The organism is Flavobacterium xinjiangense, from assembly GCF_900142885.1.
In the GTDB taxonomy this organism is placed as follows: domain Bacteria; phylum Bacteroidota; class Bacteroidia; order Flavobacteriales; family Flavobacteriaceae; genus Flavobacterium; species Flavobacterium xinjiangense.
The window spans coordinates 57,672-147,939 of sequence record NZ_FRCL01000010.1; the positions used below are offsets into that span (position 1 = coordinate 57,672).

Sequence of the window (90,268 nt, forward strand, 5' to 3'; positions counted from 1 at the left end):
CAAAAATTCGCAAAGTTTTTGGTGGAGCCCAGAATAAACTTTAGACAAAAATTATCAAACGAATTTGCTTTAAAACTAGAAGGAGAATTTAAAAACCAATCTACTACTCAAATTGTAGATTTTGAAGATGATTTTCTAGGTGTGGAGAAAAGACGTTGGGTTTTGGTAGACAATAAAGATATCCCTATTGCCATGAGCAAACAGGGTTCTTTAGGTGTGGAATTCAACAAAAATAAACTAACGATTGATCTTACTGGTTTCATAAAAAAAGTAAATGGAATCACTGCCTCTAATCAGGGATTTTATAACAATTTTCAATATAAAAATGCGCATGGCAGCTATACTGCAAAAGGTATCGAGTTTTTAGCAAATAAAACTGCAGCAAAATATAGTACTTGGATCAGTTATACTTTTAGTGTCAATAATTATGAATTTGAAACTTTTAATCCATCGACATTCCCAAATAATGCAGATATTAGACATTCGGTTTCTTTTGGTCTGAATTATGACATTAATAAAAATTTAAAAGCCTCTATTGGCGGAATTTGGAGAAATGGACAACCGTATACAAAACCAGTTGATGGTGATGAAACTGTCACAAATGGCAATACAACAATGGTCAATTATGATAGCCCTAACGGCAGCAACCTAAATAATTTTATGCGTTTGGACGCATCCTTTAGTTATAACTTTAATTTTACCAATGCCATAAAGGCAACCTTACGCGCAGGTATAATAAATATAACAAATGAAGATAATATAATCAATAGGTATTATAAGTTGGATTCAAACAACACTGATAACGCTATAAAAGTGGATAACAAATCACTTGGTCTTACTCCAAATGTAAGTTTCAGAGTGAATTTTTAAAAGCATCAACAACCATACTCTTTTCAGATTAATAAAAACACAACCCTTTCAACTTAAAGTTTAAAAGGGTTTCCCATTTGATATATACATTGAAAGAATTGCGCTAGTGTACTATGTAATTTTTAATACAAAAAATACATTAGAAAAATCAAGCAACTACTGTAATAAATCTTATTCCCAGTCTCAATAACCTTTTAAATATTGCTTGTAAATCGTTAACACTCTTTTATTACTATAATTATTATTTAAAGTACAAAATCAACATACAAAACATACAAAATACTGTTTATCAATTAATTAAAAATAATATAATTGTATTTTTGTATTAATTATAAGTGGAGACCAGAAGCCACATTAAAAACGGGGCGCAATCGAAAAGCCAAATGAGTAGAAGAATAATATCACCACAAATGGAAAACATGAAAAAAGTAATGGTCCAATTTGACTTTCCCGGAATGACAGTAAAGGAATATGATCAAATATGGCAAGATCTTCGTGCGGCGGGTTATGAAAATCCAAAAGGTTTAATTCACCACGCAGGTGCTCCTACTAATAAAGGGGTGAAAGTAGTAGACGTTTGGGAAAATGCAGATAAGTTCAATGAATTTGGACAAGCATTAATGCCAATTCTTAATAAGCATGGCGTAAAAGAACCCAACCCGGAAATTTTACCGCTACATTACGAATATAAAATTTTTTAATATTCGTAATTATATATATATTTAAAATCATATAAGCATAAATAACAGCGAAATACACCTCTAAAAAGACAAAACCCTTTCAAAGCTAAGGACTCTGAAAGGGTTATTTATTTGAAAGCAGTTGCGTTTAAATTCCTGCTACTGCTTTTATTTCTTCAATAATTCGAAGTGCTAACGCATCTGCTTTTTCTTGTGAAGACGCTTCCGTGTAAATACGAATAATTGGCTCTGTATTTGATTTTCTTAAGTGAACCCAATTTTCAGCAAAATCAATTTTCACGCCGTCAATAGTGGTAATATCTTCATTTTTATATTTCTCAGTCATGGCAACAAGAATCGCATCCACATCAATTTGTGGCGTCAATTCGATTTTATTTTTGCTCATGTAATATTCAGGATAGGAAGCACGCAAAGCAGAAACTTTCATCTTTTTGTTGGCCAAATGTGTTAAGAATAGGGCCACTCCCACCAAACTATCACGTCCGTAATGAAGTTCCGGATAAATGATTCCACCATTTCCTTCACCACCAATTACGGCATTATTCTTTTTCATTAGCTCCACTACATTCACCTCACCTACAGCGCTTGCTTCATAGCTCCCGTTATGCAAGTTGGTCACATCACGCAACGCACGAGAGGAAGACATATTCGAAACGGTATTTCCCGGTGTTTTACTCAATACATAATCAGCGCAAGCTACCAAAGTGTATTCTTCTCCAAACATTTCACCGTCTTCACAAATGAAAGCCAAACGATCCACATCAGGATCCACTACGATTCCTAAATCAGCTTTTTCTTTCACTACCAGTTCCGAAATATCAGTCAAATGCTCTTTCAACGGTTCCGGATTGTGAGGAAAATGTCCGTTCGGTTCGCAGTATAATTCCACCACTTCAACGCCCATTAATTCTAACAATCTTGGAATAATAATTCCACCTGAAGAATTCACACCATCAACAACCACTTTGAATTTAGCCGCTTTAACCGCATCAACATCTACCAGAGGCAAATTTAATACTTCATCAATATGAATATCCATATAAGCATCGTTAATCATAATAACACCTAAATCATCTACATCCGAAAAATCGAAAGCTTCAGCCTCGGCAATTTCAAGAATTTTCAGCCCTTCTTCACCGTTTAAGAACTCGCCTTTTTCATTCAATAATTTCAAGGCATTCCATTGTTTTGGATTGTGCGAAGCCGTAAGGATAATTCCACCTTCGGCTTTTTCTAACGGAACAGCAACTTCAACAGTTGGCGTTGTAGAAAGTCCCAAATCAATCACGTCAATTCCTAAACCAATTAAAGTGTTTACCACCAAATTGTGAATCATTGGTCCAGAAATACGAGCATCACGACCTACAACAACCGTTATTTTCTCTTTTCCTATATATTTTTTCAACCAAGTCCCATAAGCCGAAGCAAATTTAACTGCATCAACAGGTGTCAGGTTATCACCCACTTTACCTCCTATTGTTCCACGAATTCCTGATATTGATTTTATTAAAGTCATTGATTATTATTTTAATTTTTGAATTATAAATTTTAAATTGCTCACAAATATAATAATTGACGGTTTATAAAAGTCATTTAGAATTCAAAATTCATCATTTAAATTCCTAAATTAGGCGAATGAATTTTCTAGCGCACATATACCTTTCCGGAGATAATGATTTAATAAAAATTGGCAATTTCATGGCAGATGGCATTCGGGGGAAACATTTTGAAAGTTATCCCATTGATGTTCAAAAAGGAATCATTCTACACCGTGCCATAGACACTTTTACAGATGCCCATCCCATTTTTAGAAAAAGCACCAAGAAACTGCATGAAAATTACCATCATTATGCTGGTGTGATTGTAGATGTTTTTTATGATCATTTTTTGGCTAAAAACTGGAATACCTATTCTGATGAAAAACTAGAAGAATTTGTAGATCGATTTTATCAATCTTTGCATAATAATCCTGATATTTTATCCGATAGAACCAAAGGAATGATGCCCTACATGATTGAATATAATTGGCTGGTGAGTTATCAAACAGTTGAAGGAATCAATCGAATTTTGACCCAAATGGATCATCGTACCAAAAATGAATCAAAAATGCGTTTTGCTACAACTGAACTTTCAGAATTTTATTCGGAATTTGAAACCGAGTTTAGCGAGTTTTTTAAAGAATTAATACTATTTTCGAATGAAAAAATAATGACCTTATGAAAAAAATACTTTTTCTCCTTGCCTTTGCTGTTTTAGGCTGTAAATCAAATGAAAAAACTGTTGAACCTACAGGTTTAGTAACTTCAAAAGCGATGGTGGTTTCTGCTCGCGAGGAAGCTTCGCAAATAGGAGTTGAAATCATGAAAAAGGGCGGAAATGCTTTTGATGCGATGGTAGCAACTGAACTGGCTTTGGCGGTTTCACATCCACAAGCTGGAAATATTGGCGGCGGTGGTTTCATGGTTTTCAGGAAAGCCAACGGTGAAACCGGAGCTATAGATTACAGAGAAAAAGCACCTTTGGCAGCAACTAAAGATATGTATTTGGATAAAAACGGAAATGTAATTGAGGGTAAAAGTAGAGAAACCGCTCTGGCATTGGGAATTCCGGGTACCATTGCAGGAATATTTGAAGTACATAAAAAATATGGTTCCTTACCCATAAGTGAAATTCTTAAACCTGTAATTGCTTTGGCAGAAAGAGGTGTTGTTGTCACTAAATTTCAAGCGCAAAGTCTAGCTGATTACAGAGCTTCTTTCATCAAGGCTAACGGGCGAAACAGTTTGTTTTCGAAAGAATATAAAGAAAATGACACTATCAAATATCCAGCATTGGCAGCCACATTAAAACGAATTGCCATAAACGGTCGTGATGAATTTTACAATGGAGAAACCGCTGAAAAGTTAGTTGCTTTTCTGTCTAAAAAAGGCGGAAATGTAACTATGGAAGATTTGAAAAAATACCAAGCAAAATGGAGAACACCTATTACATTTCAATATAAAGAATTAAAGATTACCTCAATGTCTCCACCAAGCAGTGGCGGAATTTGTTTGAATCAAATCATGAAAATGATTGAGCCTTATAACCTTTCACAAATGGGGCACAACAGTCAAAAAACAATTCAGGTAATTACGGAAGCGGAACGAAGAGCGTATGCTGACCGGAATTATTTCTTGGGAGATCCTGATTTTGTAAAGCTTCCTTTGAAAGAATTAGTCGATCCAGCCTATTTAGAAAAAAGAATGAGTGATTTTTCATTCGATCAAGCTTCAAAATCCTCAGATATCGCTAATGGGAAAATCAAAGGATATGAGAGCAAACAAACGACTCATTATTCGATTGTCGATTCAAAAGGGAATGCTGTATCGGTAACGACTACATTAAATGACAATTATGGTTCTAAAATATATTGCGATGAATTGGGCTTCTTTTTAAATAATCAAATGGACGATTTCAGCGCAAAGCCAGGGGTTCCAAATTTATATGGACTTACGGGAACGGAAGCAAACAGCATTGCTCCCCAAAAAAGAATGTTGAGCTCTATGTCGCCAACAATTGTAGAGAAAGACGGTAAACTTTTTATGGTTGTGGGAACGCCGGGTGGTTCAACGATCATTACATCTGTTTTACAAACAATATTGAATGTCTATGAATTTGGCATGAGCATGCAGGAAGCAGTAAACGCACCTCGTTTTCACCATCAGTGGTTACCCGATGAAATTACATTTGAACCCAATTCTTTCGATAAAGAATTATTGAACAATTTGAAGAAAAAAGGATACAACATCAATGAAAAAAATAAAGAAATCATTGGGGAAGTAGATGCTGTTTTGGTATTACCAAATGGAAAACTTGAAGGTGGCGCAGATAAAAGAGGTGATAATAAAGCGGTTGGTTTTTAAAAATTATATTCTTATAAATTCAGAATATCAGATTGAAAAAAATTATTATTCTATTGAGTGTTTTTTCTATTGGTTGTAAAACCCAAAATGTTATAGTAAAGCCCACAGGACTGGTTGCTGATAAAGCAATGGTAGTTTCGGCACGTGAAGAGGCATCAAAAATAGGTGTCGAAATCATGAAGAAAGGCGGTAATGCTTTTGATGCGATGGTTGGAACCGAATTGGCTCTTGCAGTTGCTTATCCGTTTGCAGGAAATCTTGGCGGTGGCGGTTTTATGGTGTATCGAAAAGCAAACGGCGAAGTTGGTTCTTTAGATTACCGAGAAAAAGCACCATTAGCAGCCACAAAAAATATGTTTCTTGACGAAAAAGGAAATGTTATAAAAGGAAAAAGTACAGGGACAGCTTTGGCCATTGGCGTGCCTGGAACGATTGCCGGAGTTTTTGAAGTACACAAAAAATTAGGGTCCTTGCCTATCGAAGAAATATTAAAACCGGTAATTGCATTAGCAGAAAGAGGTGTGATAGTTACTAAAAAACAAGAACTTCGTTTTAATGATTATAAAGTGGAAATATTGAAAAAAAATGGACCAAATTCTCTGTTTTCTACTGTTTTCAAAGAAAACGACTTTATAAAATATCCTGCGCTGGCAACTACATTGAAAAGAATTTCCAAAAATGGACGAGATGAATTTTACAAAGGAGAAACTGCTAAAATATTAGTTAAATACCTTCAGGAAAAAGGGGCGATAATCACTTTGGAAGATTTGGCCAAATATGAAGCTAAATGGCGCACTCCTCTTACTTTTGATTACAAAGATTTAAAGATAATCTCTATGTCTCCGCCGAGCAGTGGCGGAATTTGCCTAGCCGAAATATTCAAAATGATTGAACCTTACAATTTGGCAAAAATGGGACATAATTCATCAGAAGCCATTCAGGTTATAGTTGAAGCCGAAAGAAGAGCTTATGCTGACAGAAGTTATTTTCTGGGCGATCCTGATTTTGTAAAAATACCATTAAAGGAATTAATGTCAAATGACTATTTGAAACAGAGAATGTCAAACTTTAGTTTTGATAAAGCCACTTTATCATCAGATATAAAACAAGGAAAAGTAAATTATAATGAGAGTATGGAAACTACTCATTATTCGATTGTGGACCCTTTTGGCAATGCGGTTTCAGCAACTACAACCCTAAATGACGGTTACGGTTCCAAATATTATTGTGACGAATTGGGCTTTTTCTTAAACAATGAAATGGATGATTTCAGTGCGAAGCCAGGTGAACCAAATATGTTCGGTTTGGTAGGAAATGAAGCCAACAGTATTGCGCCACAAAAAAGAATGTTGAGTTCTATGACTCCAACAATTGTTGAGAAAAATGGTAAATTATTTATGGCTGTGGGTTCGCCTGGAGGTTCTACGATTATCACTTCGGTATTGCAGACGATATTAAATGTTTACGAATATAGTTTGAGCATGCAGCAAGCTGTAAATGCACCCCGTTTTCATCATCAATGGTTACCGGATTTAATCACTTTTGAACCCAATACATTCGATACTAAAACCTTTGAAACCTTGAAATCAAAAGGATATCTTATCAATGAAAAAACGACTCCAGTAATAGGAAAAGTAGATGCTATTTTGGCTTTGCCAAATAAAACTTTAGAAGGTGGAGCCGATTTTAGAGGAGATGATAAAGCGGTTGGATTTTAAGAAGGAGCAATTTATGAAATTTATACCTGCCTTAGAGCACGCTTTCGTAGCAAACCAAAATTCGGAAAATGCTTTTGCAATGGCCAAATATATGCGAAATAATTTTTCTTTCTTTGGAATAAAAACCGAGAACCGAAGACGCATTTTCAAGGAAATTTGGAAACAAAACAAAAAAGAAGTTACTGAAAATGCAAGAGAGATTGCTCTAGAACTATATTCGAAACCACAACGGGAATTCCATTATTGCGCCATTGAAATTTTGATAAAAGAACTCAAAGGAAATTATAAGAAAGATGATATTCAAAACATTGAAAAATTAATTGTTACAAATACCTGGTGGGACAGTGTTGATACAATTGCAAAATACATATTGGGAGAATATTTATTAGAATTCCCATTGGAAACCAAAAATATAATTGCACGATTTTCTAAATCAGAAAATATGTGGCTGAATCGAAGCGCCATTTTATTTCAGTTAAATTATAAACAAAAAACAAACTTTGAACTATTGAAAGTTGAATGTAATAAACATAAAATGTCCAAAGAATTTTTCATTCAAAAAGCAATTGGATGGGCATTGAGAGAATATGCAAAGACAAATCCCGAAGCGGTGAAAATTTTTGTTGCTAACAATAATTTAATGCCTTTGAGTACAAAAGAAGCATTGAAAAACATCAAGTAAGCTAATAATAATTGTAATTTAGCACTCTTTAAAAAAATAGAATGTTCAAAAAATATCTCTCGAAACTAGAAACCATAATCGCTTTTGCACAATCTATTTTAACACCAAAGCAATTTATATTTTTATCTGCGGTTTTGGTTGGTATTTCTTCGGCATTTGCGGTAATTGTATTAAAATCCTTTGCCCACTGGGTATTTTCGTTTGCGACTTATATTAATGGTATTTTAAAACTAAGCTTCATTAATAGTATTTTACCAATAATTGGAATACTATTAACTGTTTTTGTTGTCAAAAAAGTTCTGGGAGGTACAATTGAAAAAGGAACTTCACAAATTTTATATACTGTCGCAAAAAAAGCGAGTATCATACCAAAAAAGCAAATGTATGCTCAAATCATTACCAGCTCGCTTACCGTTGGTTTAGGTGGTTCTGCCGGTTTAGAGAGTCCAATTGTAATTACAGGAGCAGCTTTTGGATCTAATTATGCCCAGCGATACAAATTAAGTTATAAGGACAGAACCCTACTTATTGGTTGCGGTGTTGCGGCGGGAGTCGCTGCAGCGTTTAATGCTCCAATTGCCGGTGTATTATTTGCCATTGAAGTGCTGCTGGTAGATGTGAGTATTTCAGCATTTACTCCAATTATGATTGCTGCAGCAACCGGAGCTTTAGTATCTGTAATTGTTTTAGATGAAACAATTTTATTGTCTTTCAAACAGCAACAAACATTTGATTTTCATAACATTCCTTTTTATATCCTTCTCGGTTTATTTACAGGATTTATTTCGGTTTATTACTCCAGAAACTTTGCTAGGGTAGAACATTTTTTCGCTCGACTTAAATTATCTCCTTATAAAAAAGCCTTATTTGGCGCTTCAATATTGGCAATCATAATCTTTGTTTTTCCCACGCTTTTTGGTGAAGGTTATGAAAGTATTAAAACATTATCTGAAAGTGATCCAGGCCAGTTACTCGAAAACACGCTTTTCGGTAGTTTTAGAAATAATAGTTGGGCACTTTTGATCTTTATTGGTTTAACGATGATGTTAAAAGTTTTTGCTACAGGAATTACTTTAGGTTGTGGCGGAAATGGTGGAAACTTCGCTCCTTCCCTATTTCTGGGTTCTTATGTTGGTTTTTTCTTTTCCAAATTTCTAAATCTGACGGGATTGACGAAATTGCCTATCAGTAATTTTACAATGGTTGGAATGGCAGGAATTCTAAGCGGTTTATTTCATGCGCCATTAACAGCCATCTTCTTAATTGCAGAAATTACGGGAGGTTATAATTTAATGATTCCGCTTATGATTGTTGCTTCAATCAGTTTTGCCATTTCAAAACGTTTTGAAAAACATTCCATGGACGTCAAGAGCTTAGCGGCAAAAGGGCATGCGTTTACGAGTAACAAAGACTCCAACATTCTAACGACATTAGACACCAACTCAATCATTCAAACAGATTATTTGACAGTTTCCCCTGATGAAAATTTAGAACGTTTAGTTGATTTAATTTCGCACTCTAATCAGGTTATTTTTGCTGTTGTCGATAAAGACCAAAAAATGGTCGGTATAGTCCATTTTAATACAATAAGAGAAATTATCTTTAATCAATATCGCGTAAAATATACCTTGGTAAAAGAAGTTATGATTCAACCCATAGAAATCATTACGCCTAATGACAGTATGGAAACTGTCATGAATAAATTTGAAAATGCAAAAGTGGTATTTCTTCCAGTACTAAAAGACGGGAAATACTATGGTTTTATCTCGAAATCGGTAGCCCTCGAAGCCTATAGAACCAAACTAAAATCTATGACGATTGAATAAATTTTAATTTTTCTTTTAACATAAACTTCTAAACTGTTGTATCGAAAGAATAAATCAAAATGGTAACTTTGCTTTTTTGCAAAAATTATGTTAGACAAAGACAATACCATTGAAGTTCAAGGCGCTCGCGTTCACAACTTAAAAAATATAGATGTTTCGATTCCTCGTGAAAAACTGGTCGTAATTACTGGTCTTTCAGGTTCCGGGAAATCCTCCTTAGCTTTTGATACGATTTATGCCGAAGGGCAACGCCGTTATGTAGAAACTTTTTCTGCTTATGCACGTCAGTTTTTGGGTGGTTTAGAACGTCCCGATGTAGATAAAATTGACGGACTTTCTCCAGTAATTGCTATCGAACAAAAAACTACCAGTAAAAGCCCGCGTTCAACCGTAGGAACTATCACTGAAATATACGATTTCCTGCGTTTATTGTATGCCCGTGGCGCTGATGCGTACAGCTACAATACAGGCGAAAAAATGGTTTCCTACTCTGATGAGCAAATCAAGGATTTGATTATTCAGGATTTTACAGGAAAACGAATCAATATTCTGGCTCCGGTTATTCGCGCTCGAAAAGGACATTATGCCGAACTTTTTCAACAAATTGCCAAACAAGGTTTCCTTAAAGTTCGTGTAAACGGCGATATATTGGATATTACTTTGGGAATGAAATTAGACCGTTACAAAACACACGATATAGAAATTGTTGTGGATAGAATGGTTATTGATGATACGCCTGAAAATGAAAAACGTTTAACCGAAAGTATTAACACGGCGATGCATCATGGGGAGAATGTGTTGATGGTTTTGGATCAAGATTCTAATGAAGTGAGGTTTTTTAGCAGGAATTTGATGTGTCCCTCTACTGGAATTTCGTATCAGAATCCGGAACCCAATTTATTTTCTTTCAATTCACCGAAAGGCGCTTGTGACCATTGCAACGGATTAGGAACGGTAAATGAAATTAACCCGAAGAAGATTATTCCGAATCCAAAATTATCGATAAAAGCAGGTGGTTTTGCTCCTTTAGGCGAATACAAATCGTCCTGGATTTTCAAGCAATTGGAAATAATTGGAGAGAAATATGGTTTCAAATTAACGGATGCAGTTAACACCATTCCAGAGGAAGCGATGGAAATGATTTTGAATGGTGGAAAAGAAAAATTCACCATCAATTCTAAAGATTTAGGCGTTGCCAGAGAATACAAAATTGATTTTGAAGGGATTTCACATTTCATCAAAAATCAACATGACGAAAGCGGTTCCACAAGCATAAAACGTTGGGCAAAGGAATTCATGGACGAAATAAAATGTCCGGTTTGTGAAGGTTCGCGTTTGAAAAAAGAAGCGTTATTCTTTAAAATTAATAAAAAAAATATTGCCGAATTGTGCGATATGGACATTTCGGATTTGACCGCTTGGTTTCTTGATTTAGACAACCATTTATCTGATAAACAAAAGCGTATCGCTACTGAAGTAATCAAAGAGATTAAGGATCGATTGAACTTTTTGATGAATGTAGGTTTGGATTATTTGGCTTTAAGCCGAAGTTCAAAATCACTTTCGGGAGGTGAGGCACAACGTATCCGATTGGCAACACAAATTGGTTCGCAGTTGGTTGGTGTTTTGTACATTTTGGATGAGCCAAGTATCGGTTTACACCAAAGAGACAATGATAAACTGATTCATTCTCTCGAACAATTACGCGATATTGGAAATTCGGTGATTGTAGTGGAACACGATAAAGACATGATTGAACGTGCCGATTATGTGATTGATATTGGCCCTAAAGCAGGGAAATACGGAGGCGAAATTATCAGTAAAGGAACACCAGCCGAAATCTTAAAACATCACACTATTACAGCGATGTACATGAATGGCGAAATGAAAATTGAAGTTCCAAAAAAACGTAGAGAAGGAAATGGAAAATTCCTAAAACTGACTGGAGCAACAGGAAATAACTTAAAAAATGTTTCGATAGAATTGCCTTTGGGTAAAATGATTTGTGTTACTGGTGTTTCAGGAAGCGGAAAATCAACTTTGATTAATGAAACGCTCTACCCTATTTTGAACACGTATTATTTCAACGGTGTCAAAAAACCGCAACCGTATAAAAAAATTGAAGGCTTGGAACATATCGATAAAGTGATTGATATTGACCAAAGCCCAATTGGTAGAACACCTAGAAGTAATCCGGCAACTTATACGGAAGTCTTTACCGAAATCAGAAACCTGTTTACAATGACTTCCGAAAGTATGATTCGGGGATACAAAGCGGGTCGTTTTAGTTTTAATGTGAAAGGAGGACGTTGCGAAACCTGCGAAGGTTCAGGCGTCCGAACAATTGAAATGAACTTTTTACCCGATGTTTATGTAGAATGTGAAACCTGTCAAGGGAAACGTTTTAACAGAGAAACATTGGAGATTCGATACAAAGGGAAATCCATTTCGGATGTGTTGAATATGACCGTGGATGAAGCGGTTCCTTTTTTTGAAATGATTCCGAAGATTTACAGAAAAGTAAAAACCATACAGGATGTTGGTTTGGGTTACATTACTTTGGGACAACAAAGCACCACGCTTTCCGGTGGTGAGGCGCAACGCATCAAACTGGCGGGTGAATTGTCTAAGAAAGATACCGGAAATACGTTTTATATTTTGGACGAACCTACAACAGGGTTACATTTTGAAGACATCAGAGTGTTGATGGAAGTAATTAATAAACTCGTTGACAAAGGAAATACGATTTTGATTATCGAACACAATATGGACGTAATTAAACTAGCCGATTATATTATAGACATAGGTCCTGAAGGTGGAAAAGGCGGCGGACAGCTTATCGCCAAAGGAACACCAGAAGAAATTATAAAAATTAAGAAAAGCTATACAGCTCAATTCTTGAAAAAAGAGTTGTCTTAATTCCCCTCTGCTGGAGGGGTGTCCGAAGGGCGAGGTGGTTTAAATTTACTCCTATTTTCGCTACAATCAACATTTTTTTGTAAATTCATTTCTTAGAATCATACTGTCATAAATGACATCATTTTCAAAGGAGAGGAATAAAAAAGCAAATAGATGGAAAAAAATGGCGAAATAACCGCTTATATAAACACTTAGCCAATTTATAGAAATTTTATTGAAAACTTACCGTATAACATAAAACTAAAAGCAAGATCCCGAGTATTGCGTAAAGCAGGTGTGCTATCAGAAGTCATATTTTGGTTGCAAGTTCATAAGGGAATATTTTGGAAAATAGATTTTGACAGGCAAAGAATTATAGGCAATTATATCGTAGATTTTTATGTAAAAACTCTAGGATTAGTGATCGAAATAGACGGTTCAAGCCATCATAACAAAGAGGATTACGACCAAAAAAGAGAAGACTATCTCATTGCTCTAGGATTAAAGGTTTATAGAATCTCAGATTTAAGGGTAAAACATGATTTAAGTAATGTGATGAAGGAACTGGAGAGATATATTGTTGACGAATTTGGAAATAAAGAAACTTTTATCTGAAATTCAGACAAAAAAGCCACCCCGCCCTCCGGGCACCCCTCCAAATGAGGGGAAAAGCAGACAGAATAATTTTAGCCAAAGGAACGCCTGAAGAAATTATAAAAAATAAAAAAAGCTATACTGCGCAATTCTTGAAAAAAGAATTACTTTAGTATTCAAGAGTACTAGCCCAGATAGAAGAGGAAATCCTTATGAGCCGGGGTTCGGCTTATAAGATTGAAACGAATAGCTGGAAGTATCTCCAAAAAAATAAGATTATAAAATATAGAAGATGAGATTAGAAGATTTTGATAATGATGAGGATAAAGTTATCCAAGACAGATTAAAAAGAAAGACCTGGAACGAAATAAGAACCAATGACAGTTGGGCGATTTTTAAAATCATGGCCGAATTTGTAAACGGTTATGAGAGTATGGGACGCATAGGTCCGTGCGTAACTATTTTTGGTTCTGCCAGAACAAAACCAGAACATGAATATTATTTGCTTGCCGAAAAAATTGCCTATAAAATCAGTAAAGCTGGTTATGGCGTGATTACTGGCGGCGGACCAGGAATTATGGAAGCAGGTAATAAAGGCGCGCATTTAGGTGGTGGAACATCTGTTGGACTGAATATTGTATTACCATTTGAGCAACATTACAATCCTTATATTGACAGTGATAAAAATTTGAATTTTGATTATTTCTTTGTTCGAAAAGTGATGTTTGTCAAATATTCACAGGGGTTTGTGGTGATGCCAGGAGGTTTTGGTACTTTGGACGAAATGTTTGAAGCCATGACTTTGATTCAAACCAAAAAAATAGCCAAATTCCCTATTATTTTGGTTGGAACCAGTTTCTGGTCGGGATTGATTGATTGGATTAAAACAGTATTAGTCGAAAGAGAAGGTACAGTTCACGCGGAAGATTTGAATTTATTTAAAATTGTTGATACCGAAGATGAGGTCGTTGAAGTTTTAGATAAATTTTATAAAAAATATGATTTATCTCCCAATTTTTAAGAATAAGCTGCCTAAAAGCAGCTTTTTTTATTTTATTTTGAACCAATATTTCTTCATTTAATGTTTAATAATAAGTACATTTATTTTTTTTAAATTCTAAATTATTTACTTGAAATCATTCTATAAAATCATAGTTTTAATTCTTGTTTTATTGACGTCAATAAAACAATATGGACAACATCATTCTACAATGACTGTAGAATTGAATTCAGAGAATAAAACGTTGACTATAGTACAAGAAATGACTTTTTTCAATCAGTCGAATGATACTTTGACATCGATTGTTTTGAATGATTGGAACAATGCCTATTCCAATAAAAACACACCACTGGCCAAGCGATTTTCTGATGAGTTTTACAGAGGTTTTCATTTAGCGAAAGAGGCAGAACGAGGAAGTACCAAAAATTTGACTATTACGGATAAAAGTCAATTCGTACTTACTTGGGAACGGACAGAGAAAAACCCAGATTTTATAGTTGTTAAATTGGACCATCCAATATTTCCAAACCAAAAAATCTCGTTACATCTCTCCTATATTACTAAAATCCCAAGTGATAAATTCACTAAATACGGTTATAACGATAAAGGCGAAATGAACCTAAAAAACTGGTTCCTTACTCCTGCCCGCTATGAAAATCATGATTTTATAAGATACAGCAACAACAATTTAGATGATATCTCGAATGCTGTTTCTGACTTTGACATTGATTTGAAGATTCCTGCTACTTTAGAAGCTACTTCCGATTTAAATAATAATTCCCCAATCAAAAGGGAAGGTTTTTCTATCTATAAATTATTTGGGAAAAACAGAACCGATTTTAGTCTTTTTATAGAATCTAAATCCAGTTTTATCAGTTTTAAAAACAGTACTAACGAGGTGCTGACCAATCTTAAAGAAAATAAACTAAGTGCGGTTCAAAAAGCAATTATTATGGATCGTGTGATGATTTATGTCACTAAGCAAATTGGTCAATATCCACATGAAAAAATAATTGTTTCACAAACCGATTACGAGAGAAACCCATTTTATGGTTTGAATCAATTGCCCTCATTCTTGAGTCTGTTTCCGGATGAGTTTATTTTTGAAATTAAATTTTTGAAAACCTATCTGAATACTTATCTGAAAAATAGTTTACGATTAAATCCAAGAAATGACAACTGGATTTATGATGGAATTCAAGTGTATGCCATGATGAAATACATTGACGAAAACCATCCAAATACGAAGATGTTTGGTAGTATTTCCAAATTTAAATTATTAAAAAGTTATAATCTGACCAACTTAGATTTTAACGAGCAGTACAGCTATTTTTACATGCTTATGGCTCGTAAAAATCTTGACCAACCGTTAGGAGATCCAAAAAACACCTTAATAAAATTCAATGAGCAAATTGCGAGTAAATATCGTGCGGGTTTAAGTCTTTTATACTTGGATGATTATTTAAACCAGAATACAGTAAACAATAGTATTCGTCAATTTTACCTTCAAAATAAGGAAAAACAAACATCAAGAAATGATTTTGAAATCCTTTTAAAATCAAATACAAACAAAGATATTAACTGGTTTTTTAAAACTATTATCAGTTCCAGAGATATCATTGATTACAAATTTTCGCATGTTTCAAGAACTCAAGACAGTATTACTTTTTCCGTAAAAAGTAAAACAGGAGCTTTAGTTCCTATTCCTGTTTATGGTATTAAAAAAGGAGAAGTTGTTTTTAAGAAATGGCTCGATATACCAGAAATAGATAGCAGTTTTACAATAGAAAGACAAAATGTCGATAAAATCGTCTTAAACTATAAAAATGAAGTTCCAGAGTACAATTTAAGAAATAATTGGAAATCATTAAGGAGTTTTTATCCAAACAATCGTCCTGTGAAATTTAATTTCATGAAGGATTTAGAAGATCCTTACTATAATCAAATTTTGTACGTTCCGTCATTAACTTATAATTTATATGATGGTTTATCTCCAGGATTACGCTTACATAACAAAACGATATTAGATAAACCATTTATTTTTGATATAAACCCATCATATTCTACTAAAACTAATAATTTTTCCGGTTCTGGCTGGTTTGCAATCAGCCAAAATTATAGAGATAGCCGACTTTATAACATGAGATATTCGCTATCAGGCTCTTATTTCCACTATGCGCCGGATGCCTATTATCAGAAGATAAATCCAATGGTTCAAATGCGAATTAGACAAGAAAATTTTAGAGACAACAGAAAACAATTAATTATGTTGCGTCAGGTAGTGGTAAACAGAGAAAAGAGCGCTTTTGTTGTTGATAATTCAACGGAGAATTACTCGGTTTTTGATGCAAAATACTTTAATTCAAGAACAGAAGTCACCAATCATTTCAGTTTCACGTCGGATATTCAAATCGCAAGCAAATTCGGAAAAATTGCGAGTGAATTGGAATACCGAAAACTCTTTGAAAATAACCTTCAAATCAATTTAAGATTGTACGCTGGAAGTTTTTTATACAACAAAACCGATTCTGATTTCTTTAGTTTTGCTCTGGACAGACCTACGGATTATTTGTTTGATTATGGCTATTATGGAAGATCCGAAAGTACTGGTCTTTTTAGCCAGCAATTTATATTATCGGAGGGCGGATTTAAATCTAAATTAGCAACTCCTTATGCCAATCAATGGATTACAACGGTAAACGGAAGTTTTAATATCTGGAATTGGGTCGAAATTTATGGAGACTTGGGTTTAGTAAAAAACAAGGATCTGGATCCGAAATTTGTTTATGATAGTGGTATTCGCCTGAACTTGGTTACTGATTATTTCGAATTGTATTTCCCAGTATATTCCAATAACGGATGGGAAATAGCACAGAATAATTACAATGAAAAAATAAGATTTTTAGTTACTTTTTCACCAAAAACATTAATCAATCTTTTTAATCGAAAATGGTTCTAATCGATTGCTAAAATGATTTTTATTTACGTAATTATCATTAAAATAGTTATTTTAATGAATATAATAAAAAAAGAGGTCCATTTTACACCAAATTTATTGCAATAATTAAATTATATTTTTTTCAATGAATTATGAAAATAGCTAGTTTTTAATTAAATTTGCCTCACAAAGTTATACTTTTCAATTATGATAAAAGAAAAAACCAATTCTACATTGACATTTGAAGATTTCAAAACCGAAGTATTAAATGACTATAGAACAGCCATAGTAAGTCGGGAATGTAGTCTATTAGGACGTAAAGAAGTATTAACCGGGAAAGCAAAATTTGGAATATTTGGAGACGGAAAAGAAGTTCCACAGTTAGCCATGGCCAAAGCTTTCAAAGATGGTGATTTTCGTTCGGGATATTATCGTGACCAAACTTTTATGATGGCCATTGGTCAATTAACCGTGCAACAATTTTTTGCTGGATTGTATGGTCATACTGATATTGAACAAGAACCAATGTCAGCAGGAAGACAAATGGGTGGGCACTTTGCGACACACAGTTTAAATGCAGACGGAACTTGGAAAGATTTAACAAAACAAAAAAATTCAAGTGCAGATATTTCTCCAACAGCCGGGCAAATGCCAAGGTTGTTAGGACTAGCACAAGCTTCAAAGATTTACAGGGAAGTTTCAGGTATAAAAAACGCAAGTAATTTCTCTGATAAAGGAAATGAAATTGCTTGGGGAACCATAGGAAATGCCAGCACCTCAGAAGGTTTATTTTTTGAAACTATAAATGCTGCAGGTGTTTTACAAGTACCGATGGTAATGAGTGTGTGGGATGATGAATACGGTATCTCAGTACATGCAAGACATCAAACTACCAAGGAAAACATTTCTGAAATCCTAAAAGGATATCAAAAAGAAGAAGATACTAATGGATTTGAAATCCTGAGAGTAAAAGGATGGGATTATGTTGACTTAGTTGCAACTTATGAAAAAGCAGCGGCGATATCAAGAGAAAATCATGTTCCAGTTTTAATACATGTAAACGAACTTACACAACCACAGGGTCATTCTAGTTCAGGATCCCATGAAAGATACAAAGATGCAGCGAGATTAGCCTGGGAGAAAGATTTTGATTGTATTCGCCAAATGAAACTATGGATGATAGCCATTAATATTGCTTCTCCAGAAGAAATTGAAGCCATTGATCAGGAAGCCAGAAAAGAAGTATTGGAAGGAAAAAAAGCGGCTTGGAGTGCTTTTTTGAACCCTATTATTGAAGAACAGAAAGAACTTATTTCTTTGTTGCAAAAAGTAGCGGAAACCAGTAAAAATAAAGAAACAATTTTAAAATTCGTTTCTGAATTAAGTAGTAATAAATCTCCTTTGAAAAAAGAAATTCTTGTTGCGGCCAGAAAAACATTGCGATTAGTGATGAATGAAGCCGGAAAAGAGGAATTATCGCAATGGATAACTTCATATACTAAAAAAACACAGAAAAACTTTAGTAGTAACTTATTTTCTGAAACGGAATTGAATGTATTTTCAGTAGAGAAAGTTTTACCTGAATATTCAGAAAATGCGAAAGAAGATACGGATGGACGCATGATTTTGCGTGATAATTTTGATGCTATTTTTACTAAATATCCAGAAACATTGATCTTTGGCGAAGATGCAGGAAATATTGGTGATGTAAACCAAGGTTTAGAAGGAATGCAGGAGAAATACGGAGAACTTCGTGTAGCCGATGTAGGAATTCGTGAAGCAACCATTCTTGGTCAAGGTATCGGGATGGCATTACGTGGTTTACGCCCAATTGCTGAAATTCAATATTTAGATTATTTATTGTATGCCATCCAAATTATGAGTGATGATTTAGCAACATTAAGATATCGTACGGTAGGTAAACAAAAAGCGCCTTTAATCATACGCACACGTGGCCATCGTTTAGAAGGAATCTGGCATTCAGGATCTCCTATGGGAATGATTATAAATGCAGTGCGAGGAATTCACGTTTTGGTTCCAAGAAACATGACACAAGCTGCTGGTTTTTATAACAGTTTATTAGAATGTGATGAACCGGCTTTAGTAATCGAATGTTTGAATGGCTACCGATTGAAAGAGAAAATGCCGTTGAATTATGGTGAATTCAAAACCCCAATTGGTGTTGTCGAAACATTGAAAGAAGGAACAGATATTACCTTAGTTTCTTATGGTTCCACTTTGAGATTGGTACAACAAGCGGCCAAAGAATTGCTTGAAGTAGGTATTGATTGTGAGATTATCGATTTACAGTCTTTACTGCCATTTGATATCAACCAAGATGTAGTAAAAAGTATTGCCAAAACGAACCGTCTTTTAGTAATTGACGAAGATGTACCAGGTGGCGCTTCAGCTTATATCTTACAACAAATTATAGAGCAACAAGATGCCTATAATTATTTAGACAGTAAACCGCAAACTTTAACAGCAAAAGCACATAGACCTGCTTATGGAACAGATGGCGATTATTTCTCTAAACCATCTTCAGAAGATATTTTTGAAAAAGTATATGCTATGATGAATGAAGTAAATCCTTCGAAGTTCCCAAGTTTGTATTAAAAACATAATTTTTTATAAATTGATTTCCCAACTTGATTCAGGTTGGGATTTTTTTTGATTACTAATTAATCACTTGTTTATAAAAGAATAAAATATTAAATTGGTAATCAATTAATTAGTCAATAACCATAATAATAAATAATATGAAAAAAATAACACTGCTTTTAGGAATACTTTCGATTATGACAATTGTTTCCTGCAAGAAAAAAGACGGCAAACCTATGAACCCGCAGGTTCAAACAACTACCGTGACAACTCCCGCCGCTCCAACTCCTTCAAAACAAGTGAAAGACAGTTCGTCAATAATAGTTGGCACAAATGGCGTGAATGTTACTACTAAAAGTGGCACTACAAAAACTAGTGTAAATGTTTCAGGTGGTACAGCAAAAATTGAAGTAAAAAAATAAGATTCAGATATTCTCTTAATTAAAAGTTATAATGCCAATGTAAATTTTTTATGTTGGCATTTTTTATTTTATTTTAAGGTTTATTACAAATAATGCAAAATGAGCACATTAGAAACTATCTTAAAAAGTATTCAAAACGTCAAAGTAATCGAAGATTCTGTTGATAATAAATACTATACTCCTTTGGATTTATCCGTGTCAAATGCCTTTTTTTCAAAACAAGAAATTAGCACATCGACTGATTTTAAAGAATTTATTGAAAAATATTTAGCCAAAGGAAATTCAAAAGTAGCTTTTGGTGGTTACAACGAAGAACGCAATTTATACAAGCGAAGCACGGTATTCAATGACGCTGAAACAGAAGAACGAAATATTCACATTGGGTTAGATTTATGGATAAAAGCCGGAACTCCTGTCCTGGCGGCACTTGATGGAACAATTCATAGTTTTAAACACAATGTAGGGTTGGGGGATTATGGACCAACTATTATTTTAGAACACAAAATAGAAAGTCACACTTTTTATACACTATATGGACACCTTTCATTAGAAAGCATTGCTGAAATTGAAGTTGGCACTAATTTCAAAAAAGGACAACAATTAGCGACTCTGGGTAATGCAGCCATTAATGGAGATTATGCGCCACATTTGCATTTCCAAATTATAAAAAACATTGGAGATAATTTTGGGGATTATCCCGGGGTTTGTAGTAAAAATGATCTAGATTATTATTTAGACAACTGTCCAGATCCAAACATATTATTAAAAATCGCATAAATTATGAAAAAGATAATTCTCATTTTAGGTATCGTTTTGTTTATTAGTTGTAAATCTAAAAAGGTCGTTGAGACACCAAAACCTGCCGAAGTTACATTTGCAAAACTGATGCTGTCAAATGTCAGTGAACTTCAAAAAGACAAAGCTTATGAACTCGGTAAAAGAGTGCTGATGACCTGCAACACTTCCAAGTTTAAACCTTTTAACGAAAGTGAAGCTACGGCTTCGGTAATTCAAAACACAACCGAAGAAAGATTGACAAAAACCTGTACTAAATTTCGCCAATACTATGGAACTTTCAAAGACCTACAATTAGTCGAAATCTATAAAAACTACTTTGACAAATCACTGATTTTTCGTTATAAAGCATTATACACAAAGAAAGTAGCAAATAAAGAACTTCGTGTTTCGCTGAATGAAGAAAACAAAGTTTCGGCTATTAAATCACTAGATTGGACCGATAATTTTCAAGTGAAATAGAATATTTAGCATTGCCAACTGCTCCCATTTTATTTTAAAAAATTTATAAATTAGAAACCTTCTTTTTTTATCTTTTACATCAAAGAATAAAAATATAAGAAGGTTCTTTTATTTTAGTGTTTTTAATAAAAAAACATATTCACAAATTCTTTATAGCATCAAGAATTATAAGGCAAAATGAATCCTGCAAACTAGTAATTAATTGACTTCCAGACTTCTGTTTTTATAAAAAAATATAGTATTGATAGATGAATTTATAGGATTGTTATTTATTTATTTTAAAATCACTGCAGCTCTTAACACTTCAAATTTAATAGAAACAGCATTCTCTTCTCATTATCATACTTTATTTGTAAATTTAGAAAAAATATAAATCTGTGAATTTTACAATTTTTTTTTTTAGTTCTATAAGTTAAATTAGGAATAATAACATCATTTTTACATAATCAATTAAAAAAAATAATTTGAAACTATATATCAAATACATGGTTAGTAATCGCTGTAAAATGGCGGTAAAAGAGGAATTGAAAAAACTTGGGCTACATTTCATTGTTGTTGATTTAGGTGAAGTTGAAATCATGGAAAATATTTCTATGAGTCAACGGGAGCAATTAAAAAAAGTTCTTTTAGATTCAGGACTTGAATTGATGGATGATAAAAAGTCTATGTTGATTGAAAAAATAAAAAATGTGATTATCGAAATGGTACATCATTCTACTGAAAATATCAAAGTGAATTTTTCTGATTATTTAAGTGAAAAAATGAATCATGATTACACTTATTTATCTAATTTATTTTCAGAAGTTCAAGGAACTACTATTGAACAATTTATAATTTCACATAAAACAGAAAGAATAAAAGAATTGATTATTTACGGTGAATTGAATATTACCGAAATTGCCTGGAAAATGAACTACAGTAGTGTAGCACATTTATCGAGTCAGTTTAAAAAAGTCACTGGTCTCTCCCCTTCCCATTTTAAACAATTAAAAGACAAAAGACGAAATCCAATTGAAGAAATTGGAACTTCACAAGAAACAAATAATTAAAATGGAAACTTCAAGAACGCAGGATCCTCTATATACTCGTAGTTTAATTGAAGCCAGTTTAGACCCTTTTGTAACTATTAGTTTAGAAGGGAAAATTACTGACGTTAATGAGGCATCAATAAAAATTACTGGGATTTCGCGGGCAAAATTGATCGGTACTGACTTTTCAAATTATTTTACGGAAAGAGAGAAAGCAAAAAAAGGATATGAACAAGTTTTTGAAAAAGGATTTGTTGCAGATTTTCCATTGACGATAAAACATAGTGATGGAAAATTAACAGATGTATTGTATAATGCTTCTGTTTATAAAGATGAAAATGGTGGTGTTTTGGGTGTTTTTGCAGCAGCAAGAGATGTAACCGCTCAAAAATTATCATCTAAATATTCTCTAAGTTTAATTGAAGCAAGTTTAGATCCGTTGGTTACTATAAATATTGGCGGTAAAATCACTGATATGAATCAAGCTACAGTCAATATTACTGGAATAGAACGCAAAAAGTTAATTGGTTCAGATTTCTTTGATTATTTTACTGAACCTCAAAAAGCTCGTGAAGTATATCAAGAAGTTTTTGCTAAAGGTTCAGTTGCTGATTCTCCGCTTACACTTCGTCATAAAGACGGTAAGTTGACTGATGTATTATTCAATGGTTCCGTTTATAAAGATGACAGAGGGAATGTTTTAGGGGTTGTAATTGTCGCCAGAGATATTGCAGAGCAAAAATGGGCCACTGAATTACGTTCTGCCAACAAAGAATTGGCGTATCAAAATGATGAAAAAGAAAAACGAGCTGAGGAATTGGTTATCGCAAATGAAGAATTAGCATATCAAAATAATGAAAAAGAAAAACGAGCAGACGAGTTAGGAATTGCTAATAAAGAGCTCGCATATCAGAATGACGAGAAAGAAAAAAGAGCCGCAGAGTTAGGAATTGCTAATAAAGAATTAGCATACCAAAATGATGAAAAAGAAAAACGTGCAGATGAGTTAGTTATTGCTAATAAAGAATTGGCATATCAAAATGATGAAAAAGAAAAACGTGCAGACGAGTTAGTTATTGCTAATAAAGAATTGGCGTATCAAAATGATGAAAAAGAAAAACGTGCTGATGAATTAGTTATTGCCAATAAAGAATTAGCGTATCAAAATGATGAAAAAGAAAAACGTGCAGATGAATTAGTTATTGCCAATAAAGAATTGGCGTATCAAAATGACGAAAAAGAAAAACGTGCAGACGAATTGGTTATTGCCAATAAAGAGTTAGCATTTCAAAATGACGAAAAAGAAAAACGTGCAGACGAATTGGCAATTGCCAATAAAGAGTTAGCATTTCAAAATAATGAAAAGGAAAAACGTGCAGACGAATTAATAATTGCGAACAAAGAACTACGTTTTCAAAATGATGAAAAAGAAAAACGTGCAGCAGAATTACTGATTGCTAACAAAGAACTTATATTTCAGAATAAAGAAAAAGAAAAACGAAAAATTGAAAACAAAGAATTGGAAGATTTTAGCAATTCTTTAAAATTAGCTTCTCAATATTCTTTAAGTTTAATTGAAGCTAGCCGTGATCCTTTATTTACGATTAATCCAAAAGGTAAAATAACAGACACAAATGAGGCATCGGTAAGAGTTACAGGAATTTTACGTGAAAAATTAATCGGTTCTGATTTCTTTGATTATTTTACTGAACCACAAGAGGCCAGAAAGGCGTATCAGGAAGTCTTTGATAAAGATTTTATCGCAGATTATCCCTTAATTATAAAGGAGGATCATAAATTAACTGATGTTTTGTTGAATGGTTCCGTTTATAAAAATGAGGAAGGAGAAGTACTAGGTGTTGTTGTGGTTGCAAGAGATATTACGGATCAAAAAAGAATTGAAAAAGAATCGATAGAAGCTAGGCTTTTTGCAGAATTAGCAACTGAAATTGCAGAAGACGCAAAACTTAATGCTGAAAAAGCTACAATTATAGCGGAAGATGCCGTGAGAGCAAAACAACAGTTTTTGTCAAACATGAGTCATGAAATTCGTACACCAATGAATGCTATCATTGGATTTACGAAAGTGGTATTAAAAACAGAATTATCTGCCAAACAAAAAGAATATTTAACAGCTATAAAAATGAGTGGCGATGCATTAATTGTACTCATAAATGACATACTTGATTTAGCAAAAGTAGATGCAGGTAAAATGGTGTTTGAAAAAACTCCCTTTAAAATGAAGGCTTCCATATCTTCAATGCTTCATTTATTTGAAACAAAAATCCAAGAAAGAAATTTAAAATTAATACAGGAATATGATAACAAAATACCTAATGTTTTGGTGGGAGATCCAGTTCGATTACACCAAATAATACTAAATCTTGTAAGTAATGCTGTAAAATTTACGAATAAAGGAAATATTACCGTAGGAGTTCATATGCTGCATGAAGATAATGAAAAAGTAATTATTGAATTTGCAGTCACCGATACCGGAATTGGTATACCCAAAGCAAAAATAGATACCATATTCGAAAATTTTCAACAAGCAACTAGCGGTACTTCAAGATTATACGGAGGAACCGGACTAGGGCTTGCTATCGTGAAACAATTAGTTGAGCCACAAGGAGGTAAAATCCGAGTAAAAAGTATTGTTGATGTTGGAACTACGTTTAGTTTTACTTTAAGTTTTCAAAAAACAAATGCTGATGCTGTATTAGAAAACGAAATTTTAGAATTGGATACCGAAATAAAAGATATAAAAGTATTGGTAGTTGAAGATATTGCACTCAATCAATTATTAATGAAAACGCTGTTGGATGATTTTGGATTCGATAGAGATATTGCTGAAAACGGTCAAATAGCAATTGAAAAGCTAAAAACTAAAAAGTACGATATTATACTGATGGATTTACAAATGCCGGTTATGAACGGATTTGAAGCAACAGAATATATTCGTAATACAATGAATTCAAAAATTCCCATTATAGCTTTAACAGCTGATGTTACTACCGTAGATTTAGCTAAATGTAAAGCAGTAGGAATGAATGATTATATTGCAAAACCTGTTGACGAAAGAGTGTTGTACAGTAAAATAGTTGGAATACTAAAAAAACCAAAATTGGAGAAACTTAGTATAAAACTGAATGAAAATATTGGGATTAAAAATAGTTCGGAGAAAAAAATAAAATGTATTGACTTGGTTTATTTAAATCAACGAACAAAATCAAATCCAGCATTAATGATGGAGATGATTTCACTTTATTTAGAACAAACTCCTACCCTAATAAACACTATAAAGCAAAGTTTAGCTGACGAAGACTGGCTCTTATTAAGCTCAACTGTACATAAAATGATTCCTTCTTTTTCAATGATGGGAATACATCCTGATTTTGAAAATATGGCCAAAAAAATTCAGGAATATGCAAAAGCTCAAGAACAGAAAGACGGAATACACGACCTAGTCAATCAAATTGAAGATGTATGTTTGCAAGCCTGTTATGAATTACAAGAAGAATTTAACCTTATAAAAAATAATTAACCGTGAAAAACGATACTAAAATAAAAATATTCTTAGTTGATGATGATGCACTTTTCTTGAAGTCTTTGGAAATTGAATTTCTAGAAAATGCTGATTTTACTATTGAAACTTATCCTACTGGAGAATTGTGCGTTGCTAATTTATCTAATACTCCTGATGTTGTAATATTAGACTACCAACTTGATGGTATTGTAGAAAATGCAATGAACGGATTAGAAACTTTGGACAAAATAAAAGGTTTTAATCCAAATATTCCAGTTGTCATGTTATCATCTCAAGATAAAATTGAGGTAGCCATAAACTGTATGCACCACAAGGCATTTGATTATGTTGTGAAAAGTGAAACTGCCTTTGTACGTTTGCAAAAGATTATTACTACCATTTTTAAATATCAAAAAATGGAAAAAGAATTAAGCTGGTATATGGACCGAATGTAATTCGTACTCCTCAATAACTATCCTTACGATTCGTTGATAGCTATTTTAATCACTCTTGATTTGGTCAAAATAAAACCAAATTTATTTCAATAAAATGCAGTATAAAGACACATCAGATCTAGAAATTTCATTGCTATTAGAAGCGATTTATAGAAAACATGGTTATGATTTCAGACAGTATTCTCAAGCTCATATCCGCCGAAGAATAATGAACAGAATGGCCATTTCAGGATTCGCCGATGTTTCTCAAATGCAATCTAAAGTTTTGAATGACGAAGAATTTGCTTCAGAACTCCTGCAGGATTTATCAATAACGGTAACCGAAATGTTTCGTGACCCAACTTTTTATCAGTCATTAAGAGAAAAGGTCATCCCTATTTTAAAAACGTATCCCTTTATAAAAATATGGCATGCTGGCTGTGCTACAGGCGAAGAAGCGTATTCAATGGCGATTCTTTTGCAGGAAGAAGGCTTGTATGACAGAACTACAATTTATGCCACTGACTTTAACCAGTTGGCATTGAACCGTGCAAAAGAAGGTATTTTTTCGAACAAAATGATAAAAGAATACACTGTAAATTATCAACTGTCCGGAGGAAAAGAATCTTTTTCAAGTTATTATACTTCGAGTTATGATAATGTGATTATGAACCAATCTTTGAAAAAAAATATTGTTTGGGCCAATCATAATTTAGTAACAGATAGTGTATTTGCTGAAGTTAACTTGATATTATGTCGAAATGTACTTATATATTTTGATAAAAATTTGCAAAACAGCGTGCAAACTCTTTTTTACAATAGCCTCATTAATGGAGGCGTTTTATGTTTAGGATCTAAAGAAAGTTTGCGATATTCCGATTTATATTCGGAGTATCAAGAGATGGATAATAAACAAAGAATATTTAAAAAGAAATATTAAATGCGTTATGAAGCAATTGTTATAGGAGTTTCGTCTGGAGGCATGAATGTTTTAAAAATAATATCCGCGGCCTTACCGACTGATTTCAAAATACCAATTATTGTAGTTCAACATGTAGGGGCACATTCCGATAGCCAATGGATACAGCTTTTAAATGAAAAAAGTAATCTTCATGTTAAGGAAGCTGATGAAAAAGAAAAAATAGAAAACGGAAAAATTTACTTTGCCCCGCCTAATTATCATTTACTAATTGAAAAAGATAAAACTTTTTCACTCACAATAGACGAGCGCGTAAATTTTGCAAGGCCAGCAATTGATGTATTGTTTGAGTCAGCTGCTGAAGCTTACAGGAATAAATTAATAGGAATTGTGCTTACAGGCTCAAATAATGATGGGACTAAAGGTATAAAACGAATAAAAGAATGTGGCGGTCTGACGATTATTCAAGACCCAAAAACAGCTGAATCTCCTTATATGCCCATGTCAGTGCTTACAGCTATTGAACCTGATCATATTTTATCAATAGAGAACATAATCGCATTTTTGATAAAACTTAAATAGTAAAAAAAAAAGAATAGATATAAATTTTACATATAAAAAAATGAAAATGACCCTTGGCAGAAAAATAGTAATAGGATTTAGTGCTTGTGCCGTTGTCCTTTTAGCAGTTGCAATTTTCTCTTTTAAAAATAGTGAAAAATTTGTCGCTTCAAATGCTTTGGTTAATCATTCCAACGAGGTGTTATCTCAATTTGATCAGATACTAATATCTTCCATCGATGCAGAGACTGGTATACGTGGTTATGTAATTACGGGCGAAGAAAATTACCTGAAACCATTTTTATCTTCCAAAACAAAAATAATAGAGCAACTTGCTAAAGTAAAGGAATTGACAAAAGACAATCCCAATCAACAAAAAAATATTGAAGAACTTTCGGAACAGCTCAAAATTCGTTTTGAAAATCTAAATAAAGCTTTAGACTTTCGTAAAAAAGATTTTAAAAAAGCTCAAGAATTTATTGCTTCTGGCGAGGGGAAACAGTTGCAAGATGAAATAAGAAAAACAATTACTAAAACGCAGGAAACAGAACATACTTTACTAAATGAAAGAATGCAAACAAGCGAAAATGATGCCGGCAAGTTTAATATTGTTTTTGCTTTTTTATTGTTAATCATTATTCTAATTCTTCTCGTAGTTTACACAATAGTCACTGAAAATTTGAAAGCACTGAAAAGCTCCGAATCAGAAACTGCCAATAAAAACTGGTTGCTAACGGGTAACTCAGAACTCAACGAAAAATTAATAGGAAACCAAAGTATAGCCCAGTTAGCAAACAATACGATTAGTTTTTTATGTACTTACCTGAAGGCTAATATAGGAGCTGTGTATCTCTTTGATGAAAATGACAATACGCTGATTCTAAATGGGAGATTTGCTTTTTCATCTTCAAAAGAAGGTAAGGAAATATTTAAAATAAATGAGGGGTTAATTGGTCAAGCCGCCTGGGAACAGAAACAAATTGCTATAACAGATGTATCCGAAGATCAAATACGCATCACATCAACCGTTTTGGATGCAAAACCTAAAAATTTACTTATCACCCCTTTTCTGCTTGACGGAAAAACGATAGGAGTAATCGAAATAGGAAAACTTACTGATTTTAACGAAACCGAAAAGGAATTCATCAATGTCTCAATGAACAGTATTGCCATAAGTGTCAATACGGTACAACAAGTCGAAGAAAAAGAAAAAAGAGCCGCCGAATTAAGCATTGCCAACAAAGAACTTGCCTATCAAAATGAGGAGAAAGAAAAAAGAGCTGCCGAATTAGGAATTGCAAACAAGGAACTTGCCTATCAAAATGATGAAAAGGAAAAAAGAGCTGCCGAATTAGGAATTGCCAACAAGGAACTCGCCTATCAAAATGATGAAAAGGAAAAAAGAGCTGCCGAATTAGGAATTGCCAACAAAGAACTCGCCTTTCAAAATGATGAAAAAGAAAAAAGGGCTGCCGAATTAGGAATTGCAAACAAGGAACTTGCCTTTCAAAATGAAGAAAAAGAAAAAAGGGCTGCCGAATTAGGAATTGCAAACAAGGAACTTGCCTTTCAAAACGATGAAAAAGAAAAAAGAGCAGTAGAGTTGAGTTTTGCAAATAAAGAGCTTTCGATTCAAGCAGAAGAACTTCAAATGCAACAGGAAGAACTCAGACAATTGAATGAAGAACTGGAACAACAAGCACAAAATCTAAAACAACAACAAGAGGAACTGCAAATGACCAATGAAGAATTGGAAGAGCAGACCCAATCATTGGAAGAGAAAAATAAAGAAGTCGAAGCTTCAAAAAACAGTATAGAATTAAAAACAAAACAACTGGAGATAAGCAGTAAGTATAAATCTGAATTCCTTGCAAACATGTCACATGAATTGAGAACCCCGCTGAACAGCTTGTTGATACTGTCAAAAGATCTATCAGAAAACAGAAAGAAAAATCTGGACGAAGTGCAGGTTGAAAGTGCAGAAATAATTTATAAAAGTGGACATGACTTACTGGTATTAATAAACGAAGTACTGGACCTTTCTAAAATTGAAGCAGGTAAAATGTCTATCAACATTGAAAAAGTATCCTTAAAAAATTTCACGGATGATTTAATTCGTGATTTTAGACATCAGGCAGAACAGAAAGGATTAAAACTAGTTTGTAAATTGAGTACTGATTTACCAGAATATATACATACTGATTTACAACGATTGAATCAGATATTAAAAAATCTTATATCAAATGCCATAAAATTCACCGAAAAAGGAAGTGTAACTTTATCTATTGACCCAAATACGGCAACTACATTGAACATTTCAATTACCGATACCGGAATTGGAATATCCGAAGACAAACAAACGGCTATTTTTGAAGCTTTTCAACAAGCCGAAGGTGGTACTTCAAGAAAATATGGAGGAACGGGTCTAGGACTTTCTATTTCTCGAGAACTCGCAAAATTATTAGAAGCAGAAATTCAATTGAAAAGCAAACCTAACCATGGATCTACTTTTTCGCTTATTATTCCTTTGCAAATTCATCCTCAAGAAGAGACCTTCAACCCTATTCCGGTGCAACCTGTTTCCTATACGCCTCAAGTTATAAAGGAATCAATGTATCTTAATTATGACACCATAAAAGATGATAGAGATACGATAAGTAAGGATGATAAAGTAGTACTGATTATTGAGGATGATCGGAATTTTGCCGCTATACTTTTAAACCAAGCACACAAAAAAGGATTCAAATGCTTGTCGGCAGCAACAGGAGAAGATGGACTATTACTTACTTCAAAATACAAACCAAACGCCATTATTCTAGATATGGGTCTACCTGGCATCAAAGGGCGACAAGTATTACACGAACTAAAAGCAAATCCCGCCATAAGACACATACCAGTACATATCATTTCAGCAAATGACCGCACACTAGAACCAATCAGAGAAGGTGCTGTGGAGTATTTGATGAAACCAATCGCTAAAAATGAACTAGAAGAAGCTTTCAACCGAATTGAGAATTTTGTAAACAGAAAGATTAAAAACCTGATGATTATTGAAGACAATGAAAATTCCAGAAAAGCAATAAAAATACTCATTGGTAATGGCGATGTGAAATGTTTGGAAGCAGGAAGCGGTAAAGAAGCTTTGGAACTATATGAACAAAATAACATCGATTGCATCATTTTGGACATTGGTTTACCAGACATAAGTGGCTTTGAGCTCATCCATAAATTGGAAGAGATCAAAGGACATAACATGCCTCCTATTATTATTTACACCGGAAAAGAACTAACAAAAGAAGAAAACAATCTGCTTCAAAAATATGCAGAAAGCATTATTATTAAAGGAATAAAATCAGAAGAACGATTACTGGACGAAACCGCGCTATTTCTGCATCGTACAATTAGTAATTTACCAAAATCGAAACAAATAATCATAAATAATTTGTACGATAAAGAAGCTATATTCCATTCTAAAAAAATACTTTTAGTAGATGATGATATGCGAAATGTTTTTGCATTATCCAAAATACTTCAAGAACGCGGGATGGACGTTATAAAAGCCGAAAATGGAAAAACAGCATTAGATATGCTGGAAAAAAACCCTGATATTGATTTAGTTCTAATGGATATAATGATGCCCGAAATGGACGGTTATGAAGCCATGAAAAGAATACGTGCCCAGATAAAATTCAGGAGTTTACCGGTTATTGCCCTCACTGCAAAAGCTATGAAAGATGATAAACAAAAATGTATAGACGCTGGTGCAAATGATTACATTACTAAGCCAATTGATGTAGAACGTTTGTTATCATTGATGCGCGTATGGTTAAGTAAATAATGGAATGCCATGATAAAGTTGGCAACTCCCCTATTCCTTAAGTTAAACTTTTATTTTACAATTGAAAATGAAAATAAATAGCCCTGTTAAAATTTTATTGGTAGACGATCTACCTGAAAATTTGTTTGCCTTAGAAGTAATTCTCTCTACTGAGGATTATATATGCGTAAAAGCAACTTCCGGTAATGATGCCTTAAAAATTCTTCTCCACGAACAAGATTTTGCCATCATATTAATAGATGTCCAAATGCCGTTGATGGACGGATTTGAAACTGTAGAACTAATTCGCCAAATCGAAACACTAAAACATGTTCCGATAATTTTTTTAACGGCAAGTATGGACAATACAGTCCAAATTTTCAAAGGCTACCAAGCAGGTGCCGTTGATTATATGATTAAACCGCTTTCCCCTGAAATATTAAAGGCAAAAGTGGCGGTTTTTGTCGATTTATATAAGAAAAACCAGGAATTACTAGCGCAGGCAGAAGAGCTAAAAAAACTAAACAACGAACTTACAGCTCAAAAATTACTTTCCGAATATTCACTAAGTCTTATTGAAGCAAGTCATGATCCTTTGTTTGCTATTAGTCCTGAAGGAAAAATAACCGATATGAATAATGCATCGGTGCAAGTAACAGGAATACAAAGGGAAAAATTGATCGGAACCGATTTTTTTGATTATTTCACTGAGCCTCAAAAGGCTAGAGAAGTGTACCAGAAAGTATTCAAAAAAGGATTTGTTGCTGACTCTCCACTTATTCTTCGCCATAAAAATGGCAAGCTGACAGACGTATTATTTAACGGATCAGTATACAAAGATGAGAAAGGAAATGTGCTTGGAGTAGTAATTGTTGCCAGGGATGTTACTGATCAAAAAAGAATTGAAACCGAGCTGATTGAAGCTAAAGTATTTGCGGAGTTGGCCACCTTAATTGCAGAGGAAGCAAAAAGTAAAGCAGAAGACGCAATGAAAGCCAAACAGCAATTTTTGTCTAATATGAGTCACGAAATCCGTACCCCTATGAATGCGATTATCGGATTTACAAAAGTGCTGATTAAAACCCATTTGACGGAAAAACAGAATGAATATTTTAATGCTATTAAAGTCTCGGGAGATGCCTTAATAGTACTAATTGACGACATCCTTGATTTAGCAAAAGTAGATTCAGGAAAGATGACATATGAGCAAACACCTTTCAAAATAGCGACCTCCCTTTCAGCTATGCTTCATTTGTTTGAAACAAAAATTCACGAAAAAAACCTGCAATTAATTAAAAATTACGACAGTAAAATTCCTGAGGTTTTGGTTGGAGATCCAGTTCGTTTGCACCAAATTATTTTAAATTTAGTCAGTAATGCTTTAAAGTTTACCACAAAAGGAGAGATTACTGTTGGTGTTGAATTGGTACATGAAGATAATGAAACAGTCATTATCCGATTTGCAGTTACAGATACCGGAATAGGTATTGCTGCAGAAAAGATGCCCACAGTTTTTGAAAATTTCCAACAGGCTACCAGTGGAACCTCAAGATTGTATGGTGGAACTGGTTTAGGATTAGCCATAGTAAAACAATTAGTAGAAACACAAGGAGGCAGCATACAAGTAGAAAGTAAAATTGACCAAGGTTCAACATTCAGTTTCACACTCCCTTTCCGAAAAACAAAAGCGAAAGCAAAATCACAAACAGTTGCAACACAATTAAATTCGGAAATTAAAAATATAAAAGTATTGGTAGTGGAAGATATTGCACTTAACCAGTTACTGATGAAAACCCTACTGGATGATTTTGGATTTGAACGGGATATTGCCGAAAACGGAAAAATAGCTATCGAATTGTTTCAGGAGAATTCGTATGATATTATTTTGATGGATTTGCAAATGCCAGTAATGAATGGATTTGAAGCCACGGATTATATCCGTAATACCCTGAAATCAAAAATTCCCATCATTGCATTGACTGCTGATGTAACAACAATTGATCTAGCTAAATGCAAAGCAGTCGGGATGGACGATTATATTTCGAAGCCAGTCGACGAAAAGATATTATACAGCAAGATCGTGGGCTTAGTAAAGAAACCTAATCTCGAAAAAACCGAAGAGTTTATTGCCATTGAAAATAGTCAACGTAAAAAAACAAAATGTATTGATTTGACGTATTTGAACAACCGTACCAAGTCAAATCCTGCATTAATGATGGAAATGATCACGTTATATTTAACACATACCCCTCCTTTAATTACTACCTTAAAACAGAGTTTAGAAGACAAAAACTGGACTTTATTAGCCGCTGCTGCACATAAAATAATTCCTTCTTTTGCTATAATGGGTATCAGTGCAAATTTTGAAAGTATGGCTAAAAAAATTCAGGAACTTGCTGATAAAGAAGAAAACACAACTGAATTAATCGATTTAATTAGTCAACTTGAAGCTATTTGTGCTCAGGCTTGTGAAGAATTAGAAGAAGAATTTGCCAACATAAAAAGTAAATAAAGATATTTTAACTAAATTACGAAAGATTACCAGAACACTTTAGAATGATTTTTGGAAAAAAATGTACAAGAGGTTGAAATAAAAAAGCTGTTTTTCCTTCCTCTAAAAATTCAAAAACTCTAGGGATTACAATTGGATAAAAGGTACTAGTAATCAAATAAAAACATCTTTTAAAAATAGTAAATAATGGTATCTATTCCTAAATCTGATATTTCGGTAGCTAATAAAGAGATTAAAAAAAAATCCTTTACAGTAGTTGCTATTGGTGCATCGGCCGGAGGACTAGAAGCGTTTAGCCTTTTATTAAAAAAATTACCCGCTAATACTGGTATGGCATATATCTATGCCCAACACCTAAGTCCAGACCATAAAAGTTTACTCACTTCCATTTTATCTAAGATTACAGAAATGAAAGTACAGGAAATTGATAACATGGAAAAAATGGAACCTAATAATGTCTATGTTATCCCTCCCAATAAAGTAATTGAAGTAATTAACGGACATATTCGATTGCTACCCCGCATTAAAAAAAATATACCTAATCTTACCATTGATCTTCTTTTTTCCTCACTTGCTGAAACACATAAAGAAAATGTAATTGGCGTTGTGCTTTCCGGTTATGCCAGTGACGGTATGATGGGGCTCAAAGCAATTAAAGATGCTGGAGGAATCACCTTTGCTCAGGATGATACGGCCCAAGCCGATAGTATGCCTAAATCTGCTATTTCTTCGGGAGTAGTCGATTATATTTTATCGCCGTCGGAGATTGCCGAGGAATTAGTTCGCCTCAGTAAAATGGGAATTTCTAATAAGAGCATTCCTGAAAAACAAGTAAAGGAAAAAGAATTAACTCTTGAAAATAACAATTACGATATAAATACGATTTTTGAGCTTTTACTGAAGACAACAGGGGTGGATTTCAGTCACTATAAAATGCCCACCATTAAGAGAAGAATAAACCATAAAATGCATCAATATGGCATAAAAACCATTAAAGAATACGCTAAACTTTTACTAAATAACAATATCGAGATCGAGGTATTGTACAAAGATCTACTGATTAATGTGACTAGTTTTTTTAGAGAAAAAGATACTTTCCAATATTTAAAAACGACTCTTCTTCCCAAACTTCTCAAAAGCAAGGAAGCTGAAGAAACATTACGGATATGGATTCCAGCTTGTTCTACAGGTCAGGAAGCGTATTCAATCGCAATGATAATAACCGAATTACAAAATAAAACCAATAATATACCCGTTCAAATTTTTGCCACAGATCTCAGCGAGGATGCCATTCGACAAGCCCGTATTGGCGAATATTCACAAAATGACTTGAAGAATATTTCAAAAAAATATTTAGACCATTATTTTATAAAAATTGGCGACAATTATCGCATTATCAAAGAACTTCGTGATATATGTGTTTTTGCACCTCATAATATTTTACGAGATCCTCCATTTTCGCGGATGGATTTTGTCAGTTGTTGTAATCTTCTTATCTATTTTGATTCTTCAGCGCAAAAAAAAGTCTTTTCTTCCCTTCATTTTGCTTTGAATGATAATGGATATCTAATGCTTGGTAAAGCTGAAAGTACCGGTACATCATCACCTCTTTTTACATTACTGAATAATAAGTATAAAATCTATTCCCGAAAAAACAATATGGGAGTTCGAAAAATACTTGAACTAACACCACGCTTTACGCGTATAAATATGTCTAGCAAAAAAGTAACCACATCCTCAAAAAGTATTAGTTTAACCCCCGTAGGAATAGAGAATGTTATCGATACTGTTCTTCTGGCAAATTATATGCCTGCATGCGCAGTTGTCAATAAAGACATGGAAATTTTGCAATTTAGGGGACCTGTTAGCACTTACCTAGAACATTCATCTGGTAAAGCAAGTCTTAATATTTTGAAGATGGCGCGTCCTGAATTTGCTTTTGAACTGCGCAACGCAATCAATAAAGCTATTGAATCAAAGGAATCAGTACACAAATCGGGAATAGAAATAAAAATTGATTCGGTTTTACGAATGATGTCTTTTGAAGTCAGACCACTAAAATTTGAATGGGATGAACCTTTATTACTAATCGTTTTCAAACCGCAAGAGGCTGTTGCAAAACTAAATGAAAATGATTCCGACGGTAGTTACAATTCAACCCAAAAAGATTTAAAAATAAAAAAACTCACGGAGGAATTAAATAAAACACGTTCAGAAATGGTTTCTATCATTGAATCGCAGGAAACGATTTATGAAGAATTACAAGCAGCTAATGAAGAGATTGTTTCGTCAAATGAAGAATTTCAAACGTTGAATGAAGAACTTGAGACCTCAAAAGAGGAAATTGAAGCTACTAATGAAGAGCTTATCAGTACGAACCAGGAATTACAGATGCGACATGATCTTTTGATCGAATCGCATGAATTTTCGGAGGCTATTATTGCTACGATTCATGAGCCAATGCTTATTCTGAATAAAGATTTTATTGTTTCATCGGCAAATAAATCTTTTTATAAAAAGTTTCTCGTAGATAAAGCATCAACAGAAGGAAAACTATTATTTGATTTGGGGAATAAGCAGTGGAATATTCAAAAATTACGTTTAATGCTTAACGATGTTATTTCAAAAAATAATGGTTTCGAAAATTTTGAAGTAACGCATACTTTTTCAGGAATCGGCGAAAAAATAATGCTGCTAAATGCCCATCTTATAGTTCAGAAAACGAATAGCGAACAGCTAATTCTTCTCGCTTTTGAAGATATAACGGATCGTTCTCGCTATTATCTAAAAGAAAAATATTCTTTAAGTCTAATCGAAGCCAGCCTTGATCCTTTAGTAACCATCAATACGGAAGGTAAGATTACTGACATGAATCAGGCAACTGTAAAGATAACAGGGTTGTCACGCGCTAAATTGAAAGACTCAAACTTCTTTGATCATTTCACCGAACCGCAAAAAGCTCGTGAAGTTTATCAACAAGTATTTTCAAAAGGTTCTGTAACTGACTCTCCGCTAATACTTCGCAATAAAAATGGAAAACTTACTGATGTATTATTCAATGGTTCGGTTTATAAAGATGATAGCGGAACCGTATTAGGAGTGGTAATAGTTGCAAGGGATGTTACTGAACAAAAAAGAATCGAAAAAGAAGCACTTGAAGCAAGAGTTTTTGCGGAACTTGCGACTGAAATAGCGGAAGAAGCAAAAATTAAAGCAGAAGAAGCCACGCGATTCGCTGAAGAAGCTATGAAAGCGAAACAGCAATTTCTGTCTAACATGAGCCATGAAATTCGAACACCAATGAATGCAATTATTGGTTTTACGAAAGTTGTTTTGAAAACGGAGCTATCTGAAAAACAAAAAGAATATTTAAATGCCATAAAAATTAGTGGAGACTCCTTAATTGTACTCATAGATGATATTCTCGATTTAGCAAAGGTAGACGCAGGTAAAATGATCTTTGAGAAAAAGCCATTTAAAATAAAATCTGCAATAAAAGCAATGTTGCATATCTTTGAGACAAAAATTCAAGAGCAAAATCTAGAATTAATTACGCTATTTGATACAACTATACCTAATATTGTAGTGGGAGATCCGGTTCGTTTGCATCAGATTATCTTAAATTTAGTAAGTAATGCTGTTAAATTCACCAATAAGGGCTCAATTACAGTAGGCGTCCATCTTTTGCATGAAGACACTGAAAAAGTAATCCTTGAATTTGAAGTTACGGATACCGGAATTGGTATTTCTAAAGAAAAAATACCTCGGATATTTGAAAATTTTCAACAAGCTTCTAGCGGAACTTCCAGATTGTATGGCGGAACCGGGCTAGGACTTGCAATTGTAAAAAAATTAGTTGAAGCACAGGGTGGAACAATACGAGTAAAAAGCAAATTTAACTCAGGGTCAACATTTAGTTTTACATTAAGCTTTAAGAAATCAAATGAAAAACATATTTCTGAATCTTCATTAATTGAATTTGACACAAAAATAAAAAACATAAAAGTTTTAGTTGTGGAAGATATTGCCCTTAATCAATTGTTAATGAAAACACTGTTAGATGATTTTGGTTTTTATCACGAAGTAGCAGAAAATGGGAAAATAGCCATCGAAAAGCTGCAAAAAAATCATTATGATATAATCCTAATGGATTTACAAATGCCAGAAATGAATGGCTTTGAAGCTACAGACTATATTCGTAAAACAATGAATTCCAATATTCCTATCATAGCATTGACAGCAGATGTAACAACTGTAGATCTTATAAAATGTAAAGCGGTGGGAATTAATGAGTATATCGCTAAACCTATCGATGAAAGAGTATTATACAGCAAAATAATCGAAGTTTTGAAAATAAATGGTGTAATACAAGTGGGTAATCAGTTCAATGATGATCACGAGAGTAAAATCCCTAAACATAAGAATACAAAATGTATTGATTTAACCTATCTAAAAGAACGAACAAAATCGAATCCTGTATTGATGTCTGAAATGTTAACAATCTATTTAAACCAAACTCCTTCTTTAATTGTCGCATTAAAAAAAGGTTTAGCAGAAAAAAATTGGCAAACAATAGCCACTTCTGCACATAAAATGATACCCTCTTTTTCAATAATGGGAATTGATACCTTATATGAAAATATGGCTAGAAAAATTCAGGAGTTTGCAGAAAAAAAAGAATATACTTCTGAATTAATTGACTTATTTTCTCAACTTGAGCGCATTTGTAGTCAGGCTTGTACAGAAATACAAGCAGAACTAGACACCATGAAAAACGATTAATTTTAACTACAAAATTTAGAACCGCACGAAACCGCTTTATAATTTAATATATATTATTATTATTTTTAATAATTACTCAGAATTTTCATTCATTTTTTCTAAAAATAGTTGAATACTACAACATTAAACTGATATCTTATAACTTCTTTGGGTAGCAAACCGTTCACCTTTGTGATGTGATAAATAAGTCACAAAATAAATAAATGAGTTATGAAATTAAAAAATACACTATCTACCCTTGCATTGCTTTCGGTAGTATTTTTGTCTAGTTGTAATAATGATACTGCTGAGAATTCAACTGCCAATAGTGCTGCCGTTGCAAAATCAGATGGTTCAACTTCAAACATATATGCTGTTAATGAAACCTATAATATAACGCCAAGTACGGGTTCGTTGAATCCTGTAAATCTAGGTATTGCAGGAGATTTTGCTATTTTATCAAAAACTGGAATTACCGATGTTTACAAATCAACAATTACAGGTGATATTGGTTCAAGCCCAATAACAGGCGCTGCTATTTTAGTTAGATGTACAGAAGTAGTAGGAACAATTTATACTGTTGATGCAGCAGGTCCACTTCCTTGTGGTGTTACTAACGCTACGCGATTAACGACAGCAATTGGAGATATGCAAACAGCATACACTGATGCAGCTGGAAGAACTAAACCTGATTTTCTAAATTTAGGTGCTGGAAATATTGGTGGAAAAACACTGACTCCGGGTTTGTACAAATGGACAACTGCGCTTAATATTCCAACTGATATAACTATTGCAGGTAGCCCAACAGATGTTTTTATCTTCCAAGTCGCTGGTACTCTTAAATTGAGTTCAGCTGTTAGAATGACTTTAACTGGAGGAGTTCAAGCTAAAAATATTTTCTGGGTAACTTCTGACGCTGTTACATGTGGAACGACTAGTCATTTTGAAGGTAACATATTAGGAATGACCGGTATTAATTTACAAACTGGAGCAACAATCAACGGAAGAATGTTAGCACAAACTGCCGTAACGCTACAAATGAATTCGGTTACGAAACCACAATAAAGTAAAACAATTCAATTCTCGAGAAAAGGCTGTCCTAACGGACAGCCTTTTTTTTTCGCAATTTTGATACTGCTTCAAACACTTAAGCAGTATAGAAAGTTATGTTTATAAATCAGGTCAGGTCTGTTTTTTAACTCTTAGCATCCATTAAATCTGGTTATTATATCATATAAAAAAACAAGAATAAAATAAATACTAAATACTGTATATCAAATACTTAAATACATGTAAATATTGAAAAAATTTTTAATAATTGTATAAAAACAATACTGTAGATTTTATTGAACTTTGTATTGTGAAAATTAATTCACTCTATAAATATTAAAAAAATGGATACTGAAAAATCAATTGCCATATTAAATTCCCTAATCCAAATTAATAACGATCGAATTGAGGGATACGAAACTGCTTCAAAGGAAGCTGATGAAACAGACTTAAAAACATTGTTTTCTCACTTTACTGAAACTAGTTTAAAATGCAAAGCTGATCTTGTTGCAGAAGTAAAAAGATTAGGTGGAAAACCTACCGAAGGAACAACTACATCAGGTAAATTATTTAGAGTATGGATGGATATAAAATCAGCTATTACAGGCAGCGACAGAAAGACCATTGTTAATTCATGTGAATATGGCGAAGACGTTGCGGTTCAAACTTACAACGAGGCATTAAGTCACAGCGAAGATTTAACTCCAGAGCAATTAATGATGATAAAAGAACAACATTCAGCTATAAAAGCAAATCACGACAAAATCAAAAACTTGCGCGATTTAATGGCTTAATCACTACTTATTTCTAATCAAAATATGCGGTTACTGCGATGCGTTGTCTCCGCATATTTTTTTTATATTCTTTCTCCAGCTTAGAATTTATTCTTTTATTTTTTTTTTCAACTGTGAATGATGTAAGTTTTATTGACAATTATATAACAATATATAAACTCTATAAAAATACATTTGTGATATAATTATGAAACTAAACATAAGAGATTTAATTTATTTTTTCTCTTTATTTTAAAGTCAATTAATCATTGAAAAACGTTTAATAAAAAAAATATACTAACAATCTAAAAAAAGAAAATTATGAATCTTAAAAGAATCTTTGGAGCATTACTTACAGCTCTCGGAATAGGTGGTCTAATCTATACTGCAATAGTATTTAGCAGCACTTCAGGTGAAACACAGGATATAAAATCACTCATCATTTATGGTGTTCTTGGAATTGTGTTCTTTGTATCAGGAATTAGCTTAGTTCGCACCACAAAGGACGAAGCATAATTTAAAATCGGTTAAACAGTTGTATTTCTTTTTTAAATATAACTAATTCTATATTGGTTAAAATAAAATCGCTTTGGTATTTTCGAATATTCAAAAGCGATTTTTTTTTGTTTGTCCCTTTTCGATAGATATAAGCATCTATATGTCAAATACTTAAATTTTATTTGTTTTTATTAAATTAATGGTTAAAATGTGAATAATACAACTCTTACCTTTAATTTTATAACAGTGTTTTATTATACTATTCCTAACTTGGATTTTTAAATACTAAAAAAAATGAAAAAGAAAGCAATTATCTCGAAACCGCTTAAAAAGGAATTAAATAAAGATAATGAGGATAATTTCCCGGACCATCAAATCTATCCCTCCAGTGACGATATTTATAACAAAAATCACAAAGAAAGCGATATAGATCCTGAAGACCTTGACAAAATGAAAGAGGCAATTGAAAGAGATCAAATTGGCGCATCTAATGAAAAAAATTTTGATCAGGATATGTCAGGAAATGATTTAGATATTCCAGGTTCAGAATTAGATGACCAACAAGAAAATATAGGAAGTGAAGACGAGGAAAACAACTATTACAGTACTGGCGGCGACAATCATAATGACTTAGAGGAAGATAACGGTTAATCAATTTAAAATTAAATAATGAAAATAGCGGTATTTAGTACAAAACCACATGATCGGGAATATCTAGATAAATTCAACAGTAATGACAGGCATGAGCTTACTTACTTTGAAGCACCTCTAAATGCTGATACAACTAATTTAGCACTAGGATTTGAGGCTGTTTGCATATTTGTCAATGATAAAATAGATGCAGTAACGATTGATAAACTTTTCAAAATAGGTGTTAAACTTATTGATTTAAGAAGTGCAGGTTTTAATAATGTAGATATTGAAGCCGCAAAAAAGAAAAATATAAAAGTAATGAGAGTTCCTGCTTATTCTCCAGAAGCAGTTGCTGAGCATGCAGTAGCATTAATTTTGACCCTAAATAGAAAAACACATAAAGTTTACAATAGAGTGCGTGAGAGCAATTTTTCATTGGAAAACCTTATTGGATTTAATCTTCATGGAAAAACGGTTGGAGTTATTGGAACCGGAAAAATAGGTGTGGCTTTCTGCCAAATAATGTTAGGTTTTGGATGCAAAGTTATTGCCTATGATATTACTGAATCTGAAATGCTAAAAGACAAAGGGATTGAATACACAACCTTGGTTGACCTATATAAAAACTCAGATATAATTTCACTGCATTGCCCTCTAAATGTGAAAACAAAATATCTCTTTGACATTAAAACCTTTTCTAAAGTAAAAAAAGGAGTCATGCTGATTAATACTAGTCGAGGCGCTTTAATCAAAACATCAGATGCTATTGATGCATTAAAAAATGGTCAATTGGGGTATTTAGGAATCGATGTTTATGAACAAGAAGAAAATTTATTCTTTAACGATCTGTCTGAAAGTATTATCAAAGATGATTTAATAGAACGATTAATGGCATTTCATAATGTTTTGATTACACCTCATCAAGGATTTTTTACAAAAGAAGCGTTAGATCAAATTGCCATTACTACCTTAAAAAACTTCACGGATTTTGAAGAAGGATTACTTTTAGAAAACGAAGTCAAATTATAAAATATTAATTGATTTTACTTTTTATAAAAAATACAATAACCAATTGGTTTAAAATTAATTATATTTTTTTATGTCCTTTTTAACTAAAACCAGGACTGAAATCCTTAAATTTAAATTACTATTCCATTTACGATTTTTAATCAGTAGGCATTGCGTACTGATATTTAATCTGTTTATTTAGGCCCCTTCGTAAAAAAAATGGCATAAGAAATCATATAAAATAGCCCCGTAATTTTATTCAATGCAAAACCATTTTTTTGAACTATCCCATATTTCCGAATGAAAATGTGTGAAAGTTGTAACTCATATATAAAATTGTATAAAGCATTAAAGCACATTAAACCTGAAATTTACAATATTAAAATTTCAGAATAATTAAGTACAAAATTATGAAAAGTACCGCCACTAAAGCTGATAAAAAAAGAACTACAAAAGAGGGAAAGGGAAATTCAACGTTTGCCAGACCAGAGATAAAGGAAGGTTGTCGCAATATTTTTGTTGATGAACTTAAAGAGATTTATTTTGCTGAAAAAGCATTAATGATATCTATACCCATAATGATTAAAAAGGCTGCAACGAAAGAGTTAGTTGATGCGCTTACCATACATTATGATTTTACAAAAGAACATATCAAACGCTTAGAAGCTATTTTTTGTTCAATAGGTGAATCGGAAATAATAACAAAATACGAAGCAATGTATGGGTCGATAAAACCTTTAGAAGATGAAGAGGAATAATACTTATCAAAAAATCACAAACTATGTCTATTCAAACCGTTAATCCATACAATAATAAAGTTGTCAAATCATTTGAAGAAATGTCAGACAAAACTGTTGACACATTAATAGAAAAATCTGTAAAAACATTTAAAGAATGGAAAGAAACAAGTTATGCAGAACGTGCTAAAATATTGCATAAAGTGGCTAAAATAATGCGTGATAAAAAAGAATCACTTGCTAAAATAATTACTTTAGAAATGGGAAAATTAATTGCTCAAGCTGAAGGTGAAATCTTACTAAGTGCTGATATTTTTGATTACTATGCAGATAATGCAGCTGATTTTTTAGCTGATAAACATTTGGAGCCAGAGTTTGGGAGCGCTTTAATACGGTTCAGCCCAATAGGAATAATTTTAGGTGTGGAACCTTGGAATTTTCCATTTTATCAAGTTGCACGTTTCGCAGCTCCAAATTTAATGGTAGGAAATACGGTTTTAGTAAAACATGCCTCGTCGGTTCCACAATGTGCCATTGCTATTGAAGAATTGTTTAATGAAGCAGGAGCCCCTGTTGGTCTTTATACCAACCTTTTAATTTCAGGTAAAAGGGCTTCCGCTCTAGTTTCTGACAAAAGAATTAAAGGAGTAGCATTAACAGGCAGTGAAGAAGCAGGCGCAAATATAGCCGCAGAAGCAGGTAAAAATTTGAAAAAATCTGTTTTGGAATTAGGAGGCAGCGATGCTTTTATAATATTAGATGATGCTGATATTGATAAAACTGTTGAATGGGCTGTCGTTGGTAGAATTAACAACAATGGTGAGTCCTGCGTAGCTTCCAAAAGATTTATAGCAGTCGAAGCTGTTGCTGATGAATTTATTAAAAAATTCAAAGAAAAATTATCAATTTTAGTTATCGGTGATCCAATGGACTCTAAAACAGAGTTGGGTCCTTTAAGTAGTGAAGCGGCAGCTGTGCATATAGCTGATCAGGTAAAACGATCGGTCGATGCTGGTGCAAAAGTTTTATTGGGCGGTACACGATCTGATCGTGAAGGTGCTTTTATGCAACCTACAATTCTAACGGCTTTAAATCCGAAAATACCAGCTTACTACGAAGAGCTATTTGGTCCGGTCGCTTCTTTTTATCGGGTAAAAAATGAGCAAGAAGCAATTGACTTAGCAAATGATTCGAATTTTGGCTTAGGTTGTTCTGTTTTTACTCAAGATATAGAAAGAGGAAAACGTGTTGCTGACAAAATCGATGCCGGTATGGTTTTCATTAATCATCCAACTGGTACTAAAGCAAATCTACCTTTTGGAGGAACTAAAGGTTCGGGTTACGGTAGAGAATTATCGGAATTGGGAATTCAAGAATTTGTAAATAAGAAACTCATTCGAGTAAGCGGTCTTTCGGACCCTTTTTAGAATGTGACTTTTAATGAAAAAGAAATGAAAGCAAAACAAATAGTATTAGCATCAAGACCAAAAGGATCCCCCACTCTTAACAATTTCAGGTCAGAAACTGTGGATGTGGCTGAACTAAAAAATGGCGAAGTTTTATTAGAAGGAATGTATTATTCCGTTGATCCTTACATGCGAGGCCGAATGAATGATGCAAAATCTTACAGTCCTCCTTTTGATTTAGATCAGCCTATAAATGGTGGTGTGATCGCAAAAGTATTGGAAAGTAAATCTGATATTCTAAAAGCGGGTGATATCGTTTTGGGAATGTTACCCTGGAAAGAAACATGTACTGCTTCAGAAAAAGATTTAAAAAAAATTGATACTTCTATTGCACCAGCTAGCTATTATTTAGGTGTTTTAGGGATGACAGGACTTACCGCTTATTTTGGTTTAATGAATATTTGTAAACCAAAAAAAGGAGAAACAGTTGTCATATCAGGCGCTGCCGGAGCTGTGGGAGTTGTGGTAGGACAAATAGCAAAAATTCAAGGATGTCGGGTTATTGGAATAGCCGGTTCTGATGAGAAAACTAAATTATTAAAAACCGAATTCGGCTTTGATGAAACCATCAATTACAAGACTACAAAAGACATGAGTAAAGCAATTGGAATGTTGTGTCCAAATGGTGTAGATATTTATTTTGATAATGTAGGTGGCGAAATCTCTGATGCGGTTATAGCAAATATAAATTTTAATGCAAGAATCGCATTGTGCGGACAAATTGCTTTGTACAATAGCACTGACACTCCCATGGGACCCCGTTTACAGCCAATGTTATTAACCAGAAGTGTGCTGATGCAAGGTTTTATCATAGGTAATTTTAAAAACGAGTTTCCAGAAGGTATCAAGCATTTAGCCCAATGGGTGAAAGATGGAAAAATAAAATTTACTGAAACAATCGAAAATGGCTTTGATAATTTGCCTAAAGCATTGCTGGGATTGTTTAAAGGCGAGAACACAGGCAAAATGATTGTTAAAGCTTAAATAAATATAAAAAAAAACAAAATAAAAACAAAGAATTATGAAACCACAAATTGGAATTACAGAAAGTCATTTACAAAAAAGCAATGCATTTCTTTCGTCTATTTTAGCTAATGAAATGACATTATATGTTAAATTAAGAAAATTTCATTGGAATGTTTCTGGTGAGAATTTTATGGAACTGCACAAATTATTTGAAGGTCAATACAAACAATTGGAAGAAGCGATTGACGAAGTTGCGGAACGAATCAGCAAACTTGGAGGAAAAACTATTGGTACAATGAAAGAGTTCTCTGAACTGACCATCCTCAAAGAATCGCCAAATCATTACCCTTCCAATAAAGAAATGAAAAAAGAACTGTTAGACGATCATGAAACCCTGATTGTACAATTGCGAAAAGATATTGATATCTGTGCTGAGGAAAATAAAGATGCAGGTACTGCAGATTTCATGACTGGATTAATGGAGCAACATGAGACAATGGCATGGGTATTAAGGAGATATTTAAGCTAAATTTAGCTTTTATAAATTTTGTCCTAAAATGGAAATATCAGAAAACATTTTGCAAATCGTTTCCAAAAGTAATTGCAGAGTTTGTAAGATAAGCTCCTCAAGAGTTCTTGATGAATCTAAACTAATCACTGAAATGGACTTTGAAAAAGATGATTTGGAGATCTTAAATGACACTATCACAGTTGAATTTTCTTGAAAAAGCTTTTTCACCTAATGATTCATACATAGAAAGTAATATTGTATTGAAGGAAGTAATTCGATATTAAACAAATGGTCAGTCGAATTATTAGCGACTATAATAAATAATAAGTTGAGATTTTTTTTGGTTTGGATTAAGAGGGCTGTTGGTATCAACAGCCCTTTTATAGTTAAAATAATTGCAACTGTTATACACACTTGCTCCAATCACTATTGTAAAGAATCAAAAAATTCTTCTCTATTTTCTTTTTGAGTTGAAAAATATGTGAATTATATAAATCTATCGCAAAGTTATATAACATTTTTAATCCACAAATAGCTGAACTTTAAACTGTTGCAATTCAAAAATTGTAAATGGTTGTTTATGATTTCATATTTATCACATTTTTAAAATAAAGTTATGAAAACGAGAAAAAGACTAGGCATTTGGATGGATCATTCTATTGCGCATTTAATGGAATTTACCAATAAGCATTTTGAAATCAAAACCATTGAATCAAAATTACATGATGTAAAAGAAGAAACTTTGCCTAAAAGCGAAAGTCTAATGCACAATAAAAAGAAACGCCTTCTTTTAGACTATTATAAGAAACTAAGTGAGGCAATTAAGGATTATGAACAGGTAATACTCTTTGGTCCTACTAATGCTAAAATTGAATTTTTTGATATTATAAGCGAGGACATTCGTTTTCTCAAAATAAAATTCGAAATAAAAAATACCGATAAAATGACGCAGAACCAGCAGCATGCATTTGTAAAAGAATACTTTTCAGAAGCATAATTAGATTAAAAAATAACTGATAACCACTATAAAAAATAAAAACATGCAATTAAAAAATTTAGGAATAGGAATGGTCATAATAGGAATAGTTATGATGGCATATACTGGGTTCAACTATGTAACTACTGAAAAAGTGGTTGATTTTGGCCCTATTCAAGTAAACAAAGAGGTAAACCATCCTATAAACTGGTCCCCTATAGCTGGAATTATATTGGCTGTGGGAGGTATTGTTCTTATTGTAACAAGTAAAAAAACTGCTTAAGAAATGTTTTATTATTAGAATTTATCTATTGAATCTGTGAATAATACAACATTTAACAAAAGTTATATAAAAAATTAAAATTAAATCTTACGGATATTTGCACGCTGTTATTTAGCTGTACAAAATATAAAAATACATTGAAGAGCACTAAACACTGTAGTTTTTACAGTTTTTGGCAACGTATTTTAAACTATTATATTGTGTAATATCAATAATAAATTAAACTAACCTAATAAATATAGATTTTGATTATTTATTTAAAAAATATTTTTGACGATGTTGGTAAAGTTTCGCTTTTTGCGATTCGCTTTTTCAAAGAAGTTTTAAAACCGCCCTATGAATTCAAAGAGTTTATTAAGCAATGTTACGTAATTGGTTATAAATCTTTGCCATTAGTGGCCATTACAGGCTTTATTATGGGATTAGTACTTACACTTCAATCTAGACCTACTTTAGCAAAATTTGGTGCAGAATCCTGGTTGCCGGGAATGGTTGCGCTTTCTCTAATTAGAGAGATTGCTCCTGTAATCACAGCCTTAATTTGCGCGGGGAAAGTTTCCTCTGGGATTGGTGCCGAATTAGGTTCCATGAAAGTTACCGAACAAATTGATGCTATGGAGGTAGCTGCTATCAATCCTTTTAAATATCTGGTAGTGACAAGAATTCTAGCCACTACACTTATGATTCCTGTTTTAGTAATATTTGCAGATGCAATTGGAATGTTGGGAGGATTTATTGGTGTGAATATGCATGGTGACATTAACCTAACCCGTTATATTTCTCAAGTGTTTGAATCATTAGCATTTTTAGATATTGTACCAGCAACCATTAAAACATTTTTCTTTGGTTTTTTTATCGGAATGATTGGCTGTTATAAAGGATTTACTGCAGCGAATGGGACTGAAAGTGTTGGACTGGCGGCAAACTCCGCGGTTGTGACCGCCTCATTAACGATATTCATTATTGATATGATGGCAGTTCAAATAACTGATTTATTCTTCTAATATGATACAAGAGAAAAAAAATATAGATGCTCCTGCCCTATCATATAATAAAGCTTCAATAATAGAAATTGTAGACCTACATAAAACCTTTGGAAAAAACGAGGTACTCAAAGGAGTCAACTTAGTTGTAAATAAGGGAGAAAACTTAGTAATCTTAGGGAAATCCGGATCTGGGAAATCAATAACTATTAAATGTTTAGTTGGGCTTGTTGTCGCGGATAAAGGAGAAATAAAAGTTTTTGACACGGATATAACTAAACTGGATAATAATCAGCTGAATGAAATAAGGGTCAGAATTGGGTTTCTTTTTCAAAATGCTGCTTTGTATGACTCGATGAGCGTTCGGGAGAACCTTGGTTTTACATTGAAAAGACATGTAACGGATTTATCACCTGAAGAACTGGAAGCTGAAATATTAGCAGTCCTGGAAAGTGTTGGCTTGGCTGATGCAATTGATAAAATGCCGTCAGAATTATCAGGTGGTATGCGTAAAAGAATTGGACTTGCACGTACGCTTATCCTTAAACCTGAAATAGTGCTTTATGATGAACCTACAACAGGACTAGACACAATAACATCAAGGGAAATAAGCGAATTAATACTGGACATACAGAAAAAAAACAAAACGTCTTCTATCATTATTACTCATGATATGGCGTGTGCAAAACACACAGCTGACCGATTGATTATTCTAAAAGATGGGGTAATTCATGCTGAAGGCAGTTATGAAGAATTAGAGAAAAGCGACGACGAATGGGTACGTTCTTTTTTTATTTAAACATTAAAATAATAATAAAAAATATAAATTATGAATAAAGAATCTGGGTTCCAATGGAAATTGGGAATGTTTGTAATAATTGGATTAGTCCTGTTTATTAGTACTATCTATTTTATTGGAAAGCAACAAAATCTTTTCGGTTCAACATTTAATTTAAAGTCTAATTTCAAAAGCGTAAGCGGTCTTGAGATAGGAAACAATGTGCGTTTTGCCGGAATCAATATTGGTACAGTGAGTGATATTCAGCTAAAAACAGATTCCTCAGTGGTGGTTGTCTTTTTAATTAAAGATGAGGTACGAAAGTTTATTAAAACTGATGCTACGGCAAGTATTGGTTCAGACGGACTAATGGGAGATAAAGTATTAACTATCTCTCCTGGAGTTGCCTCTAATAAAATTGTTGAGGACAATGACGTTATTGCTTCAAAAATACCAATAGACATGGAAGATGTGATGGGTAGCGTTAAAAAAAGCGTAGATAATGCCGGTATAATTACGGCACAACTTGCTCAATTTACCTACAACATGAACAATGGAAATGGAACTTTATCAAAATTAATGACGGATAAAGAGATGGCTGGCAGTATAAAAAAATCACTTCTGAATCTTGAAACAAGTTCCAATGCTTTTTCTTCCTTTACCACTAAAATGAATACCGGAAAAGGTGCGTTATCCAAATTAGTGACTGATGAAAAAATGGGAAGAATGGTAGATTCTACCATGAATAATATTCAAGTTACCACCAAAGGATTTACCGAAATTACGGAAGCTGCAAAACATAATTTTTTATTGAGAGGTTATTTTAAGAAAAAAGAAAAAGCCGAAGATAAAAAACAGGAAGAGTTAGACAATCAAGAAGAAGCAGAACTGAAAAAGGCTATGAAGAAGGCAGAAGACAGTATCTCTAAAAAGTAATCTAGTAAAATAAGATTTCCCAGAAAAAGCAACATTAAAAATCAAGCTGTTATGGAAAAATATATAGTGAAAATAAAATATATAAAAAATGTCACTCATGATGTGTTACAAATTGTAACCACTAAGCCGGATATTTATAGCTTTTCACCTGGACAAGCCACAGAGTTATCAATTAATAAAGCTGGGTGGAAAAGTAAAAAAAGGCCTTTTACTTTCACTAGCCTGCCGCAGGATAGCGATCTGGAATTCACCATAAAAACATACCCGTCGCACGAAGGAGTCACCAATGAACTTTTAAAATTAAAAAAAGACGATGAGTTAATTTTACATGAAGTATTTGGTTATATTTCATACAAAGGCGAAGGTATCTTTATCGCTGGAGGAGCAGGTGTTACCCCCTTTATATCCATTTTTAGGCATCTTAAATCGATAAATAAAATTGGGAATAATAAACTTATTTTTGCTAATAAAACTAAAGAGGATATAATACTAGAAGGTGAATTTAAAGAATTGTTGGGCAATAATTTCATTAATATTCTATCACAGGAAAAACGTGTTGGATATGAATATGGCCAGATTGATGAAAAATTCATTAAAAACAACCAAAAAGGGACGAATGAATTATTTTACATCTGTGGACCTCCACCCATGATGGAAGCAATAGAAAAGTATTTATTAGTTCTAAATGTCAAAGAAGACCGTATTATAAAGGAAAAATTTTGATATGTGGGAAAAGTGTCAAATCCCTGCTATTTTAATGTGTGAATCCTACAACTTAATACTATAGTTATGTAACACATCGTTTTACTGTTGCCATTACCTTTACTAAATACTATAAAGTATTTTATAACGATAAAAACAATCGAAAATGAAAAAAATGAAAATTATTCTATCTTTCATCGTATTAGGGATTATTATGATTTCTTGCAATAGCAACGATGATACAGCTTCAAGTTATCCTTACGCTGTAAAAATGACTGATGCTCCAGGACCATACCAAAAAGTAAATATTGATTTACAAGGGGTAGAAATAACTGGAGATGCTGGAGAAACAGTAACATTGAATGTTCGCAAAGGAATATACAATCTACTTGATTTTACTAACGGTGCAAGTACACTTATTGCTACTGATACACTACAAGTTTCTAAAGTTGCACAAATTAGACTTATACTTGGAACAAATAATACGGTAGTTGTTGATAATGTAAGTTATCCTTTGAGTACGCCAAGCGCTGATCAATCAGGACTAAAACTGCAAGTACACCAAACACTTGAACAAGGTATTTTGTATAGTGTCTTACTTGATTTTGATGCTAACAAATCAATTGTGAATACAGGAAACGGAACGTATAAATTGAAACCGGTTATTAGAACAATTGAAGCTGCTATAAGTGGAAATATAAAAGGTAAAATTACACCTGTCGGTTCTTTGGCTGTAGTTACAGCTGTTGATGTTCTTACAAGTTTATCCTATTCAACAAACGTAAATGCAAGCGGTGATTTTTTAGTTATGGGACTTCCTTCAGGGACTTACAATGTAACTATTACCCCTGTTTTACCTTTATTGCCTATAACAAAAAGTACTATCGTAGTGACCACGGGTAATACAACTGACATAGGAACAACTGCATTTTAAAAAGCATAAATAGATCTGTTACATTAAACACTTAATTTTTTTTATAAATTGAGTGTTTTTTTTTATCATAAAACATTCTAAAATGAGATACTTTTTAAATTAAAAAACACAACGTCCTCAAATTATAAAAACAGTCCATTCAAAAAACAAAAACTAATTATTATGAAAACTGAAACTGAAATCGAAGATGCAATTCTTAAAATCACAATGAAAATCAAAACTGACTATCCAGAATTATCTAAATACTTGGAAGAAATGCCTACCACCATTCCCGACGTCAAAAATCCTGAAATAAATATTAAAATTTTACAAGATTACTATAATTCTTTGGAATCATTGTTAAAAAAATATACGTTAAAATAATACCATTATAAATCATAAATAATTACTTTTATTTTTTTTAGAACCAAGTATAATGTAAGAGTGAATTTAAAATTTACTTATTCTTGTTTTTATAATTTTGAAATTAAACTTAAAATTCATGATTAAAATTTATAGTCATTTAGAAAGTGTTTTTGAAAAACTCACTTCTGTAGCAACAAGTATTCTCGGTAATTCAATTACATTTATTATTGCTTTAGCTTTAGTGTTATTCTGGTGGGCCAACAGTTTTTTTGCCACACGAGATTTACATCAAATTATTGGAGATATTATTTTTGGAACCACTTTTTTAAGTTTATTCATCATTCAAAAATCATTTAATAAATTTTCAGCCTCATTACATTTGAAAATTAATGAGCTAGTTTCCTCCCACGATACAGCTAGTAATACGGTACTGAATGTTGAAGCGAAAACAGAACGTGAAATAACAGAACTTTCTAAAGAGTATAGCGAACTTGCTGAAAAAATTAGTGATCTTAACGATGAAATTGAAGCTAAATAATTTATTTTTTATGCTAAAAAAAACAGTTCATTAGCAATGTGTGAAATATATAAGTTTTGAGTTAAATTCTATAAGCCAAATCATGTACCAATCATCGAACTTTGTAGAATCATGAACACTTTTTCATGGTATAAATAAATCAAAATGAAAGCGGAAGAATCAAAAGGGAATTGGGACGAACAAAAAGATAAATTAAAACAAAAGTTCGCTGCATTGACTGATAATGATATGTTGTTTAAGGAAGGTACAAAAGACGAACTGATTACAAAACTTCAACAAAAACTGGGAAAAACTAAAGAAGAATTACTCAAAATCATTGAAGGACTTTAAATAAATTTCAAAATAATCGGTTTTAACATTTACCTCTATATATTTACTTTTTTAATTATTACAATCACTACTCCAGTTTTATCAGCAACCAAATTAACTTCCTTTAAAAGTTTTAGTTTAAATTGAAATACCCTATTACTAAATCCGTTTTTTACTTCAAAAAATAAATGCTAAAGTTTAGACAATGAAGAAAACAATTTACACACTGGCTGCAATAACGGTAATGGCAGCAACCTTATTACTGGGATGCAATACTTCTACTAAAAAACAAGAAGATGCGATAGATGATGTAGCCGATGCTCGAGAAAATACGGAAGATGCCAAAGAAGAATTAATGCTGTCAAAAAAAGAAGCAAATGCCAACGAGTGGAAAAAAATTAAAAAAGAGACTAATACCAGAATTACAGAAAATAAAATTCGAATTGCTCAATTAAAAATTAAAATGACAAAATCCGGATACTCAATTGATACTTTGTACGCTAAAAAAATTGAAGAACTGGAACAAAAAAATAAAAATATCAAGATTAAAGTTGATAGTTATAAAAATGATACCACTGATGATTGGGAATTATTTAAACGAGAATACATTCACGATATCAACGAACTTAATCGAGCAATAAAAGAAGTCACGGTTTACAATAAGAAATAATCAATATGCAAAAGGCGAGCTAATTAACTCGTCTTTTTTTATGGTTTAAAATTTTATAAAAATTAAATGTTGATTCTTTTAAACCTAAAAAATGCGCTCAGGTGTGAATAATGTAAGTTTTATAAAAAGTTTTGTAACACTTTTCTCCGCATTCATGGCCACCTTTGTATTATAACAAAAACACATTAAAAATATATTAAAATGAAAAATTCAAAAATTATTTTAGCGTCATTAGTACTAACTGTTATGGGTTTTACAAATAGTAATGCTCAAAGTAGTAATGTTACAAAATTTGGTGTAAAAGGGGGAGTTAATTTCTCAAATTTATACACAGACAATGCAGATGACGAAAATGTCTTAACTGGTTTTAATGTTGGTTTGTATGCAAAGGTTCCCGTAACCAATTCTATTTCTATTCAACCTGAAATTTATTACACAGGAAAAGGTGCTGAAGTAGTTTATAACAATGCTTTTGCTTCCGGAACGGCAAAATTCAAACTGAATTATATTGAAGTACCAGTTATGTTAGTTGCAAACGTTACCAAAAATTTCAATGTACAAGTAGGACCTTATGCAGGTTATTTAATTAGCGGTAAAACTACAAACGAATCTGGAACTTACAATTTCCAAGACAATATAAACACAGATGATTTCAATAAAATTGATGCTGGTGTCGCTGCTGGTCTTGGGATCGATTTAGAAACAGTTAGTTTTGGTGTACGATACAATTACGGTCTTACTAAAGTAGGAAAAGAAAATCCTACAACAAAGCAGACTTATCCTGACGCAAAAAATAGTGTTTTGAGTTTTTATGGAGCTTTTTCATTTAACTAGTACCCAAAGCGGTAATAAAAAAATTAATATTTTAAAAAAATACATAAATAACTGCAATACAGTTAATTAATTTTTTTAAATTTAAGTAATAATTAATAATTAACAATTAAAAAATAGAAATCATGAGCAATCTTCTTTACACAATCGCAGTAATTTTAATCATTTTTTGGGCAATCGGATTCTTTGCATACAGTGCAGGTGGACTAATACATATCCTACTTGTTATTGCAGTAATTGCAGTAATATTGAGACTTATCCAAGGGAGAAGATTATAAAAAAATAGAATGTAAATATTAAAAAAAAAGTTATGAAAGCAGATAAAGTAGTATTAGGTATATTAGGTGGTGTGGCTGCCGGAGCATTATTAGGAATATTGTTTGCCCCTCAAAAAGGAGACAAAACAAGAAGAAAAATTTTGGATAAAAGCAATGATTATGCTGATGAGTTAAAAGACAAATTAGACACATTATTAGGAACCATGACTAATAAATATGAAAAAATTTGGAAAGAAGGGGAAAATTTAATTTCTCAAGGAAAATCAAAATTTGAAGACATTAAATCGGAAGGAAAATCAAAATTTGATGATGCTAAAGCTGAAGGGCAAACAAAATTTGATAATTTAAAAAGCGAAATAAAAAATTCAAATATTTAAAACTATTTGAGTACCAAAATTTCATAATACAAATAAGATTAAATTTTAAATCATGGACAACCAAGCAACACCAATAGAAATGCTTTTTGAAAAAGCAGAGGATTACACTCGAACAACTGTAGAATTAGCAAAACTAAATGTTATTGATAAATCTGCCGATGTTTTATCCTCGCTCCTTTCAAGATTAACCGTTATTATTGTTGTTGCTATGTTTGCCCTATTGATTAATATTGGACTTTCAATTTGGATAGGTGAATTACTTGGTAAAACCTATTACGGTTATTTTCTGGTTGCCAGTGCATACTTTATTCTAGCTATCGTCATAAATAGCTTTAAAGATCAATGGATTAAATTACCCGTTAGTAATTTTATAATCACAAAAATGCTTAAAAAAAGATAGTATGAAAAAGAGTAATGAAACGGACGATTTAAATGAGACTATCGCTTTATTAGAATACAGACAAAAGCAAGAATTAAGGATACTCAAAGAACAATTTGAAGTGACCTATGATAGCTTAAAACCTCTAAATATTATAAAAAAAGCCTTTAATGATATGACCACTTCGTCAGAATTAAAAGGCAATCTAATTAATAATGTTATTGGTATGTCTACCGGTTATCTGACTAAAAAACTTTTATTAGGCTCAAGTCATAATCCATTCAAAAGAATATTAGGTAACGTATTACAATTTGTAATTACAAATGTCGTTACTAAACATACCGACGCTGGGAAACCTGCTGAATTATTGGAATAGTACATCATAGTACTAAGATTAAAAAATATTCCTACTTTTTTGTTTTTTTTATATAGTTATATTGAAATATATTCTATAAAATGGATCACATTTGCTACGGTATAGGTTACTTTTACGCATATACTTTCTGCTAATTTAATTTTTTTGAATAAAAAAGTAATGATACCTCCCAAGAAAAATGATTTAATGCATGTTATAAAAAAAAATTCTTTTAAAAATAAAGAAGAAGAAAAACCTGCAACACAATTAAATCTGCCTATTCCGGAATTGGAGCATCATAAACTAAAAATAGCGAAGCAAGCAGCTGAATTAGTGAGTACTAGAAAAGAACTTGCCATTCAAGATGAAGAGAACGAGAAAAGAGTTTCAGAACTTGTATTTCTTAATAAAAAAATCACCTTCAAAAATTGTGAAATTGCTATTCAAACTGCAGAGTTGAATATCGCTAAAAGAACGCTACTTGCTCAAAACCAAGAAAAAGAAAAAAGAACGGCCGAATTTATTGTTGCAAATGAAGAACTGGCATATCAAAACATCGAAAAAGAAAAAAGGGCAGTTGAACTAAAAATTGCAAATAAAAAAATTGCTTTTAAAAACAAGGAACATGTATTTAAAACCGCAGAGTTAAACATTGCTAATAGAAAACTTATTTTTCAAAATGACGAAAAAGAAAAACGAGCAGCAGAATTAATTATTGCAAATAAAGAACTTGTTTTTCAAAACGAAGAAAAAGAAAAAAGAGCTTCTGAATTAATTATCGCCAATGAAGAACTTGCTTTTCAAAATGAAGAAAAAGAAAAACGGGCCGCTGAATTAATTATTGCGAATAAAGAACTTATTTTTCAAAATGACGAAAAAGAAAAACGAGCCGCTGAATTAATTATTGCCAATAAAGAACTTGTTTTTCAAAACGAAGAAAAAGAAAAAAGAGCAGCTGAGTTAATTATTGCTAATAAAGAACTTGCCTATCAAAACCAAGAAAAAGAAAAGAGAGCAAAAGAATACCTATTGGCAAATAAAGAACTCAAGAAAGCGCAAGCATATCAAAAAGAATATATAAAAGGGCTCGAGAAAATGATGTTTATGACCTCCCATAGAGTTAGACAACCCATTACCAATATTTTAGGACTTTCAGCACTTTTGGATCAAAACATAAATTCTCCAGAAGAACTAAAAGTTTACTTAGATTATATCAAACAATCCGCTTTGGCATTAGACAGCTTTACTAAAGACCTTACCTCATTTATTTCAGAACTAGGAAAAAAAGGGGAAATCAATTCATAGAAAATCTAAATTACCTATTTATACCTTTCCAATTTTGAAATAAAAATTTTGAATCATAAGTTGTAATTCAAGACATACTCCACTCTTTTTACTTGCACTATTTTACTCGTTCTATCCTGAAATTATAAATTTACAAAAAGGTAAAAAGAAAAATTTCAAATTAGTATATCCTCATTTTTCAAAGTACTCATCTTAAGATTTGTAAAAAGAAATACAAATCTTTTATCTGATGATTCCGCATATAATTTTTTGTGAAAATTAGTATTGCTTGACATCCTCAAATTGTTTGATTAAAAATAATCTCAAATTTACTTTCCATACCATTCGTATTGCATTTATGTAGAAAAAAACTACGCTGGTTTTTGAATGAAATTTAAGTTTTTTTTAGGTTTTTTTTTAATTTTTTTTAGTACCTAACTATAGATAAAAACAATGAACAAATATAAGAAACTGTAAGACAATGACTTAAAAAAAACTAGTGAATATAAAATAAGTGAATTTTACAAGCTAATTTTTTAATTGTATAATAGATTTAGTCTATAACTAGCCAATCTTTGTCATAGATAATTTCTTAACCTAAATACAATAAAAATGAAAACAAAAAATTTACTTTTAACCCTCGCAATAATGTTTATTGCATTCTTTTCTGGCTGCGCCGAAGATGATTTCGTAGAAATCGACGGAGTTTGTCCAGTTGTTGTGTCTACCGTTCCAGTAAACGGAGCTACAAACGTACCTCTTGATCAATTAATTAGTGTGACTTTTAATGAAGAAATGAATCCTGCAACAATTAATCAGACTTCATTTACATTGAAAAATGGCACTTCACAAATAGCTGGTGTAATTACATACATAAATAAAACAGCAACCTTTAAGCCATCAGCTTTACTTACTCCTAACACAACGTATAGTGCAAGATTAACAAGAACGGTTATGGATCTTACCGGTAATGCGATACAAACAGAAACTAATTGGACTTTCAGTACAGGTTTAACCGTTACCCCAATGGTTACGTCAACTGATCCAGACAACAACGCCAATAACGTATTTTTAAATAAAGTAGTAAGTGTTAACTTTAATATGCCAATGAAGGCTTCAACTATTAATGCAACTACATATACTTTAGAACAAGGAACTACATCAGTTTCAGGAACAGTATCGTATAGCGGAACTACTGCTGTTTTTATTCCTACACTACCTTTGGCTCCAAATACACTTTATACAGCTACGGTTTCAAAGGCAGTAACAAACTTAGACAACACAACTTTAATAGCTGACTATGTATGGAAATTCACAACAGGTGCTTTAGTAGCTCCAACCGTAACTTCTACAGACCCTATCAACAATTCAACTGGAATCAGTCTTAATAAAACGATTACTGCAGACTTTAGTATGATTATGGATCCGTCAACTTTTACAGCAACAACTTTTACCTTAAAACAAGGTACAACAACAATTTCAGGAGCTGTAACTTATTCAGGGTCTAAAGCCTCTTTTAAACCAACAAATCCTTTATTAGAAGGTAAAATTTATACTGCTACAATTACAACTGGTGCAAAAAGTGCTACCGGAGTGCCTTTAGCAAATGACTTCGTATGGAATTTTACAACATTAGTTGCAAATGCTCCTTCTCCAACTGCAGGGTTATTCTTTGGAGTATTTGGTGGAAATGCAGGAATAACGAATCAAGGTCTGAATACTAGGATTAATAATGGAAGTATCGGAACAACAGCTGCTTCTACTTTAGTAACTGGATTCACAGATAAATTAGCTTCTCCTAATGAGGTTTACACAGTTACACCTCTTAATAACGGACTTGTTTATGGTGGAGTTTTTGCAGCAGCACCAGCACCCGGGAATGCTACAAAAGCACAAACCGCGCTTGAAGGATTGAATGCAGCAAGAGACCTTTACAATAGCATTTCTCCAGCTTCAAAACCAGGAGGAAGTGACCAAGGATCAGGTGAGCTGGGTGGATTAACTTTAGCCGCAGGAGTTTATAAATCAGCAAGTGGTACTTATAAAATCACAAATGGAGATTTAACTTTAAATGGAAGTGCAACTGATGTTTGGATTTTCCAAGCAGAGTCTTCATTAACAGTAGGATCTCCAGCAGCTGTTAGAAATGTTAAATTGTTAGGTGGAGCTTTGGCTAAAAATGTGTTTTGGTACGTAGGTAGTACGGCAGTTATCAACTACGCAGGTGGTGGTGTAATGACAGGAATCATACTAGCAGAAGACGGAGTTACATTGTCTTCTCCAGGTAGTAGCACAACTTTACCAGGTCAAGAAACGGTATTAAACGGAAGAGCAATTTCATTAATTGCTTCTGTAACTATGGTAAATACAATTATCAATGTTCCTGCTAACTAAGCAATTAATTTAAGGTTTAAATATCCCGTCTTAGGGCGGGATTCATTTAAATAAAATCTAATAATAAAATATATAAAAATGAAATCAAACAATATTTATAAAGAGACAGCTTGTATATCATTGTCTCCTAATAAGCTAACCATCAAAAGCATTGCACTAATTGCTTTGTCTTTTTTAAGCTTTCAAACAGCAGTTCAAGCACAAGAAACGCTACCAGTTAAATACACAAAACCATCTTGGTTTTTTGGAGTAGCAGGTGGAGCAAATTTCAATTTCTATCGTGGTTCTACGCAACAATTGAATGCTAGTTTTACATCTCCAGTTGCGTTTCATGATGGATTTGGCGCTGGACTATTCATTGCACCACTTTTAGAATACCGTCCTGCTGATTCCAGATGGGGTGTTATGTTACAAGCGGGCTATGATAACCGTAGAGGGAAATTTGACCAAGTGATTACAGACTGTGACTGCCCAGCTGATTTAAAAGCAAACGTGAGTTATATTACTGTAGAACCTAGTTTGCGTTTTGCACCATTTAAATCTGATTTTTATTTATATGGAGGTCCACGTTTGGCTTTCAACATGGATAAATCTTTTACATACCAATTAGGTGTTAATCCGGCGTTTCCTGATCAAACTGCTAATGCTGCGGTGAAAGGTGATTTTGACAATATCGAAAAAACAATTATTTCAATGCAAATTGGAGCAGGATATGATATTCCACTTTCGTCAGACAGTAACAAGACACAATTTGTATTATCTCCTTTCGTATCTTTCCAACCTTATTTTGGTCAAAACCCACGTTCAACTGAAACATGGAATAATACTACTGTAAGAGCTGGTGTTGCGTTAAAATTTGGACAAGGACAAAATATCCAACAGTCTACTGATATGGTAAAAGACGGTGAAGTTCAATTCTCTGTAAACTCTCCTAGTAATGTTCCGGGAGAAAGAAGAATGACTGAAATTTTCCCACTTAGAAACTATGTATTCTTCAATACCGGATCTACAGAAATACCAAATCGTTATGTTTTATTAAACAAAGATCAGGTTAAAGATTTCAAAGAAGACCAATTGGAAGTATTTGCTCCAAAAACGTTATCAGACCGTTCAAAACGTCAGATGATTGTTTATTACAACGTTCTAAACATCCTTGGTGACCGTATGCAAAAAAATCCTTCAGCAACAATTACTTTAGTGGGTTCATCAGAAAAAGGTCCTGAAGATGGAGCTGCAATGGCAGAATCAATCAAAACTTATTTGGTAAATGTATTCGCTATTAATCCTTCTAGAATTACTACTAAAGGTCAAAACAAACCAAATATCCCATCAGAACAACCTGGTGCAACATTAGAACTTGAATTACTTCGTGAGGGAGATCGTAGAGTTTCAATTGAAAGTAACTCTCCAGATTTATTAATGGAATTTCAAAGTGGACCAGATGCACAGATGAAGCCTGTTGTAATCAATGCTCTACAAGAAGCGCCTGCTGAAAGTTACGTTACTATAAATAACGAAGGAGCTAAAGAAGCTTTATCTTCATGGTCAGTACAAATGACTGACGAACAAGGAAAAGTACAATCTTTTGGGCCGTACAGCGAAGATGTGGCTAGCATTCCTGGAAAATCAATTTTAGGAGACAGACCAGAAGGAGACTTTAAAGTTAAAATGGTAGGTCAAACTAAAAGTGGTAAGATTATAGAAAAGGAAACCACTATGCATGTTGTACTTTGGACACCTGCAAAAATTGAAGAAGGTATTAGATATAGCATCATTTATGAATTTAATAAATCAAAAGCGATTGCAATCTATGAAAAGTACCTAACTGATATTGTAACACCAAAAATTCCTGCAGGAGCAACTGTAATAATTCATGGTCACACTGATATTATTGGTGAAGAAGCGCATAATCTTGATTTATCTTTAGCCCGTGCTAATGATGTTAAAGGAATTCTTGCAAGCGCTTTATCTAAAGCCGGTAGAAATGACGTGAAATTTGAAGTAAACGGATTTGGAGAAGATGAAAACAAATCTCCTTTTGAAAACAAAACTCCAGAAGAGCGTTTTTATAACCGTACAGTGATAATTGAAATAATCCCTGCAAAGTAATTAGTTAATCATTTTACATATTTTTATTGAATACAAGAAAGGATAGAAACTTAAAAGTCTATCCTTTTTTTTTGCCCAAAATTTAAATTTTAATTAATTTATAATGAATAATTTAAAACCCATATAATCGATTACTACCTAAAAATAGGTAAAGTATTACTTGTATAAAATTTAAAACAGGAGCACTTTAACAAAAAAATTACTATTTTTACTACTCATTTTTATGTTAATATGAACGATAACGAGAAAACCTTAGTCAAATTTTATACTGCTTTCGCAAATGCTGATGCCGAAACAATGTGCAAATGCTATCATGCCGATATACAGTTTCGTGATCCTGCCTTTGGCTTACTAAAAGGAAACGATGTTTGCGAGATGTGGAAAATGTTGGTCGAAAAAAGTAACGGAAAACTTAAAATCGAGTTTAATGAAATAAAAGCGACTGAATACATTGGTTCAGCTCAATGGATTGCAACCTATAACTTTAGTAAAACTAACAGAAAAGTAGTTAATATAATTAATGCTCAGTTTCAATTTAAGGATGGATTAATCATTAAGCATACCGATGATTTTGACATTTGGAAATGGTCTAAGCAGGCCTTTGGAATAAAAGGTTATTTATTTGGATGGACTGGTTTCTTTCACAAAAAAATTAATGAACAAGCAGTATTTTTGTTGAGAAAACATAAAGAAAATAAACATGCTAACTGAAACTTTAAAATCCTTATTCACTAGAGATTTAAATAAACTTAAATCAGAAATTGAATTATATAGAAATGAAAGTGATATTTGGAAAATCCAAGAAGGCATAACTAATTCTGCCGGGAATCTTTGTCTGCATTTAATAGGTAATCTCAACACCTACGTAGGAGCTGAATTTGGAAAGACCGGTTATATAAGAAACAGAGCACTTGAATTTTCACTGAAAGATATTCCGAAGACAGAATTACTATCAAAAATCGATGAAACTATTGTTGTAGTCAATTATGCATTAAATAATATATCGGAAGAAGAATTAAAAATGGAATTTCCTATTTTAGTTTTCGAATCAAAAACTTCAACTGAATTCTTTTTGATTCATTTAAGTACTCACCTAGCCTATCATTTAGGCCAAATCAATTACCACAGACGACTATTGACCTTATAATAAATAATTTACACATATTATCATCGTTAAAAACAGCTAATAGATTTAAAATTTGTAAATTTATTACTAATATTCTTTAACACTGATACTAAAGTTAGGGAAGAAATTGAAGTTATAATACGATAAAAGTATGCTACCATTTCCAAATATACCCAACCCAATTACTTCCAAAAGAACCTTTTCAGCTCTGGAAATCCTTCAACTAATCGTATTTACTTCGTTGATACTTTACTTTGGAAAAACACTTTTTATTCCTTTAAGTTTTTCACTGCTCATTAGTTTTATTCTGTATCCAATATGCAAATGGATGGAGAAAAAAGGAACAAATAAAGGAACTGCAATTATTATTTCCCTTTTTTTTGTCACACTACTGGCAGGAGCAATTATTTATTTACTCTTAGCACAGGTGATGAAATTCTTACATGAATGGCAATTGTTACAAGCAAAACTTATGGATACAGCGACTCAAATAAGTGTTTTTATCACGGAACGCTTTGACATAAGTAATGAAAAACAATTAGAATTTATTAAAAACACCATTGATAACTCTGGCTCTGAGGCTTTTTCATTGTTGCGAAACACAGCTTACTCGATATCAGAATCATTTTTTATCTTTTTAATAATACCTGTTTTTTCAGCTCTCATATTATACAATCGCCAACTTTTGTCAAACGCATTATATGATATTTTTCCAGCTGAAAGAAAAAATACCATCCATGAAATTCTTATTGAAACCATCCATGCTTATTATAATTTCATCAAAGGCATGTTAGTCGTATATCTGATTGTTGGGATTTTAAATAGTGTTGGACTAGCAATTATTGGTGTCCCACATCCTTTTCTGTTTGGTTTTATCGCTTCTATTCTGACATTTATACCCTATGTAGGAATAATGATATCATCACTACTGCCGATAACAGTTTCCTGGGTGACCTATAACTCTATCTGGTATCCATTAGGTGTCATTCTTGTATTTTCTATTGTACAAGTACTGGAAGCTTATGTTATATTTCCTTTTGCCGTTGGAAGCCGTCTAAAAATAAACACACTTGTCATTATTATAATGGTACTTGTGGGAGGCATTTTATGGGGCGCTGCCGGAATGATTCTATTTATTCCGTTTATAAGTATTGTGAAATTAATTGCAGACCGTACGCCCAGTTTAAAATCATTATCCGTTTTATTGGGTGATAGCGAACACGAAAAACCAGGAAAATAATCTACTACAAAAGGTCAAAATCAAACGCCCAATCCAACTCCTTTTTATACCATAATTGTCCTTGCGAAACTGCTAACGGACAGTCAAAATTATTGGTATAAAGAGCTCCCGTTCCCAAACCTTGAGGCATCGAATTGTGCTGTAAAAACGTCCATTGGGCAATGGCGTTTAGACCAATATTACTCTCTAAAGCTGAGGTAATCCACCAGCCAATTTTATGCTTTTCAGCCAAAGAAATCCATTCTTCTGTACCTCTAAAACCACCTACGAAACTAGGCTTCAGAATAATGTATTGCGGTTTGATTTTCTCCAATAATTGTTCTTTTTCTTCTACCGTAAACACGCCAATCAGCTCTTCGTCTAATGCAATAGGAAAAGGAGTGATTTTACACAACTCTGCCATCCTGTCAGTATGATTTTTTCGTATTGGCTGCTCTATGCTATGTAATTTAAATTCAGATAGTTGATTTAATTTATCTAAAGCTGTATTTTCATCAAACGCACCGTTAGCATCTACCCGTATTTCGACTTGTTCCGGAGTAAAATGTTCCCGAATAAACCGCAATAACTGCAGCTCTTTATCGAAATCTATCGCGCCTATTTTAAGTTTTATACATTTAAAACCCTGAGCCAGTTTTTCCTCAATTTGCTCCTTCATAAACGACTCCTCTCCCATCCAAACCAAACCATTTATCAAGATGGATTTTGTACCATTTGTGAAGTCCGAAGGAAAGAGTAAAAAAGGGGTTTCACTCTCCAAAGACTGGAACGCCATTTCGACTCCAAACTGTATCGAAGGAAACTCCATTAACGCTTCCCAAAGTTGGTCTTTTCCTAAGTGGATATTGTCGCAAGTCCATCGCAATTTTTCTTCATAATCTGGTCGATCATCAATACTCAATCCGCGAAGAATTCCGCATTCACCAATTGCTTTTTTACCGTCTTGCTCCAAGATGATAAACCAAGTTTCTTTTTCATTCATAACACCACGGGAAGTTCCTGATGGGCGTTTGAAATTAAGAATATATTTATGATACGTTGCTTTCAAAATAGAATTCATATTAATTAAGAACTTTTACAATTCTTTCAAAATCATCATTTTTAATGCCCATTTTTTTGAAAGTTTCAAAATCCAGTTTTACTTTTTCAGTCCAACTCAAACTATCGGTAACGTTTTGAGATTGGTATTGCTTGTAAATAGCTTTGGCTGAAGAATAATTATCATTCAATAAATACGCATGTGCCAAATTCAGCTTTATCAATAATTCCGAATCATCCAGCTTCTCGCCTTCTTTTAAGAATTTAATAGCTTTACCGTACTGTTTAGTCAAAATATAACTGTTTCCTATCGCATTGTAATCTAATGCTGTTGCTTTTCCGTCATTGATTATAGTACTCCATTTCATGATTGCATCCCCTTGCTTCCCTAGTTTTGTAAACAAAGTGGCTTGTTTACGCAAATCATCATAAACTCCTTTAGAAAGACTTGTTTCTCCAAAGCAACTATTCCCAAAATCCTTAAAAGCTTTAGAACGCTCCATCGGTAATAATTTTTGAAATTCCTTGAACTTGTATTTGAACTGTATTTTATCAAGAATACAAACGCAAAAATCATCTGAATTTGTCATTTTTTGAGCCATATTAGATGTTTTACATTGATCAATTATGGATTTTCTGTTTACTACAGTCCATCCTCGGCTGAGTTTGTTATCGACCCACGGTACGACTTCAAGTATAATTTTCTGGTTCATGATCCAGTTCTTACTTTCGAAACCAAACCATAAATTTCCTGAATTCGATTTCATACAAGCCGATTTCTCTGCAGAAAGCCGTTTGGCATCTTTGCTAACGGGCGTATCCTGAACCAAACAAGCGTCATCTGTTTTCCCATCTGCTTTGTATTTTGTAGCTAAGTCGGCACTAGAAAAAATTGCGTACTTGCATTTGTCATCTCCAAAGATTTTAGACAATATAAAAACAGCACCTGCCGAGCCTTGGCTTATTCCCGTAGGATCTGGAATAGCTTTCAAAACCGAAACCAAACTGCCCGCCATTTGTTGATTTTTATCTAAAAGCGTTATTCTGTAAACGAGTTCGGTGGTTCCTTCAGGGAAATCTTGGGTTTTTATAATTATCCTGCCTCTTGCGGAAACTGTAATTTCTTCAGTTGTAGCGCGAGCTTTATCCCAATAGCCGTCTTTTTGAGAAAAAACGGTATTCATTGAAACCAGAAACAGTATAAAAAAAATGAAATATTTATTTTGCATGATTGATATAAAATTTAAACACTAAGCGCACAATCCCGAAGCGTCGATATTCGCAAAGTTCACAAGGTATCGAACCAAAGAAAACCTAGCCCTGATAGAAGCGGCATCCTTTACTTGTGCTCTTTAGCAAGTAAAGATACAAGCGGATGGCAGGAGATTGCTTCGAAAAACTCGCAATGACATTACAAGTCTATAGAACTTCCTATTTCCAATAGCATCAAATCTTTTCCTTTGTCGAAGAATTTACGAATAGCAGCTTCATGATCGATTTCGATATAACCAAAAGTATCGTAGTGGTAGCCCAGAATTTTATCGCAGTCGACAAAATCAGAAGCAATAATGGCATCTTCGACATCCATCGTAAAATTATCTCCTATCGGCAGAATTGCCAAATCGAGTTTGGTACGCATCGAAATGAGTTTCATATCCATAGTCAGCGCGGTATCTCCAGCAATATAGACATTTTTGTGTTCGCCTTCAATTACGAAACCACCGGGATTCCCGCCGTAGCTGCCGTCAGGAAATGAACTGGAATGAATCGCATTTACATATTTCAGTTTCCCAAAATCGAAATTCCAGCTTCCACCATGATTCACTGGATGCGATTGAAACCCTTTTTGAGAATAATATCCTGCAATCTCAGCATTAGAAACGATTACCGCATTAGTTCTTTTAGCAATAGCTTCCACGTCAAGAATATGATCACCGTGCGCATGCGTCACTAAAATATAATCTGCTTTCAAGGTATTAATGTCAATATGTGAAGCTTTAGGATTTGCGGAAATATAGGGATCTACTATAATATGCTTGCCGCTCACTTCGATTCCCAAAGAGGCATGACCGTAAAATGTTATTTTCATTTTTTTTAAATTTAAAAATTGACAGATTTAAAAGTTGAAAGATTCAATCTTAAAAATCTATTATTGTTTATTTTTCTGCTAAGAATTATTTACTATTAAATCCGAAAAAAAGTAGATCATACATAAGGCTAACAATATAGAAAGCGCAAAAGTACTCAATGCCAGTTTTTTTAATTCAGGATCTAATAATCTAGGCTCTTGATTCTTATAAACATTATTTAAATGTTTAGTTAAAGGTATATAAGCCAACAAAAACAAATATTGATCAAAGTGGAAATTACTTAACAATGCAAAAATAAGAACCAAAACCATTGCCGTAATCACCAAAAAATAATGATATCTTTTTGCTTTAGTCGCACCAATTTTTACAACGATTGTATTTTTATTAGACTTCCTGTCCGAAGCTTCATCGCGCATATTATTCAAATTCAAAACTCCCACGCTCAATAATCCGATGGCGCTTGCAGGTAAAAACAATACAAAATCCAGTTGTTTTGAATAAAGAAAATTCACCCCTAAAGTACTTACCAACCCAAAAAATACGAAGACAAACAAATCGCCATATCCACGGTATCCATAGGCAGTATTCCCCACTGTATAACGAATTGCCGAAACAATAGATAAAAGTCCCAATGCTAGAAAGAATAAAGAATACCAAATATTCGTATCCGCAAACGCATAATAAATCAATAGTATCGCAGAGAGTAATGTCAGCAATGAAGTTATAATTATAGCGCGTTTCATAGCTGCAGGAGAGATTACACCGCTTTGTATGGCGCGTTTTGGCCCTACTCGATCTTCATTATCCGTTCCTTTCATCCCATCGCCGTAATCATTAGCAAAGTTGGATAGTATTTGTAATCCAAGAGTCGTCAAGATGGCAAAACCAAATATTCTCCAATTGAAAACCTCTGTTGGCGTAAGCACGTTATCGGTCGGGTTTGCTAATGCATACATGCTACCGACAATAATTCCGGATACAGATAATGGTAATGTTCTTAATCGTGCGGCTTGAATCCAGTGTTTCATATCTTTTTGTTTAACTGTTTATTCGGTTAATTGTTGATTCGATTATTCGGTTAAATGATTAAATAATCAACGATTAAACTAATTTATTTACATCCAATTGCTATTGGAGGTTTCTATTTCGTACAACCAAAGGTTGACATATTTTTTTATTGTTGTAAAATTACCCAATTGGAAAGAGATTTCGCCACCAGCAGTATGCAAAGTTATCGAACCTATATTCAAATTTTTATGCCAAAAAAGCTGTGAAGTCGTAATCGCTTGAATTTTAGTCGGTTCAATAATTTCATTACTAATATCCCAAGCGCCACTTTGTTTGATAATAAAATGATCATCGATAAAGAGCCTGCTATTTTTGAATCTAAAAAACTGAACAAATCCTACTAAAATAATGTAAATCGGCACTAAATAACCATATTCAAAAACGACAGGCATAACCCAATATCCAAATGCTCCGAATCCTGACAAAGGTAATCCTATCGATAAGAAAAGAGAAAAGCCAAGCTTACGAAAATTAGGTTTTAACATCACCCCTTTTTTTGGTATTTTTCGAAACAACAACTGCAATATTGCATCACTTTCTGACACACTGCAACCCGGAATTTCGATTGCTGATTTGCGCTCTTCTTTTTCACCACTGGTGGCTTGCCTGATTTTTAGTTCCAGAATATTCATTTTCTTTTGAAAATAATTACTGGTAACGGTTGTAATTTGAACTTTTTCTGGCTTTATAATCGTGCTTTTTGTATTTAACAAACCGAAAGAAAGCAACAAAGAACCCTTCTGTCTTGTGATGTTATAATCGTAATATTTGAAAACAATTCGAACCAAATTGATTACCAAAACAGTCGACAGCAACAGTATAATAAAGATGAAAAAGGTTTGAATTACTAAATTCTTATCAACATAATTTTCAATATTTTCGTCATGAAAAACATCTCTGCCAGTGATTTTTTTTATGTAATCTGAAACTGTGATTAAAAACAGCAACAATAGCGAAATGCTTCTTCCGTAATTAGAGGTAATTCCAATTTTTAACAAGCTTAAAAAACTTATTTTTATAAAAGGATGTTCTTCTTCAAGTTGTTTTTCTATTGATTTTCCAAAATGAGATTCTTCGGCTTCACTGGTACTTTTTTTAACTTCATTTTGCAACAAACGAGATTTTAATTCCAATGCCAGTTCATGTGAAATTGCTTTAATTGCGCCTTCTTTTTTATTGGTTCCGGCTGTATCTACATCAAGTTCGTATACACCAATCAACCTTTGAACAAAAGACTGGTTTATATTTACTTGTTGGATTTTATCGAGTTGAATCGCCGTTTTAGTTTTATTAAAGACTCCTTCGGTAATTATAAATTCTTCATTTATCGTATCTAAAAAGAAAGTGAAATTCAAATATTTCAAATACGAAACTACTGCTATAGCAACGAATACTAGAATTCCTCCAAGTAAAAGATACATTTTATTAACTTCATCAAACTTGAAAATCCAAATTACAATAATGGGCCATAAGGCTCTACCATACTGCTGCAGCGAATAAAAAAACAGCACTAAAATCCCAACCACAGACTGCCGTTGCGGCTGGCTAAAATCAGTACTCATTAAAGTTGCTTTTGTATTTTACCCATCAACAGCTGCTTGATATTTTCGGCTTGTTCTTTTTCAATTCCTGGAATTTCAATATTACTGGCACTTCCTCCAGCCGTAAAGATTTCAATTTTAGCCAATCCAAAATAACGGGAAACTAATCCTTCATGCAAAGCAACGTGCTGTATTCTGTTATAAGGAATTACAATTGTATTTGTCGCAATAATTCCATGTCTAAAAAGAACATCGTGGTTCCTGAAAGCAAATCTTTTTTTGCGGAAAGCAATACGGGAAAACAATAAAATCAAAACTATCAACACAATCGTTAAGCTCATTAATTCTGATTGAAACTCGGAGAACTCTTTTATAAAAATCAATCCCAACAGCATTCCAGAACATATAAATACGATTAAAATAAAACAACTTATCAAAGTTACTTTCCAATAATTAGGATGCAAAACTGTAAACTGCACTTCCTCAAATTTTGGAAGCTGACTCGTATCTATTGTTTCATTTGTGAAATTTTCCATTTATAAAGTTTAATTTAAAGTTTATGGTTCAAAAAGTTTAAAGTTCCTTGTCAGAACAACTTTAAACTTTAAACATCAAACTTTTTATGGCAACCATTTTTTTTCAAAATTTGGTTTTCTTTTCTCAAGGAATGCATTTCTGCCTTCTTTTGCTTCTTCGGTCATATACGCAAGGCGTGTTGCTTCTCCGGCAAAAACCTGTTGTCCCACCATTCCATCATCCGTAAGATTCATAGCGAATTTTAGCATTTTAATCGCCATCGGTGATTTTTGCAAAATTTCCTGTGCCCATTCGAAAGCCGTATCTTCTAATTCTTCATGCGGAATCACGGCATTTACCATCCCCATATCCATAGCCTCTTGAGCGGAATAATTGCGTCCTAGGAAGAAAATCTCTCTAGCTTTTTTTTGTCCCACCATTTTAGCTAAATAGGCAGATCCGTAACCTCCATCAAAACTAGTTACATCTGCATCCGTTTGTTTGAAAATCGCGTGTTCTTTGCTGGCCAAAGTCAAGTCGCACACTACATGCAAACTGTGTCCACCGCCTACAGCCCAACCAGGGACTACAGCAATGACCACTTTTGGCATGAATCGAATTAATCGTTGTACTTCTAAAATATTCAAACGATGTTGTCCGTCCTCGCCCACATATCCTTGATGACCGCGTGCGTTTTGATCGCCACCGCTACAGAAAGAATACACACCATCCTTTGACGATGGTCCTTCGGCAGACAATAGAACTACTCCAATCGAAGTATCTTCTTGCGCATCATAAAAAGCATTGTACAATTCAGCAGTCGTTTTTGGACGGAAAGCGTTGCGCACATCCGGTCTGTTGAAAGCGATTCTGGCAACGCCATTGCATTTCTTATAAGTGATATCTTCGTATTCTTTGGCAGTAATCCAATCCATGTCAATCCGTTTAAATTATTTACTGTAAAATTAAATTATTTTTCCCATAATATCTACTCCATTTCATATAAGGTCTCGGTAATCATTCTCTGATATAATAAGCAAAAAATGTTAAAAAACCAAAATAAAACCAGGAAATATTTGCCGTAAATCAAAATATTTATTAATTTTAATCATTGCTAATCAATGTTGTACGTATTATTTTAATCTGATTTAGCATTTTATTTTCACTGAATTATTAACTTAAAAAATGACTGTTTGAACACAATTAAAAATTTTGTCGCTCCTTTTTCTTTGGTAATAAATTATAAAAATATTTTTAAAACCTCGAATAATGAGCAATTTAAAAGAGCATTTGTCCCAATAGCAGAAAAATAAAATTTACACCTACGGTTAAAAAATAGATTATCGTCCTCGCTCATTGCAAAGGTTGAGCACAACAAAAATTAATGAGAGAACAAATCTTCTGAAAAATACAAAACCAACGGCTTTTATGTAAAATTGAATGTAAGCTAAAAAGTAAATGTTTGGACATTTAAAGGCAAACCACATTTATTAAAGCAAATGGAACTTTATTCAACATGCCAATAGTTTATACTATTAAATTTTCAAGTGAATAAATATACTTTAATAATGAAATTTAGATTATTTTACTACTATTTTAAATTTATGAAACAGTAGTAAAAAGAGAAAGACTAACCGTTACGATTAGTCTTTCTTTTTTTTATTCCTTAACCAAGTAAATTCCGTCTTCCTTGATTTCTATTAATTTCTCTCGGTACAAAGCACCAATCGCTTTCTTGAAGGTTTTCTTACTCATCTTCAAAACCGTTTTAATGTCTTCCGGATGTGAATTATCAGTCAAACGCAAGAACCCCCTGCTGGCTCTTAATTCATCTAGAATTTTCTCCGCATTCGGTTCGATGCTTTGATACCCCTGAACCTGTAATGCCACATCAATTTTATTGTCAGGACGAATCGTTTTGATATATCCTCGCATACGGTCTCCCGTACGAATTGCATCATCGTACACCTCATCCTTATACAACAAGCCTTTGTGCCTCTCGTTGATAATAACGTTAATCCCTAACTCAGTGATATGAGAAACGATTAAATCTACCTCTTCTCCTTTTTCAACTGTTAGGTGGTCATTTTTTAAAAACTGATTCAATTTATTGGAAGCCACCAAGCGCTTGGTTTGTTCATCCATATAAAGATAAACCAAGTAGCGTTTTCCTTTTTCCATAGGACGCGCCTGCTCTTTAAAGGGAACCAAAATATCTTTTTCCATTCCCCAATCCATAAAAGCACCAATCTGGTTGGTATAATTCACACGCAAAAGTGCAAATTCATTCAATAATATATAAGGTTCTAATGTGGTAGCAACGGGTCTTTCTTCATGGTCTAAGTATACGAAAACTATTAACTCCTCACCTATTTCAAATTCGTTTGGTACGTATTTGTTTGGCAAAAGAATATCATGTATTCCCTCCGGATCTTTTTCTGGATTCCCCAGAAACAAACCCACTTTGGTATCGCGTAAAATGGTAAGCGTATTGTATTTTCCTATTTCAATCATTTTCTTTCAATTTCTAAAGCGCAAAGGTACGAAGTTTGAAAATAGTAAATTAAGAAACCGTCCACAAAAAAATAAAGCCTAAATCCGACGATTATTTTCTTTTTTTGGAGCATAACTTACCGCTTTTTTCATCACGAGTTGTCCCGCTGTCCACAGTATCCACGCCCAAAAGCTTGGGATACTTGCTTCCATCGGGGCTAGATTAGGACGTTTTGTTTTTCAGATGAACAGATCCTAAAATTTAATTTCATACATAATTTCGTTTTCTTTTTACCTAACTTTGAGAAAACTAAAATAATTCCTATTAATGAAACCTACCGCAATTCTTAATCTTTTCCTACTCTTATTAATTTCTCATAACAATTACGCACAAACCACAATCGACGATCCAGAAATTAAAAAAATGGTTGCCGAAGTAAAAGCTGAAAATCTGGAATCAACAGTACGCAAATTAGCTTCTTTTGGAACCCGACATACTTTAAGCGACACCAAAAGCAATACACGAGGTATCGGCGCGGCGCAACGCTGGGTAAAGTCTGAATTTGATAAATATGTGTTAGAATCTGGTGGACGACTTTCGGCAACTATTGATTACTTCATGATTAAAGCCGATGGAAAACGTATTGCAACTGACAGTCAACTCGGTAATGTAATGGCAACATTAAAAGGTACAGATCCAACTGATGATCGCGTTTTAATTATTAGCGGCCATTTAGACTCCCGCGCCACTGATGTTATGGATACTAAATCTGATGCGCCGGGTGCTAATGACGATGCTTCAGGAGTAGCCGCAATGATGGAACTATCAAGGATAATGAGCAAAAGAGAATTTCCTTTCACTTTGATTTTTGTGGCAGTAACCGGTGAAGAACAAGGATTATATGGAGCAAAACACTTGGCCGATGTTGCCAAAGAATCAAAATGGAATGTAATTGCGATGATCAATAACGATATGATTGGAAACAGTCTGTCGAGCGGTACTAATTTAAGAGACAATACTAAAGTTAGGGTTTTTAGCGAAACGATTCCCTATCTAGAAACGGAAGCTGAAGCCAAAATGCGCAAAGCTACCAATCGCGATAACGACAGTCCATCGAGACAATTAGCCCGTTACATCAAAACAGTTACCAATCAATACGTGGAGCAATTAGACATTAATTTAGTATACAGAAATGACCGATTTTTACGTGGAGGAGATCATACTCCGTTTAGCCAAAATGGATTCACTGCAATTCGTTTTTGCGAAAGAAATGAAAACTACAATCAACAACATCAAAATCTAAGAACAGAAAATAACATAAAATACGGCGATCTTCCCGAATTTATGGATTTTGAATATTTGAGAAAAATAACGTGTTCCAACTTGGCAACTTTCAGCAATCTAGCTTGGTCTCCAAAAGCTCCAACAAACGTAGGAATCGAAGTAAAAGACCTGACTAATTTTTCCACTTTGGTTTGGAATGCTCCGGAAGGAAAGCCTGTTTATGGTTACAACATACTGATTAGAGAAACGGCAACGCCACACTGGGAAAAAGCAATTTTTATTAAAGATCTAAAATCCGAAATTCCCTATTCTAAAGATAATTATTTCTTCGCTGTACAAGCAGTTGATGAATTAGGTCATTCCAGCTTACCTGTTTTCCCGATTCCAATTCGTTAAGACACCAGAAGATTTTGAAGCATTAAGACATTTATAAGATTAAGTGTTTCTAAATGAATCTTAATTTCTTAATGATTCAATTTACCATTAACAAAAAAGCGTTTGCCTAGGCAAACGCTTTTTTTATGGGCACTATTTACAAATTAATCGTTAATTGTAAACACTCTCTTTTTTGAAGTGAACAGTCAATAAATAATAAATCACTGCTCTATATTTATTAGCGTTTGAACGACCATACTTTTCAATAACTGCATCTATTCCTGCATCTAAATTTGGTCCGTCTGCAAGACCTAATTTCTTGATTAGGAAATTGTTTTTTACCGTATCTAATTCTGATTGCTGACTTCCGGCCACTGTCGCTGAATCCTTGTTATAAATAGAAGGTCCGCAGCCAATAGTAACTTTTGTCAACAAATCCATATCAGGAGTAACGCCACATTTGTCTTTCAAATCAGCGGCATACTTTACAATTAATTCTTCTCTTGCACTCATAAATAAAGGTTTAATAGTTCGTTATTTTTTTTAACTCACTCAAATTTAAACATTTATTTATAACAGCAATGTTTTTTTGATAAAAATATACACTTGCAGATTATATTAATTCTTCAAAATATTGTAATAAAATTCGGTCGTTATCTAATGTTGGCGTAAAAATTTCCAGAATACTTGGTCTGTCACTTTGATTGTACAAAGCAGTCAAACTGGTTTCTAAACTCCCTTCATCACTTGCGATACTATAATCAAAACCATACATTTTAGCTAGATGTTCTGCAGTTAAACAATGTGACGTTTCAAAAAAAGTATTAAAAACAGGCGTTTCTTCATGGCCCGGCAAAATTCTAAAAATACCACCGCCGCCGTTATTAATCAAAATGATTTTGAAATTTTTCGGTATATATTGGTTCCAAAGAGCATTACTGTCATATAAAAAACCGATATCCCCTGTTATAAAAACAGTCTGTTTTTCATCTCGTCCAAATGACGAGACAGCCGCACCAATAGCTGTTGATGTACTTCCGTCAATACCACTAGTGCCGCGATTGCAATATACATCAATCGACGGATGGATGTCTATTAATTGCGCATATCGAATGGCCGAACTGTTGCTGATTTGCAATTGACTATTTATTGGCAATCCTTTAATCACTTTCTCGAAAACTACGAAATCAGAAAAAGGAATTTTAGATAAATAAGCTCTGTGTTTCTCTTTTCGCGACGTTTGAACTGCATCCATTTTGATAAAATAGTCACTTTTGATTGCAGTAGTCAAAGGCAAAAAAGCTTCAAAGAACGAATTCGGATTAACATTAAAATGCTTTGTCAATGCTCCAAAAGTATCATACGCTCTCAAAGTATCTATGTGCCAATGGTGTTTAGGCTTATACTTTCGTAAAAAAGCTTTGATACGCTTAGAAACAATCATTCCACCAAAAGTCACCAAAATTTCCGGACTAAAAGTCTCAAAATCATCTGACTTGAAAGGCGTAATTATCGTGTCAATGTTATTTATAAAATTGGGATGATGCAAATTTGACGTGGTCTCTGTCATCACGACAACCGACTGATCGTCTGCCAGAAAATGGATTGTTTTATCAGAAATCATATCGGGGTCATTTACCCCAACAAGAATCATTTTCCGAGTTGAAGTGTTCCAAATAGAAGCGAATTCAGATAAATTTTCGATTGCAGGCAATGGATTCAAATTAGCAAAAGCATTCACCATTATATCAATGGATAGCTCTGAAACTGTTTCATACAAAGGCTCCTCAAAAGGTGCATTAATATGAACCGGTCCTTTTTCATTCAAAGCAATATCAATTGCCTCGTTTATTTTATAATCCTTTTCTTTTGAAACAACTTCGTTTAAATTGGCATTATACAAAGAATGATTGGCAAATACATTTTCCTGACGAATCGTTTGCCCATCACCAATATCAATTTTGCTTTGTGGTCGATCAGCAGAAATCACGATCAAAGGAATCTGGCTGTAAAAAGCTTCCGCGAAAGCAGGATAATAATTAAGTAATGCAGAACCTGATGTACAAACTAAAGCCACAGGTTGTTTTGTTTGCTGAGCAATTCCCAGTGCAAAAAAAGCGGCACATCGCTCATCGGCGATACTATAACACTGAAAAGCTGGATTGTTTACAAAACCTATTGTTAAAGGGGCATTTCGAGAACCCGGAGAAATTATGATGGTGGTAACTCCTTTGGCTAAACAAATCTGAATAATGCTTTGTGCTAAAGGTATTTTGGGGTAAATCATTTGATAAATTTTCTATGTTACAAAGTTACAAAGTTGTAATCCTTTTTCCTTTAGTTTCAGTTGATTTTTCTTAATTTTGGAGTAAAATTATTTATAATGGAAATCAAGGTAAGACCGGCTGTTTTTGCTGATATTGATACAATATTGGAAATCGTGAATCATCAAATACTTAATAGCACTTCTAATTATGATTACGAGCCGCATGATTTTGAAACCCAGAAAGCATGGTTTGAAGAGAAACAAAAATCCAATCAACCGGTAATTGTCGCTGAATTTGAAAACGGAACCATTGGATATGCTACTTATGGTTCTTTTCGTCATAAAACAGGCTACCGTTTTACAGTCGAACATTCTGTGTATGTTGCAGAAGAATTTTTGGGAAAAGGTATCGGAAAATTATTATTGGGCGAACTGATCAAATTGGCAAAAGGACAAGGTTATCATACTATGATTGGCGTTATTGATGCTGAAAACAAAGGTAGTATCGCTTTTCACGAAAAATATGGATTCGAAACTGTAGGCATTATTAAAGAATCGGGATATAAATTTGACCGTTGGCTCAGTTCCGTTTTCATGCAATTGATTCTAGAGTAAATTAATTTGTGCGACTTATATGATATTTTGGTTCATTTTCTACTATGTTCGACTTTAAAAACTTTATGACTTTAAGACTTGAGACTTTATAGTATATTTGCACCTTTACAAATATTATGGATTACACATTGCTTTCTTCTCCTTTACAAGGATTTACTGACTTTCGCTTTAGAAATGCCCAAAACAAAATTTTTGGAGGAATTGACACCTTTTATTCCCCTTATATTCGTCTAAACGGAAAAATGGTTATTAAACCATCTTATGAACGCGACCTTCTTCCTGAAAACAATCTTGAATTAGAAGTTATTCCGCAAGTAATAACGAACGATGCCGATGAATTTTTATTTGTGGCCAAATATGTTCGAGAATTGGGTTACAAGGAATTAAACTGGAATTTAGGCTGTCCTTATCCAATGGTGACCAAGTCTGGTATGGGTTCCGGTTTAATAAGCAATCCCGATAAAATCAATACTATTCTTCACAGAGCACATTCTGAATCGGATATTCTTGTCTCTATGAAAATGCGATTGGGTTATGAAAACAGCGAGGAAATCCTTGATGTTTTACCTATTTTAGACACCTACCCTATTAAGAATATTGCAATTCATGCGCGCATTGGGAAGCAATTGTATAAAGGTGGTGTAAACTTAGATGCGTTCCAGCTTTGTGTTGACAACACGAAACATAAACTGTATTACAATGGAGATATAACCTCCGTGGCTAAATTTCGTGAAATGCAAGAACGCTTTCCTTCTATAGACCACTGGATGATTGGAAGAGGATTAATTTCAGATCCTTTCTTACCGAGTATGATTAGAAACAATACTTTAGAATATCCAGAAAATAAAATTGAATTATTCTGTGCGTTTCATGATACTTTGTATGCTATTTATAGTGAGTCATTGTCAGGATCAACGCATATTTTACTGAAGATGTATCATTTGTGGGAATATTTTTCGGCTACGTTTTCAAATCCACATAAAGTATTAAAGAAAATAAAAAAAGCGCAAAGCATCCGGAATTACGAAGCTGCAGTAGCTGAAATTTTCAAAAACGAAAAATTCTAAAGGAAAAAATAACCATTAAGAAATTAAGAAAAATTAAGCGCTGATTCTTAATGTAACTTAATTTGTTAATGGTTCAAATTTTAGAAAATATTCGGCACTTACTCAAACCGCAAAAAAAAAGAGATTTCCATTTGACTGACAATCTCTTTTGATTATTTACTTAATAAAAAGTAGCAAATTAGCGGTAGAAAATTATGCTTTGATCCAATTCAATACTTCTGGATCCGTTACTAATGTTCTTGGAGCAATCACTTTTTCTAATTCTCCTTTTTCGTTGATTAGGTATTTTTGAAAATTCCATTCTACTTGAGAATCTTGCAATCCGTTTTTAGATTTTTGAGTCAAAAACTGATATACTGCACACATATCGTCTCCCTTTACAGAAACTTTGTCCATCATAGGAAATGTAACGCCATAATTCAATTGACAAAAAGTAGCAATTTCTTCATTCGTGCCTGGCTCTTGAGATGCAAAATTATTAGCTGGAAAACCTACAATCACAAATCCTTTGTCTTTATATTCTTTGTAGATGGCTTCAAGATCTTTGTATTGAGGAGTCAATCCGCATTTAGAAGCGGTATTAACAATCATTACCTTTTTACCTTTAAGAGATGCAAAATCAAAAATCTTTCCAGATAAATCTTCAACTTTAAATTGATAAATAGTTTCCTTGGCCATAACAGTATTACTTTTATTTAATTTCGTTTTTTTTGTTTGTGCCTGATTTTGACAACTAAAAAGAAACATGATAGAACATGTTAATAATAATAGATTTTTCATAGTAATATTTTTTATAAAATTAAAACAATTAATTGTTCCTTGACAATTTATTTTCGCTAAACAAAAGTTAAAAACAAAGAAGCCTGATATCAAACAAAACACCAGGCTTCCAAACAAATAAACAACAAAACTTAATTATTATATTAAAAGGTATACGTGATCTTACCTTTTGCATAAAACGGGGTGCCTGGTGTAAAATGAATTTCTTCTACGCTTGCTGATTCATTTTGTAATCTTGATTCAGTGGCAAACTGCGTTTCGTTCCATTTGGTATTAAATAAATTATCGATTACTATTCCGAAAGAAATATTTTTAACTTTATAATTAATATTAAAATCCGAAACAAAATAACCTTTCGCAACAATTGAATTATCTTCATTTGCAGGGCGACTTTTTAGATAACGATACCTAACTCCTCCTGAAAAACCATTCAATTTCTGGAAACTTAATCCTCCTGTTGTGGTAAAATCTGGCGCTAACGGAATATAGTTTTGTCCTCTTGGCTCATCAATACTTCTTGCATACGTATAATTAGCATCGGCATCAAAATACAACCAATCATTCAGTTGATAACGCAATGCTAAATCAAATCCCATTCGTTTTGATTTCCCGCTCGGCTCAATGATACCGGCGTCTCCAACGTATACAAATTCTTGTTCCAAATACAAATACCACAAAGCCGAATTAACGATTAGTTTGGGAAATGGTTTCCAAATGGTTCCAACATCCGTTCCTATAGCGGTTGGTAAAATTTGTTTTCCACTGTTTTGAACCACAACCCGAGTATCATTCGAATGAAATCCCATTCCTGATTTAACGAAGAATTGTAAATTGTTATTTTCGGTGTATATAAAATTCAGTTTTGGAGAAAATTTCACTTTAGATTCAGATTGTGTTTTGTAATCAGTAGTCAATTTATCCTGGTAATTGAATTTGAAATAATCCACACGAATGGCTGGATTAATTATCAATTTTCCAAAATTGAATTCTGAATTCAAATACGAGAATAAATTGGACTCATCAATATCTCCCAATTTAATTTGTTGCAAAGTAGTACTCCTATTTAATGTATGCGAAAGCTCCGTATCAGTTGTAGCGTCTGCTCGAAAACCAACTCCGTATTGCAATGATAAATTCACATCATTTAGCTTCGTTTTCTTATTCAGTTCAGCGTTCATTCCATATATATTTCTGTTTTCCTTTTGTCTAATTTGATCTCCATTGATAGGATCTTCAAGGAAAAAAGTAAAATTAGAATACAATTCAAACTCATATTTAGAGTAAAATGCATTGGCTTTTATAAATGTATTTTCGTTTATTGGTTTACTCAAGGAAATATTAAAATTAGTTCTGGACGTATTTCCGCCTTCGGTATCATCAACAGAACCAAATCTTGAAATGGTTCCATTATCAACCAATCGGTGTGGTATTTGTCCAGAAGCATCCCACTTACTGGAAAAACGAGAGGCTGAAATGGAAAACTTACTGTTGTCTTGCAAGATGGCTGAGTATTTCCCTAACAAATTTATTCTATTAAAATTTTGAGGCGAATCAAAAGGTCCATCAGTTAAAATATATTCGGTCGCAATGTAAGCGCTCTGCTTTTTTTGGTTACCTAAAAGATTAAACATTCCTACCGTTCTCAAGGTATTAAATTGTCCTATTTCAAGTCCAATACTGCTATTCTCTAATTTATCTTTAGTTTGGAAAGCAACGTATCCTGCAGTAGCAAAATCCCCTTTGTTAGCATAATACGTTCCTTTTCCAAAATCTATTTTTTCCACGGTTTCCGGAATCACAAAATGTAAATCGGCGTAACCTTGTCCATGTGCATGAGAAACCATATTTACCGGCATTCCGTCCACTGAAATCGCAATATCAGTTCCATGATCGATATCAAAACCTCTCAAGAAAATTTGTTCCGCTTTACCCCCACCGGCATGTTGACCGATGAATAATCCGGGTACTTTTCGTAAAATTTCCTGTGATGAATTTACAGGTGTAGTTTGCAAATCTATTTTTGAAATCACATTCATAGCTGAAAGTTTTGCCTGAATAACTACTTCATTCAATCTAAAACTATCACTTTCCACGCTAATTACAACTTCCGATGAAGTAACGGTAAAACTTGTTTTTTTATACCCTAAAGCAGTTACTCTTAACACACTTTCCAAACCGGTTTTATCAATACTGAACATTCCAAATTCATCGGTATGCGCATGAGTTTCGGTGGTTGTATTAATCAGGTAAGCATTCTCTATAGGATTTCCGTCCATATCTATCACTTTCCCTTTTTGAATTTGACTGTACGATGTCATTCCAAAGAAAGCTACAAGGATTACAAAAATATTTTTCATCAAAATGTCTATAATTGATTTACCTTTTTATCCAAGTTAGGTCCAAGTTCATAAATGCTGGAAAGTAAGTCTTCCTTAATTGGCTGAACTTTTTCGATTTCTTTATTAGACTTATAAATCATAGCCAAATGGTATTGTACTTTTGGTTCGAATGATTTTCCAACCACATATTTTTTAGCAATTTCTAATGCTTTTTTATTTTGACCAGTATTTAAATAAGACCAGGCAAGCAAATCATAAGAATCAGGAGTTGGACGGTGATCCACTTCAACTTTTGCAATTTCCAATGCTTTCGCTGCTGTTTCTTTTGCGTCAGCATATATCAAAATATTGTATTTGTTATACATTGCGCCGTAGTTATTATCTTTTAACATTGCGAAATAAGCATTTCTATTTTCTAGTTCCTTGGCTTTATTTCCTTCAAATTGTGCAATTTGCGATTTCAGTAAATAAAAATCAGGCGTGTTGTGTGTCACTTCAATAGCTTCTACAATTCTTTTTGCTTCTGTAGTATTTCTTTCGTGTGAAAAAACAATCCAGGCAATTCCTTTTAAAGCATAAGAATAATTAGGATCTATTGCCAACGTTTTTAAATAACTATCATACGATTCTTGTATTCTTCCTGCATGACCATAAAAATCACCAAGATTAGAGTAAGACCAAATTTTAAGCACTTTATTATCTTCTTTCTCTGCTATATCTCTAGCTTTTTCCATAAAAGTAATAGCAGTTTTCAAATCGCCTTTATGATCATTCCATTTTGCTAATCGAATGAGATAATCATAATCTTTCATATCGCGCATAGCGTTCAAATTCCTTACGGCTTCAGGATAATTCCCCAATTCCATTTGAACATCAAATAATAATTTTTGAGTTTCTTTCTTTCCTTCGCCTATTGCCAATGCTTTATTGGCAAGACGCAAAGCTTCTTTAAATCGATGCTGTGCAATATAATTTCTTGCCAAAGATCGAATTGTAGAAACTTTAGAATACTTATAAGTGCTATTTGATTGAGTTAATAATGCCTCTGTTTTATATAAATATTTTATATTTCCTGAATATTCAAAAAGTGTAGCATAATTAGACGCTATCATGCTTAAGTAGCTGATTTGGTTGGGAGCAGCATCGAATTTTTTTTGCCAAAAATCAATTTCGTTATTCGCAAAAGTCATTGATTTATTATCTTTCACATCTAAATATTTATTATAATCTGATGTTTTTGTAATTTGTTTTGGTTTATTATCGCAACTAAAAAGAGATAGGATTGTAAAAACCAATAATGGAATTATTTTTAAAGTTTTCATAATCTGATGTTGTTTGTTTGTTTGTTTGTTTGTTTTGAAAAAAAAAAAAAAACAGAGCACTATTAAGATGAAAGTACCCTGTCTTTTTTTAAAAATATTACCAGGCTGTTGCCAAATAAGGGAAAGAAACTCCGAATGCTTTATCGTTTGCATTTACGTGATCTGAAGTAAGTGCAGCGTTTGAAGTTCCCATTGGTCCTCCAAAAATCAACAATAATTCTACATCAATAACATCATCTGCTAAAGCTCTACCGGTAAGAACATTTGTTCCGTCAAAGAATGTTGTTTTTTTAGTTTTATCAACATTTAATACATCAGTAGCCAAAAGGCCAGTTAATTGCGGTGCAGTTTGACCTAATGCATTTGTAGTATATCCAGCATTTAAAGCTAATAACCTAGATTGAAAAATAGATTGGTATTTAGCACCCATCATGGATGGAATTGCAGCATTAAAATCATCTTTAGGTTGACCGGCTGCAATAAAGACAGTGTTTATAGCTGGTCTTGCCATTTGATCTTGCTGAACAAAAGTTCCTGAAAAATCAGCACTTACCGCAGCATTATTATCTGAATCATTATTATCACAATTTACTGAAACAACCGCACATACTAGTGCTAAAGCTATTAATTTGAAATTATTTGTTTTCATGTTTATATGTTTTAAATAAAATTAGTTATTGTTTTTTCTTTGTTTCAGCCCATACATTAATTTTGCTGGAAGTACCTAACATTGCTTTTGGAACTTCAACCACTAATGAAAGTACATTTGTACCTGCAAAAGTATCTGTACCAGGATTGTTAAATCCAGAAGCTGTTCCTCCAAGGATTGCTTTGAATTGACCTAAGTCAAAAAAGAAAGGATCATCCCTTGGTCCTGCAAAAAATTTCATTCCGCTTTTCTCCGCTATTATAGGAGTAGCACCGTAGGAAGAAATTGTTACACTTCCTGAAGCTGCACTAGTTTTAATGGTACTTGAAGTTCCTGTAGTTGTTGGAGCATAAGGTCCAAAGAAATACATTTTGTCATCTCTTTTGATGGCTTGAAGAACTAAATCTTCAACATTGTCGCCTGTGTTATCAATATTGATTTCAATCATAACATTTTCATTAAATGTTGCTGCGGCTGTAGCATTAGGACTTAACAATCCTTGTGTGTTGACTGCAAAAGCAAGATTGTTTGTGTCTTGTCCTTGAAAAGTGTACACATCAGTAATATCTGCTGCATTACCTGTTACTGCTGGAGCATCAACGTGATCAGCAGCTACTAAAATTAAGCCCGAAACCGCCACTAGCGATAGGCCTAATATCATTTTTGTTTTTTTCATTTTGTTATAATTTAAAAGGTTATAGAAGCATTTACGGGATTGTTTTCAGTTTGGTTTTAAAAATCATAAAAAAAATCAATTTATTTTATAAAACATTGATTTTCAATTATTTAAATACTTAAATAAATTCCAATTATTTTATTTTTAAAATTATTTTGAGGTAGCTATTGATAAAATTTGTCAATTGTGAATAAGAATGTATAAGTTTGTAAAAGCAAAATATAAAGTATATGACCCAAGATGAATTGTTAGTATTAATATATAAGAAAGATGACAAGGCTTTTACACATCTATATGATATGTATTCAAAAAGCTTGTTTGCAGTGATCAATGTTCTTGTAAAAAACAGAGAAGAAGCCGAAGATGTGCTTCAAGATGTATTTGTCAAAATCTGGAAAAATATAGATTCCTATCATGAAAGCAAAGGGCGTTTCTATACTTGGATTCTAAATATTGCCCGTAATACGTCAATAGACAAACTGCGTTCTAAAAATTTTAATAACAGTCAAAAAAACCTTTCTTCAGATAATTTCGTACATCTATTTGACGACAGTAACAAACTGGTCAATAAAATTGATACTATTGGGATTCAAGAGTTTGTAAAAAAGCTAAAACCCAAATGTATTCAAATAATAGATTTACTGTTTTTTAAAGGATATACCCAACAAGAAGCTTCTGAGGAATTGGAAATTCCTTTGGGAACCGTTAAGACTCATAATCGAAACTGTATTAATGATTTAAGAAATTATTTGAAAGTATAATGGAAACAAAAGAATATATAGAATCAGGTATTTTAGAACTCTACGTTTATGGTTTACTTGCTGAAACCGAAAATGAAGAAGTAGCCGCTATGGCAAAAAATAATCCTGAAATAAACGACGAAATTATCGCTATAGAAAAAGCCATCATAGCTTTGTCTTCTAGCTTTTCACCATTTATTTCTGCTGAAAATTTCGAAAAAATAAAAGAGAAATTAGAGCTTAAACACGCTAAAGTAGTTCAGCTGGAACCAAGTCGAAACTGGTCTCAATATGTTGGTTGGGCAGCTGCAATTATTTTATTGGTTGGTATTGGTTACCAATACAATCAGTTAGAGCAAACCAATACTCAGATTGTAACTGTTGAAGCAACAAAAGCAAAAATGGAAAAGGATTTGAATTCTTTACAATTAAAAAGCAAAGCAAGTGAAACTAGTTTAGCAGTTATAAGAGATGTTAATAATACTGTGGTACCTTTAGGTGGACAGGCAGTTGCGCCACAATCTTCGGCTAAAGTATATTGGAATAAAGAAACCAAAGTGGTTTATGTTGATGCTGCAGGATTACCAGAACCTCCAGAAGGAATGGTATACCAAGTTTGGGCAATAAAACTGAATCCATTAACTCCGACTAGCATAGGATTACTAGACAATTTCAAGGTTAATGATCAAAAAATGTTTGCTGTAGATAATGCAACGGATGCGGAAGCTTTTGGTATTACACTAGAACCTAAAGGCGGAAGTTTAACTCCTACAATGGAACAATTATATACCCTAGGAAAAGTGTAAATAGTACTTCTTCTATGTACCAATAAAAAAGGTTCAACTTTACGGTTGAACCTTTTTTTATTCTTGTTTTTTAATTGTTTTGAAAAAATCAATAAAAGTATTATCGTACCCAATACCAAATAATTCCAGGTTGTTGATTCCAAGAGGCCATCCAAGGCACGGGACTCCAGCCACAAGCTGAAACTAAAGTTCCCCACCAATCACCATTTGGATCACTACTTGTTGTAATTGCTCCGCAGGATCCAGGTGCATACCAAGGCATTATTTGTTCTACTCCATTTCCTTGGTAAGACCAAGAATCAAACATTGTATTTATCGTAATATCAGTTTGAGTGTTATTTCTATTTACAAAACTATAGGCTTGATTTGCAGTCCAAATTCCTCCCCAATGTCCTCTCGTCGTTGCTTCAATCATATATTGAAATCCACTTGGACTCTTCTTTAGATAATCTGCATAAGATATAATAGAATATTGTCCGTTAATAGTTGGAGTTGCTTCATTCCTTAAAATAGCATTGTTTCCATCCCAACCTGAACTATTTTTATTACACAATATTAACGTCCAACCACCGCCATCAGTGGTCATATCAGCATAAATCTGAAAGGGAGTTCCTCCGTTAATACTTGGGTTTGCTATCCAATACAATCCATCTGTAGCTCCGGGAAAATCAGCTTTTATTTGTAATGCGCTCGCTCCTGCTGATGCCGCTGATAATCCGTCATTAGATTTAGTCGCTATTGTTTGACCGTTAATTGTCAATGAATTACTTGAAGACAATGCTCCATTTTTATTGACATAATTAAAATCAGAACTTGAAATCTGCCCGTTTTTTGTTAAAACAGAAACCGCATTTACAGTTAAAGTAGCACTTGTAGAACCACCATAATGAGTGGCATTCTCCTCCTGAACTGCTGTTATCGTAGTTGTTCCTGTTCCTTTTATGGTGACAGTTGTACCGCTGATTGTTGCTACAGAAGTATTACTGCTACTATAAGTAATAGTACTGGCACTTAAACTGCTTGGTGGTGTAATCGTATAAGAACCATCAAAATAGGTTTTTATTTGTGGATTAAAGTTACTTAAATCAGGATTTTTTAGAACTGTTACAGTCACATTATTGAATACCGAACAAGCACCATTAGAAGAATATCCTATTAAATTATATGTCGTTGTTTCAGCCGGAGATACTGTAATTGATGCAGAATTTCCTAGAGGTTCATCCCCATAAATCCCGTAATAAGAAGCGGAACTTTTCTCAACAGCTAGCCTATCGTTAGTTGCTAATACGGAATCAAAAACAAAAACCTCTGCAACATCCGCATCTGAAGATTCACTATCATTAATTCTTATACCATTAGGGCCAGTAGTTCCTCCGCTTGGATTTACGGTTTTAGAAACCCCATTTTCAAAAAATCTTGATTCACTCCCAGTTCCTGTTCCTGTATACACATATGCATTACTATCAGCAGGTATTCCACCAGGTTGAGAAACCCAACCATCAAAATGGGCCTGACTTCTACTACCATTCCACCATCCAAGTAACCAGTTATTATTCGCATTTAAAACTCTCCCTCTGCATGGACCCGTTTGTTTTCCTGCATAAATCACAGTGTAAGGAGGAGAAAAATTCATGCTATTTTTCAGGTTTTGACTTGTATTAAATCTTAAAATAGGCTTGTTATTCAGACCATTGTATACATATAATGGCTGTGCACCAGAATAGGATGGAATCATATCATTTCCATTACCGGATTGATCATACAGTTTGACACAATAGCCAGCTGATCCATTCAACCAAGTATTTATAGCTTCAGTATTTAAATTTGTACCTGAAAATCCAAAATCAGCTTCTACATCATCGCTAGACCTTCTCAAGCGAATTGCTGAACCAGAATAAGCAGATCTTAAAAGTCGCAATCCCACTGCTAATTTATAATGCGACACATTATCTAAAGGTGTTGCATTATTAAAACCCCAAAAATAAGTACTAGCTCCTGAAGCTGTAAGTGTAATAGAATCCCCCGCATTTATAGTAGCTGTTGATGGAGTTATAGTAACTGCAGATAAGCTTTCGACTATTATAGCACCAGAAACAGCACTGGTAACATCAGGCTCTTTAGAACCCGAAACAACAACATAATAATAAGTCGTTCCTATTGATGTAGTTGGTGGAATAAAAGTACTAGTATTGGCACCGTCAATTAAAGTTCCATCAGTTGTGCTCGAAGTAGAATTACTATACCATTGATATAAAAGATTGAGTCCTGAAGCATGAACGGTTAATGGCGTTGCAACTGTTCCCAAACATTCAAAATGATTTGAGGATGAAGGATTAGTACTTATTGCAGTAGAACATAATGTCATGTTAACTCCATAATAAACTCCCTGATTACATTCCATTGATTGGCGAACATCAGATGTGTTTATAGTGGAAAATGCTATTGCTTCACTTTCTAAAATGGAACCTCCACCTCCACCTCCATCATAATTACCAATGAATATTTGATTTAAGTTATCAGTTCGAGGACTAATATATAAAACCATACCTTCATTAACAGGAGCAAGGGATTCGGATGTTGTTTTCGAAATCCCATTTCTCCATATTTCAAGTGGATACACATTCGAATGAAATGTAGTTCCTCCATTTTCTAATATTCCTCCTATTCTTGGAGTTCCCTCAAGAATAGTGTGATAACTTGGCCAATTAGTCCTTTCTGATCTTATTACTGAAGTGATACTTGCTACACTCAGTGCTCCCGAATAAACCAGCCCTTTGTTTCCCGAAAAATCAATAGCTAATCTTGTTCCAATATATTTAAAAGCACCATTAAATACTATTTTGGGTTGAAGATTATTATCGGTTTTAATCAGATTTCTTCCATTACCACTTTGGTCATACCAAATACTTACATAAGCATCATTTAAACCGACAAATGCCAGTAATGCAGTTGTATCTAAATCTCCATTACCATCAAAACCAATATCCTGAGCGACCTCATCACTACTTCGACGCACTTGTATAGCATTGCCAACATAAGAGGTACTTAATTTTCGCAAACTATAGACAACAGCAGCTGGTGTAGTGTTGTCGAGGCCTAAAACATCCAAAGTATTTTGAGCATACCCTTGAAAAGCAGCAAAAATCAAAATAAAGAAAACTATTTTTTTATAAAAATTCATGTTATAACGTTTTGGAAGCTATCTATTAATAAAAATAATCAAACTGAATTCTATCACTTACAGATAATGAATACGAACCGTTATTTGCAGGAATATATGTTAATGTAGTTCCACTTAAACTATAAGCCGTGTTGCTGATTCGAATCCCATTTACATACATTTTTACTTTACTGTTAGCCGATGGAGCTTGGTTTAAAGTAAATTCCGTTTGTGAAATCGTAGCACTAAATTCATCCGCCACTTCTCTAACTTCAGCAGTCCCTGTTGAAATAGTTCCATCAGCCATTAAAAATTGAGCAGAAGTACCAGTTGGAATTTTATATCCTGCAGCAGTTAAACTACCACTTGTTTTAACATCGGTAATCGCGCTGTGCGAACCCGTTCCATCAGAACCCAATTGTATTGTATTCGATGCTGTGACAATTGCATTGGCACCAATGGCAACAGAGTTTGTAATTCCATCAGTAGCAACATCTGCACGATTACCAATAGCTGTATTTCCTGAACCTGAAGTATTATTAGATAAAGTGGAACTTCCTATTGAAACATTATCAACACCCGAAATATTATTTGAAAGCGCAGTATAACCTAGTGCAGTATTTCCATTTCCATTATCATTTAATGCCAGGGCTCCTCTACCAATTGCCGTATTAGCATAACCAGCATTACTTTCTAAAGCTCCTAATCCAACTGCTGTATTTGAATTTTCATTAAACTTACCTCTTCCTACCGTAACTCCATTAATAATAGCATCTGATGTGTAATTTTTTGTTCCGGAAATGGTTTGAGTGTTGGTTAAATCCACAAAATTTGCAGACAAGGCAACAGTAGCGGTAGTTACAAATTCAGTTGTAGCTATTTGTGTTGTGTTAGTTCCTGATACGGCGGTAGGAGCTAATGGTGTTCCAGTTAAAGTTGGCGATTCCAGATCAGCTTTTAGATTTAGTGCTGTATCAGTTGCCGCTTTGTTGGAAGCAACCGTAGTTTG

76 protein-coding genes and 1 pseudogene (1 of these 77 running past the window's edge) are annotated in these 90,268 nt (G+C 33.3%); 59 read left to right on the forward strand and 18 right to left on the reverse strand.

Annotation, left to right across the window (positions count from 1 at the left end; translation table 11 throughout):
- Window positions 1–870, forward strand: the end of a protein-coding gene (locus BUC23_RS12375) for a TonB-dependent receptor plug domain-containing protein (protein WP_073209895.1). It extends 1,665 nt beyond the left edge of the window; the window shows 870 of its 2,535 coding nt (coding positions 1,666–2,535); its start codon lies off the left edge, out of view; the stop codon is at window positions 868–870.
- Between the two features lie 383 nt (window positions 871–1,253).
- A complete protein-coding gene (locus BUC23_RS12380) occupies window positions 1,254–1,571 on the forward strand; it encodes a hypothetical protein (protein ID WP_139259867.1) in 318 nt (105 codons plus the stop codon).
- 127 nt (window positions 1,572–1,698) lie between these two features.
- Here the strand turns inward: BUC23_RS12380 and glmM are convergent, their stop codons facing one another.
- Window positions 1,699–3,087, reverse strand: a complete 1,389-nt coding sequence (glmM, locus tag BUC23_RS12385; RefSeq protein WP_073209899.1) for a phosphoglucosamine mutase — start codon at window positions 3,085–3,087, stop codon at window positions 1,699–1,701.
- 119 nt (window positions 3,088–3,206) lie between these two features.
- On the opposite strand from glmM, the gene BUC23_RS12390 reads away from it, so the two are divergent.
- The 52 genes from BUC23_RS12390 to BUC23_RS12650 all read left to right on the forward strand — a co-directional run bounded on the left by BUC23_RS12390 (window position 3,207) and on the right by BUC23_RS12650 (window position 64,433).
- Window positions 3,207–3,791 carry an acyl carrier protein phosphodiesterase gene (locus tag BUC23_RS12390; RefSeq protein WP_073209901.1) on the forward strand — a complete coding sequence of 195 codons (585 nt, stop codon included), beginning with the start codon at window positions 3,207–3,209 and terminating at the stop codon, window positions 3,789–3,791.
- Entirely contained in the window at window positions 3,788–5,473 is a 1,686-nt protein-coding gene (ggt, locus tag BUC23_RS12395; protein WP_073209903.1) for a gamma-glutamyltransferase, read from the forward strand. Before BUC23_RS12390 ends, ggt (BUC23_RS12395) begins: the two co-directional genes overlap by 4 nt.
- 32 nt (window positions 5,474–5,505) lie before the next feature.
- Window positions 5,506–7,191 (forward strand): gamma-glutamyltransferase, encoded by a 1,686-nt coding sequence (gene ggt / locus BUC23_RS12400; RefSeq protein WP_073209905.1) that lies wholly within the window; start codon window positions 5,506–5,508, stop codon window positions 7,189–7,191.
- Between the two features lie 13 nt (window positions 7,192–7,204).
- Complete coding sequence (locus BUC23_RS12405) at window positions 7,205–7,873, forward strand: DNA alkylation repair protein (RefSeq protein WP_073210025.1); 669 nt, start codon at window positions 7,205–7,207, stop codon at window positions 7,871–7,873.
- 41 nt (window positions 7,874–7,914) lie between these two features.
- Window positions 7,915–9,699 (forward strand): chloride channel protein, encoded by a 1,785-nt coding sequence (locus BUC23_RS12410; protein ID WP_073209907.1) that lies wholly within the window; start codon window positions 7,915–7,917, stop codon window positions 9,697–9,699.
- Between the two features lie 87 nt (window positions 9,700–9,786).
- Window positions 9,787–12,618 (forward strand): excinuclease ABC subunit UvrA, encoded by a 2,832-nt coding sequence (gene uvrA / locus BUC23_RS12415; protein WP_073209909.1) that lies wholly within the window; start codon window positions 9,787–9,789, stop codon window positions 12,616–12,618.
- 234 nt (window positions 12,619–12,852) lie between these two features.
- A complete protein-coding gene (locus tag BUC23_RS12420; protein ID WP_279625702.1) occupies window positions 12,853–13,212 on the forward strand; it encodes an endonuclease domain-containing protein in 360 nt (119 codons plus the stop codon).
- A gap of 271 nt (window positions 13,213–13,483) precedes the next feature.
- Window positions 13,484–14,212 carry an LOG family protein gene (locus BUC23_RS12425; RefSeq protein ID WP_073209913.1) on the forward strand — a complete coding sequence of 243 codons (729 nt, stop codon included), beginning with the start codon at window positions 13,484–13,486 and terminating at the stop codon, window positions 14,210–14,212.
- A 190-nt stretch (window positions 14,213–14,402) separates the two neighbouring features.
- On the forward strand, window positions 14,403–17,150 hold the full coding sequence (locus tag BUC23_RS12430; RefSeq protein ID WP_073209915.1) for a gluzincin family metallopeptidase: 2,748 nt from the start codon (window positions 14,403–14,405) through the stop codon (window positions 17,148–17,150).
- Between the two features lie 186 nt (window positions 17,151–17,336).
- Window positions 17,337–19,745, forward strand: coding sequence for an alpha-ketoacid dehydrogenase subunit alpha/beta (locus BUC23_RS12435; RefSeq protein WP_073209917.1), 2,409 nt, complete (start codon window positions 17,337–17,339; stop codon window positions 19,743–19,745).
- A 143-nt stretch (window positions 19,746–19,888) separates the two neighbouring features.
- Window positions 19,889–20,152: a hypothetical protein gene (locus BUC23_RS12440; RefSeq protein WP_073209919.1), complete on the forward strand. Its 264-nt coding sequence runs from the start codon at window positions 19,889–19,891 to the stop codon at window positions 20,150–20,152.
- Window positions 20,153–20,251: 99 nt separating this feature from the next.
- Window positions 20,252–20,929, forward strand: a complete 678-nt coding sequence (locus BUC23_RS12445) for a peptidoglycan DD-metalloendopeptidase family protein (RefSeq protein ID WP_073209922.1) — start codon at window positions 20,252–20,254, stop codon at window positions 20,927–20,929.
- Window positions 20,930–20,932: 3 nt separating this feature from the next.
- Window positions 20,933–21,409: a hypothetical protein gene (locus BUC23_RS12450; RefSeq protein ID WP_073209924.1), complete on the forward strand. Its 477-nt coding sequence runs from the start codon at window positions 20,933–20,935 to the stop codon at window positions 21,407–21,409.
- A 485-nt stretch (window positions 21,410–21,894) separates the two neighbouring features.
- Window positions 21,895–22,458, forward strand: coding sequence for a helix-turn-helix domain-containing protein (locus tag BUC23_RS12455; protein WP_073209926.1), 564 nt, complete (start codon window positions 21,895–21,897; stop codon window positions 22,456–22,458).
- 1 nt (window position 22,459) lies between these two features.
- Window positions 22,460–25,978 carry a PAS domain S-box protein gene (locus BUC23_RS17230; RefSeq protein ID WP_208609319.1) on the forward strand — a complete coding sequence of 1,173 codons (3,519 nt, stop codon included), beginning with the start codon at window positions 22,460–22,462 and terminating at the stop codon, window positions 25,976–25,978.
- Window positions 25,979–25,980: 2 nt separating this feature from the next.
- A complete protein-coding gene (locus BUC23_RS12475; protein ID WP_073209928.1) occupies window positions 25,981–26,415 on the forward strand; it encodes a response regulator in 435 nt (144 codons plus the stop codon).
- Window positions 26,416–26,509: 94 nt separating this feature from the next.
- On the forward strand, window positions 26,510–27,334 hold the full coding sequence (locus tag BUC23_RS12480) for a CheR family methyltransferase (protein WP_073209930.1): 825 nt from the start codon (window positions 26,510–26,512) through the stop codon (window positions 27,332–27,334).
- Window positions 27,335–27,895, forward strand: coding sequence for a chemotaxis protein CheB (locus BUC23_RS12485; RefSeq protein ID WP_073209932.1), 561 nt, complete (start codon window positions 27,335–27,337; stop codon window positions 27,893–27,895).
- 40 nt (window positions 27,896–27,935) lie between these two features.
- Window positions 27,936–31,712 carry a response regulator gene (locus BUC23_RS12490; protein ID WP_084538352.1) on the forward strand — a complete coding sequence of 1,259 codons (3,777 nt, stop codon included), beginning with the start codon at window positions 27,936–27,938 and terminating at the stop codon, window positions 31,710–31,712.
- A 67-nt stretch (window positions 31,713–31,779) separates the two neighbouring features.
- Window positions 31,780–34,203, forward strand: coding sequence for a response regulator (locus BUC23_RS12495; RefSeq protein ID WP_073209936.1), 2,424 nt, complete (start codon window positions 31,780–31,782; stop codon window positions 34,201–34,203).
- 186 nt (window positions 34,204–34,389) lie between these two features.
- Window positions 34,390–38,985: a CheR family methyltransferase gene (locus tag BUC23_RS12500; protein WP_073209937.1), complete on the forward strand. Its 4,596-nt coding sequence runs from the start codon at window positions 34,390–34,392 to the stop codon at window positions 38,983–38,985.
- A gap of 210 nt (window positions 38,986–39,195) precedes the next feature.
- Window positions 39,196–40,029: an ice-binding protein gene (locus BUC23_RS12505; protein WP_073209939.1), complete on the forward strand. Its 834-nt coding sequence runs from the start codon at window positions 39,196–39,198 to the stop codon at window positions 40,027–40,029.
- 329 nt (window positions 40,030–40,358) lie between these two features.
- The gene (locus tag BUC23_RS12510; protein WP_073209941.1) at window positions 40,359–40,808 is read left to right on the forward strand and encodes a ferritin-like domain-containing protein; all 450 of its coding nucleotides are present in this window, start codon (window positions 40,359–40,361) and stop codon (window positions 40,806–40,808) included.
- Between the two features lie 300 nt (window positions 40,809–41,108).
- Window positions 41,109–41,303 carry a hypothetical protein gene (locus tag BUC23_RS12515; protein WP_073209943.1) on the forward strand — a complete coding sequence of 65 codons (195 nt, stop codon included), beginning with the start codon at window positions 41,109–41,111 and terminating at the stop codon, window positions 41,301–41,303.
- 276 nt (window positions 41,304–41,579) lie between these two features.
- Window positions 41,580–41,936, forward strand: coding sequence for a hypothetical protein (locus tag BUC23_RS12520; RefSeq protein ID WP_073209944.1), 357 nt, complete (start codon window positions 41,580–41,582; stop codon window positions 41,934–41,936).
- Window positions 41,937–41,954: 18 nt separating this feature from the next.
- Complete coding sequence (locus BUC23_RS12525) at window positions 41,955–42,947, forward strand: 2-hydroxyacid dehydrogenase (RefSeq protein WP_073209946.1); 993 nt, start codon at window positions 41,955–41,957, stop codon at window positions 42,945–42,947.
- 389 nt (window positions 42,948–43,336) lie between these two features.
- The gene (locus BUC23_RS12530; protein ID WP_073209948.1) at window positions 43,337–43,684 is read left to right on the forward strand and encodes a DUF892 family protein; all 348 of its coding nucleotides are present in this window, start codon (window positions 43,337–43,339) and stop codon (window positions 43,682–43,684) included.
- Window positions 43,685–43,707: 23 nt separating this feature from the next.
- Window positions 43,708–45,090 (forward strand): NAD-dependent succinate-semialdehyde dehydrogenase, encoded by a 1,383-nt coding sequence (locus BUC23_RS12535; protein ID WP_073209950.1) that lies wholly within the window; start codon window positions 43,708–43,710, stop codon window positions 45,088–45,090.
- A 24-nt stretch (window positions 45,091–45,114) separates the two neighbouring features.
- Window positions 45,115–46,113: an NADP-dependent oxidoreductase gene (locus BUC23_RS12540; protein WP_073209952.1), complete on the forward strand. Its 999-nt coding sequence runs from the start codon at window positions 45,115–45,117 to the stop codon at window positions 46,111–46,113.
- Window positions 46,114–46,150: 37 nt separating this feature from the next.
- A complete protein-coding gene (locus BUC23_RS12545) occupies window positions 46,151–46,624 on the forward strand; it encodes a Dps family protein (RefSeq protein WP_073209954.1) in 474 nt (157 codons plus the stop codon).
- A 598-nt stretch (window positions 46,625–47,222) separates the two neighbouring features.
- Complete coding sequence (locus BUC23_RS12550) at window positions 47,223–47,603, forward strand: hypothetical protein (RefSeq protein WP_073209956.1); 381 nt, start codon at window positions 47,223–47,225, stop codon at window positions 47,601–47,603.
- A 43-nt stretch (window positions 47,604–47,646) separates the two neighbouring features.
- Window positions 47,647–47,865: a YidH family protein gene (locus BUC23_RS12555; RefSeq protein WP_073209958.1), complete on the forward strand. Its 219-nt coding sequence runs from the start codon at window positions 47,647–47,649 to the stop codon at window positions 47,863–47,865.
- A 245-nt stretch (window positions 47,866–48,110) separates the two neighbouring features.
- Entirely contained in the window at window positions 48,111–48,869 is a 759-nt protein-coding gene (locus BUC23_RS12560) for an MlaE family ABC transporter permease (RefSeq protein WP_073209959.1), read from the forward strand.
- 1 nt (window position 48,870) lies between these two features.
- Window positions 48,871–49,647, forward strand: coding sequence for an ABC transporter ATP-binding protein (locus tag BUC23_RS12565; RefSeq protein ID WP_073209961.1), 777 nt, complete (start codon window positions 48,871–48,873; stop codon window positions 49,645–49,647).
- A 30-nt stretch (window positions 49,648–49,677) separates the two neighbouring features.
- A complete protein-coding gene (locus BUC23_RS12570) occupies window positions 49,678–50,562 on the forward strand; it encodes an MlaD family protein (protein ID WP_073209963.1) in 885 nt (294 codons plus the stop codon).
- A gap of 51 nt (window positions 50,563–50,613) precedes the next feature.
- Window positions 50,614–51,285, forward strand: a complete 672-nt coding sequence (locus BUC23_RS12575; RefSeq protein ID WP_073209966.1) for a ferredoxin reductase domain-containing protein — start codon at window positions 50,614–50,616, stop codon at window positions 51,283–51,285.
- Window positions 51,286–51,439: 154 nt separating this feature from the next.
- A complete protein-coding gene (locus BUC23_RS12580; protein WP_073210027.1) occupies window positions 51,440–52,198 on the forward strand; it encodes a DUF4382 domain-containing protein in 759 nt (252 codons plus the stop codon).
- A 162-nt stretch (window positions 52,199–52,360) separates the two neighbouring features.
- Window positions 52,361–52,561: a hypothetical protein gene (locus BUC23_RS12585; RefSeq protein WP_073209968.1), complete on the forward strand. Its 201-nt coding sequence runs from the start codon at window positions 52,361–52,363 to the stop codon at window positions 52,559–52,561.
- Window positions 52,562–52,679: 118 nt separating this feature from the next.
- Entirely contained in the window at window positions 52,680–53,081 is a 402-nt protein-coding gene (locus BUC23_RS12590; protein ID WP_073209970.1) for a low affinity iron permease family protein, read from the forward strand.
- A 144-nt stretch (window positions 53,082–53,225) separates the two neighbouring features.
- Window positions 53,226–53,411 carry a CsbD family protein gene (locus BUC23_RS12595; protein WP_073209972.1) on the forward strand — a complete coding sequence of 62 codons (186 nt, stop codon included), beginning with the start codon at window positions 53,226–53,228 and terminating at the stop codon, window positions 53,409–53,411.
- Between the two features lie 184 nt (window positions 53,412–53,595).
- Complete coding sequence (locus BUC23_RS12600; protein WP_073209974.1) at window positions 53,596–54,060, forward strand: hypothetical protein; 465 nt, start codon at window positions 53,596–53,598, stop codon at window positions 54,058–54,060.
- Window positions 54,061–54,261: 201 nt separating this feature from the next.
- On the forward strand, window positions 54,262–54,894 hold the full coding sequence (locus BUC23_RS12605; RefSeq protein WP_244153805.1) for a porin family protein: 633 nt from the start codon (window positions 54,262–54,264) through the stop codon (window positions 54,892–54,894).
- Between the two features lie 122 nt (window positions 54,895–55,016).
- A complete protein-coding gene (locus tag BUC23_RS17370; RefSeq protein ID WP_139259871.1) occupies window positions 55,017–55,169 on the forward strand; it encodes a lmo0937 family membrane protein in 153 nt (50 codons plus the stop codon).
- 32 nt (window positions 55,170–55,201) lie between these two features.
- Complete coding sequence (locus BUC23_RS12610; RefSeq protein ID WP_073209976.1) at window positions 55,202–55,546, forward strand: YtxH domain-containing protein; 345 nt, start codon at window positions 55,202–55,204, stop codon at window positions 55,544–55,546.
- Between the two features lie 52 nt (window positions 55,547–55,598).
- Window positions 55,599–55,946 (forward strand): hypothetical protein, encoded by a 348-nt coding sequence (locus BUC23_RS12615; RefSeq protein WP_073209978.1) that lies wholly within the window; start codon window positions 55,599–55,601, stop codon window positions 55,944–55,946.
- Window position 55,947: 1 nt separating this feature from the next.
- Complete coding sequence (locus tag BUC23_RS12620; protein WP_073209979.1) at window positions 55,948–56,301, forward strand: hypothetical protein; 354 nt, start codon at window positions 55,948–55,950, stop codon at window positions 56,299–56,301.
- Window positions 56,302–56,460: 159 nt separating this feature from the next.
- A complete protein-coding gene (locus tag BUC23_RS12625; RefSeq protein ID WP_244153806.1) occupies window positions 56,461–57,585 on the forward strand; it encodes a histidine kinase dimerization/phospho-acceptor domain-containing protein in 1,125 nt (374 codons plus the stop codon).
- A gap of 591 nt (window positions 57,586–58,176) precedes the next feature.
- The gene (locus tag BUC23_RS12630; protein ID WP_073209981.1) at window positions 58,177–59,958 is read left to right on the forward strand and encodes an Ig-like domain-containing protein; all 1,782 of its coding nucleotides are present in this window, start codon (window positions 58,177–58,179) and stop codon (window positions 59,956–59,958) included.
- A 78-nt stretch (window positions 59,959–60,036) separates the two neighbouring features.
- On the forward strand, window positions 60,037–62,067 hold the full coding sequence (locus tag BUC23_RS12635; RefSeq protein ID WP_073209983.1) for an OmpA family protein: 2,031 nt from the start codon (window positions 60,037–60,039) through the stop codon (window positions 62,065–62,067).
- Window positions 62,068–62,298: 231 nt separating this feature from the next.
- Window positions 62,299–62,778: a nuclear transport factor 2 family protein gene (locus tag BUC23_RS12640; protein ID WP_073209985.1), complete on the forward strand. Its 480-nt coding sequence runs from the start codon at window positions 62,299–62,301 to the stop codon at window positions 62,776–62,778.
- Window positions 62,768–63,214, forward strand: coding sequence for a DUF1572 family protein (locus BUC23_RS12645; protein WP_073209987.1), 447 nt, complete (start codon window positions 62,768–62,770; stop codon window positions 63,212–63,214). Before BUC23_RS12640 ends, BUC23_RS12645 begins: the two co-directional genes overlap by 11 nt.
- A 130-nt stretch (window positions 63,215–63,344) precedes the next feature.
- Window positions 63,345–64,433 carry an AI-2E family transporter gene (locus BUC23_RS12650; protein WP_073209988.1) on the forward strand — a complete coding sequence of 363 codons (1,089 nt, stop codon included), beginning with the start codon at window positions 63,345–63,347 and terminating at the stop codon, window positions 64,431–64,433.
- 4 nt (window positions 64,434–64,437) lie between these two features.
- On the opposite strand, the gene BUC23_RS12655 is transcribed toward BUC23_RS12650, so the two are convergent.
- The 8 genes from BUC23_RS12655 to BUC23_RS12690 form a co-directional block, all read right to left on the reverse strand.
- Window positions 64,438–65,481: an o-succinylbenzoate synthase gene (locus BUC23_RS12655; protein ID WP_073210032.1), complete on the reverse strand. Its 1,044-nt coding sequence runs from the start codon at window positions 65,479–65,481 to the stop codon at window positions 64,438–64,440.
- A 13-nt stretch (window positions 65,482–65,494) separates the two neighbouring features.
- Complete coding sequence (locus tag BUC23_RS12660; RefSeq protein WP_073209990.1) at window positions 65,495–66,700, reverse strand: tetratricopeptide repeat protein; 1,206 nt, start codon at window positions 66,698–66,700, stop codon at window positions 65,495–65,497.
- A 182-nt stretch (window positions 66,701–66,882) separates the two neighbouring features.
- On the reverse strand, window positions 66,883–67,560 hold the full coding sequence (locus tag BUC23_RS12665) for a metal-dependent hydrolase (protein ID WP_073209992.1): 678 nt from the start codon (window positions 67,558–67,560) through the stop codon (window positions 66,883–66,885).
- 78 nt (window positions 67,561–67,638) lie between these two features.
- The gene (menA, locus tag BUC23_RS12670) at window positions 67,639–68,589 is read right to left on the reverse strand and encodes a 1,4-dihydroxy-2-naphthoate octaprenyltransferase (RefSeq protein WP_073209994.1); all 951 of its coding nucleotides are present in this window, start codon (window positions 68,587–68,589) and stop codon (window positions 67,639–67,641) included.
- 87 nt (window positions 68,590–68,676) lie between these two features.
- A complete protein-coding gene (locus tag BUC23_RS12675; RefSeq protein WP_073209996.1) occupies window positions 68,677–70,191 on the reverse strand; it encodes a PH domain-containing protein in 1,515 nt (504 codons plus the stop codon).
- Window positions 70,191–70,706: a PH domain-containing protein gene (locus BUC23_RS12680; protein ID WP_073209998.1), complete on the reverse strand. Its 516-nt coding sequence runs from the start codon at window positions 70,704–70,706 to the stop codon at window positions 70,191–70,193. Before BUC23_RS12680 ends, BUC23_RS12675 begins: the two co-directional genes overlap by 1 nt.
- Window positions 70,707–70,790: 84 nt before the next feature.
- On the reverse strand, window positions 70,791–71,621 hold the full coding sequence (locus BUC23_RS12685) for a 1,4-dihydroxy-2-naphthoyl-CoA synthase (protein ID WP_073210000.1): 831 nt from the start codon (window positions 71,619–71,621) through the stop codon (window positions 70,791–70,793).
- Between the two features lie 724 nt (window positions 71,622–72,345).
- Entirely contained in the window at window positions 72,346–73,200 is an 855-nt protein-coding gene (locus BUC23_RS12690; protein WP_073210002.1) for a CvfB family protein, read from the reverse strand.
- Between the two features lie 307 nt (window positions 73,201–73,507).
- Here BUC23_RS12690 and BUC23_RS12695 point away from each other — a divergent pair, with 307 nt between their 5' ends.
- Window positions 73,508–74,860 (forward strand): M28 family metallopeptidase, encoded by a 1,353-nt coding sequence (locus tag BUC23_RS12695; protein WP_073210004.1) that lies wholly within the window; start codon window positions 73,508–73,510, stop codon window positions 74,858–74,860.
- A gap of 150 nt (window positions 74,861–75,010) precedes the next feature.
- Here BUC23_RS12695 and BUC23_RS12700 read toward each other — a convergent pair whose 3' ends face one another.
- On the reverse strand, window positions 75,011–75,352 hold the full coding sequence (locus BUC23_RS12700) for a DUF2853 family protein (RefSeq protein ID WP_073210006.1): 342 nt from the start codon (window positions 75,350–75,352) through the stop codon (window positions 75,011–75,013).
- A 100-nt stretch (window positions 75,353–75,452) separates the two neighbouring features.
- A complete protein-coding gene (gene menD / locus BUC23_RS12705) occupies window positions 75,453–77,126 on the reverse strand; it encodes a 2-succinyl-5-enolpyruvyl-6-hydroxy-3-cyclohexene-1-carboxylic-acid synthase (RefSeq protein ID WP_073210007.1) in 1,674 nt (557 codons plus the stop codon).
- 96 nt (window positions 77,127–77,222) lie between these two features.
- On the opposite strand from menD, the gene BUC23_RS12710 reads away from it, so the two are divergent.
- Window positions 77,223–77,720, forward strand: a complete 498-nt coding sequence (locus BUC23_RS12710; protein WP_073210009.1) for a GNAT family N-acetyltransferase — start codon at window positions 77,223–77,225, stop codon at window positions 77,718–77,720.
- Between the two features lie 116 nt (window positions 77,721–77,836).
- Window positions 77,837–78,787, forward strand: a complete 951-nt coding sequence (locus BUC23_RS12715) for a tRNA dihydrouridine synthase (RefSeq protein WP_073210011.1) — start codon at window positions 77,837–77,839, stop codon at window positions 78,785–78,787.
- 192 nt (window positions 78,788–78,979) lie between these two features.
- Here BUC23_RS12715 and BUC23_RS12720 read toward each other — a convergent pair whose 3' ends face one another.
- The 5 genes from BUC23_RS12720 to BUC23_RS17785 all read right to left on the reverse strand — a co-directional run bounded on the left by BUC23_RS12720 (window position 78,980) and on the right by BUC23_RS17785 (window position 84,553).
- Entirely contained in the window at window positions 78,980–79,567 is a 588-nt protein-coding gene (locus tag BUC23_RS12720) for a glutathione peroxidase (protein WP_073210013.1), read from the reverse strand.
- 143 nt (window positions 79,568–79,710) lie between these two features.
- The gene (locus tag BUC23_RS12725; RefSeq protein ID WP_073210014.1) at window positions 79,711–81,924 is read right to left on the reverse strand and encodes a TonB-dependent receptor; all 2,214 of its coding nucleotides are present in this window, start codon (window positions 81,922–81,924) and stop codon (window positions 79,711–79,713) included.
- 8 nt (window positions 81,925–81,932) lie between these two features.
- Window positions 81,933–83,228, reverse strand: a complete 1,296-nt coding sequence (locus BUC23_RS12730; RefSeq protein WP_073210034.1) for a tetratricopeptide repeat protein — start codon at window positions 83,226–83,228, stop codon at window positions 81,933–81,935.
- Window positions 83,229–83,325: 97 nt separating this feature from the next.
- Window positions 83,326–83,877: a DUF4331 family protein gene (locus BUC23_RS17780; protein ID WP_073210017.1), complete on the reverse strand. Its 552-nt coding sequence runs from the start codon at window positions 83,875–83,877 to the stop codon at window positions 83,326–83,328.
- A 25-nt stretch (window positions 83,878–83,902) separates the two neighbouring features.
- Complete coding sequence (locus tag BUC23_RS17785) at window positions 83,903–84,553, reverse strand: DUF4331 family protein (RefSeq protein WP_073210018.1); 651 nt, start codon at window positions 84,551–84,553, stop codon at window positions 83,903–83,905.
- 230 nt (window positions 84,554–84,783) lie between these two features.
- Between BUC23_RS17785 and BUC23_RS12745 the strand changes: the two genes are divergently transcribed.
- On the forward strand, window positions 84,784–85,314 hold the full coding sequence (locus BUC23_RS12745; RefSeq protein ID WP_073210020.1) for an RNA polymerase sigma factor: 531 nt from the start codon (window positions 84,784–84,786) through the stop codon (window positions 85,312–85,314).
- On the forward strand, window positions 85,314–86,099 hold the full coding sequence (locus BUC23_RS12750; protein WP_073210022.1) for an anti-sigma factor: 786 nt from the start codon (window positions 85,314–85,316) through the stop codon (window positions 86,097–86,099). Before BUC23_RS12745 ends, BUC23_RS12750 begins: the two co-directional genes overlap by 1 nt.
- A 100-nt stretch (window positions 86,100–86,199) precedes the next feature.
- Here the strand turns inward: BUC23_RS12750 and BUC23_RS12755 are convergent, their stop codons facing one another.
- Together BUC23_RS12755 and BUC23_RS17545 are read right to left on the reverse strand one after the other, a co-directional pair.
- On the reverse strand, window positions 86,200–89,280 hold the full coding sequence (locus tag BUC23_RS12755) for a fibrinogen-like YCDxxxxGGGW domain-containing protein (protein ID WP_073210023.1): 3,081 nt from the start codon (window positions 89,278–89,280) through the stop codon (window positions 86,200–86,202).
- A gap of 25 nt (window positions 89,281–89,305) precedes the next feature.
- Window positions 89,306–90,268 (reverse strand): annotated as a pseudogene (locus BUC23_RS17545) (hypothetical protein); the annotation flags it as partial.

Coding starts and splice junctions, on each gene's coding strand:
- BUC23_RS12660 (WP_073209990.1), bottom strand. CDS start 66,700: ATGCAAAATAAATATTTCATTTTTTTTATACTGTTTCTGGTTTCAATG.
- BUC23_RS12645 (WP_073209987.1), top strand. CDS start 62,768: ATGCTAACTGAAACTTTAAAATCCTTATTCACTAGAGATTTAAATAAA.
- BUC23_RS12620 (WP_073209979.1), top strand. CDS start 55,948: ATGAAAAAGAGTAATGAAACGGACGATTTAAATGAGACTATCGCTTTA.
- BUC23_RS12680 (WP_073209998.1), bottom strand. CDS start 70,706: ATGGAAAATTTCACAAATGAAACAATAGATACGAGTCAGCTTCCAAAA.
- BUC23_RS12570 (WP_073209963.1), top strand. CDS start 49,678: ATGAATAAAGAATCTGGGTTCCAATGGAAATTGGGAATGTTTGTAATA.
- BUC23_RS12750 (WP_073210022.1), top strand. CDS start 85,314: ATGGAAACAAAAGAATATATAGAATCAGGTATTTTAGAACTCTACGTT.
- ggt (WP_073209903.1), top strand. CDS start 3,788: ATGAAAAAAATACTTTTTCTCCTTGCCTTTGCTGTTTTAGGCTGTAAA.
- BUC23_RS12485 (WP_073209932.1), top strand. CDS start 27,335: ATGCGTTATGAAGCAATTGTTATAGGAGTTTCGTCTGGAGGCATGAAT.
- BUC23_RS12600 (WP_073209974.1), top strand. CDS start 53,596: ATGAAGAAAACAATTTACACACTGGCTGCAATAACGGTAATGGCAGCA.
- BUC23_RS12440 (WP_073209919.1), top strand. CDS start 19,889: ATGAAAAAAATAACACTGCTTTTAGGAATACTTTCGATTATGACAATT.
- BUC23_RS12390 (WP_073209901.1), top strand. CDS start 3,207: ATGAATTTTCTAGCGCACATATACCTTTCCGGAGATAATGATTTAATA.
- BUC23_RS12625 (WP_244153806.1), top strand. CDS start 56,461: ATGATACCTCCCAAGAAAAATGATTTAATGCATGTTATAAAAAAAAAT.
- BUC23_RS17780 (WP_073210017.1), bottom strand. CDS start 83,877: ATGAAAACAAATAATTTCAAATTAATAGCTTTAGCACTAGTATGTGCG.
- BUC23_RS12665 (WP_073209992.1), bottom strand. CDS start 67,560: ATGAAAATAACATTTTACGGTCATGCCTCTTTGGGAATCGAAGTGAGC.
- BUC23_RS12480 (WP_073209930.1), top strand. CDS start 26,510: ATGCAGTATAAAGACACATCAGATCTAGAAATTTCATTGCTATTAGAA.
- BUC23_RS12425 (WP_073209913.1), top strand. CDS start 13,484: ATGAGATTAGAAGATTTTGATAATGATGAGGATAAAGTTATCCAAGAC.
- BUC23_RS17230 (WP_208609319.1), top strand. CDS start 22,460: ATGGAAACTTCAAGAACGCAGGATCCTCTATATACTCGTAGTTTAATT.
- BUC23_RS12555 (WP_073209958.1), top strand. CDS start 47,647: ATGCAATTAAAAAATTTAGGAATAGGAATGGTCATAATAGGAATAGTT.
- BUC23_RS12595 (WP_073209972.1), top strand. CDS start 53,226: ATGAAAGCGGAAGAATCAAAAGGGAATTGGGACGAACAAAAAGATAAA.
- BUC23_RS12495 (WP_073209936.1), top strand. CDS start 31,780: ATGAAAATAAATAGCCCTGTTAAAATTTTATTGGTAGACGATCTACCT.
- BUC23_RS12550 (WP_073209956.1), top strand. CDS start 47,223: ATGAAAACGAGAAAAAGACTAGGCATTTGGATGGATCATTCTATTGCG.
- BUC23_RS12685 (WP_073210000.1), bottom strand. CDS start 71,621: ATGGATTGGATTACTGCCAAAGAATACGAAGATATCACTTATAAGAAA.
- BUC23_RS12630 (WP_073209981.1), top strand. CDS start 58,177: ATGAAAACAAAAAATTTACTTTTAACCCTCGCAATAATGTTTATTGCA.
- BUC23_RS12615 (WP_073209978.1), top strand. CDS start 55,599: ATGGACAACCAAGCAACACCAATAGAAATGCTTTTTGAAAAAGCAGAG.
- menD (WP_073210007.1), bottom strand. CDS start 77,126: ATGATTTACCCCAAAATACCTTTAGCACAAAGCATTATTCAGATTTGT.
- BUC23_RS12695 (WP_073210004.1), top strand. CDS start 73,508: ATGAAACCTACCGCAATTCTTAATCTTTTCCTACTCTTATTAATTTCT.
- BUC23_RS12715 (WP_073210011.1), top strand. CDS start 77,837: ATGGATTACACATTGCTTTCTTCTCCTTTACAAGGATTTACTGACTTT.
- BUC23_RS12515 (WP_073209943.1), top strand. CDS start 41,109: ATGAATCTTAAAAGAATCTTTGGAGCATTACTTACAGCTCTCGGAATA.
- BUC23_RS17785 (WP_073210018.1), bottom strand. CDS start 84,553: ATGAAAAAAACAAAAATGATATTAGGCCTATCGCTAGTGGCGGTTTCG.
- BUC23_RS17370 (WP_139259871.1), top strand. CDS start 55,017: ATGAGCAATCTTCTTTACACAATCGCAGTAATTTTAATCATTTTTTGG.
- BUC23_RS12580 (WP_073210027.1), top strand. CDS start 51,440: ATGAAAATTATTCTATCTTTCATCGTATTAGGGATTATTATGATTTCT.
- BUC23_RS12500 (WP_073209937.1), top strand. CDS start 34,390: ATGGTATCTATTCCTAAATCTGATATTTCGGTAGCTAATAAAGAGATT.
- BUC23_RS12435 (WP_073209917.1), top strand. CDS start 17,337: ATGATAAAAGAAAAAACCAATTCTACATTGACATTTGAAGATTTCAAA.
- BUC23_RS12540 (WP_073209952.1), top strand. CDS start 45,115: ATGAAAGCAAAACAAATAGTATTAGCATCAAGACCAAAAGGATCCCCC.
- BUC23_RS12730 (WP_073210034.1), bottom strand. CDS start 83,228: ATGAAAACTTTAAAAATAATTCCATTATTGGTTTTTACAATCCTATCT.
- BUC23_RS12720 (WP_073210013.1), bottom strand. CDS start 79,567: ATGAAAAATCTATTATTATTAACATGTTCTATCATGTTTCTTTTTAGT.
- BUC23_RS12405 (WP_073210025.1), top strand. CDS start 7,205: ATGAAATTTATACCTGCCTTAGAGCACGCTTTCGTAGCAAACCAAAAT.
- BUC23_RS12710 (WP_073210009.1), top strand. CDS start 77,223: ATGGAAATCAAGGTAAGACCGGCTGTTTTTGCTGATATTGATACAATA.
- glmM (WP_073209899.1), bottom strand. CDS start 3,087: ATGACTTTAATAAAATCAATATCAGGAATTCGTGGAACAATAGGAGGT.
- BUC23_RS12635 (WP_073209983.1), top strand. CDS start 60,037: ATGAAATCAAACAATATTTATAAAGAGACAGCTTGTATATCATTGTCT.
- BUC23_RS12410 (WP_073209907.1), top strand. CDS start 7,915: ATGTTCAAAAAATATCTCTCGAAACTAGAAACCATAATCGCTTTTGCA.
- BUC23_RS12530 (WP_073209948.1), top strand. CDS start 43,337: ATGAAAAGTACCGCCACTAAAGCTGATAAAAAAAGAACTACAAAAGAG.
- BUC23_RS12640 (WP_073209985.1), top strand. CDS start 62,299: ATGAACGATAACGAGAAAACCTTAGTCAAATTTTATACTGCTTTCGCA.
- BUC23_RS12585 (WP_073209968.1), top strand. CDS start 52,361: ATGAAAACTGAAACTGAAATCGAAGATGCAATTCTTAAAATCACAATG.
- BUC23_RS12605 (WP_244153805.1), top strand. CDS start 54,262: ATGAAAAATTCAAAAATTATTTTAGCGTCATTAGTACTAACTGTTATG.
- BUC23_RS12450 (WP_073209924.1), top strand. CDS start 20,933: ATGAAAAAGATAATTCTCATTTTAGGTATCGTTTTGTTTATTAGTTGT.
- BUC23_RS12430 (WP_073209915.1), top strand. CDS start 14,403: ATGACTGTAGAATTGAATTCAGAGAATAAAACGTTGACTATAGTACAA.
- BUC23_RS12510 (WP_073209941.1), top strand. CDS start 40,359: ATGGATACTGAAAAATCAATTGCCATATTAAATTCCCTAATCCAAATT.
- BUC23_RS12445 (WP_073209922.1), top strand. CDS start 20,252: ATGAGCACATTAGAAACTATCTTAAAAAGTATTCAAAACGTCAAAGTA.
- menA (WP_073209994.1), bottom strand. CDS start 68,589: ATGAAACACTGGATTCAAGCCGCACGATTAAGAACATTACCATTATCT.
- BUC23_RS12520 (WP_073209944.1), top strand. CDS start 41,580: ATGAAAAAGAAAGCAATTATCTCGAAACCGCTTAAAAAGGAATTAAAT.
- BUC23_RS12690 (WP_073210002.1), bottom strand. CDS start 73,200: ATGATTGAAATAGGAAAATACAATACGCTTACCATTTTACGCGATACC.
- BUC23_RS12755 (WP_073210023.1), bottom strand. CDS start 89,280: ATGAATTTTTATAAAAAAATAGTTTTCTTTATTTTGATTTTTGCTGCT.
- BUC23_RS12565 (WP_073209961.1), top strand. CDS start 48,871: ATGATACAAGAGAAAAAAAATATAGATGCTCCTGCCCTATCATATAAT.
- BUC23_RS12380 (WP_139259867.1), top strand. CDS start 1,254: ATGAGTAGAAGAATAATATCACCACAAATGGAAAACATGAAAAAAGTA.
- BUC23_RS12675 (WP_073209996.1), bottom strand. CDS start 70,191: ATGAGTACTGATTTTAGCCAGCCGCAACGGCAGTCTGTGGTTGGGATT.
- BUC23_RS12525 (WP_073209946.1), top strand. CDS start 41,955: ATGAAAATAGCGGTATTTAGTACAAAACCACATGATCGGGAATATCTA.
- BUC23_RS12545 (WP_073209954.1), top strand. CDS start 46,151: ATGAAACCACAAATTGGAATTACAGAAAGTCATTTACAAAAAAGCAAT.
- BUC23_RS12590 (WP_073209970.1), top strand. CDS start 52,680: ATGATTAAAATTTATAGTCATTTAGAAAGTGTTTTTGAAAAACTCACT.
- BUC23_RS12505 (WP_073209939.1), top strand. CDS start 39,196: ATGAAATTAAAAAATACACTATCTACCCTTGCATTGCTTTCGGTAGTA.
- BUC23_RS12535 (WP_073209950.1), top strand. CDS start 43,708: ATGTCTATTCAAACCGTTAATCCATACAATAATAAAGTTGTCAAATCA.
- BUC23_RS12455 (WP_073209926.1), top strand. CDS start 21,895: ATGGTTAGTAATCGCTGTAAAATGGCGGTAAAAGAGGAATTGAAAAAA.
- uvrA (WP_073209909.1), top strand. CDS start 9,787: ATGTTAGACAAAGACAATACCATTGAAGTTCAAGGCGCTCGCGTTCAC.
- BUC23_RS12610 (WP_073209976.1), top strand. CDS start 55,202: ATGAAAGCAGATAAAGTAGTATTAGGTATATTAGGTGGTGTGGCTGCC.
- BUC23_RS12650 (WP_073209988.1), top strand. CDS start 63,345: ATGCTACCATTTCCAAATATACCCAACCCAATTACTTCCAAAAGAACC.
- BUC23_RS12725 (WP_073210014.1), bottom strand. CDS start 81,924: ATGAAAAATATTTTTGTAATCCTTGTAGCTTTCTTTGGAATGACATCG.
- BUC23_RS12700 (WP_073210006.1), bottom strand. CDS start 75,352: ATGAGTGCAAGAGAAGAATTAATTGTAAAGTATGCCGCTGATTTGAAA.
- BUC23_RS12575 (WP_073209966.1), top strand. CDS start 50,614: ATGGAAAAATATATAGTGAAAATAAAATATATAAAAAATGTCACTCAT.
- BUC23_RS12490 (WP_084538352.1), top strand. CDS start 27,936: ATGAAAATGACCCTTGGCAGAAAAATAGTAATAGGATTTAGTGCTTGT.
- BUC23_RS12745 (WP_073210020.1), top strand. CDS start 84,784: ATGACCCAAGATGAATTGTTAGTATTAATATATAAGAAAGATGACAAG.